Raw genomic sequence first — 114,484 nt, forward strand, 5'->3', positions numbered from 1 at the left:
TGCGCCGCTCCACGCCGAGTTTGCTATGGATGCGCCGCGCATGGGTCTTGACGGTGTGCAGCGAGATAAACAACCGGTTGGCGATTTCCAGGTTGGAGTTACCGAGGGCGATCAGTTGCAGCACTTCCAGCTCGCGCTGGCTCAGCGGGTTGTCTGCCGTGCCTGTCGGCGAGGCCTGCGGCTCCAGGCCCAGCTCACTCAACAGCCCGGGCGAGCGTAAACGCAGTTCGCGAATGGCCTGCTGCACCTGGCAGCGCCCCGCCAGTTCCAGGCCATTTTGCAAGGCACGACGCGCCACCGCCGGCTCGCCCAGTTGCCAGGCCACCTCCCCCAGCACCAAGTGCAATTCGGCTTCCAGGCACAGCATGCCGCGTTGGCGGGAGGCGTCCAGCAGCGCTTCAAGCCGCGCCAGCGGTTGATCGACGACGCCCAGTTTGACCTCGGCCAACACCAACAGGTATTCAAGGCGCGGGATCAATTCCAGCGTGGCCGGCGGTGCCTGCTTGGCGCCTGGCCCACGGAAATGGCGGAGTACCCGGCGCACTGCTTCCATCGTCAATTCGGCGCGACCCTGCTGTAACCAGAAGTGCCCGCTGACCAGCAACAGCACCGCGCGGTATACCGTGTCCGGCACCTGGCGTTGCTGCATCAGGCGCTCGGCCTCGCGCAATTGGATAAAGGCCTGGGCGTAATCGCCACGGTTGGCCGCGAGCAACGCCAGGCCGAGAAAACCGTAGAGCACGCGCTTGTCCTGGCTGTGCAAACACATCGTCAAACCGGCGTCGAAACACTCGGCAGCCAAGGCATCCTGGCCTTGGCGCAGGGCCAGATGCCCACGCCGCAGGGCGATGCGTCCGACCAGCGGCTCGGCCTTCAGCCGCTGGTTGAGCAACATCGCCTGCACCTGCTCCAACAGGCTCTGCGCCCGATACGGTGCGCCACGCTGTTCGAGCAATTGAGCGTGATCCAGCTCCAGCAGGGCCTCGAGCAGCAGCGAACCGTGGGCCCGCGCCAGGCACAACGCTTCACGGTTCAGGGCTTGGGCCGCCTCCAGCTCACCGCGCAACAAGGCCTGCTGGGTCAACCCCGACAGGCACATCAAACGTGACGTCCACGCGCTGTCGGGCAATGCCTGCAACGCCTCGAAGAAATGCTCGCGAGCGCCTTGCGCATCGCCTGCCAGATGCAGCAACCACCCCCACTGCGCCTGCCAGCGCGCCAACAGAAGGCGTTGTTGTGCCGCCGACGGTTGCGGGGCGAAACGCGCCAGTTGGCCGATGCACAGCGCGGCCTGCTCGAAGCGCCCGGCGAACAGCAACGCGGCCGTGACCAGCCCCACCAACTGCGCGGAACAGAGCATCAGCTCATCACCCTGCTGCTCATGCAGGCGCAACAGCAGAGCGGCGTTCTGCTGGCGGAACAGGTCTTCGAAGCTGAAGTGCTGCAACAGGCTGACGGCCACTTCGTATTCTTCGGCCAGCAGCGCCTGCTCGAACGCGGCTTGCCAGTCACGCTCGGCGCTGAACCACTGACAGGCCCGTCGGTGCCAGGAGCGTTTGGCCGGCCAGGGTTCATCACGCATCAATTGCGCAAGCGGCGGGAAGACTTGCAGCCAGTCGGCGTCATCTTCCCAGGGCTGGATAAATGCGCCGAGCGCCTGCAAGTCCCGCAGGTACTGATCGCCATCGCCAAAACCGAACAGGTGCTCACACAAGCCCACATTAAAACGCGGCAAATGCGCCAGCACCCGCCAGGCTTCAACCAGCTCTGCCGGCAAGGTGCTGAACAGCTCGTGCTGCAGGTAGTCGAGCAAGGTTTTGTCAGGATGGCCGTCGCCGAGCAAGGCGATGCGCACCCCGGCGCACCAGCCGGCGCTGAACTGCATCACGCGCTCGACGCAGTGACCCGGCGCCTGGCCGAGCAGGGCCTGGACTTCTTCGGCGCTGAACATCAGCTCGGCCGCGCTGCACTCCAGCAGTTCATCGTCGAGCAACAGCCGCGGCCAGTTACACGCAGGACGCCGCCGCGCGCCCAGCCACCAGGTCAGCGAAGGGTGACTGGCGGTGAGCAGGCGGTCGAGCAAAGCGTCGAGTTCGGGCGCGGGCAGGCGGCTGAAATCATCGAGAAACAGCCACGCCGCCGTCTGCCAGCGGCCGAGATCCTGCAGCAAGGTGGCTTCATCGGTAAACGCCAGGCCCAGGTTGTGCGCCAGGCGCCTGCAGAAATCCACAGGGCTGAGCACCACGCCATTGAGCGGCAACCAGTACACCAGGCAACCCGCCGGCGCCTGCAAGGCACACTCGGCGAGCAGCGCGCTCTTGCCACTGCCGCCAGGGGCGCAGAGCAACTTGACCCGCGCCTGCGCCGCCAGCAAGGGCTCGGCCAGGCGCGGGCGCAACAGATGATGGGCGGACAGCCGGGGCATGAATCCAGGACGGTCCAGGCAACGTGTCATGGCGGTCATTGCTGCATCCTGCGTTTTTATTGTTATGCAACCTGACACCTACCCTAGCCCTGTGCTCGGCGATTATTGAAGAAGTATTCAGCGCAGTGATTAATAGCCATGCACAAAACCCAATGTGGGAGGTGGCTTGCCCCCGATGGCGGTGGATCAGTCAGCTATCTGTAGCTGACACACCGCTATCGGGGGCAAGCCCCCTCCCACATTGGGATTGCATTTCAAACAGGCATCAGCGCACGTCCGAAGGCATCAGCGCACGCCCGAAGCCCTCAACGCCGCCGGCGTGTAATCCGCCGCCTTGGCCGCAAACCCGAAGACGAAGCTGCTCTTCTCCTCGTTCTTCATGCCCAGGGCGATGTAGCGTCCGGCGATGAGGTCGTACAGGGTTTCCACGGTGTAGGCCGGCACCTGGTGGTCATAGTAGAACTGCGCATGGCCTTCGGCGACACGCCACAGTTGGCCGCGGCCGTCGTAGTGATCCACCAGCGCGACCTGCCAGCTGTCTTCGTCGATGTACATGTGGCGCTTGGCATAAATGTGCCGTTCGCTCGGCTTGACGGTGCCGACCACTTCCCACACGCGGTGCAGCTCATAACGGGTCAGGTCCTGGTTGATGTGCCCGGCCTTGATGATGTCGTCGTACTTGAGGCTCGGCGAATCGAGTTTGTAGCTGTTGTAGGGGATGTACATCTCTTTCTTGCCCACCAGCTTCCAGTCATAGCGATCGGGGGCGCCGGAGAACATGTCGAAGTTATCCGTGGTACGCAGGCCGTCGGACGCGGTGCCCGGGCCGTCGTAGGACACTTGCGGCGCGCGACGCACGCGGCGCTGGCCGGCGTTGTAGATCCAGGCCAGGCGCGGTTCTTTGACCTGGTCGAGAGTCTCGTGCACCAGCAGCACGTTGCCCGCCAACCGCGCCGGGGCCGTTACCGATTGCTTGAAGAAACTCAGCACGTTGGCGGCCTTGGCCGCGTCGATGTCAGGGATCGCCTGCGGTACTGCGACTTCCTCTTCAAAGCGGATCGGCGTGTAGCTGCCGTTCGTCTGCGGGGTCGCCTGGGTGATGATGCGCCGCAGGTTACCGCCGTGGTAACGGGTGATGTGGTTCCACAACACCTCCACGCCATTCTTGGGAATCGGGAAGGCGTAGTAGCGGTTGCCGGTGAAGTTCTCCAGGCCGTTACCGTCGTTGATCGCATGCACGTTCAGCGCGCTGCGCTTGATCGACTCGTAGATATCCGGCGGCAGGTTGACCGTGCGGTGGCTCGGGTACACCGGGATCTTGTAGGTCTCGGGGTAGCGTTTGAACATTGCCACCTGGCCGTCGGAGAGTTTGTCCTTGTACTTGTCGACCGTCGCGGCGGTGATCACGAACAGCGGCTTTTCATTGGCGAACGGGTCGGCGAGGAAGCCCTTGCTGTCCACCGCACCGGCATTTTTCGGAATGCCACCGGTCCAGGCCGGGATCGAGCCGTCGGCGTTGCCGGCTTTTTCCGCGCCGACCGGGGTCAGGCTGGTGCCGAGCTTGGCGGCTTCTTCGGGCGACACGGCCGCCATGACGTTGGCGGCCAACACGCTCAGGGCCATCACAGCAATCAACTTACGCATAGAGTCTTGTCCTTCTTTAAGCCAAATCAGAAGTTCACGCCGACGCTGAGGGCGAGGAAGTCGCGGTCGGTCAGGGTGTTGTAGTCGCCACCAAAAAAGTCGGTGTAGTTCAGGCTGGCGGTGTAGGTGTTGCGGTAGTCCGCATCGACGCCGACGCTGATCGCCTTGGCACCCTGGTTGAACAAGCCGTTGGGGCCGTAACCGTTGACGTCGTGGGACCAGGACAGGTTGGGCTTGAGGTTCACCCCGGCAAACACGTTGTTGTAGTCGAGGATGGCGCGGGCACGATAACCCCAGGAATTAGCCGTGACGAAACCGTCGGTGTCGCCACCGAAACCGTAGGCGCCGTATACCGAATCGCGGCCGTAGCGCAGTTTGCTTTTCGCTTCCAGCCCGCCGACGTGGACGAAGGCGGCCTCACCCACCAAGGTCAGGCGTTCGGCCCCCAGGACCTGGTCGAAGAACTGCGTCATGGTGCTCTGGATCTGGGTGATTTCCTTGCGACGGTAACCGCTATTGTCGGCGCCAAACGAGCTGTGGATCGGCGATGCGGTATTGCCGGCAATCGGGTTGATCAGGGCCAGGGTCAGGTCAGTGGTATTGAGTTGCACCGGCGCATTCGGGCGGTAGCTGATTTCCCCGGTCCAGGCCGTGCCGGTGGGCAAGGTGGTGGAGAAGCTCGCACCGTACAGGCGAATATCTTCCGGGTAATCGAGATAGTACTGGCCACGGCCAAGCATGGTGCTTTGGGCCAGGGCCGAGCCGGTGCCCGGCGCAATGGCGTTGGCGGTGTTGACGATGCGCCCGATGGTGGCCAGGTTGGTGTTGGCCGTGAGGGTGCCGACGGTCGGCGTGCGGCTGTGGTAGTTCATGAAGTACAGGCCGTACTCCGTGTCGTCGCCCAGCCAGCGCAGGGCCGCACCGAACTGGCCGCCATCGCGGGCATCACGGTCCTTGGCGCGCTGCACCACCACACCTTCACTGGTCACCTGGAAGCCCTGGCCGAACGCTGCGGCCACGGGTTGCAACGGTGCAATCGCAGGGCTGCCGACCGTGTAGTTACCGTTGCAACCATGGGCCGCCACGTCGCCACCAAAAAACGTGCCGCAGTTATCCAGCACGGTGTTTTCCCAGTTCAACTGGTAGAAGCCTTCCACCGTCAGTTGGTTGGTGAGGCTCTGGGAGGCGAACAGCATATTGACCGGTATCAGCCCTTCCTTGATCTCGGCGCCGGGGCGACGGAAGGCCGATACGTCAATGGGGTTGATGCTGTTGATGGAGTTACCGATAAACGTACTCTCGCCCCAACTCACCACCTGCTTGCCGACACGCACGTTGCCCGGCAGGTCGGCGATGGAATAGTTGTGATAGACGAACGCATCCAGCAGCTCGTAGCCGGAAGAGCGCGCGCCTTCGTCGCGATGGTGATTGCTGATCTGCTTGAACTCACGGTCTTCATCCTGCAGCTCGAAGTCGTACCAGTACTTGCCGCGCACGAAGACGCCGCTGTCGCCGTACTTGAGTTCCAGGTCGTGGATGCCTTTGAAGATCTTGGAGAAGGTCTCGCCCTTCTTGAAGTTCAGTCGCCCGTCATCCCCGGTCGAAGCCTGCCCCGTGCCGCCATTGGACACGCCCACCAGCTTCTTGTCGGCATCGCGCATGCCCCAACTGGCGCCGACCGACAGCGAGGAATCGAATTGCCCTTCGATCTCGCCGATGTTGAACGAAACAGCCTGCGCCTGGGCACAGCATCCCAACGCAACCGCAGTGGCCAGCGCCTGTGGCGTGAAGATGGCGCGCATTGTTGTTTTTGTCATGCGTCTTCCCCGGTGAGTGACAGAAGGCCCCACCCTACTGCCGCCCTTCGGGAGCGATAAGCGCACCAAGGAGGTATTCGTGTTGTCGCTCGAAAGGATTAACAGCCGCTCTGGCGCGGCTCTGCGCGCGGGCATGCACCCTGTGGATGGCGGGTTATCAGGCCGGTGGATAGCGCCGAGGGAACTGTTTCCATATCGGTAACAGTCCTTGTCATGAACCGCTATTACTCATTTGGTTACAACCCTCTATTCTTGCCTGGCTTTCAGGGCAAATGGCCCGCTCCCAGCTTCGGGAGAAAAGCTGAAATTTTACGGATTGGCTACTGTATTCAATCTGTTACCGGTGTTCACTGACGTTGAATCTGTCGCTCCTTGATCCAACGTCTTATTTCGGCCGCTGCTTTGCAGCGGCCTTTTTTATGCTTAAAAAAAAGCGGGGCGCCATCAGCGCCCCGCAGTATTCATAGTCCATCTGGCAATGATCAGAGGCTGAACTTCTGCAAATTGGCCATCATCTCCTTCAAAGCCTCAATCGTGTCCTTGGGATGCACCGCCCCTTCAAAGTCACAGATCTGTTGCCAGTGCGCGGCCACGTCATCCGGCGAGAACCCGGCCTGCGGGTCGAAGCCCACGCCGAGGCTGCGTTCCCAGCGGGTCTTGCCGATCCAGCCGCCGCCCACTTCAAACAAGCCTGAGGTTTCCTGGCACGCCTCGCTGCCGAGGTACACCACCAGCGGGCTGACCAGTTCCGGCTTGAGGCGCTCGAATACCTGCGGCGGGATCAGACCTTCAGTCATGCGTGTGCCGCCGGTGGGGGCGATGGCGTTGACCAGGATGTTGTTCTTGCGCCCTTCCAGCGCCAGGGTACGGGTCAAGCCATACAGACCGAGCTTGGCCATGCCGTAGTTGGACTGCCCGAAGTTGCCGTAGATGCCCGACGTGGACGCAGTAAAGATCACCCGACCATAGCTTTGCTCACGCAGATGGGGCCAGGCAGCGCGGGTGACTTTGTAGGCACCTTCGACATGCACCCGGTAAACCAAGTCCCAGTCGCTGTCGTCCATTTTGTGGAAAGTCTTGTCGCGCAGGATGCCGGCGTTGTTCACCACCACGTCGATACGGCCGAAAGCGTCCAGGGCGTTCTGTACGATTTTCTCGCCATCGGTGACGGAATCATGGTTGGCTTCGGCAATGCCGCCGGCCTCGCGGATTTGTGCGACCACACGGTCGGCCGCCGACGCATTGGCGCCCTCGCCCTGGGTGGAACCGCCGAGATCGTTGACCAGCACTTTGGCCCCGTGCTTGGCGAACAGCAGCGCATGGGCCCGGCCCAACCCGCCGCCGGCACCGGTGACGATCACGACCTTATCCTGGAACTGCACTGACTCACTCATACCGAACTCCAATGGCGACAATGGGAATGGGTCGAGTGTCAGGCACAGGGCGTTCGGTCACAATAAATACGGCCAGGGCTGAATGGTGCGCGATAAGGCTGAAGGATGATTGCCTGTCTCAGGAATAGGCCATGCGCGGCGCGACCTGCACGATCCGCTGTCGAAACTCCAGGTAATGCTTGAGCACCTGCACCGGCGCTTCGATCTGCGGGTAGTGGCCGATATTGGCCAGCAATACCGTGTCGGCGTGGGGCACCAACTGGCGGTAACGCTCGACCATGTGGGCGCCGGAAATCGGGTCGAACTCGCCATCGATGACTCGCAGCGGTACGTCGCCACGCTGCAGGGCGCCCACCCAACGCTCACGCAGGCGACGGCGCTGGGGAATGTAGTTGATCAGTTTATGCAGGATGCGGGGCCCGTCATTGCAGTCGATCAGGCTCCAGAAATCATCGAGGGCGCTCTCACTGGGACGGGTCTGCGCGCCGAAAATCTGGCTGAAACTGTCGGACAAGGCATTGCGCCCAAATGCGCGACCGATCATCCAGCCCAAGGGGCTGAGCAGTAGTTTCTGCACCAGCACCAGACGATGGGTTTCGGGGAACAGCCCGCCGTTGAGAAACACACAACTGGCCATCTGGAAACGGCCTTCGTGATGCCGCGCCAATAATTCCTGGGCGACGCTGTCCCCATAATCATGGGCCAGCACATGCACCGGTTGCCGCACACGCAGGTGGTCGAGCAGCGCCTGTTGCAAATCGGCCTGTTCCAACAGGCAATAGTCGTGGTCCAGCGGCTTGGCCGAATCGCCAAACCCAAGCATGTCGCAGGCGATTACCAGATTGCGCTGGGCCAGGGGCTGCCAGAGGTAATGCCAGTCCCAACTGGCGGTCGGGAAGCCATGGATCAGCAGCAGCGGCTCGCCCTGCCCGGCCACCCAATACCGAATGGTGCGCCCGCGAAAAACGAAACTCTGACCGCACTTGCGCCAGGCCCTGAGCGGAATCTCGGCGAGAGGCATCAATTTTTATACCCCGGATCTTGCAGGTCCAATTTACGCAGCAACGCCGGCCAGGCCAGCGCGCCTCCCATACCCTGGGCGCTCTTTGTGACAGCCGCCACCATCGCCCTGGCCCCAGCGAGAACCTGCGGGTCGATGGTGATCAATTCAGCCGCGCCGTTTTGCGCAAGCACTTGGATATCACAGGCGCGCTGAAAGGTGAACATCATCAGGAAGGTGTCAGCAATCGTCCCACCGCAGGTCAGCAGGCCATGGTTGTGCAGCATCAGGAAGTTGTTTTCGCCAAGGTCGGCCTGCAAGCGCGCTTTTTCTTCGTGGTTCAGCGCCACGCCTTCATACGCGTGATAGGCCAGGCTGGACAACACGAACAAGGACTGCTGGCTGATGGGCAATACGCCCTGCTTCTGCGCAGACACGGCAACCCCCGCCGCCGTATGGGTATGCAGCACGCACACCACATCGTGGCGCACTTCGTGGATGGCACTGTGGATGGTGTAGCCGGCCGGGTTGATGTCGTAAGGGCTGTCCATCCGCTTGTTGCCGGCCTGGTCGACCTTGACCAGGCTCGACGCCGTGATCTCGTGGAACATCAGCCCATAAGGGTTGATCAGAAAATCATCGGTGCCCGGCACCTTGGCCGATATATGCGTGAAAATCAGATCATCCCAGCCATGCATGGCGACCAGGCGATAGCACGCAGCCAGGTCGACGCGGGTCTGCCATTCGGCGGCGCTGACCTGATCGTTGACATTCTGTGGCGATACAACGGGGGCTAGGCTCACGGCAATGACCTCCTTGGCGCACTTTATTATTATTTTTTGAGTGAAGGGTCAGTGTAGTCAGACCTCGTGGCGCAGGAAGTTGCCTTCGCAGCCAGCTTGATGGCCGCACGAGTCAGCCAAGAGAATAGTTTACATTTGGCCACCTCGCGTCAGAGAAGCGTCGCCAATAAAGGCGCTGCAAACAGGTTGAGCAGCCCCGTCAATACCATCACCAGCCCCGCGACAGAGCCCTCTTCACCGCCCACTTCATGGGCCCGGCTCACGCCTGCGCCGTGCGCGCCCACCCCAAACAATGCCCCGCGCGCCAAGGGGGTACGCAGCGGTAGCCACTTGAGCAGCACCCCTCCGAGCAAGGCGCCGAACACGCCGGTGAACATCACGAACACGGCCGTCAGTTCCGGCACACCGCCCAGGTCGGAAGACATCGGCATGGCAAACGGTGTGGTGATTGAACGCGGCACCAGGGACATCGTCACCGCACTGTCCAGCGCCAGCGCCTTGGCCAAACCGAACGAGGTGCCGATGGACGCCGCGCTGCCGGCCACCATGCCCAGCAGCAAGGCCGACCAATACCGCGCCAACAAGCGTCGCTGCTGCCAGATCGGCACCGCAAACGCCACGGTCACCGGGCCCAGCACCCGCATCAGCCAATGGGTGTCGCAGGCGTATTCGGCATAGGCGGTGTGCATCGGCACGGCCACCGCGAGCAGCAGCGCGGGCACCAGGATCAGCGGCGACAGCAGGTAGCGTCCGGTCCGACGGTAGATCCAGCGGCTGAAGATATAGGCGCCCAGGGTCAGGGCCAGCCAGAACACCGGCATCAGCTCAAGCTTCATGGCGCACCTTCCAACGACACACTATTTCCACGGTGAAGGCCGTCACCAGCATGACCGCCAGGGTGCTCACGCCGATCACCAGCAGAATGCGCCAACCGTCATTGCGCACCAGGCCGCCGTAGTCCAACAGGCTCATCAAGGCCGGAATAAAGAACAACAACATTTCCGCCATCAACACACCCGCCCCCAATTGCAGGGCAGCCGGCTTGACCAGGCCGGTGGCGAATGTCGCCAGCAACAGGCCCAGGCCCATCACGCCACCGGGGATGGGCCACGCCAACCAGGCCACCAGTTGAGTACCGAGCTGGTAGATGGCCAGCAGCACGACCAATTCAGTCAGCAGACGGCTGACGTGCTTGAAGCTGAAACGTTTCATGGGCTTTGGGTCCTCGTAAGCCTCCATTTTAGAGAGCCCCCTTCCATCCCCACAGCGAATTGTTAGACTGCCAACTATTCCAAACTGGAATCGAGCCCATGGAGTTCAAACAGCTGCGCAGTTTTGTCGAAGTCATCCACCGCGGCGGTTTTACCCAGGCCGGGAAAACCCTGCACATCAGCCAGTCCGCCGTGAGCAAACAGGTCGCACAGCTGGAACACAGCCTGGGCACACCGTTGCTCGACCGCATCGGCTCGCAGATCCGCCTGACCGCCGCCGGCCAGGTCGTCCTGCAACGTGCCGAAGCCATGCTGCGCCTGCAGAACGAGTTGCTCAGTGAGCTGGATGATATGCAGCACCTGACCCGTGGCGAGTTGCGCCTGGGCTTGCCGCAATTGGGCGGCGATACGCTGTTTGCCGAGCTGTTCGCCGAGTACCGCCGGCGCTATCCGAACGTCACCATCCAGTTGCTGGAAGGCGGCAGTCGCAGCATCGAGCAGGCGATTTTGAGCGGCGAGCTGGAAGTCGGTGGCAGCTTGAAGCCCAGCGACCCGGCATTCGCCTGGCAAGCCTTCTGCGATGAACCGCTGGATGCCTTGCTGCCGATGAACCATCCCTTGGCGCAGAACGCCCAGGTGCGCCTGGAGGAGTTGGCGGACACTCCGTTCCTGATGTATCAGCGCAGCTTTGTCTTGAACGACCGCTTACTACAGGCGTGTCAGCGGGTGGGCTTTACGCCGAAAGAAGGAGGCCGCAGCGGCCAGGCGGATTTTCTCGCGGCCCTGGTCGCGGCCGGTCAAGGCGTGGTGCTGTTGCCCAGCGTGGTCGCTCGTGGGCTGGTGCGGCCCGGGGTGGTACGCCTCACGCTGAAGGCGCCCGACTACCTGCGCTGGGACATTGCATTTATCTGGCGTGAGGGCGCCTATCTGTCGAAAGCCGCCCAGGCCTGGCTGGCGTTGCTGCGGGAGTTCCCGGTCAGCCGCGCAGTGCAGTGACCAGCTCGGCCAACCAGGGTTCGGCGTCGGTTTCCGGGTTGACGCTTTCGCTGGCGTCCAGGCGCAGCATCGGCAGCACTTCATGCACGCCCAACTCGCTGAACAACTCACGCATGTGCTCACCGCCGGCGCAGAACGTATCGCCGTAGCTGGCGTCGCCCAGGCCGATGACCGCGCCCGGCAAACCGCGCCAGGCTGCAGGCAACTGGTCGCGAATGCTCGAATACAGCGGTTGCAGGTTGTCCGGCAGCTCTCCCATGCCGGTGGTGGAGGTCACCGCCAGTAAAGCCTGCGGGGCGAAGGCCAGCATGTCCGCCAGGCTCGCGCGCGAGTTGTGCCTGGCCTCGAAGCCGGCCGCGTTAAGGATGTCGGCAGCGTGGTGGGCGACTTCTTCAGCCGTGCCGTACACCGAGCCGGAAAGGATGGCGACTTTCATCAATCTGATCCTGTCATTGAGCGAAAGCCTGGGATATTACCAGTTGGGGCAAATATTTCGGCACACACCGTGCAACATTCAAGACTTGCCATAAACTGCCAGTTCAAGAACACGCCCGGGACCGCGCTATGATTAACGCCAAGCTGCTGCAAATGGTCGTCAACGCTTCCAACGACGGTATTGTTGTCGCCGAACGGGAAGGCAAGGACAAACCGCTGATCTACGTCAACCCGGCATTCGAGCGACTGACCGGCTACACCCTGGACGACGTCCTGTATCAGGACTGCCGCTTTCTGCAGTCCGGCGACCGTGATCAACCGGCGCTGATGGCCATTCGTGAAGCACTGGACAGCGGCGGTACCTGCCGGGAAATCCTGCGCAACTATCGCAAGGACGGCAGCCATTTCTGGAACGAGCTGTCGCTTTCAACGGTTTACAACCATGCCGACAAGCAGACCTATTTCGTCGGTGTGCAAAAGGACGTGACCTTGCAGGTCAAGGCCCAGCAGCGCGTCGCGCAATTGGAGGCGGAGTTGGCGCAGGTCAAGGCCGAGCTGGCAGCGGTCAAGGCGACGAGCGGATCTAACAAAACTTAGAAAATGCGCTCATTAGAGCGGATAATGGCGTTTTAACACCCTCCCGATTGAGCAAGATCAATGCAACGCGACGCGCTTCTGACTCAGGACGAGTTGGATTTCATTCGTAACATGCAGCACAACCCCCAGCTCAACCTGCGGGATACCTCGTCTAGCCTGACCGTCAACGGCGGTTCCCAGCTTCGCGACTTGCTCACGCGGCTGGCTGCCCACGATCACGTCACCCTCCAGGCGCACTTCGATAACCAGCAACTCACCTTCCCGCTGCACTTGGAGGAAGACGAGTTTCATGCCGTGCATTTACGCCTGGGCGTACCGAGTATTTTTGAAGACGGGCCGATGATTCGTCCTTGGCGCCTGGCACTTGAAGCGCCGGTGGCGCTGGAAAATGTCAGGGGCAATCCCAGTGCGCTGTGGGTGCATGAAGTGTCGTTCAAGGGCGTGCTGGTGGAAATTCGTGGCCGGATCAAGGCGCCGAAAACCTTTGCCCTGTGGTTCAGCCCTTCCGGTTATGAACGCATCGCGATACGCGGCACGCTGGAGCGGGAAACCGCGCGGGGCTTGTTTGCCTATCGCCTGGGCCAAGGCGATGCGAATGAAACCGAGCGCCTGCGCCAATTCATCCTGCACCAGCACCGCTTGATGCATCCACAGATGCACACCTGACCTCAGGTATCCAGGTTACCGCGGAGAAATTGCTGCAAGCGGCGTTGCATCAAGCGCCCTTCATTGCCCAGGCAACCGACGGTGGAGCCTGCCAGGTCTTCCTCGGCCAGGTCCGACGCCGCACCGGCAAGAAACAACGGGCAATCCAGGGTCAACGCCAGTCGATTCAAGCGCCCGATCAGCGCCTGATTGTGTGAGTGATTGGAGAAGAGCACCAGCGCCTCGGGTTGCGTCTTTTCACACACCAGCGTCAATTCATCGAAAGGCTGGCCCATCCCCAGCACCTTCACGGCCAGATCGTCTCGACAGATCAACAGCCCCGCCACCAGCAACTCCAATTTACGGCACTCGCCAGGAATGGCCGCGAGCAACACCCGTGGCGCCGCCGACGCACACCCCAGTTGCAGACGCTGCAACGCCCGCACCCGCAGGAAATTGTCGAAGAACAGCCACTCACTGGCCTGGCCGAATCCGCCCTGATGACGCAACAGGTCGTTCCAAAGAGGCATCAGGATGTCCTGGAACGCCACGTTGAGCGGGTAGGTGGCAATCACCTGGTTGTACAGATGCTCCAGTTGACGGTCATCAAACGCGTTGACGGCCAGCACCAAGCGCGCCTGCCACTGCGGCCATTCGCCCTCCTCGACCGTGTCGTGCTCGACGCGCACGGCTGCGGCCTGCTGATCGTCACGCGCGAGGATCTTGCCCACTTTGCTCACGGCCACGCCGCGCTCGATCCAATCGACAATGCGATGAACCGTTTGAATATCGGCTTTGGAGTACAGACGATGCCCACTTTCGGTGCGCGTGGGTTGAATCAGGCCGTAACGCCGCTCCCAGGCACGCAGGGTGACCGGGTTGATGCCCGTCAATCTCGACACTTCACGAATCGGAAGCAACTCATCGGAGTCGGCAAGGCTGGCGAAGGAAGATTCGCCAATAGGCGCAATGATTTCGGGCATCAGAGGTCAAGAACGTCCGTATGAAAGTGAGTTCCATTTAACGCTTTTACCGCGATGTATATCAAGGTGTGTACCTATCGGACCGATGCCGCTGGTGTATTTTTACAAAACAGGAATAATCCTTGCTTACCGATATTGGCAACAACGAACCAAGCGTCGCTGCAACACCCCCGCAGCGTCGTCTGTGCGCCACCTACCCGGTTCAGCGCACCCGTCTATTTGGAGATACACAATGTCTACCTCACCCGTCACCCTGATGGTTGCGCGCCGCGTAGCCAAGGGCCGCTACGAAGAGTTGATGGCCTGGCTGCGCGAAGGCGAGCAACTGGCCACTGACTTCCCCGGCTACCTGGGCTCCGGCGTCCTCGCACCGCCGCCGCTTGATGATGAATTCCAGATCATTTTCCGCTTCGCCGACGAAAAAACCCTGCATGCCTGGGAATTTTCCGCGTCGCGCAGCGCGTGGCTGGGCCGTGGCAGCGAACTGTTTGCCGACCCGTCGGAGCATCGCGTGCGTGGCATCGATGGTTGGTTCGGTGCCGCAGGTACACGGCCGCCGCGCTGGAAACAGGCGGTGGCGATCTGGCTGGCGTTTTTCCCGGTGTCGTTGCTGTTCAACTTCGGCCTGGGGCCACTGCTCAGCGAACTGGACCTGTTCAGCCGCGTGCTGGTCAGCACCCTGGCGCTCACACCGCTGATGGTCTACCTGTTCATTCCACTCTCGACCCACCTGCTGGCCAACTGGCTGCACCCTTCGCCGCCACGGGCCAAGGCTACCGAAGCCGCGGCGTGAGTACAGGGCGGCTCGTCGCTGGTATGATTTGAACCTGCCAGCGACTTGAGCCTCCCATGACTGCAACGAACGCCCCGATCCTGATCACCGGCGCCGGCCAGCGCGTCGGCCTGCATTGTGCCGAACGCCTGCTGGACGACGGCCACTCGGTGATTTTCAGCTATCGCAGCGAACGCCCCGGCGTGCAGGCACTGCGCGAGCGGGGCGCGATCGGCGTGTTTGCCGACTTCTCCAGCGAAGCCGGGATTCTCGCGTTTATCACCGAGCTGCAGCGCCACACCCAAAGCCTGCGCGCGATCATCCATAACGCCTCGGCCTGGATCGCCGAAACCCCGGGCGACGAAAGCCGTGCATTTACCGACATGTTCCGCGTACACATGCTTGCGCCGTACCTGATCAACCTGCATTGTTCACCCTTGCTGCACCGCTCTTCACCCGCCGACATCGTGCATATCAGCGATGACGTGGTGCGCAAGGGCAGCCGCCAGCACATCGCCTACTGCGCCACCAAGGCCGGGCTCGACAGTCTCACGCTGTCGTTTGCCGCGCAGTTTGCACCGCTGATCAAAGTCAACGGCATCGCCCCGGCGATGGTGATGTTCAACGAAGGCGACGACGCGGCCTACCGTACCCAGGTGCTGGCCAAGTCGGCACTGGGCATCGAGCCCGGGCCCGAAGTGATTTACCAGAGTCTGCGTTACCTGCTGGACAACCCCTACGTCACCGGTACCACCCTGACCGTCAACGGTGGGCGGCATATCAAGTAAGCCGTTTGTGAGGATGTTGTATGACCTTATCCCTGCCCCAGCACTATCGCGAGATCCTTAAAGGCCTGGGTGAAGACCCGGAACGCGAAGGCCTGCTCGACACCCCTAAGCGTGCCGCCAAAGCCATGCAATACCTGTGTCATGGCTACGCGCAAAACCTCGAAGAAATCGTCAACGGGGCGCTGTTCGCCTCCGACAATGACGAGATGGTGATCCTCAAGGACATCGAGCTGTACTCGCTGTGCGAGCATCACCTGCTGCCCTTTATCGGCAAGGCCCATGTGGCCTATATTCCGACCGGCAAGGTCCTGGGCCTGTCGAAGCTGGCGCGCATCGTCGACATGTTTGCGCGGCGCCTGCAGATCCAGGAAAACCTCACGCGGCAAATCGCCGACGCCATCCAGGACGTGACCCAGGCTTCCGGTGTGGCGGTGGTGATCGAAGCCAAGCACATGTGCATGATGATGCGCGGCGTGGAAAAACAGAATTCAACCATGAACACCTCGGTGATGCTCGGCGCGTTCCGCGAGTCGAACACCACGCGCATGGAGTTCCTGCAACTGATTGGACGGAGCAAGTAGCAATGCCACAACTTCAACCAGGCATGGCGCGCATCCGGGTCAAGGACCTGTGCCTGCGCACCTATATCGGTATCAACGAGGATGAAATCCTCAACAAGCAGGATGTGCTGATTAATCTGACCATCCTTTATGCCGCCCAGGACGCCGTGCGCGACAACGATATCGACCACGCCTTGAATTACCGCACCATCACCAAGGCGATCATCGCCCACGTCGAAGGCAACCGCTTCGCCCTGCTGGAGCGCCTGACCCAGGAACTGCTGGACCTGGTGATGAGCAACGAGTCAGTGCTGTACGCCGAAGTCGAAGTGGACAAGCCCCACGCGCTGCGCTTTGCCGAATCGGTTTCGATTACCCTGGCGGCCAGCCGCTAACCCCTGGATTTGCGTGAAACCTATGACCGATCAACAACGCCTCGAACTCGAAGCCGCCGCCTTTAGGCGGCTGGTCGCACACCTGGACAGCCGCAAGGATGTGCAGAATATCGACCTGATGAACCTCGCCGGCTTCTGCCGCAACTGCCTGTCCAAGTGGTACAAGGCCGAAGCCGACGAGCGCCAGATCGAGCTGAGCCTCGATGCCGCCCGTGAAGTGGTGTACGGCATGCCGTATGCCGAGTGGAAAACCCAATACCAGCAAGAAGCCAGCGCCGAACAACACGCGGCGTTCGCCAAAGGAAAACCCCATGACTGACCTGAACACCCTGCGCGCCAGCCTCGACAGCGGCGAACATCTCTTCGCCGACACCCTGGCTTTCGTTGCCGCAGGTTACGCGTATAAGCCACAAGCCTTCACCAACGGCACCGTGGAAAACGCCGCAGCGCAGAACGAAGGGTCGTGCAAGACCCTCGGCCTGGCATTGCTGGAAGGCTTGAGCGATCAGCACGCACTGCTCGCGTTTGGCGAACACTACCGTTCGGTGGTGGCCACGCCTGAGGGCAGTGACCATGGCAATATTCGAGCGTTGATCGAGCACGGCTTGGCGGGTGTGAAGTTTGACCAGCAACCTCTGACTCGCCGCTGATCCAACGTGCAAACCCGATTTAATGTGGGCGCTGGCTTGCCTGCGATGGCGGCGGTAAATCCTGCATAGACGTTGGCTGACACACCGCTATCGCAGGCAAGCCAGCTCCCACAGGGATTGGATTACCAAATTGAGATAGCGATGGATCATCAAATCCCGCGCATAAAAAAACCGGCTTTCGCCGGTTTTTTTTATTTCAACGGTTTAGAGCGCAGCGTCCTTCAAACCGTCCAGGTAACGCTCGGCATCCAGGGCCGCCATGCAACCGGCACCGGCCGAGGTGATGGCCTGGCGGTACACGTGGTCAGCCACGTCACCGGCAGCGAAGATGCCTTCGATGTTGGTCGCCGTAGCATTGCCTTCACGACCGCCCTGCACCACCAGGTAACCGTCCTTGGCATCCAGCACGCCTTCGAACAGCGAGGTGTTCGGGGTGTGGCCAATGGCGATGAACACGCCGTCGACTGTCAACTCGTCGAAACTGCCGTCGTTGTTTTTCAGGCGCGCACCGGTCACGCCCATGTTGTCGCCGAGGACTTCATCCAGGGTGGCGTTGAGCTTGAGGATGATCTTGCCTTCAGCCACACGCGCGTGCAGCTTGTCGATCAGGATCTTCTCGGCGCGGAAGGTCTCGCGGCGGTGAATCAAGGTCACGGTGCTGGCGATGTTGGCCAGGTACAGCGCCTCTTCCACGGCCGTGTTGCCACCACCGACCACCGCGACCGGCTTGTTGCGGTAGAAGAAACCGTCGCACGTCGCGCAGGCGGATACGCCCTTGCCCATGAACGCTTCTTCCGACGGCAGGCCCAGGTAACGGGCGCTGGCGCCGGTAGCGATGATCAGCGCGTCACAGGTGTAGACGCCGCTGTCGCCGGTGAGGCTGTAAGGCTTTTTCGAGAAGTCGACCTGGTTGATGTGGTCAAACACGATCTCGGTTTCGAAGCGCTCGGCGTGCTCTTTCATACGCTCCATCAGCACCGGGCCGGTCAGGCCGTGGACGTCGCCCGGCCAGTTGTCGACTTCGGTGGTGGTGGTCAACTGACCGCCCGCCTGCATGCCGGTGATCAGCAGTGGCTTGAGGTTGGCTCGGGCAGCGTAGACGGCAGCGCTGTAACCGGCAGGGCCGGAACCGAGAATAATCACTCGCGAATGACGGGTATCAGACATGACTCACTCCTGTCGACCGCCCGGACTACAAGGCGGCTGGAATAAAAAAGGACCGCGAAGCACTTGGGGAAGGCTTGAACTCGCAGATCCTGAAAATAATGGGTGCAGCGTATAGAGGGGGGCAAGATTAAGGAAATACGGAATAACAATCCAGCTCATAGGCGGTCTCTATGCAGTCGCCCCCATTAATCGACGCCTTTGTTACCGTTGATGTCGTCACACTGGCCGCTCTTTCGCCTGGAATGCAAAGCCGGTAAGGTCGGCGCGTTCGTCATCCTGCTCGGAGTTCTCCATGCCCGCCCCTGTTCTTTCCGGTCCGCAATACCTGCGTGAAGGCCTCAAACTGGTGTTGAGCCCCGGCTTGCGCCTGTTTGTGCTGCTGCCGTTGGCGATCAACCTGGTGCTGTTCGTCGGCCTGATCTATTTCGCCGGCCATCAGTTCAGCCTGTGGGTCGACACCTTGATGCCGACGCTGCCCGGCTGGCTGAGTTTCCTCAGCTATATCCTGTGGCCGCTGTTCGTGGTGCTGGTGGTGTTGATGGTGTTTTTCACCTTTACCATGCTCGCCAATATCATCGCCGCACCGTTCAACGGTTTTCTCGCGGAGAAAGTTGAAGTGGTGGTGCGTGGCACCGATGATTTCCCATCGTTCAGTTGGGCCGAGCTGGTGGCCATGGTCCCACGCACCCTGGCGCGGGAGATGCGCAAGCTAGGCTACTTCCTGCCACGGGCCATCGGCTTGTTTATCCTGTCGTTCATTCCGGTGGTCAACCTGATCGCCGCGCCGTTGTGGCTGCTCTTTGGCGTGTGGATGATGGCGATCCAATACATCGACTACCCAGCCGACAACCACAAACTGGGCTGGAATGAAATGCTCGCCTGGCTGCGCCAGAAACGCTGGCAGAGCATGAGCTTCGGCGGCATCGTCTATCTGGTGCTGCTGGTGCCGGTGGTCAACCTGCTGATGATGCCTGCAGCGGTGGCCGGGGCGACGTTGTTCTGGGTGCGCGAGCAAGGCGCCGAGGCGATGGTGGTGTCCAAAGGGGTCAAGTCATAAATCCATCATCTGTATGACACATCGACGACACAGCCCACAGCGACACTGTGGGTCATGACGACAGCCTCGCTTCATATCACCCTAATTACCGAAACCTTCCCGCCAGAGATCAACGGGGTGGCCAATACACTGGCTCGCCTGTGCGAGGGTCTGCGCGCGCGCGGCCATCAGGTCGAACTGGTGCGCCCGCGCCAGGGCGTTGACCAGAGCCGGCCCAGCGACAACGAATTGCTGCTGTGTCGCGGCTGGCCGTTGCCGGGTTATCCGGGCCTGCAATGGGGCCAGTCGTCGATGCACAAGCTGCTGCGCCGCTGGACACGCCAGCGCCCGGATGTGCTGTACATCGCCACAGAAGGGCCGCTCGGGTTGTCGGCGCTACGCGCAGCGCGTCGCCTGGGGATCAGCGTGGTCAGCGGCTTTCACACCAATTTCCAGCAGTACTCGAACCAGTACGGTATGAGCCTGTTGAGCCGCGTGGTCACGCACTACCTGCGCTGGTTTCATAACCGCTCCACCTTGACCCTGGTGCCCAGCGCCAGCCAGCGCCTGGAACTGGAGCGCCGGAATTTCGAGCGCCTGGGGATGTTGTCGCGCGGGGTGGACAGTCAGCTATTCCACCCGGCCAAGCGCGATAACGCGTTGCGCGAGAGCTGGGGCCTGGGCAATGACGATATTGCGGTGCTGCACGTCGGGCGTCTGGCTCAGGAAAAGAACCTGGGCGTGCTCAAGCGTTGCTTCGATGCCCTGCGCAGTACTTATCCACAGCGTCGCCTGCAACTGATCGTCGTCGGCGACGGGCCACAGCGTGCGCTGTTGGAGCACGACCTGCCGAACGCCATATTCTGCGGCACCCTGCGCGGCGAAGAACTGGCGCGATATTACGCCTCGGGAGACCTGTTCCTGTTCCCCAGCCTGACCGAAACCTTCGGCAATGTGGTGTTGGAAGCGATGGCCTCCGGGCTCGCGGTGGTGGCATACGACCAGGCGGCCGCGACCCAGCATATCCGCCATGGCTACAACGGCGTGCTGGCGATGCCCGGCGATGAGGACGCGTTCTGCGATGCAGCCAATTGGCTGCTCGAAGACCGTGAGCATTTGCGCAGAGCCCGCCTCAATGCGCGCCAGCATGCCAGTCGCCAGGGCTGGCCAGCGATTATCGAGCAATTCGAGAACCAGTTACGCGATGTGTGCGGGGAACCTTTGGCCGCTCCAACGCTGCCTTACGCTCGTTGAACGCTCTGCGAGTAACGTCAGTTCGTTCGCCTTCCTGCCAGCCTTCCCCCTGAATAACGGCTTCAACATTAGGATTTTTTACCTAAAGCCATCGGAGTCGGCACGCCACAACAGGATATTTCCGGAACGTCGTGCGATTTATCGCCACCTACATGACACCTGCCATAGAAGGGGTGTCTGCTTGTGGACACACACACAAAAGGCAGAGTGGACGCGTCAGCAACAGTGGCTGGATCAGTCTCGAGCAGAACCGCCCACCTATGACCACTCTGCGCGTCAAGATGGGCACAAGACCGATCACAGCCAAGCGCTGCGTAAATCAGTAGAGTATTGAACGCTCCAGCTAAACAGCTCCCGGTGACAACCGCCGGGAGCCCAGCCCGTTACACCAGGGTCGTCAACGCCTCACGGCTGAACGGCAGGATGTCGCCCTCGCGACCTTCGCGCACCTTCAGCGCCCAATCCGGGTCCACCAGCAGAGCACGGCCCACGGCGACCAGGTCGAACTCATCGTTGTTCAAGCGCTCCAGCAGCTTCTCCAGGCTGGCCGGTTGCGCAACCTTGTCAGTGTTGACCATAAACTGCAGGAACTCGCCATCCAGGCCGACGCTGCCGACGGTGATGGTCGGTTTACCGGTGAGCTGGCGGGTCCAGCCGGCCAGGTTGAGGTCGGAACCTTCGAACTCCGGCTCCCAGAAACGGCGAGTGGAACAGTGGAAAATATCCACACCGGCGTCGGACAGCGGCTTAAGAAACTCACCCAAGGCCTCGGGGGTTTGCACCAGGCGCGCGGTGTAGTCCTGTTGCTTCCACTGGGAAAAACGCAAGATGATCGGAAAATCCGGGCCTACAGCGGCGCGGGTGGCCTGGATCAGTTGGATGGCAAAGCGCGAACGGTTGGCCAGGCTGCCGCCATATTCGTCGGTGCGCTGGTTGCTGCCCTCCCAGAAGAACTGGTCCACCAGATAGCCATGGGCGCCATGGATCTCCACGCCGTCCATGCCGATGCGCTGGGCGTCCTTGGCCGCTTGGGCGAAGGCGGCAATCACGTCCTTGATGTCCTGATGGGTCATGCCGTGGACGACCACGTTGCCATCCTTGAGTTTTTCCATCGGGCCGTAGGCCGGTACGCTGGCATCCGGCTCAGTGCCGATACGGCGCACGCTGCCCACATGCCACAGCTGCGGGACGATCTTGCCGCCTTCGGCATGCACTGCATCGACCACTTTCTTCCAACCGGCCAACGCCGCTTCACCGTAGAAGTGCGGGACGTTGGGATAGCCGTTGGACGCCGGGTGATCGACCACGGTGCCTTCGGTGATGATCAGGCCCACGCCGGCAGCGGCACGGCGGCGGTAGTACTCGATGACCTTGGAATTGGGTACACCGCCCGGGGAAAACGAACGGGTCATCGGCGCCATGACCACACGACTCGACAGTTGCAGTGCTCCGAGGTGGAACGGTTTGAACAAGGCTTGAACAGGCATGGCAACACTCCACGAAAGACGGTTTTTATGATGCCGATAATATGGCGAGTGCAGCGCGCTGAGTAGCACTATTGATCGGAGTGATTAAGGCTTAGAAATGCCGGACACCTGTAGGAGCGAGCTCGCTCGCGCCTACAGGTTAGGGAATCAGCTCAGGGCTTTTTCGATGGCCTGGACGATCGACGGATCTTCCGGTGGGGTACGCGGCGAGAAGCGCGCCAGTACTCGGCCGTCTTTACCCAACAGGAATTTCTCGAAATTCCAGGTGATGTCCCCAGGAAACTCCGCGCCCTCGCCCGCCAACAAGCGGTACAACTGATGACGCTCAGGGCCGTTGACCTCGAGTTTGCTGCCCAACGGAAAGGTCACGCCGTAGTTGAGGCTGCAGAACGCCTGGATTTCCTTTTCGCTACCCGGTTCCTGGCCTGCAAACTGGTTGCACGGCAGGCCGAGTACGCTAAACCCCTGGTCCTTGTAGTGCTGATAGAGGTTTTCCAACGCCGCGTATTGCGGGGTCAAGCCACATTTGGAGGCCACGTTGACCACCAGCACAACTTTGCCCTTGAAGGGCGCCAGTGGCAGCTCTTGTCCGTCCAACGCTTTGAGTTTCAGGTCGTGGAAAGCACTCATGACGAACTCCAGATATCCCATGTTCTTTGCATTGCGACGCTTCGAGATTACAACCCGCAAGCCTGCAATCATAGACGCCGATTACGAAACTCGCCTGCGGATCACTGAGCGGTCGGCCACGGCAAAATCGGAATCGCGGTAACGGCGTTCTGCGGGCTGCCCTCGATCAGGCGGTCGCTGTAGACCAGGTAGACGAGGGTATTGCGCTTCTTGTCGAGGAAGCGCACCACCTGCATGGTCTTGAACACTAGCGACGTGCGTTCCTTGAACACTTCGTCGCCATCCTTGAGTTCACCCTTGAAGCGGATCGGCCCGACCTGACGACAGGCAATCGACGCCTCAGAGCGGTCTTCGGCCAAGCCCAGGCCGCCTTTGACGCCGCCGGTCTTGGCACGCGACAGGTAGCAAGTCACGCCATCGACCTTGGGGTCATCGAAGGCTTCGACCACGATCCGGTCGTTGGGGCCGACAAACTTGAACACCGTCGACACCTGGCCGATCTCTTCGGCCGAGGCCAACAATGGCATGGCCAGCAGCAGGCCGAGCAATCCCTTCATCACACGCATCGTGTATTCCTTTCGTTTAAACCAGGATCAGGTTGTCGCGGTGGACCAGTTCCGGTTCCGCCATGTAACCCAATAGACCGACAATCGCGTCAGATGACTGCCCGATGATTTTCTGCGCTTCCAGCGCGCTGTAGTTGGCCAGGCCACGAGCGATTTCACGACCGTCCGGCGCCACGCACACCACCATCTCGCCACGGCGGAAGCTGCCCTGCACCAACTTGACGCCCACCGGCAGCAGGCTCTTGTGGCCTTGGGACAACGCCGCCACGGCGCCATCGTCGAGTACCAGCGTGCCACGGGTCTGCAAATGCCCGGCCAGCCACTGCTTGCGCGCGGCCAGCATGCCGCGCTCCGGCGACAGCAGCGTACCGATGCGCTCACCGGCCTTGAGACGGTCGAGCACGCGCTCCAGGCGCCCGCCGACGATGATGGTGTGTGCGCCAGAGCGCGCAGCCAGGCGCGCCGCACGCAGCTTGGTCTGCATGCCGCCACGGCCCAAGGCCCCACCGACGCTGCCAGCCACGGCGTCCAGCGCCGGGTCATCGGCGCGGGCTTCGTAGATCAATTTGGCGTCGGGGTTGTTGCGCGGGTCAGCGTCGAACATACCGTCGCGGTCGGTGAGGATCACCAACAGGTCGGCCTCCACCAGGTTGGCCACCAGCGCGGCCAGGGTGTCGTTGTCGCCGAACCGGATTTCGTCGGTGACCACCGTGTCGTTCTCGTTGATCACCGGGATCGCCTTGAGCTCCACCAGCGCGCGCAGGGTGCTGCGGGCGTTGAGGTAGCGCTTGCGGTCGGACAGGTCGTCGTGGGTCAGCAGGATCTGCGCCGTGTGAAGGCCGTGCTCGGCGAAGCTGGATTCCCAGGCTTGCACCAGGCCCATCTGGCCGATCGCGGCAGCGGCTTGCAGTTCGTGCATCGCGCTGGGTCGCGCGGTCCAGCCGAGGCGGCTCATCCCGGCGGCAACCGCTCCGGACGAGACCAGCACCAACTCGACACCGGCCTCATGCAAGGCAACCATCTGCTCGACCCACACGCTCATGGCTGCGCGATCCAGCCCCTTGCCATCTGCCGTCAGCAACGCACTTCCGATCTTTACGACCCAGCGCTGCGCACCTGCCACTTTGCTCCGCATCATCTTCAACCTTGGTTAGAGGGCTCGACGCGACCCAGCGCCGCCCATAACGTTATTCGTGACTACATTCGTGACTACAGATATACCCAGATACCAAAACGCCGCTCAAGTGAGCGGCGCTTAAGTTTACTGCAACGAATCAGTCGCGCACGTAAATGATTTCCGGACCGTCTTCATCATCCACGTCTTCTTCGTCCCAATCGTCATCGCCGATGTCATGGACCGACTTCACGCCGCTGCGGCGCAGGGCACGCTGGTCGTCCAGCGCTTGCAACTGGGCACGGGCTTCGTCTTCGATCTGCTGATCGAGCTCGGCGAGTTCGGCCTTGAACACCGGGTCGGCCGCCAGGCGGTCAGCGCGGTCTTCGAGGTAGCGCATGATGTCGCGGGTCAGGCGCTCGGTGCCTTCTTTGGCGATGGCCGAGATCACATAGACCGGGCCGGTCCATTCCAGGCGATCGACGATTTCCTTGACGCGCTCCTCGTGTTCTTCTTCGAGGATCTGGTCGCACTTGTTCAGCACCAACCAGCGGTCACGCTCGGCCAGGGCCGGGCTGAACTTGGTCAGCTCGCTGACGATCACTTCGGCGGCGTCCGGTGCGCTGGTGTCATCCAGCGGCGCCATGTCGACGAGGTGCAGCAGCAAACGGGTACGCGACAAGTGCTTGAGGAAGCGAATCCCCAGGCCCGCGCCATCGGAAGCACCTTCGATCAGGCCGGGAATGTCGGCGACCACGAAGCTTTTCCAACGGTCGACGCTGACCACGCCCAGGTTTGGCACCAGGGTGGTGAACGGGTAGTCGGCGACTTTCGGCTTGGCGGCCGAGACCGAGCGGATGAAGGTACTTTTGCCAGCGTTTGGCAGGCCCAACAGGCCCACGTCGGCGAGTACTTTCATTTCCAGCTTGAGGTCACGCTGCTCGCCAGGCTTGCCCGGCGTGGTCTGGCGTGGCGCACGGTTGGTACTGGACTTGAATCGGGTGTTACCCAGACCGTGCCAGCCGCCCTGCACAACCATCAGCTTCTGGCCGGCCTTGGTCAGGTCGCCAATCACTTCCTGGGTCGCGGAATCGATGATCGTGGTGCCGACCGGTACGCGCAGCACCATGTCTTCACCTTTTTTACCGGTGCAGTCGGTGCTGCCGCCGTTGGAACCACGCTCGGCATCGAAGTGCCGGGTGTAACGGTAGTCCACCAGGGTGTTGAGGTTTTCGTCGGCCATCATGTAGATGGAACCGCCGTCACCGCCGTCACCGCCGTTGGGGCCACCGTTTTCGATGAACTTTTCGCGACGGAAACTCATGCAACCGTTACCGCCGTCGCCTGCTTTTACTCGGATGGAAACTTCATCAACGAACTTCATAACAAAACGCCTCTCGCCGCACGGACGAGCTTAAGAAACCAAGACATAAGACTCTTGCAAAAATGAGCGCAGCGACCTCAATCAACGACCGCAAATCCAGCGCTTGAGCTCATTACAAACAGCTTTGCAAGAGACTCACTCCACAAACGAAAAAGCCCCGTCGCGAGACAGGGCTTTTCCAGCAACTACGTAATTATGCCGCGACGACTTCAGTCTTCGGGACAATGCTCACGTAACGGCGACCGAAGGCGCCTTTTACTTCGAACTTGATCACGCCGTCGATTTTAGCGAACAGAGTGTGATCTTTACCCATGCCAACACCGTAACCGGCGTGGAATTGGGTGCCGCGCTGACGCACGATGATGTTGCCCGGAATGATAACCTGGCCGCCATACATCTTCACGCCAAGGCGTTTGGCTTCTGAGTCGCGACCGTTACGGGTACTACCACCAGCTTTTTTGTGTGCCATGAGTCAATTCTCCTAGTGAGGATTAGGCTGAAATTAAGCCTGAATACCGGTGATTTTGATCTCGGTGTACCACTGGCGGTGGCCCATACGCTTCATGTGGTGCTTACGACGACGGAACTTGATGATGCGGACTTTATCGTGACGACCTTGGGAGATCACTTCAGCCACAACGGTAGCGCCAGGAACAACTGGAGCGCCGATGTTCACGTCATCGCCATTGGCGACCAACAGAACGCGATCAAAAGTAACGGATTCGCCGGTAGCGATTTCCAGTTTTTCGATCTTCAGGTATTCACCTGGGGCGACCTTGTATTGCTTGCCACCAGTAACAATTACTGCATACGACATGGTATTTCTCCGATAATCCTGCTCACCCAGCGCTTTATAAGAAGAGGTATTGGCTGGCATGGCTGCATGGGATGGACGTCCCGAATGCAATTGCGTAAGGCAGGTGCTGCCCAGGAAGTTCAGGGTGCGCGATTGTACGCAAGGCGTTGACGCGTTGCAAGAGGCTGTCTATCGCGCCTTGACACTGCGGGGTCAGGGTCCTAGCATGCCGCGCAACCCTTCTGGAGCGACTGTCGCTGATGCAACCCCAAGCTTTCTACCGCGCGGTCGCGGACGATTTTAGCGCCGTCGACGGCATCATCAAGCAGCAGCTGACGTCTAAAGTGCCGCTGGTCTCCAAAATTGGCGACTACATTACGTCGGCGGGCGGTAAGCGCCTGCGTCCTTTATTAGTGTTGCTGTGCGGCAAGGCCCTGGGCCGCGAAGGCGATGACCTGCGCCTGCTGGCCGCCACTATCGAATTCCTGCACACCGCGACCCTGCTGCATGACGACGTGGTCGACATGTCCGGCATGCGCCGTGGTCGCGAGACCGCCAACGCCATGTGGGGCAACGCCCCGAGCGTGCTGGTCGGCGACTTCCTGTATTCGCGCTCGTTCGAAATGATGGTCGAACTGGGCTCGATGCAGGTGATGAAGATTCTTTCCCAGGCCACGCGCATCATCGCCGAAGGCGAAGTGCTGCAGTTGTCGAAGGTGCGTGACGCCAGCACCACCGAAGAAACCTACATGGAAGTGATTCGCGGCAAAACCGCGATGCTCTTCGAAGCCTCGACCCACAGCGCCGCTGCCCTATGCGAAGCCACGGCCGAACAGGCCGAAGCCCTGCGCACCTTTGGCGATCACTTGGGCGTGGCGTTCCAACTGGTAGATGACCTGCTCGACTACCGTGGCGACGCCGAAACCCTGGGCAAGAACGTCGGTGACGACCTGGCCGAAGGCAAGCCAACCTTGCCGCTGATCTACACCATGCGCGAAGGCACGCCGGAACAAGCGGCCCTGGTGCGCAAGGCGATCCAGAAAGGCGGGATCGAAGACCTGGAAAGCATCCGCGCTGCCGTGGAAGCCTCCGGCTCCCTGGACTACACCGCACAACTGGCGCGTGACTACGTGGCCCGTGCGATCAAATGCCTGGACGCCCTCCCCGCCAGCGAATACCGGGACGCCCTGGTTGAGCTGAGTGAATTCGCGGTCGCGCGCACGCACTAGAAATACCAAATGTGGGAGGGGCTTGCCCCCGATAGCGGAGTATCAGTCGCCAACTGTATCGACTTCAATACCGCCATCGGGGGCAAGCCCCCTCCCACATTTAGTTTGTATTACCAATCCAAGACCGCGCCCTGCCTCCCTACAATTCCCTATATAATGTGCGACTTTAGCCATCCTGACCTTTAAGGAGCTTTAGTGAGCACTTTGCCACCCTGCCCGAAATGCAATTCCGAATTCACCTACGAAGACGGCGCCCAACTGATCTGCCCGGAATGCGCCCATGAGTGGTCCGCCACTGGCGAGGCCGAAGTGGCCGGCGATGAAACCGTGAAGAAAGACTCTGTGGGCAACGTCCTGCAGGACGGCGACACCATCACCGTGATCAAAGACCTCAAGGTCAAGGGCACCTCCCTGGTGGTCAAGGTCGGCACCAAGGTCAAGAACATCCGCCTGTGCGACGGCGATCACGATATCGACTGCAAGATCGACGGTATCGGCCCGATGAAACTCAAGTCCGAGTTCGTCCGCAAGGTCTGATCCTGCGGCTTCCATCCCGCGCCCGCCGTGGGATGGCGTTTCGCCCTCGCTGTTGATCGCGCGCAATACCCACACAGAAAAAACCAGAAACCGCCAATAGGCACTTGCTATTCTACGAATAAGAATTATTCTCATTGAAACTTATCAAGGAGAACGACCATGACTTATTTGATAGATGCCTGGCTGGACCGCCCACACCCTTACCTACGGATCCTTCATCGGGAAACCGGGGAAGTCTGTGCGGTGCTGGAGGAAGAAGCGCTCAATGAACTGCAGGACCAGGGCGACTTGGACGTGAATGGCCTGAGTTCCAGTGAACCCGGTGTACTGAAGGAAGTGGTGCGCAATCTGTTTCTGTTCTGCTATGCCCGAGCGTTGCGCCCGGTGACGGAGCCCAATGGCAAGTTTCACCCATGAGCAACCGCGCAAAACCCTGTTGGGGCGAGCAGGCTCTTCCCAACAGGTAATCAGCAGGTCTTACAGAACGTCGAGCAGCTCGACGTCAAACACCAGAACGCTGTGCGGCGGAATGCTGCCAACGCCTTGAGCGCCGTAAGCCAGTTCGCTCGGCACGTACAGGCGCCATTTGCTGCCGGCATTCATCAGTTGCAGGGCTTCGGTCCAGCCAGCGATCACGCCGCCAACCGGGAATTCTGCAGGCTGGCCGCGCTCGTAGGAGCTGTCGAACACCGTGCCGTCGATCAGGGTGCCGTGGTAGTGAGTGCGCACTTGGTCTTCACGGGTCGGCTTGGCGCCTTCACCGGCAGTCAGCACTTCGAATTGCAGGCCGGAAGCCAGAGTGGTGATGCCATCACGCTTGGCGTTTTCCGCCAGGAACGCAAGGCCCTCGCCTGCCGCGGCTTCAGCCTTGGCAGCCGCTTCGGCTTGCATGATTTCGCGGATGACCTTGAAGCTGGCAGCCATTTGTTCTTGATCAACACGGCTTGGCTTGCCGGCGAACGCGTCGGTCAGGCCAGCCAGGATCGCGTCCAGGCTTACGCCCGGTGGTGGGTTGTCGCGCAGTTGGTCGCCCAACTGACGGCCGATACCGTAGCTGACGCGGGTTTCGTCGGTGGACAGATTAACGTCGGACATGAAGAGGCTCCGCTGTAGAGCAGCGCTGAAAACACTGTTTTCCCGCACCGCCCAGAACTAAAAGGGCCAGCAGACTAGCACAGAATGTGAGTACGGGATGAGCGCCCGCCACGTCATGCCTGCCTGGCGTCGGTGATCGGTGATGCCGGGCCCCGTACATCGCAATAACTAATTAAACGTTTCAGTTTCCCGTGCGCCCGCCGATACCGCCTAAACACCTTGGCTGGCTCAAACAACAATACCGTCCAGCAGACAAACATCATTTTTGCGGAGCACTCGATGAACAGCTGGTTCGGTAACATCAGCGTCAACCTCAAACTAGGCCTGGGCTTCGGCCTGGTGCTTGTCCTCACCTCGATCCTCGCGCTGACCGGCTGGACCAGCCTGGGCAGCCTGATCGACCGCAGCAACTGGATGAGCGACATCACCCAACTCAATGCCGCCCTGACCAAGCTGCGCATCGTGCGCCTGCAATACATGCTGGCCAACGGCGATGAGAGCGTGGCGCAGAACGTACAGACCAGCCTGGATGCCTTCACCGCCCAGCAGCAAAAACTCCTGGACAGCTTCAAGAGCCCGGAAAACCGCAAGCTGCTCAACGACCAGAAAGCCGTCATCACGGCTTATCAGCAATCGCTGAACAAAATGCGTGAGGCCTACCGTAACGGCAATGCTGCGCGCCAGGTCATGGGTGATAAGGCCGACATCGCCAACGCCCAGATCGACGCGTTGGACAGCAGCGTGCAGCAGGTGCCCGACAGCCCCGAGCGCTTCACCCAGTACCAGGCCGTGACCCATGCCAAGCAAGAGTTCCAGTTGGCCCGCTACGAAGTGCGCGGCTACACCGGCAATGTCAACGCCGACACCGAAGCCCGCGCCGCCGCACAAATCGAAAAAGCCATCAACGGCTTGAAAGGCCTCGGCGCCGTGTTTGGCAGCAGCCAACAGGCCGCGCTCAGCGCACTGGAAAGCGCCCTCGGCGCCTACCGCAGTGCGGTGCAGAACTACAAAGCGGCTAACGCCAATATCGTCTCAGCACGCGCCGAAATGACCACCCAAGGTGCCGACATCGTCACCATCAGCGATAAGCTCTACGACATCCAGCTCGAACGTCGCGACGCCGAAAGCGCCCAGGCCCGCAGCCTGCAATTGATCAGCACCTTGCTGGCGTTGCTGGTCGGCATCATCGCGGCACTTGTCATCACCCGCCAGATCACGCGCCCGATCCAGGAAACCCTGGCCGTGGTGGAACGCATTGCCTCCGGCGACCTGAGCCACAATATCCAGGTCACCCGCCGTGATGAACTGGGCGTGCTGCAACAAGGCATCCAGCGCATGGGCACGACCCTGCGCGAGTTGATCAGCGGTATTCGCGACGGCGTGACCCAAATCGCCAGCGCCGCCGAAGAGTTGTCGGCCGTGACCGAGCAGACCAGCGCCGGCGTGAATAGCCAGAAGATCGAGACCGATCAAGTCGCCACCGCCATGCACGAAATGACTGCCACCGTGCAGGAAGTCGCGCGCAACGCCGAGCAGGCCTCCCGGGCCGCTGCCGATGCCGATGGCCAAGCCCGCGCAGGCGACAAAGTGGTGGCTGAAGCCATCGCCCAGATCGAACGCCTGGCCGCCGAAGTGGCGCGCTCCACCGACGCCATGACCCATCTGCAACAAGAGAGCAACAAGATCGGCAGCGTAATGGACGTGATCAAGGCCGTGGCTGAACAGACCAACCTGCTGGCGCTCAATGCCGCGATTGAAGCAGCGCGTGCCGGTGAAGCCGGACGTGGCTTTGCCGTCGTCGCCGACGAAGTGCGTGGCCTGGCCCAGCGCACGCAGAAATCCACCGAAGAAATCGAAGGCCTGGTGGCCGGCTTGCAGAACGGCACCCAGCAGGTGGCGGCGGTGATGAACAACAGCCGCAGCCTCACCGACAGCAGTGTCGAGCTGACGCGCAAGGCCGGCGTATCCCTGGAAAACATCACCCGCACGGTGTCGAATATCCAGTCGATGAACCAGCAGATTGCAGCGGCAGCCGAAGAGCAAAGCGCCGTGGCCGAAGAAATCAGCCGCAGCATCATCAACGTGCGTGACGTGTCGGAACAGACCGCCACCGCGAGTGACGAGACGGCCAAGTCGAGCGTGGAACTGGCACGGCTGGGTAGCCAGTTGCAGCAGATGGTCAGCCACTTCCGGGTGTAAAGCGCAATCATTGTGGCGAGGGAGCTTGCTCCCGTTGGGCTGCGCAGCAGCCCAAACCGTTACCTGAATCAACTTGAGTAGGGGCCGCTTCGCGCCCCACCGGGAGCAAGCTCCCTCGCCACAGGCATTCACGACGAGGTTCCACGTACGTCGTGCAAACTTAGACATACTCGGCCCTCCATGAGTTGGGCCTTACCTCCAGCGCACTTACCGGAACATGTGAGCCTTTGGATACGGGTCAACGCTTCCTGTTAGAACGCAACCTCAGCCGAAACTGGGCTTGCACAAAAAAACCGCCCTACTAAGGCGGTTTTTTATTGCCTGCGCTTTACCCCTCAGCCCTCGCCCTCCTCGACAAATACCAGCCGATTGCCAAACGGATCGCGGATGCTCATCTCCCGCGAACCCCAGGGCATTTCTTCAACGCTTGGCTTGGCAAAACGATAGTCCTTGCCCTGCAATTGCTGCTGATACGCGTCTACGCCCTGCGCCTGAATCCGCACCGCCGCACCCGGCGAAGCATCGCCATGGTGTTCGGACAAATGCAGCACGCACTCACCCAACGACACCTGCAGGTACAACGGAAAATTCGCCTCGAAGCGATGCTGCCAATCGACAGTGAACCCCAGAAAACCGACATAGAACTCCAACACCTTGGCCTCGTCGAAAATCCGCAGGATGGGGGTGACTTTTCCTAAGTGCATGGCAACCGCTCCGTGTGTAAGAGCGCCCACTATAGAGTCGAAAACCCACCCCGCAAATCCCCACTGCGCGCCAGGAACCGCCCCGGCCGCTGGCCATTCGGCTGTCCGTCGCAATAACTCAACACGCCGTTGACCCACACGCCATCAATCCCTTGCGCCGCCTGCTGCGGCGCCTCGAAATCTGCCACATCACGCACGTGCAGCGGATCGAACAGCACCAGATCGGCCCAGTGCCCTACACGAATTTCGCCCCGCTCGGACAAGCCGAATCGCGCCGCCGACAAGCCGGTCATCTTATGCACCGCCGTGTGCAGCGGGAACAGCCCGACGTCCCGGCTGAAATGCCCCAACACCCGTGGAAACGCGCCCCACAAGCGCGGATGCGGGAACGGATCTTCGGGCAAGCCATCCGATCCGACCATCGACAGCGGATGCGCGAGGATACGGCGCACATCCACCTCGTCCATGCCGTAATACACCGCCCCCGCCGGTTGCAGGCGGTGGGCGGCGTCCATCAGCGAAACGTCCCACTCGGCCGCAATCGCCTGCAAGTCGCGTCCGCCCATTTCCGGGTGCGCTGTCGACCAGGTGATGGTGATGCGAAACGCGTCGGTGACCTGCTTGAGATCCAGGGTCGAAGAACTCGCCGCATAGGGATAACAATCACACCCCACCGGATGGGTTTTCGCCGCCTGCTCCAGCGCCGCCAACAGCTGCGGACTACGCCCCCAGTTACCCGCGCCTGCACACTTAAGGTGGGAAATGATCACCGGCACCTGGGCATGCCGACCGATCAGAAACGCCTCGTCCATGGCCTCCAGCACCGGTTCGAACTCACTGCGCAGATGGGTGGTGTACACCGCCCCATAGGCCGTCAGTTCTTCACTCAGTTGCAGCACCTCATCGGTCTCGGCATTGAACGCGCTGGCGTAGGCCAGGCCGGTGGATAAACCGAGGGCGCCATCTTCCAGGCTGTCGCGCAACTGCACGCGCATCGCGGCGATTTCATCGACAGTGGCGGAGCGGTGCAGGTCGTCCATATGGTTGCTGCGCAGCGCCGTGTGGCCGATCAGCGCCGCGACGTTGACCGCCGGATGCGCGCGTTCCACGGCGGCGCGGTAATCGGCAAACCGCGGATAGGTGAACGCCTCACGCCGGCCCAGCAGGTTCATCGGGTCCGGCGGATCACCGCGCAAACTCACGGGCGACGCGCTGATGCCGCAGTTACCGACAATCACCGTGGTCACGCCCTGGCTGAGCTTGGGCAGCATCTGCGGCTGACGGATCACCACCGTGTCATCGTGGGTGTGTACATCGATAAACCCCGGCGCCAACACCCGGCCTCGGGCGTCGATCACGTGCGTGGCCAGCGCTGCCGACAAGTCGCCGATCGCCTCGATACGCCCGTCGCGCAGCCCCACATCGGCGACATACCCAGGCGTGTTGCGGCCATCCATGATCAGCGCCTGGCGAATCAGCGTGTCGTACTGCATATCAGTCTCCAAGCGGCAGGCTGTCAGGGCCGCCGCGATAGTCGTCGAGGGCCAGCTTGATGCGGCGCAGGCGTTCCTGGTTGTCATCCGGCATGGCCAGCGCCAGTTCGGTGGCAAGCAGGTCGATGGCCAGCAGCATGCCGTAGCGCGCCGCCGTGGGTTTGTAGATGAAGCTGGTTTCGGCCGGTTGCAGCGCCAGTACGACATCCGCCAGCGCGGCCAGGGGGGAGCCGGCCAGGGTGATGGCGACGACGGGCGTGTCGTAGTTGCGCGCCAGGGCCACCACGTCCAGCAACTCCGGGGTGAGACCGCTGAGCGAACAGACGATCAACGCATGCTCCGGCCCCAGCGTCGCCGCCGTGACGCGCATCATCACCGGGTCATGGCAGGCGGCAATCGGGTAGCCCAGGCGCACCAGACGCACTTGCAACTCATCGCTGCACAGGCTCGACGGGCCGCCCATGCCAAACGCGTGGATCATCCGCGCTTTGCCCAACAGGCTGACCGCATCGACGAAACCGGCTTGATTGAACCCCGACAAATGCTGACGCAACGTCGCCTCGATATCGCCGAGAATCTGCCGATGAAACCCCGACTGCTCAGGCTTGCCCGCCGGGTCCAGGAAGCGGCTGCCCACGCCACTGGCCTGGGCCAATTGCAGGCGCAAGTCGCGCAAATCCCGGCAACCGACGCTGCGCGCAAACCGCGACAACGTGGCGGTGCTGACCTCGGCGCGTTGGGACAACTCTTCCAGGCTGGCCGACGCGGCAAAGCCCACGTCATCGAGCATCAGCTTGGCGATACGCCCTTCGCCGGCACTGAAAGACGCCTGGCGGGCGCGGATCTGGTAGAGGATGTCCATGGGGTCTCCGGATTACAGGATGCAGGACAGACCATACGTCAGACCGAAGGCAACTACTGAAATCAGGGTCTCCAACACGGTCCAGGTCTTGAAGGTCTGGATCACGCTCATATTGAAGTATTCCTTGATCAGCCAGAAGCCGCCGTCGTTGACGTGGGAAAAGATCACCGAACCCGCACCGGTCGCCAGCACCAGCAGTTCAGGGTGTGGATAACCCAGGCCCAGCGCGACCGGCGCGACCACCCCGGAAGCGGTGGTCATGGCTACGGTGGCCGACCCGGTAGCGATGCGCATCAACGCGGCGAATAGCCAGCCCATCACCAGCGGCGACAGGTTGAAGGCATGGGCCAGGCCGAGGATTTCATTGGTCACGCCGGCGTCGACCAAGATCCGGTTCAAACCGCCGCCCGCGCCCACCAGCAAGGTGATACTCGCGGTCGGCGCCAGGCATTCGTTGGTGAACTTGAGGATCGACTCGCGGTTGAAACCCTGCGCCAGGCCGAGGGTCCACAAACTCACCAGGGTCGCCACCAGTAGCGCGACCACCGAGTTGCCGATAAACAACAGGAACTGGTTAAAACCGCTGCCAGGCGTGGAAATCACGTTGGCCCAGCCGCCGATCATCATCAGCACCACCGGCAACAAAATAGTGCCCATGGTCAGGGCGAAACTCGGCAACCGGCTGCGCGGCTCGCGCTCGATGAACTGGCGTTCCAGCGGGTTTTCCGCTGGCAGGTGAATGCGCGGCACGATGAACTTGGCATACAGCGGGCCGGCGATGATCGCCGTGGGAATGCCGATCAAAATCGCATAGAGCACGGTCTGCCCGACCGAGGCGTTGTACGCCAGCACCGCCATCATCGCCGCCGGGTGCGGCGGCACCAGCGCATGCACCACCGACAGGCCGGCTACCATCGGCAAGCCGACCATCAGGATCGACACCCCCACGCGCCGCGCCACGGTAAAGGCGATCGGCACCAGCAACACAAAACCGACCTCGAAAAACAGCGGCAGCCCCACCAGAAAGGCAATGCACACCATCGCCCAGTGGGCATTGCGCTCGCCAAACCGGTTGATCAGCGTGCGCGCCACCTGCTCGGCGCCACCGGATTCAGCCATCATCTTGCCGAGCATGGTGCCCAGCGCGACCACCAGGGCGATATGCCCCAGGGTTTTACCGACGCCCGCCTCATAGGAGCCCATGATGGAGTCCGCCGGCATCCCGGCCATCAGCGCCAGGCCGATGGACACCAGGGTGATGACGATAAACGGGTTGAGTCGGTAACGTGCAATCAGCACGATCAAAGCAATGATGGCGATGGCAGCGTATGCCAATAGCCCGAAGCCCGGTGATGCGGCCATGCGGTACTCCTCGGAAAGGGTCACGTCGAATGGGTTGTGAAACTCATAAATCATTACCGAGGAGCATTTTCAATTTTCATGAAAGTAATTTTCGCCCACAGATAAGCGCTGTCGCGTTGGGACATGCCCGACAGCGGCGCATGAAAATTCAGGGGGTGTTCTTACATCAAGTTCAGAAAAGGCTGGAAACTCAACACGCGCGCTTGAGTCTTAAAATGCGCACCCACCGACATCCAGGACACTCGCTCATGATCCGCACCTCCCTCGCCGCCAGCGCCGTGCTGCTCGCCCTGTGCAGCAGCGCGTCGGCCGCCGACAACGCCGCACTGAAGAAATGCATGGACAGCGCCAACACGACCGTCGACATGGTCAAGTGCAACACCCAGCAAACCAAAGTGCAGGACACGCGCCTGAACACCGCCTACAAGACCGCCCTCGCCGCCCAGGAAGGTGCGCGCAAGCAGCAATTGCAGGACGTGCAGCGCCTGTGGATAAAGTACCGCGATGCCAATTGCGCCTTTGCCGGCAGTGCCACCGGCGGCAGCATTGATCAGGTCAACGGCACCGGCTGCGTGCTGGACATGACCCAGACCCGCGCCCAGGAACTGGAAGACCTGGTCGGGCCGTGATCCCTCACAATCAGTCGTGATGGACCTTGGCGCGCTTGAGCAGCTTCTTGCAGCGCTCGGACAAATGCAGCACGCGCAGATGCTTGCCGGCCTTGCTGTAGCGCTCGCGCAAGGTCATCAGCGCGGCAATCGCGGAGTAGTCGACAACGCTCAGGTGACGGCAATCCAGCGTCACCGCTGCCGGGTCGTTCGCAGGGTCAAAGCAGTTCAAAAACGGCGTGGTCGAGGCAAAGAACAAGGTGCCATGCACGCGGTAGAGCTTGCTGCCGTCCGCTTCCAGATGTTCATCCGCATACAACTCCCGCGCCTGTTGCCAGGCGAAGTTCAGCGCCGCGATCACGATCCCGCACAACACGGCCGTGGCCAGGTCGGTGAACACGGTGATCACGGTCACCGCGATGATCACCAGCACGTCGTTGAGCGGCACCTTGTTGATCACCCGCAGCGACGCCCAGGCGAAGGTCTGCTGCGACACCACGAACATCACCCCCACCAGCGCCGCCAGCGGAATGCGCTCGATCAGCGGTGACAGAAACAGAATGAACAACAGGATCATCACCCCGGCCAAGACCCCGGAGAAACGCCCGCGCCCGCCGGAGCTGAGGTTGATCACGGTTTGCCCGATCATGGCGCAACCGCCCATGCCGCCGAACAGGCCCGAGAGCATATTCGCGGCGCCCAGGGCCACGCTCTCACGGTCGGGATAGCCGCGGCTCTCGGTGATTTCGTCGGTGAGATTCAGGGTCAACAGGGTTTCCAGCAGGCCAACCATCGCCATCAAAAATGCGTAGGGCGCGATGATGCCGAGGGTCTCCAGGGTCCAGGGGATCTGCGGCAGCGCGAAGCTCGGCAGGCCACCGGCGATGTGGGCCATGTCGCCCAGCGTGCGCGTCGGCAAGCCCAGCAGGTACACCGCCAGGCCCACGCCGAGGATCGCCACCAGGGCCGGCGGCACCGCACGGGTCAGGCGCGGCAACAGGTAGACGATGGCCATGGTCACCAGCACCAGGCCGCTCATCACATACAGCGGCGTGCCGCTGAGCCAGGTATCAGCGCTTTTGAAATGCTCCAACTGCGCCAGGGCGATGATGATCGCCAGGCCGTTGACGAACCCCAGCATCACCGGGTGCGGCACCATCCGCACCAGTTTGCCCAGGCGCAGCAGGCCGAAGACCAGCATGATCAACCCGCCCAGCAGCACCGTCGCGAGCAAATACTCCACGCCGTGTTGCACCACCAGCGCGACGATCACCACCGCCATCGACCCTGCCGCGCCAGAAACCATCCCCGGCCGGCCGCCGAACAACGCCGTGAGGGTGCAGATGATGAACGCGCCGTAGAGGCCCATCAGCGGGTTGAGGTGCGCCACCAGGGCAAAGGCGATGCATTCTGGCAGCAAGGCAAAAGACGTGGTGAGGCCGGCCAGGGCGTCGGCGCGAAGACGGGTGAGGTTCATGAGGTACCAGGGCATTGCGGGGAATAAGGCGGGGAATGGTACGGAATTGGGCGCGGTGGGGCCAGCGATTGTGCATACCCCTGTGGCGAGGGAGCTTGCTCCCTCGCCACAAAAGCGCAGAGGGGTATCAGACCATTTCGCGGCGAATCCACTCCACCACCGACGTGCGCTTGGGCACCCAACCCAGCAGTTCACGGGCATGCTTGCCGCGCACGCGGCTGTTGGAGCCCAGGCCGTAGTTGGCCATTTCATAGCCCCATTCGGCTTCGGCGTCGGCCAGGGGCCAATCCTGCGGTTTGCCCAGGTTCAGGGCATCGGCGATGGCGGTGGTCATGTCGATAAACGCCGCTTCGCTGCTTTCCACGAAGTAGAACGTGCCCGGTACGTTCTTCTCCAGCGCCAGCAGGTAGAGCGCGACCACGTCCTCGATATGCACATTGGACCAAATGTTCTGCCCTGTGCCGACATGGCGCACCACCCCGCTCTTGCGCGCCTGCTTGAGCAAGCGCGGCAATTGCACGCTGTCACGCTTCACGCCCAGGCTGTGGCCGTATATCAGGGTGTTGCAGATCACCGCCGAGTTCACGCCGTCTTGGGCGGCAGCCAGCACCCGGTTGTCGATGGCGACACGGGCGGCCTTGTCGACAGTCGGTTCCGGCAGGTGGTCTTCGAAGTAGATGACATCACTGGCCTTGCCGCCCGATGCATCGCCGACGATGCTCGAACCGCTGGTGTGCAGCAACGGTTTGTTCGAACCTTTCAAGGCTGCCAGCAGCGTTTCCACGGCCGCGCGATGGTCGCTGCTGGCGGCGTTGATCACCGCGTCGGCCTGCGTGGCCTGTTCGGTCAACACCGCACGGTCATCCAGAGTGCCGATGACCGGGGTGATGCCCAGGGCCGTCATCTCGGCGGCTTGATCGGCGCTGCGCACCAGGCCTGTCACATGGTGGCCGGCCTTGACCAGGCCGGTGGCGATGGAACCGCCGATAAAACCAGCGGCGCCGGTAACGAATACGTTCATGGCGGTCTCTCCTGACTGAGTAAGTGATGGGCCCAGTATCAAGGCCCCATCCCTGTTGAATAAGACCGTATTGCCCAATTCAATCTTGCGTGCAGGTCACGAATCAGCAGGCGTACCGCGCCAGCTTGGCCTGGATGAAGTCCAGGAAGCATTGGATGCGCAAGGCCAGTTGCGAGTTGCGGTAATACACCGCGTGGATCGGCTGGCGATAACCGCTGTTGAACGCCTCCAGCACCGGCACCAGGCGCCCGGCCTCGATGTCTGCGCTGGTCATGAAGTTCGACAGGCAGCCAATGCCCTGCCCTTCGAGCGCCAGTTGTCGCAAGGTTTCGCCGCTGGACGCGGCAATGCCGGGCTGGATCAGCCAGCGGTCACCCGCCACGTGGCGCAGCGGCCAGTGGTTGAGCGTCTCGGTCTGGGTGAAGCCAAGCAAGGTGTGCTCGGCCAACTCGGCGACCGTGGTCGGCGTGCCGTATTGCTTGAGATAGGCCGGGCTGGCAAGGATATGCAGCGGGGTGCAGCCGAGGGACCGCGCATGCAGGGTGGAATCGGCCAGCGCGCCGATGCGAATGGCGATGTCGGTGCTCTGCTCCAACAGGTCGATGATCAAGTCATCACTGTTCAGCTCCAGTTGGATCTGCGGGTACAGCCCGCGAAACTCGGCGATGTAAGGCACGATCCCATGCAGCATGAACGGCACGGCGGCATTGATGCGCAACCGCCCCGCCGGTTTTTTCTGGCGCGACGACAAGCGCTCCTCCAGCTCATCCATCTGCGCCAGGATCACCTTGGCCTGCTCGAAGAAATACTTGCCCTCCTCGGTCAGGTCCATGCGCCGCGTGGTGCGGTTGATCAGCGTGGTGTCGAGTTTGGCTTCCAGGCGCGACAAGGTGCGGCTGAGCGCCGACGGCGTCTGCCCGACCTGCTCCGCCGCAGCGGAAATCGAGCCGCACTCAATCACGCTGACGAAGATCTGTAATTCATCGGATCGGGCTTTCACAGGCTGTCCTCTTTATCGGCACAGCGCAGCTTACACCGAGAGGTCGAACACCTGCGCCAGATGCTGCTCGTAGCGCGCCACGTCAGCGTCGATGGCCGGGCGCTTCATGACGTCCACGCAGAGGAACGTCGGCAAGGCCGTCATGCCGAGGAACTGATTGGCCTTGTGAAACGGCAAGTACACCGCGTCCACGCCTTGGCCTTCGAAGAAGTCGCTCGGGTCGTCGAAGGCTTGCTGCGGGGCGTTCCAGGTCAGCGACAGCATGTACTGCTTGCCGTGGATCAGGCCGCCGCTGCCGTATTTCTGCGACGCGTCGGAACGGGTGCGACCATCGCTGGCGTAGAGGCTGCCGTGACCTTCGGTGAAGACTTCGTCGATGTACTTCTTGACGATCCACGGCGCGCCCATCCACCAGCCGGGCATCTGGTAGATGATCACGTCAGCCCAGAGGAATTTGGCGACCTCTTCGGCCACGTCGTAGCCTTCGTCGATATGCGTGACCTTGATGTCGATACCGCCACGGTCGAGTACCGCCACGGCGGCGTCATGCAGGGTGCTGTTGTAGCGACCGTCGGAGTGGGCGAATTGTTTACCGCCGTTGAGCAACAGGACTTTTTTCATGGAGGAGCGCCTTAAGATTAAAAATGTCTGAAGGCAGGGTATCGATGCGCCTTGTGCGGAATAAGCCTTGGCGCGGCAAAATACATTTGACTAAAAATCACGAATTCGAATCTATTATTGCCTTTACCCACTGATCAACAGATGCGCGCCCAACAGCGCCATGCCGATAAAAAACACCCGTTTGAACAACCCGGCACTGATCCGTTGGCGCAATACCTGCCCGAGCCACATCCCCAGCAAGGCCGGCGCCAGCGCCAAGAGCGAGGCATTGATTTCGCCGCCGCCGAGGCTGCCACGCCAGGCCAACCCGGCGGCCAGCGCCAATGTCGACACGCTGAACGACAACCCCAGCGCCTGCACCAACTGATCGCGACTCAAACCCAACGCTTGCAGGTACGGCACCGCAGGAATCACGAAGACGCCGGTGGCCGAGGTGATCAGGCCGGTGACCAGCCCACACACCGGCGCCAACCAGCGCTCGGTTGCGGGCTTTACGCTGAATGTGGGCAGCAACAGTCCACTCAACGCATACACCAGCAACGCCGCGCCCAACGCGCGCACCACCCAATCGCCACCGCCCATTCCCAGCCACAACGAGCCCAACCCGGTGCCGAGGAAAATCAGCAGCAACAGCGGCCACAAGCGTTTGAGCAACGCGCTCAAGTGGCCGCCGAAGGCCAGTTGCCAAAGGTTGGTCACCGTCGAAGGGATGATCAGCAACGCCGCAGCCTGCGCCGGCAACATAGCCAGGCCGAGCATGCCCATGGCTACGGTGGGCAGGCCCAGGCCAATCACGCCTTTGACGGTGCCAGCCAGCAGGAAGGTGCCGATCACCAGCAGGGTCAGGGCGGTGCCGAGGTTTTGGTAGAACGCGAGGAAGGTTGTCATCGGCCGAGTGTGGGGCTTATCGCTGGGCGCGAAAATTCACCATATACTGAGGCAGCCTCTTGTTTTGCGTGAGGCTGATGCCGCCATCGCGAGCAAGCCCGCTCCCACAGTTGAAATGCATTCCAACTGTGGAAGCGGGCTTGCTCGCGATAGCGCCAGTCCAGCGAAAGGAAATCTTCCAGCCATGCACTTCGACCTGATCGACCTGCGCCTCTACCTGCACATCCTCGACGCGGGCAACATCACCGCCGGCGCCAGCCGCAGCCACTTGTCCTTGGCCGCCGCCAGCGCGCGCATCCGCGCGATGGAAGCCGCGCTGGGCGTCGAATGCCTCGAACGCGGCCGCCGTGGCGTCACGCCCACGGCCGCTGGCCGCGCCCTGGCCCGTCATGCCCGGCTGTTGCTGCAACAGGCCGAGCACCTGCAACAGGACCTGGCGGAGTACGCCAACGGCGTCAAAGGCCAGGTGCGCCTGCTGTGCAACACCACCGCCCTCAGCGAATACCTGCCGGAACTACTGGCGGATTTTCTGCGCGAGCACACCAACCTCGATATCGACCTGCAGGAACTGCCCAGCCTGCGCATCACCCAGGCCTTGCGCCAGGGCACCGCAGACCTGGGGATCATCTCCGACGCGGTGGACACCCACGGCTTGCAGACCCTGGCGTTTCGCGACGATCCGCTGGTGCTGATCATGCCGTTGGAGCATCCGTTGGCGGCAAGTACGGTGAGTTTTATCGACAGCCTGCATTACGACTATGTGGGCCTGGCCGCCCACAGCGCGTTGGCGGTGTACCTGGAAGAACAGGCGTTGCACGCGGGGTTTCGCTTGCAAACGCGCATCCGGGCCGAGGGCTTTGATGGGGTGATGCGCATGGTCGCACGCGGCGCGGGCCTGGGGATCGTGCCCCAGGCGGCACTGGCGCGTTGGCCGTTGGAGCAGCGCTTCAAGGCCCAACCGTTGCGAGAAGATTGGGCCTGTCGAACGTTGCTGTTATGCGCACGCTCGTTCGAACAACTGCCGGGTTATGCCAGGGCCTTGCTCGACGCCTTGGCCCTGCCCTTGCGGAAAAACCCGTAATACACCGCCGATAGAATCAGCAGGAACGGCACGCCGAACACCAGGGTCATCTTGAACGCGTCGGTGAAATACGTGGTGATCATCACCGCGCCCATCAGCACCAGGCCCAGCAGCGTGCTGTAGGGAAACAGGCGCAGTTGGAACGACAACTTCGCCCCGCCATGACGCTTGCGATAGCGGCGGAAGAACAGGTGCGTCAGGAAGATCATGAACCAAGTGAAGATCGCGCCGAACATCGAGATCGCCATCATCAGTGTGAACGAGCTTTCCGGGTAGACCACGTTAAGCAAGGTCGCCAGGGCGATGCCCGAACTGGACAACAACAAGGCGTTCAGCGGGATGCCGCTCTTGCTCAACGCGCCCATGGACGTGGGCGCAAAGCCGGCGCGGGACAGGCTGAACATCATGCGCGTGGTGATGTAGAGCTGGCTGTTCATCGCCGACAGCGCCGCGATCAGAATCACGAAATTCATCACCCCGGTGGCGCCGGGAATGCCGATGGTCTGCATCACCGTGACGAACGGGCTCTGGGTCTGCCCGGCCTGGTTCCACGGCACGATGGCCAACATCAGCGCCAGGGTCAGCAGGTAAAACACCACCAGGCGCACGATGGTCGCGCGAAAAGCCTTCTTCACCGCCTGCTCCGGGTCAGCCGCTTCACCGGCCGCCACGGCGATCATCTCCACGCTCAGGTAGCTGAAGATCGACACGATCACGGCGATCCACATGCCGCTCAAGCCATGCGGGAAAAAGCCGTCGTGGGCCGTGTAGTTCTGCACGCCGTACTGCGGGTTGCCGGAGCCGAACACCACGTACACCGCAAGGAGGATGAAGCCGACGATGGCGCTGATCTTGATCGTCGAGAACCCGTATTCGAAGTTGCCGAAGGTTTTCACGCTGATGGCATTGAGCAGGATCAGCACGCTGGAAAACGACACGATCCACACCCACTCCGGCACGTTGGCGAACCAGTACTTCATGTACATCGCCACCGCCGTGACCTCGGCGCCCACCGCCAGCACAATCGCCGCCCAATAGGCATAACGCACCAGGAACCCGGCCAGCGGGCTGATGTAGAACTCGGCGTAGGCACCGAAGGAGCCGGAGGTGGAATGGGCCACCGTCATCTCCGCCAGGCAGCCCATCAGCAGCAAGGTGATCAACGCACCGATGGCGTAACTCAGCAGCACGCTGGGCCCGGCATAGGCGATGGCATAGGCGCTGCCCATGAACAGCCCGGTGCCGATGGCGCCACCGATGGCGATCATACTCATCTGGCCGGAAGTGAGCTGGCGCCTCAGGCCCAGTTCACGGTGGGTGATTTCTGCAAAGCCGTCGTTTGGCGTGGTCACGTGGTGTGCCCCTTATTGTTGTGATTGCACGATTTGTCTGTTGCCACAGACTCCCTGTGGCAGGGGGCTTGCTGGTGATAGCAGTCTTTCAGTCGATGCATGGGTGACTGATCCGCCGCCATCGGGGGCAAGCCCCCTCCCACAGGGGTCTGTGGTGTTCATTCATTGAGTGTCTGGCGCAGGCTCAGTGTGGGAGGGGGCTTGCCCCCGATGGTGGTGTGTCGGTCGCCGGATTCGCACGCTGATACGGCTCTATCGGGAGCAAGCCCCCTCCTCCATTGTTGTCTGTGTTTGTTCAGGTGACGCTGTTGCGCACCTTGAATTGCGGTTGGTCCCACGTGTGGTTGTCGAGGATGTCGCCGAGGATTTCCACGGCGTCCCATACCTCGCTGAAACTGGTGTACAGCGGCGTAAAACCAAAGCGCATGATGCGCGGCTCGCGGTAGTCGCCGATCACTCCACGGGCAATCAGCGCCTGGATTACCGCGTAGCCTTCAGGGTGCTCAAAGCTCACATGGCTGCCGCGTCTAGCGTGCTCGCGCGGGGTGATCAACACCAGGCCGTGGGCGGCGCAACGGGCTTCGACGCACGCGATGAACAGGTCGGTCAGGGCCAGGGATTTACGGCGCAGGCTGGCCATGTCGGTCTGTTCGAAAATCTCCAGGCCGCATTCCACCATGGCCAGCGAGGTGATCGGCTGGGTGCCGCACAGGTAACGGGCGATGCCGGCACTCGGCGCATAGCTCGACTCCATGGCGAACTGCCGGGTATGCCCGAACCAGCCCGACAACGGCTGGCGGACCACGTCCACCAGCGCGGGGTTAACCCACACGAACGCCTGGGAGCCGGGGCCGCCGTTGAGGTATTTGTAGGTGCAGCCGATCGCGTAATCGGCGCCGGCCCGATGCAGGTCGATGGGCACCGCGCCCGCCGAATGCGCCAGGTCCCAGAGGCTCAGCGCGCCGCACTCGTGGCTCAATGCGGTGAGCGCCTGCATGTCATACATGTAGCCGGTCTTGTAGTTGACGTGGGTGAGCATCACCACCGCCACATCCTGATCAATGGCCTGAGGCAGTTCGTCCGGGCTGTTGACCAGCCGCAGGGAATAGCCCTGTTGCAGCAGCTCGGCGAGGCCTTCGGCAATGTACAGGTCGGTGGGGAAGTTACTCGCTTCACTGACGATCACCTTGCGCTGCGGCTGGCGTTGGCGCTGCACGCTCAAGGCGGCGCTGAGCACCTTGAACAGGTTGATCGAGGTGGTATCGGTGATCACCACTTCGCCGTCGCCCGCACCGATCAACGGCGCCAGGCGATTGCCCAGGCGCTGCGACAAATCCGCCCAACCCGCGCTGTTCCAACTGCGAATCAGGCCATTGCCCCACTCCTCGGCGATCACCTGCTGCGCCCGCGCAAGCGCTGCCACCGGACGCGCACCGAGGGAGTTGCCGTCGAGGTAGATCACCCCCTGCGGCAAGGCGAACTGGTGACGCAGCGGCGCCAACCGGTCCTGGTCGTCAAGGGCTTGGCAATGGCTTCGAGTGATCATGGGCTGTCCTGATTTTTATAAAGGAATATGCAGCAAATAATGAACGAGGTTTTAGAGAATTTTCGTGCAAAGTGGTGGGCAACAGGCTAATTAAGCTGTAGGAAATTCGAAGTTCAACCGAAAAAACGCGGATTTATTCTAAGTATGATTCTCGACGCCACCGACCTGCGCCTCCTGCATTTCCTGCAACAGGACGGCCGTATCAGCAACCAGGAACTCGCGGAAAAAGTCGCGCTGTCGCCCTCCGCCTGCCTGCGCCGTCTGCGCCTGCTGGAAAGCGAAGGGATCATCAGCGGCTATCGCGCAGTGTTGAATGCCGAGCAGTTGGGGATCGAGCTGGAAGCCATCGTCCACCTGTCATTGCGCCAGGACGTGGAGGATTGGCATGAGACGTTTATCCAGAAGGTGCAAGGCTGGCCGGAAGTGGCCAGCGCCTACGTGATTACCGGCGCCAGCAACTATGTGCTGCGGGTGCAGGCGCGCAACCTCAAGCACTTTTCGGACTTTATCGTGAACCACCTGAACCGCACGGCGGGGGTGATGGATATCCGTTCGGAGATTGTGTTGCAGAAGATCAAGGATCGCGACGAGGTGTTGGATCTGGTGCTGCGCAAATAGCCGCAGCACCATCGGTCAAAAAATGTGGGAGGGGGCTTGCTCCCGATAGCGGTGTGTCAGTCGCCGGATTCGCAAGCTGATCCATCGCCATCGGGAGCAAGCCCCCTCCCACATTTTTTGACCGTGCTGATCAATCTTCCAATGCACGCACCCGCTGCATGCGCTTTTGCTCTACCGGCGCAGCGGCGAGCTGCACCTCAAAGTCAAAATCAATCTGCGCAAAACGCCCGTCCACACCCAACTCCCGCGCCAATTGCTGATCGTCACTGAAGCGAATTTCGGCAATCAATTCATCCCGCGTCGCGTAGGCAAAATCATCGTGCAGGTACGGGTCGTCTGACAGGTTGATCTGCGTGGTCAGGTGCCGATGCCCCGGCGCCGAGATGAAGAAGTGAATATGCGCCGGGCGCTGCCCGTGGCGTCCGAGTTGATCGAGCAACTGCTGGGTCGGCCCGGTCGGCGGGCAGCCATAGCCGGACGGCACGATGCTGCGAAAACGGAAGTTACCCTGGGCATCGGTCTCGATGCGGCGGCGCAGGTTGAACTCCGACTGCGCGGTGTCGAACCAGGAGTAAGTGCCGCCGGTATTGGCCTGCCACACATCGACAATCGCCCCGGCCACCGGTTTGCCCTGCGTGTCCCGCACCTGCCCGCGCATGAACAGCGGCACGCCCGGGTCCTGGCCGTCATCCAGGCGCGCTTCGTATTTCGACAACGGCGCCCCCGCCACATACAGCGGGCCTTCGATGGTGCGCGGCGTGCCGCCGGTTTTGCCGGCTTCTTCGTCGGCGGCGTCCATCAGCAAATCCAGGTAATGCTCCAGGCCGAGCCCGGCGGCGAGCAAACCGGCTTCCTGGTGTTTACCCAATTCGTTGAGGTAGTTGACCGCCGCCCAGAATTCTTCGGGGGTGACTTCCAGGTCTTCGATGATGTTCACCGTGTCCCGCAGGATTCGGTAGATCAGCGTCTTGGTGCGCGGGTTGCCGCTTTCGCTGCGGTTGCCGCTGGCTTCTTCGAGAAACTGTTGGGCGTGGGCAGTCTGGGACAGTCGGATGGACATGGTGCAATCCTCATCTTGTAATTATTCGGGATAAAACAGGCTCAGCGGTCATCCGCGTGGATCGACGACGGGTGCCTGCACAGCGCATTCACTTCGATGGCCATGTAGGGATAAAGCGGCAGTTGCATCAGCAGGTCGTGCAGTTCCTGCACGCTGTCGACATCGAACACGCTGTAGTTGGCGTAGAGCCCGGCGATGCGCCACAGGTGGCGCCATTTGCCCTCTTGCTGCAGGCGCTGCGCCAGGGCTTTTTCTTCGGCCTTGAGGTTGGCGGCGCGTTCGGGGTTCATGTCGACGGGCAGGTGTACGCTCATTTTTACGTGGAACAACATGGCAGGCGCCTCTTAGTGGTTGTCACGCCGGAAGAACGCCAGACGCTCTTCATCGATGGTCAGGCCCAGGCCCGGTGCGGTGCCGACATGCAGGTGGAAATCGCGGTACACCAGCGGCTCGGTGAGGATGTCTTCGGTGAGCAGCAGCGGGCCGAACAGCTCGGTGCCCCACGTCAGGGTGTCCAGGGTGAGGAACGCATGGGCCGAGGCCAGGGTGCCGATGCCGCCTTCGAGCATGGTGCCGCCGTACAGACCAATCCCGGCCGCTTCGGCAATCGCGGCGGTGCGCAACACCGCGCGCGGGCCACCGTTCTTGGCGATCTTGAGGGCAAACACCGAAGCCGCGCCTTCGCGGGCCAGGTTGAAGGCGTCCTCGACACATTCGATGGATTCGTCGGCCATGATCGGCGCCGGGCTCGACCGGTTAAGCCGGGCCATGCCACCACGGTTGTTGCGCGAGATCGGCTGTTCGATCAGGTCGATAGCGTTGTCGCCGAGCGCCTTGCAGGCGCGCAGGGCGACGGCTTCATCCCAGGCCTGGTTGACGTCGACGCGCACGCTGGCGCGCTCGCCCAGGGCTTTTTTGATCGCGATCACATGGGCCAGGTCGGCACTGACCTCACCGGCACCGATCTTCAATTTGAAGACGCGGTGACGGCGCAGGTCGAGCATCTTCTCGGCTTCGGCAATGTCCTTTTCGGTGTTGCCGCTGGCCAGGGTCCAGGCCACCGGCAACGCGTCGCGCACGCGGCCGCCGAGCAGTTCGCTGACCGGCAGGTTCAGGCGTTTGCCCAGCGCATCGAGCAAGGCGCTTTCGATACCGGACTTGGCAAAGGTGTTGCCGCGAATGCTGCGCGCCAGGCGCAACATGGCGGCATTGATGTTGTTCGCGTCCTGGCCGATCAGCAGCGGGGCGAAGTGGCGGTCGATGTTGATTTTGATGCTGTCGGGGCTTTCGTTGCCGTAGCTCAGGCCGCCGATGGTGGTGGCTTCGCCGATGCCTTCAATGCCGTCGGCGCAGCGCAGGCGGATGATCACCAGGGTCTGGTTTTGCATCGTGTGCATCGCCAGCTTGTGCGGGCGGAGGGTGGGGAGGTCGACGATGATGGTCTCGATCGACTCGATGGCACAAATCGGCATGGCTATACCCGTTGGGTTCTTTATAGATTTGAGCCGATTCTGTGCCGCATTTTTCCAGGGTTCCAATATAGAATTGGTCTCGCACAATACCTTCAAGGTATCAAAGGAGCTGTCATGGAACTGCGACATCTGCGCTATTTCCAGGTGCTGGGCGAAACCCTCAACTTCACCCGCGCCGCCGAACGCCTGCACATCGCCCAGCCGCCGTTGAGCCGGCAGATCCAGCAATTGGAGGATGAATTGGGCGTGATACTGCTGGAGCGCGGCCGCCCGCTGCGGCTGACCGAGGCCGGACGGTTTTTCTATGAGCACGCCAACGTGCTGCTGGAGCAGTTGGGCAAGGTCTGCGACACCACCCGGCGTATTGGCCAGGGCGAGAAGACCTGGCTGGGCATCGGCTTTGCGCCGTCGACCTTGTATGGCGTGCTGCCCGAGCTGATTCGGCGGCTGCGCAACCATGAAGCGCTGGAGCTGGAGCTGGGGCTGTCGGAAATGACCACCTTGCAGCAGGTCGAAGCGCTCAAGGCTGGGCGCATTGATGTGGGCTTCGGGCGGATTCGCATCGATGACCCGGCTATCGTCCAGCGCGTGCTGGTGGAGGACCGCCTGGTCGCGGTGCTGCCCGCCGGTCACCCCTTGCTGGACGCGCCCGCCACCCTCGCCCAACTGGCTGCCGAGCCGTGCGTGCTCTACCCCGGCAACCCACGGCCCAGCTATGCCGACCATGTGATCGCGCTGTTCGACGCCCACGGCTTGAGCCTCAAGGTGGTGCAATGGACCAACGAATTGCAGACCGCCATCGGCCTGGTCGGCGCGGGCATGGGCGTGACGCTGGTGCCGGCATCGGTGCAGGTGCTGCATCGGGCGGACATCGGCTACACGCCGATTGTGGAAACCACCGCGACCTCGCCGATTATTCTCAGCCGGCGGGTGAATGATCAGTCGCCGGGGCTGAGTCATTGTTTGCAGTTGGTTGAAGAACTGATCTGAAATCTCCCAGGCACTGGAGATCAAATGTGGGAGGGGGCTTGCCCCCGATGGCAGTGTGTCAGTCGATGCATAAGTTGGCTGTTCCACTGCTATCGGGGGCAAGTCGAACCGTCGCACCGCCCCTCCCACAGTTGATCTGCGGTGTTTTTTAGACCGTGCGCAGGCGGTTGCGCTGTAGAGTTTGGCTCGGCGACTCATCGAACAGCTTGCGATACTCCGCCGAGAACCGCCCCAGGTGCGTAAACCCCCAGCCCAGGGCAATCTCGGAGATGGTACGGGTGGAGCCGTGTTCGAGGATCTCCTGGCGCACCGCCCCTAGCCGATACTTTTTCAGGTAAGCCATCGGCGACAGCGCGAAGTATTTGCGAAACGCATCGAACAGCTTGAACCGCGAGACCCCGGCGGCGGCTTCCAGATCTTCCAGATGCACCGCTTCGCGGGCGTTGTCGTGAATGTATTGGCGGGCGCGGATCAAGTAGTGCGGCAGTTTCACGCCGAGTACGTCGCGCAGTTCCTCTGAATAGTTATTCGGCTGGGCGAGGATCAGGCCCTTGATCAGCGAGCTTTCCAGGTCGCGGGTAAACGCCGCCTGCTCGTACAACTCGCTGCTGCGCGCAAGCTCCGCGATGAAATAACGCGCCATGCGCCACCACGAGGCCGGGGCACCGTCCACCGCATCCATTACCGACTCGAAACGCAGCGGCGCCTCAATCGGCCGTTGCAGCAGCCCTTCCAGCGACTCGTTCATCGCCGCGCGGGTAATCACCACCTGCAACTTGCGGCAATCGCCGGAAATCGCCAGCACCTGGTGCTCATTGGGCGAGATGATCACGCCTTGATCGCGGTTGGAACTCAGGCGCTCGCCGTTCTTGCTCAACTCCTGCTCGCCCACCAGCGGCAGGCTCAGGCTGTAGCTGCTGAAGTGCTCGGCGTCCTCGATGTCGATGGTCACGTCGGTGCCGTATTCGATCACGCCCAGGGTGGTGGCGCGGGACTTGAACACGTTGGCGCTGTGATGGAAACGCAGGCGCTCGGGCGTGGCCGTCTCCAGGCGGTGCGGCCCGCAGATGCCGGACATCCAGCTGCGGGCGCCCTCCAGGTCGAAGCGTTCGATACGGATATCGCGTGTATGGCTACTCATCAGGCTGCACCCACGGCGGTTAGGCGGTTGCGCGCTCTGGCGGCGCGTCGTGACAGATCGACAGCAAGTTCTGCGCCACGGCGGCGGTCTCGCTGCTGGGTGGATAGCAACGCTCGACTATGTGGATAAACCACCGACTTCTGCGCGCACCGCCCTGCATGACAGTAGCGCATCGCGTCACCGCCCTGCACCGGCGTGGGTATTTGCTGCCCAACTATCCGGCCCGCCTTCGCCCATTAAGCGGATAGCCCGCCGCCTCGGTGCAGCCTCTAAATGGCTTACCCGTTCAGCCATTATCAAAAGGTGCGTCCCATGAGTGGTGCAAGAAGCGTCGAGCAATGGAAAAGCTTCATCGACAGCTGCCTGGATTTTCGCCCCGCCGATGAAGTGTTCCGCATCGCCCGCGACATGTTCACCGAGCCGCAACTGTTCGACCTGGAGATGGAACTGATCTTCGAGAAAAACTGGATCTACGCCTGCCACGAAAGCGAACTGGCGAATAACCACGATTTCGTGACGATGCGCGCCGGGCGCCAGCCGATGATCATCACCCGCGACGGCGACGGCCACCTCAACGCGCTGGTCAACGCCTGCCAGCATCGCGGCACCACCCTCACCCGCGTCGGCAAGGGCAACCAGTCGACCTTCACCTGCCCGTTCCACGCCTGGTGCTACAAGAGCGACGGCCGGCTGGTGAAGGTCAAGGCACCGGGGGAATACCCGGAAGGTTTCGACAAGGCCACGCGCGGCCTGAAAAAAGCACGCATCGACAGCTACAAGGGCTTTGTGTTCATCAGCCTGGACGTGAACGGCACCGACAGCCTGGAAGACTTCCTCGGCGACGCCAAAGTGTTCTTCGACATGATGGTCACCCAGTCCGCCACCGGTGAGCTGGAGGTGCTGCCGGGCAAGTCCGCGTACACCTACGACGGCAACTGGAAGCTGCAGAACGAAAACGGCCTGGACGGTTATCACGTCAGCACCGTCCACTACAACTACGTGGCCACGGTGCAGCACCGCCAGCAGGTCAATACCGCGAATGGCACTGCGGCCAGCACGACGCTGGACTACAGCAAACTCGGCGCCGGCGACGCGAATACCGACGACGGCTGGTTCGCCTTCAACAATGGCCACAGCCTGTTGTTCAGCGACATGCCCAACCCCACGGTGCGCTCCGGCTACGCCACCATCATGCCGCGTCTGGTGGCAGAACACGGCCAGCCAAAAGCCGAGTGGATGATGCACCGCCTGCGCAACCTGAACATCTACCCGAGCCTGTTCTTCCTCGACCAGATCAGCTCGCAGTTGCGCATCATCCGCCCGTTGGCGTGGAACAAGACCGAGATCATCAGCCAGTGCCTGGGGGTGAAACATGAGTCCGACGCCGACCGGGAAAACCGCATCCGCCAGTTCGAGGACTTTTTCAACGTCTCGGGCATGGGCACGCCGGACGATCTGGTCGAGTTTCGCGAAGCCCAGCGCGGATTCCAGGGCCGCCTGGAGCGCTGGAGCGATATCTCACGCGGCAGCCACCGCTGGGCCACCGGGCCGACGCCGAACAGCGAAGCCCTCGGCATCCAGCCCGCCATGACCGGCACCGAATTCACCCACGAAGGCCTGTACGTCAACCAGCACCGCAACTGGCAGCAGTTCCTGCTCAACGGCCTCGACCAACGCGCGCTGAAGCTGCGGGAGGTGGAATGATGAATGCGCCATTGCAGTACCGGATCGAGCAGTTTTTCTATCGCAAATCCGAGCTGTGCGACGCCCAGGACTGGGACGCCTACGTGCAGTTGTTCGACCCGCAGAGCGAGTTCCACCTGCCGCAATGGGACTCCGAACACGTCTACACCCGCGACCCCAAGCGCGAAATGTCGCTGATCTATTACGCCAACCGCACGGGCCTGGAAGACCGCGTGTTCCGCCTGCGCACCGGCAAGGCGGCGTCGGCCACGCCGATGCCGCGCACCTTGCACCTGATCCACAACGTGCGCATTGCCGAGCAGGCGGACGGCACGCTGGAGGTGCGCTTGAACTGGCACACGCTGTTCTATCGCCTGGCCACGTCGGAGCAGTTCTACGGCCACGCGACCTATCGCCTCAAGCCCCATGGCGACAGTTGGCTGATCACCCGCAAGCACGCGTTGTTGCTCAACGACACCATCAACTCGGTGCTGGATTTCTATCACCTGTAACGCTGGCGAACGCCCCCTTGTAGGAGCGAGCTTGCTCGCGAAGGACGTCAACGATGACGCGGGCATCCTGAATGTACGCGGCGTCCTTGAGTTTTTCGCGAGCAAGCTCGCTCCTACAGGGGTTCACACATGAACCCACGGAGTACTGGGGATGAATCACAAAGTGGCCTTCAGTTTTGCCGACGGCAAGACCCTGTTTTTCCCGGTGGGCGCGCATGAAATCCTGCTGGATGCGGCCCTGCGCAATGGCATCAAGATTCCGCTGGATTGCCGCGAAGGCGTGTGTGGTACCTGTCAGGGCCGCTGCGAGAGCGGCGAATACAGCCAGGACTATGTGGACGAGGACGCCCTCTCCAGCCTCGACCTGCAACAACGCAAGATGCTCAGTTGCCAGACCCGGGTGAAGTCGGATGCGACGTTCTACTTCGACTTCGATTCCAGCCTGTGCAACGCACCGGGGCCGGTGCAGGTGCGCGGCACGGTGAGCGAGGTGCGGCAGGTCTCGACCAGCACGGCGATCCTGCAGGTGCAACTGGAACAGGCGCTGGACTTTCTGCCGGGCCAATACGCCCGCCTGGCGGTTCCGGGCACCGACAGTTGGCGCTCGTATTCCTTCGCCAACCGGCCGGGCAATCAGCTGCGGTTTCTGATCCGCCTGCTGCCCGACGGGGTGATGAGCAACTACCTGCGCGAACGTTGCCAGATCGGCGATCAGTTGCTGATGGAGGCGCCGCTGGGGGCGTTCTACTTGCGCCATGTCAGCCGGCCGCTGGTGCTGGTCGCCGGCGGTACTGGGTTGTCGGCGCTGCTGGGCATGCTCGATGAACTGGCGGCCAACGCCTGCGAGCGGCCGGTACACCTGTACTACGGCGTGCGTAGCGCGCAGGACCTGTGCGAAGCGGCGCGCATCGAGGGTTATGCGTCCGCGCTCGCGGACTTTCGCTACACCGAAGTACTGAGCGACCCGCCGCCCGCATGGCCCGGCAAGCGCGGCTACCTCACCGAGCATTTCAACCTGGCCGAATGGCGGGACAGTTCGGCCGATATGTACGTGTGCGGGCCCCCTCCGATGGTCGAGTCCATCCAGCAATGGCTGGCGGATCAGGCACTTGATGGCGTTCAGCTGTATTACGAAAAGTTCACGCAGAGTAATATCTGACCCCTCAGCACGTCTGAGGGGTTGGGCGCGGCGTGCAATCAACCCCGAGAAAAACAAGTAGAAGGGAATGTTAATGGCGGATGACATGGTTAACCCGGTAGGCCTCAAGCGTGGCCTGAAGAACCGGCATATTCAGCTGATTGCCTTGGGCGGCGCGATCGGTACGGGGCTGTTCCTCGGTTCGGCCGGGGTGCTCAAGTCGGCGGGGCCGTCGATGATCCTCGGTTATGCGATTGCCGGTTTTATCGCGTTCCTGATCATGCGCCAGCTCGGCGAGATGATCGTCGAGGAGCCGGTAGCCGGTTCGTTCAGCCACTTTGCGCACAAATACTGGGGCGGTTACGCGGGCTTCCTGGCGGGCTGGAACTACTGGGTGCTCTACGTGCTGGTGGGTATGGCCGAGCTGACGGCCGTGGGCAAGTACATCCAGTTCTGGTGGCCGGAAATTCCGACCTGGGTCAGCGCGCTGGTGTTCTTTGTCGCGGTGAACCTGATCAACACCCTGAACGTGAAGTTCTTCGGTGAGACCGAGTTCTGGTTCGCGATCATCAAGGTGGTGGCGATTGTCGGCATGATCGTGCTCGGCTGCTACCTGCTGTTCAGCGGCACCGGCGGCCCGCAAGCGTCGATCAGCAACCTGTGGAGCCACGGCGGTTTCTTCCCGAATGGCGGCATGGGGCTGTTGATGTCGATGGCGTTCATCATGTTCTCGTTCGGTGGCCTGGAGCTGGTGGGCATCACCGCCGCCGAGGCCAGCGAGCCGCGCAAAGTGATCCCGAAAGCGATCAACCAGGTGGTGTACCGCATCCTGATTTTCTACGTCGGCGCGCTAACCGTGCTGCTGTCGCTGTACCCGTGGGATCAACTGCTGCAAACCCTCGGCGCGTCGGGCGATGCCTACAGCGGCAGCCCGTTCGTGCAGATCTTCTCGCTGATCGGTAACGACACCGCCGCGCACATCCTCAACTTCGTGGTGCTGACCGCGGCGCTGTCGGTGTACAACAGCGGCGTGTACTGCAACAGCCGCATGCTGTTCGGCCTGGCCGAGCAAGGTGATGCACCGAAGGCGCTGATGAAGCTCAACAAGCAAGGCGTGCCGCTGCGCGCCCTGGCGATTTCGGCGCTGGTGACGCTGCTGTGCGTGGTGGTCAACTACGTCGCGCCGCACAGTGCGCTGGAGTTGCTGTTCGCCCTGGTGGTCGCTTCGTTGATGATCAACTGGGCGCTGATCAGCCTGACTCACATCAAGTTCCGCAAAGCCATGGGCGAGCAAGGCGTGGTGCCGTCGTTCAAGACCTTCTGGTTTCCGTTCAGCAACTACCTGTGCCTGGCGTTCATGCTGATGATCATCAGCGTAATGCTCGCGATCCCGGGCATTCGCGATTCGGTGTATGCGATGCCGGTTTGGGTGGGGGTTATCTACATTGCCTACCGGTTGCGGATCAAAAACGCGAAAGTGGCAGTGACGCAATAACCTAGGTGGGAGGGGGCTTGCTCCCGATGGCGGTGTGTCAGTCAGTGGATGTGTTGGCTGTCACACCGCTATCGGGAGCAAGCCCCCTCCCACATTTTTGATTGCATTCCAAATGAAAAGCCCCGGTGATCCGGGGCTTTTTGTTTACAGCGTGGAACGCACTCGCCACAGCTCGGGGAACAGCACCGTGTCGAGCATCTTGCGCAGGTAACCCACGCCCTCGGTGCCGCCGGTGCCGGGCTGGAAGCCGATGATCCGCTCCACCGTGGTCACATGGCGAAAGCGCCATTGGCGGAAGGAGTCTTCCAGGTCGATAAACTTTTCGGCCAACTGGTACAGGTCCCAATAACGGCTCGGGTCGCGGTAGACCTCGCGCCACGCCGCTTCCACGGACGCATCGTGAACCGTCGCCGCCGTCGGGTCGCGTTCGGCGCGTTGCGGGTCGATCGCCAAGCCGGCCTTGGCCATCAGGTTGATCGCCTCGTCGTACAGCGACGGCGTGGCGATTGCCACCTGCAGTTCTTGCAACAATTGCGGGCGATGGGCGTGAGGCCGCAACAGCGCCGGGCTTTTGTTGCCGAGGATGAATTCGATCTCACGGTACTGGAACGACTGGAACCCCGACGACTGGCCGAGGAACGGGCGAATCGCCTTGTACTCCGACGGGGTCATGGTCGCCAGCACCGCCCAGGCGTGTACCAGTTGATCGAAGATCCGCGACACCCGCGCTAGCATCTTGAACGCCGGCGGCAGCTCGCCCAGGCGCAGGTGTTCACGGGCGGCCTTGAGTTCGTGGAGCATCAGTTTCATCCACAGCTCGGAGGTCTGGTGCTGGATGATGAAGAGCATTTCGTTGTGGTCCGGCGACAGCGGGTGCTGGGCGCTGAGGATTTTTCCCAGGTCCAGGTAGTCGCCGTAGCTCATGGACTCGGAAAAATTCAGCTCGGCGTTATGCCATTCTTCCGGCGGTTGGTAATCCTCTGAGAAGGGACATTGGCTCATCGTGCGGGCTCCACAAGCGGGCGCAGGATTGCGCGGACCGGGCTGGCGTCGAGGTGGGCAAACCGCAGCGGCAGCGCGATCAGTTCATAGTCGCCCTCCGGTACGTCATCGAGCACGATGCCTTCGAGAATCGCCATGCCATGACGGGCCACGGCGTTGTGAGAATCCATGGTCTTGGACTGCTGCGGGTCCAGGGACGGCGTGTCGATACCGATCAGGCGCACGCCCAGGCTGGCGAGCAGCTCGATGGTCTGCGGGGCGATGGCGGTGAAGTGCGCATCCCATTCAGTCAGCGGCGCTTGTGGATAAGTGCGCAGCAACACGCGCTCCGGCACGTTATCCACACGCCCGTCCAACTGCTGCGGCTGCACCAGTGCGCCGCTGTCCAGGCAATGCAACACGCGGCACGGGCCCATGTACACGTCCAACGACACCTCGCCAATCGGCGCGCCGTCCGCGCTGTAGTGCAGTGGCGCATCCACATGGGCGCCGGTGTGCGGCGACAAGGTAATGCGCCCGACATTCACCGGGCACTCCGGGCCGAACTGCCACACGCGCTCTTCCTGGAACGGTGTATCCCCCGGCCAGGTCGGGGTCGCCGTACTCAAGGGCGGGCTGATGTCCCACCACGTTTTTATTGGGTTCATATCAAGGCTCTCGGTCGTGACTGATGTGAATGATACGAGGGCCAGCTGTGAATTTTCTTGCGAATTCCTGCGCCAAGCGGGGAATCTTTCGCACTTACTGCGAAGAAGTGACTCATTGACGCTCAGAAATATCGTCGAACTACGCTGAAGCGTGCACCCGAGCCCAATGTGGGAGGGGGCTTGCCCCCGATAGCAGTGTGTCAGTTGACACATGTGCTGGCTGATCCGCAGCCATCGGGGGCAAGTCGAATCGTCGCACCGCCCCTCCCACATTGACTCCACATGGCCCGAGGAGTGGTATTCGCCTGCGCTTCTGGGCATCCCGATGTCGAGTTCAGACCATTGACCCTGCCTGCGACGCTATAGGGTTCGACTCTCGTTCACTTGCCTCGGAGTCATCATGTCCAAGCCCATCACCGTACTGCGCGACACCCACCCCTTGCCGGTCCTGGATGCCTGCAAATGGGAAAAGCTCGAAGGCGATCCGCACACCGTCAACCTCAACGCCTACACCAGCGAAGACGGCAGCAAGATCATGGGCACCTGGATCTGCACACCGGGCAAGTGGTACGTGGAATACGTGAAGTGGGAATACTGCCATTTCCAGGAAGGCTACTGCGTGATCACCCCGGAAGGCATGGAACCGATCCATTTGCGCGCGGGGGATATCTTTGTGGTGGAGCCGGGGATGAAGGGGACGTGGGAAGTGGTTGAGACGGTGCGTAAGTATTTTGTGTTTGCTTGACCGCAATAACCTGTGGGAGGGAGCACGCTCTCTCCCACAGGGTTTGTTTATTTGGGCTTGCGGTAGCTGTTGATAATCGCCGAGAAGTCCTTGCCCCCTTCCCCGCGCTGGCTCATCGATTGATACAACTGCTGGGCCACAGCGCCGAGGATCACCGGTTGGTGCGCCTGGCGCGCAGCTTCAGTGGCCAGGCCCAAATCCTTGAGCATCAGGTCGGCGCCAAAACCGCCGGTATAGCCCCGGGACGACGGCGCGGTTTCGATCACGCCAGGCCATGGGTTGTAGGTGTCGGAACTCCAGCAGCGCCCGGTGGAGCTGTTGATGATGCCGGCCAGCACTTGGGTGTCGATGCCCAGCGCATCGCCCAGGGCCATCGCTTCGCTGACGCCGACCATGCTGATGCCCAAGAGCAGGTTGTTGCAGATCTTGGCGATTTGGCCGGTGCCGACGTCGCCGCAACGCACGATGTTGCGGCCCATCTGCGCCAGCACCGGTTGCAGGGTGGCGAACAACTCCGGGGTGGCGCCGACCATGAAGGTCAGCGTCCCGGCTTGCGCGCCACCGGTGCCACCGGAGACCGGCGCATCAGCGACAGCCACCCCTTGCTTGGCCGCCGCCGCCGCGACATCGCGGATGGTTTGCGGGTCGATGGTGCTGCAATCCACCGCCGGCACGCCTTGACCGATACCGGCCAATACGCCGTCTTCGCCCAGCCAGACACTGCGCACATGGGCAGCGGCCGGCAGCATGGTAATCACCAGCTCAGCGCCGTTTGCCGCATCACGCGGTGAATCGCTGATGCTGCCGCCCAGCTCCGCCAGTTCCTTGAGTACCGCCTGGTTCAGGTCGAACAGGTTCAGCGCGTGGCCGGCCTTGATCAGGTTGCGGGCCATGGGCGCGCCCATGTTGCCCAAGCCGATAAATGCAATCTTCATGCTCGTCTCCCGGAATCAGCGCAGGTTGATGGTGGTGTTGACGCCATCGTTGACCGTGTCGTCATCGAACCAGCGGCTGGTGACGGTTTTGGTCTGGGTGTAGAACTGCACCACTTGCTTGCCATACGGGCCCAGGTCGCCGAGCTTGGAACCGCGCGAACCGGTGAAGCTGAAGAACGGCACCGGCACCGGGATCGGGATGTTGATGCCGACCTGGCCGACGTCGATTTCGCTCTGGAACTTACGCGCCGCCGCCCCGCTCTGGGTGAACAGGCCGGTGCCGTTGCCGAACGGGTTAGCGTTGACCAGCGCGATGGCTTCATCGAGGGTGTCGACTTCCAGCACCACCAGCACCGGGCCGAAGATTTCCTGGGTGTAGATCTGCATGTCGGGGGTCACGCCCGAGAACAGGGTCGGACCGACAAAGTTGCCTTGCTCGAAGCCCGGCACCTGGATACCACGACCGTCCAGCTCCAGCTTGGCGCCTTCTTTCACGCCGCTTTCGATCAGCTCCAGGATGCGCGCCTTGGCACGCTTGGAAATCACCGGGCCGACGTCCGTGCCCGCTTCGCTGCCGGCATTGACCTTGAGCTTCTGCGCCAGCGCCTTCAGATCGGGCAGCCACTGCTTGGAAGCGCCCACCAGCACCACCACCGAAGTGGCCATGCAACGCTGGCCCGCCGCGCCGAAACCGGCACCGACCAGCGCGTTGAGGGTGTGTTCGCGGTTGGCATCCGGCAGCACCACCGCATGGTTCTTGGCGCCCATCATCGATTGCACGCGCTTGCCGTGTTTGCCGGCCAGGTCGTACACATGGGTGCCCACGGCGGTCGAACCGACGAACGACACCGCCTTGATGTCTTTATGCGTGCAGAGCGCGTCCACCACGTCCTTGCCGCCGTGTACTACGTTGAGTACACCGGCCGGCACACCGGCTTCCAGCGCCAGCTCCACCAGCAGCATCGTCGACAGCGGGTCTTGCTCGGAAGGCTTGAGGACAAAAGTGTTACCGCAGGCAATCGCCATCGGGAACATCCACAGCGGAATCATCGCCGGGAAGTTGAACGGGGTAATCCCGGCGCACACGCCGATGGGCTGGCGCAGGGTGTAGGTGTCGACACCGCCGGCGACGTTTTCAGCGAACTCGCCCATTTGCAGGGTGCCGATGGAACAGGCGTGCTCCACCACTTCCAGGCCACGGAAAATATCGCCCTCGGCATCGGCAATGGTCTTGCCCTGCTCGGCGCTGAGGACCACGGCGATGCGCTTGGAATGCTCGCGGATCAAGGCTTGCAGCTTGAGCATGATGCGCATGCGCGCGCCGATCGGGGTCAGCTTCCAGGTCTGGAAGGCGCGATGGGCGGCGTCGATGGCGGCGTTGACTTCATCGGCGGTGGCGAACGGGACTTTGGCCAGCACTTGCTGGGTGGCCGGGTTGACGATGTCTTGCCAGTGGGTGGTCGTTGACTCGACCCATTCACCGTTGATCAGCAACTTGACCTGTTGCACGGAAATATCGGCAGATGCGTTCATGTGGTCTCCAATTTGTATTTATAGGCAGAGAACCAAGGCGTTGAATCGCCTTGAGGATGAGGCGTTCGGACTGTTTTTGGAGTATAGATGTGCAAACTTCTAATAAGAACGCACATAAAAGCCGGTCCAATATGCAAAAAAACATCACATCACTGGGCGCCCTGAACTGGGATGACCTGAAGTTTTTCCTCGAAGTGGCCCGCACCCGCAAGGCCAGCGTCGCCGCCAAGCGCCTGGCGGTGGACTACACCACCGTGTCGCGGCGCATCAGTTCGCTGGAAGTCTCACTCGGCACTCTGCTGTTCGAAAAATCCCGGACCAGCGGCTTCGTCCTCACCAACGAAGGCCAGCGTTTGCTGGGCTACGCCGAATCCATCGAAAGCACCTTGCACATGGCCTGCGAACAAGTCTCCGGCTCCGGCATGGCGCTGTCCGGGCACGTCCGCATGGGCTGCACCGAAGGTTTCGGCAGCTTCTTCGTCACCCCGCAACTGAGCCACTTCGTCGATACCTACCCGGCGATCTCGGTCGACATCCTGCCCCTGCCTCACTTCATCAGCCTGTCCAAGCGCGAAGCCGACATCGTCATCGCCCTGGAACGCCCGGAACACGGGCCGTATGTGTGCTGCAAACTGTGCGACTACAAGCTGCAGCTGTACGCGACCCAGGACTACCTCGACCAACACCCGCCCATCCACCGCCCGGCGGATTTGGCCGAGCATCCGTTCATCAGCTACGTCGACGACCTGGCCTTCAGCTCGGAGCTGCTGTACCTGGCGAACGTAGTGCCCGGCGCCAGCGCCAGCCTGCGCAGCACCAGCGTGATCGCGCAGTACGTGGCGGCGCAGCAAGGGCGGTCGATGGCGATTTTGCCGTGCTTTTTGGCGGCGCAAGATCCACGGTTATTGCCGGTGCTTGGGGAGCAGATTGCGGTTACGCGGCAGTTTTGGATGTATTGCCGAGAAGACCTTAGAAAGCTCAAAAGAATCACTCTGTTATGGGACTACATCAGAGAGGTGACTGAGCTTAATAGCCCGATATTGCTGGGCCAATCCAGGGTCCTACAGTTCATCGACTGATGACTTAAGGGAGGCTCATCGTAGCGAGTCTCTCGGACCGAATCAACGGTTTGTAACAGCACTTGATACAGAGTTTGTGGCACCAAACGACCAACTTACAGAGGCGTGCAGGCCCGCGTTAGGGACCCCAGGCGCACCCATGCGGTAAGGCTCAGGCGCGCTGTGAGCTGGTGAGCAGCTAACGAGAGGGCCACGGGGGGAACTGGCGGCGTAGAACAGTTGAGGTGGTCATTCAGATTTTTCTGTCAGATTCTCAAAGGTCCTCACAAACGTTCCCCCGATCTACACTTTATGCACCACAGCGATAAGGTAGCACTATGCAGCTCACCGAAAACCAGAAGACCGAGAAGGAATACTTCGACTTGTTCCGGCAACGTTATGAGCTTCCTCAAGGCACCATCACGTTTTCTGACAAGCCCGATGTGGTAATTTTTGACGAGAACAACCGGAGGATATTGGGGATAGAAATTGCCAATCTTTACATAAATGACGGCAATGCTACGGATAGCGAACAGAAGCAGAGAGTAAACAGGCGAAGGGTCCTCGACTTAGCCGAGAAGATCTACCTATCGCGCGGCGGGCGGAGGATCGAGCTTTTCATAGGTTTCTGTCAGGAGAATCTGATTAAACCCAAGCGCATCGAGCAAATTGCAGAAGACTTGGCGGCGCACGTTTTGAAAATCAGTGCGCTGTCAGACGCCTACTATTGCTACGCCCCAATCGACCCCACTCCAGAAATAAGTTTTCTCTCTCACGACGGCAATGAATATCCGAAACTCAGGTGGGATCTGTGGCACTCCTACAGCACGCCTTTACTGAATGTCCCACGAGTTAAAGCGATGGTCGAACGGAAGGCCAAGAAGGCTGGGCACTACACCTCCTGTGAAGCTAATTGGCTATTGCTGATCGTTGACTTTTGGGACCCCGCCCAGGATCAATGGATGCATTGGTCCACAGATGAGAGTGTCGAGAAAACCCCTTTTGACCGTATCCTTATCTTCCACACCGCCACTGGGATCATTGAAGTTACGCAGCTCAGCCAAGAACCCAAAGAGAATCACGTATAGGTCACCCGGCACAGCCACCGAGTAAAGCACAGACGACATTCCCAAAGGCTTCGACAAGTGGACCGCCTTGAACAGCTCCGAGAGTCACCAAGAGCAACGCAAGGAATTTGTACGTAGCCCGGTGCTTCGCCAGGGCCTCAACCACAGCCGCAAAGGTCTGCCAGCGAGTAGTCATTGCTGTGATCATGCTTCAGCCTCCTTTGAGCTGGTTGAAGAGAAGGTGGTAGATGGTGATAACCACCACCCAAACAGAGGGTCTCAGAGGTATCTCTAAGATGAGTAACTTTAAGCCTCCCTATGGTTATAGTGGGTGCTTTTGGAGCCCTTGCAGTACGTGGCCTGTAGCCCTGGCAAAACTGAAAAATAAGGGACCCGAAGGCCCCTCAAGATCACGCTACGTACTACTTCGTGGTGTCGATTCCCCATCGTTCAAACATCTCAACGGTTGCTCGCTGGCTCACTGGGTCATTGGGAACCAGCCCACGGAACCCATTGAAAATACCTGTGCGGTACTGCTGGGCCATGTCGGGGCTGTTAGTAGTTCCGGCAAGTTTGAAAAGGTTGTAGCCCACCTGGGCGACACTGCTCCCCATTCCGGCTACTGGGATCTGCTTTAAGGCCCCCGTCAGAACCTCGCCGGGCTTATCGAGGTCACTCAGGCCATACAGCCACGCCTTTTCCTTCGGGTCCTTTTTACGGGCTGCTTCGGGAAGAATCGAAGTTCTCACCATTGCCGCCTGATCGAACCCCAAGGGAGCTGCCGCGATGTTCGCCAGACCGAAAGGTGTCCCAAGATATGACCCGCGAGTCAACGCCGCGTAGGCGATCATGTTGGGATCAAGGGCATCTTTCAGATACTGCTTACGGTCGTGAGTCGGCATCATCTGAGCCTTCAAGTAAGCCGTTGACGCATAGAAGCTACCGCCTGCAAGAGCCGAAAGAGCCGCAGTTAGGGTCTGATCCATCACACGGCCATTCATCTGTGCCTCTGTAAGTCCGCGCATCAAGCGCTCGTTCAGGGACTTCACAAGGAAGCTCTTGAACTGCATGAGCATTTTGACGCTCACGCCATAGGCCTTGGTGTCGAGGTTGGAGACCTTATGTGGACGAATCACAACTTCGTCAGCCATGCGGTCGGCAAGACGCCATAGGTGCATTGAGCGTGGGTCTGACTGGAATGCAGCCATATCCCTAACCGAATACTTACCTTCAGCATCACGAACCATAGAGCTACTGATAAGGTCCTTGATGCCATCCCACTGAGCCGGTGTGATACTCGCAGAACGAAGCAACGAAGACTCAGAGACCATCATGGTATCGAACGGATTCTTACCGCCTGCCATGGTGTGCCGAACGATGTCCCCAAGGATGCCTTTACGGCCAGCATCAATTAGATGGTTAGTGGTCTCTGGGAGCATGTGACCCGCAGGGGATCGACGGGACATTGCACCTGTGGCCCACTTCAGCGAACCGACAGTTTGCGCTACAGCCTCATTAGAACCCTGCTGCCGAAGACGCTCAATGATGTCCATGCGGGCAGGTACGATGGAGCCGTCAAGCTCACGCCCAAAGAGACCTGCATGAAGGTCGTTAAGCCCCTCCCCTGTCATGTTGTACTTTCCTGCGATCAAGCCCTTGTAGGCCGGGATGTTGTGACCAAGCATGTGAACGTAGCCACGCGAGACAAGCCCCGCCATCTCAGTGAAGTTCTGAAAGGGCATGAAGAAGGACTTGAGCGTGAAAGCGGTGTCATTGAGTGCCCGCCCAACAGTCGCCAAGGCACCTTCAGGGGTATCGCGGCGGGCCTGCCCTGTGAGGACTTTAAGCGCCTGATCAAAGGCCGCACGTTCATCCGGCTTGATGCCATCAGGGAGCGCCTTAATCTGGGCTTCAAGATCCCCTACAGTCCGGCCAGTTGAGCCCATCACCGCCACGTCACCGTTAACACGCCGGTCATATGCTTGAAGAATGCGGCCCACCGAAAAGTCCCGCAGGTCGTTCACAGAGAAGTCCCCGTGTGGTGTTGACACCGGAACGTCAGAGTCGAAGAGGTGACGCCCCTTCAGGAAGTTGTTGTCGGCAATATCGCCCCCGAACTGCCCCTGTGTGATGTCAACGGCCTGCGTAGTCAGAGAGTTGTCCTGTGTGATCCCGTAGGACTTTGCACTCGCATACTCACGGACCCGCTGAGCGATTGCCTGTGGGGTCACTGGGACACCTTCAGCATTCAGCAGGTCGGTAATGTGAGCATCCACACGGGCACGGGTAGCAGGCCGCCCCGCGTAACTACGCAACATGCTTTCCCGGACGGCATCTTGCAGTGCATCTGTTCCGCCCAGACGTTCCGACCACAGCACACGCGCCCCACGGTCGTAGACGTTCGGAAAGTAATGCCCCTGATGGCGTGTGGAGTCCAGCAAGGAAACAGCGTTGCTATTACCGTACTTCGCCGGGTTGGTCAGGCTGTCATGCTTACGCTCTGTATGCGCCCCAATAGCGTCCATGTAGGCCCGCTCCTCAGCTCGCAATGACGCCCGTGCAGCCCCCGTTGAATCTTCAAGAGCCTCAACAGCTCGGCGGTCAAGCACCTGCTGAGCCTCAGTACGTGAGCCCGGCAACGCTGAGTACCACTTAGAGCCCATAGCGGCATCTCCAAGCTCAGTCAGGGATTGATAGCTCATATTGTCCTGGCCTTTTTCACGCTCAATGATGTCACTTGCAGTAGCTGCGAAGCGTCCACTGGAACCCGAAACGGTGCCTGTAGGAGGTCGGAACAATTGACCGGCAATGTCACGAACTTCAGGGGAATCACTGCGATTCAACGTATGACCAATCTCTGTAAAACCGCCCATACGAGCCCCCACAGCAGCTCGCTCAAACTGTTCCATGCGGGCAACCGTGACCGGATTGAGGGGATTAGAACCGCTGAGAATCGTGCCATTAGAAAGACGCACAGCACCGGGTTCAAAAGGAACAGGCTGAAGGTCAACACCGTTCACGTTTGCAGTGGGTTCGCTCGCAGTGTGCGGCATTAAGGTTGGGTCGGGCGCACCCTCTTGGGCTGCACGTACTCGCGCCTCTGCTCGGATCGTAGGGCCGGTGAACGGGTCAGCCAAATGCTCAGCGGCGTCATTACCGCGAGTTACCAAGATGTTCTTCCCGAAGACGCCTGAAAGAGCGCCCCCAAGGATTGCCCCACCTGCCGCTGAGGCTGCTAAGTGGAACTCACCACCAACCACACGAGACCGTAATTGGTCCCCTGCGACTGCTGCAACGGCCCCGTAGGCAGCGCCCTTAACCACACGAGCTCCGAGTGAACCTGTAAGGCCCACCACTGGTATGTAACTCGTAGGGTCCCCAGCAGCACCGACAAGTCCGCCTGTTACCTGTGCAGCCCATCCAGCAGAATCGAAGTCCTGTTGATAGTCTTGAGAGTCCAATACGGTTGGCAGAATCTTTGCCCATTCACTGCGTTCAGCCGATGCAAACTGACGGTAATACTCAGGCCGAACCCCAAGACCATCAAGGGTCTCAAAGTCCTCATCCGTCATCGGCTCGTGCTGCATCCGAGATACTGGGCGCATCATTGACACAACTGTCCCGAGGTCTGCGCCTTCTTCAGCGTAGCCACGGTAAGCAGTACCAATTACGGATGTAGCCAAGGCAGCCTTAGAGGCTTTCCCCGTGTCGTCCCATGCACCGGTCTCAGCATCACCGGATAACGGCTTTCCCTGAGCGGCGGCAAGTTCCCCCACAGTTGCACCCTTCTCTACCGGCTGACCTGTGAGACCCAATGCGCCCTGTTTAGGCACAGCGGACCCCGTAAGCCCCTTGAAGTAATCCCGGTGAGGGCTTACAGCGACATCCACCAGCTTTTCCATGTAGCCACGGCCCTCAGCGGACAACTTTGAGAAGTCACCAGCACGCATAGCCGAAACCTGTGGAGCCCCAAGTGGGCCTTCACCCTGGTTATACGCAAGGGCTGCTGTCAGCTCGTCACCATCGTATTTATCAATGAGGTCCCGCATGTGACGGGCCATCGCGGGGACGGCCTTCAAGGGGTCTAAACGATCCTCAGGGGACATAAGCCCGTAAGCCCGGCCGGTGGCCTCGGTGAACTGTGCGAGACCCAACGGGCCTGTAGGTGACTTTGCGTCTGACTTAAATGAGGACTCGTTGTAAATCTGCTTATGCAGAAGGTCATAGCGGACACCTTCGGACTCAGCGGCTGAACGAATCAGGTTGTCGTACTGGGTGCCTGTGGCTTTGATGCTTGCGTATTCGTCGTTAGGCGGGTTGGTCATGTTTGGCCTCCTTTAAAGGGAATGGGTTAGGAGGCCCGAAGGCCTCACTTGGGTTTCTGTTGGGTCTGTTTGTATTCGCGGATTTGCCGCTCTACCAACATCGGGTCTTTCTCCCAGCCCTCTTGCGAGCGCTTGATATCGGCCTGTTCGCGGAGCTTGGCGTCTTCACGTTCCTGAGCGACTTTTCGCGCGCTCTCATCACGGATGTCCTGCATGTGCAAAGGCTCCACACGACCGTTGAGTGTCTGTATGTAGAGCTGGCTGTTCCTGGAGACAACAAAGGCACCGCCTGTGGCTACTTCAGGATGGGCCTGTGAGAAGGCATCAAGTTTTGCCTGGACGGCTGTCTGCCCTGCTTTCCACGAAGTGACATCGTTAGGGTCCATGAGGATTTCAGTCTTGAAGATCGCGCCCATAGGTTCCCCCGATGTTTTGAACTGGGCGGTGTTGGTTTCAACGAAAGCCTCTACAGCCGATTGGGCGGCCGAGAGATTCCCTGTCAGGGCTACATTGGCTTCATAGATTGTTCGGGCCATCTCGTTCATCTCGGCGGGCATGTACTGGGCTGCTGATTTTGACTTGCGAATCATCGTCGTGAAGTCCCGTGCCTGCTGATTGCGCTCCTCACGAGTCAGCTTGCTCTGAGCCTTCTCGGCCTCGACTGCCACAGACATGTCGATCCCGTATCGGTCCATAGCGTTGAGCTTCGCTACAAGGTCGGCTTTCTCCGGGTAGAGCAGTGCGACCGACACAGAGTCAGCCTTTGATAGTTCTCGCAGGCGGTCGAGCTTCGGGTAGTTCTGCTGAGTCGCGCCGCTGATTACAGCCCCATCCCATTCCGCACTGGCCCCATCCACAAACTCGCCCATGATCTTTCTGAAAGGGCCGTCCTTGCGGTCAGCCTTTACGTACTGAAGCATCAAGTTCGTCTTCTGGTTTTCAGGAAGATCCCAGGACGCAATCTGATTCATCTTGAGGTTCGCGTAGTTCGCCTCGTCCTCAGGTATGAAATTCCCGGTCAGCTCATTGGTTGGCAGTAGCTTTGGGTCAACGGAGACCATCTCACCGTTGAGCTTCCGGCTCCACGCACCGTCAAGCACAGAGAGGCGGTTCTGTTTCTGCTCAAGCTTTTCGGTCTCCACTTGATACTTTGCGGTCTCTTTACGGTGCCGCTGTAGTAACTGCTCACGGCTGCTCAGAATGGCCTGACGCTCGGGTGTCATCACTTCAGTAGGGGTTGCACCAACAGTCTGAGCGTGGAGTTTATCGAGAGCGGAAAGGGCCCCAACGGTGTCAGTACCCGCCATGATCCCCGAGAGTTTCCCGTGAAACTGCTCGGCTCGGTCGGCCTTTGTGGACTGCTCAAAGTGCGCCGCTCTTGCCTTGAAGTTCTCCATAACGTCAGCACCAACCACATCAGTGACGTAAGCCATTTGACCTCCGACGTTCACCTGTTGGCCTCCGATGTTGCCCAAGAGTGAGACCCCACCGTCACGAGCAGTCGCGTCCTGAAGGGCGCCTTTGAGAAGCTCTACGGCTGATGCAGTGGTCGGAATGATCCCGGTATGTAGACCGTTGTTGATGTACCCAGCCATAACGGTAGCTGCCTCTGGGGTACGCAAGAAACTTGGATCAGATAGAAGCGACCCGAGGTCACTACGCGACTGGATGCCCGCATTCACCTGAAACTCTTCAGACTTACGGCGTCCGAATTGATCGACTACAGCGGCGTTGCGTTGCGTGATGCTGTCGTTGAAACCACGCTGAAAATCACCATCGTCAGGATCAATCCCGTTCATACTCGCAAAGGACTTGGCACCCTCCTGTAATCGGGTCGCCCGGTATTCATCCAGCTCTTTACGGGTCTTGAGTTCACCCCGAGTCACCATCCCATGGACTTCCTGATCCAACTCGTTGGCCGCATTTCTGCCGGTCAACTCATTCAGGTGGAGCATGGCGTAAGGGTCGTCCTGATACAGCAACACGCCCTGCTCCCGCGCGGCCTTACGATCCTCAGGAGCCATCTTGCGAATAATCTCGTTAGCCCGCTCCTTCCCTTGGTTCTGTTGAGCTGCGTCGTATGCACCGTAGACGTCACCACCAGCCTTTACGAAATTCCTCAAGGAATCGGCGAGTGCATAATCAGGGCCGTCAGGTTTCGCTATTCGTGCAGCTTGATAACCCGCCCCGGAACCGGCACGGAAGGCTTGGCGACCCGAAGTAGACTGAGATGATTGGTTGAGTGCTTGTGCAATTTGATTCATAGGCATTAGCGGGTCCCTCCATTGTTGACGCTCGCGCTGTTATTAGTAGTAGAAGGCGTTGACTGCGTTGGTGCGGGAGTCTTACTACCTGTCCCGAACTTACCGCCAGACGCTACATAGGCACTGCCACCAGCCGAAACGATATTCAAGGCGTTGGCGATGTTGTTCACTTTGCGATTGTTACCGCCCAGACCACGCACAGCGGCCTTAGCGTTCTCCGAGCTACCCACGCGATTCGCAAAGATGGCCTGATAGTCCCGCTCGTAGTTGTCGAGAACGTTCATTTTTTGAGCCGACGCGTCATTGCCAACAGAAGTTTTGAGGCGGTCCATGGAGTTGCCAGCCATTCCAGATTCGCCAATAGCCGCATTGATAATTCCCTGGTTTCGGATGGCCTGTAGGTTCACCTCTGTGAGCTGACGGCGGGCCTCATCGTGCTTATCTACTATTGCGAGCTTCTGGTCGTTCTCCGCGAAGTTGGCTTGCTTCACGATTTCGTTTTGCTGTTTGCGTTCGTTGTCTGTCATCTGGCCCTTAGCCTTGGCTCCTTCAGATGCGCTCATGGCTGAACCTGCCACGGCAACAACGGCCATGCCGATGCTTACTGGTTCACACATGCCGATGCCCTCCTTTTTTGACCCTTGCTTTCTGAGCGCGAGCCTCCTTCGCTCTCTCGCCGTTGCGCGCGCGGCATGCTTCATTGATTTCTTTCGATTTACCTTCGAGCCACAAAAGACCCTTCGCTGTCACACGGAAGCCGTCAGCATTGCCATATTCTGTCGAACAGGACTTGAAGAAGCCCTGAGTGAAGCCGTCCCTTGATGGTCGAAGTATCTTGCGATGCTCGGTTGGGTGGTCCATGGGGCTGAATCGATTGACGCTAACCAAATACGCCTTAGCCAATTGAGGTTGCGAAACACCTGCCAGCCTACAAGCCTGGCTCCATGTGATTCCTGCACCAGTCAATCGAGCGTCAATGAGGTCCGCCTTGGGCATAACCTTAGCCAGCCGTATATCCGACTCAGCCGCTGCAATGAGAGCCATACGAGCACTTAAAATTGCGTCATTGCGAACAGTTACGAATGCGTGGGCGACCATCAAATAGAAATCAGTCGAAACCCACATGGCATAGGCAATAGTCCCCAACTCATCGGCAAATGAACCGACCTTATCCACCTTCCGGAAATTTCCGGAAGCCAGTAGCTCAGCCGACACGGCGTTATTCCACTCCGATGGTCTCTTTGACTCCACGAGACCAAGTGTTTGGTGAATCTCATTGAGACTCCATCGCCCATCTATGCCCGCGTTAAATGTGTGACCTTGAATAACAATAGGAAGTAATTCAGTGTTGACACCTGCAATATTCATATGTGATTTCCTTTTGACTGGACTTCTTGGCCGACCTCCTGACAGCCTCACAGCACCCCACACGGGTCTACTGTCAGGTTCCAAGAAGTCCAACCAAAAGAAGCTGTGGTAAATAAAAGACACATAAGAGACGGTCGGGCCTATAAGGTGTCAGTAATGGCATGAAGTCGATCAGGACCAGTTTTAGCTTTGTTCCAGGCATAGAGATGCCGATTTCTTTAAGCTAAAGAGAAGTAATATTAAAAGATGAAAGCAACGATTGACTCTAAGACCCTTCAAGACCTTAAAGCCCCCCCTTCTGCATGCCGCACATGTAAGGAGCCCCCAACTGTAGTGACCACATGCAGATACCGTTACACCCCCCAGCCGTAGCCCCTTATTGAGTGTATGAGATTTAGAGTGAGTCATTGAGCTTGGCAACCGTGAACGCCTTGCTTAGTCGCCTTAGTAATAGTTGAGGTTTTAATTTTTAGCTTGGACACCATTGTTTTGCGAAAGCGTACAGCGAAACCACATTACATCAGTGAGATATATTTCTTCCGAGTTGCGTCACAGTCGACACGCGCGGCAACCACCATCAAGAAGTCTTTCGCAATATACAAGGCTGTCTGCTTGCGGTTGCGCAAGTCAAGGTATTGGTATTCTCCACCTACCCAATATGAGCCGGCTTCGGCTTTCTTATTAAACCACCGCACCAAGCCACCATCGCCGACTTCTTTACCAACGAGCCCAGCGTCTGCAAGCTTCGTGAAAAGAGTCATAAGATCACGGTGAATGAAGCGGCGTGGTCGGTTTGTGAGTGCAGCCATGTCGAGCGATGTAACAGTGTGGAGCGTCGGATGAGTCATTATGGTTCTCCAAGGCAATGTGTGAGAGTGTCGTCCTAATAGTGGGGGTTTTTAAATCCATTCATGCACACCGCATAAGCGCCTTGGTTCATGTTTTTCTTCAAGAACTCCAGCGGGAACCGTGCCCACGGGCGTTTGGTTGACCCTTGCGATAGCTCTGTTTGCAACTTACGGGCGTCGGTAGCGTTCCAGAGGTCCAACAGGGCCACTTCGAGCTTCACCATGACCGCCCCTTTCAGCTTGTCCGCTGCGGGAACGCCCAGCGCCTGCATGCCGCACAGTTTGATAAGTAGCTTGCGGTCGAAGTGACGCCATACGAACTCGGTGTGTACTTCAGGGCACAGGTAGGTGCTTACAGATGCTGGGGCACTCTCAGACACAAGAAGAGGGCGAGCCATCAGGATTTCAAGCAAAGATTTCAGCTCCCCGACTTCGCCTCTGAGGGTCTTCAGCTCATCCATGACGCCCAGGGCGATTGGGTTCGTGGAATCCTCAGCGTTGTACTTGCTGGTCTTGCGGATGGTCGGCAGGACTTCCTCTGTGACCCACTTACGGAAGGCTTCCGAGTGCGTGGAGTTTCCCCGTAGGAGCATGGTGTAGAGGGACTGCTCAGGCATGAGCCACAGTGCCGTCCAGTTCCGGGTGTCCTTACGGGAGGGCAGATTAAGAGAGGACTTTTTGTCCTCCCCTACCAACTGTCCCAATTTGAAAGCCTCAGGCGCTTGGCGCTTGATGTACTTGGTCACATTGTCCTTTGCCAGTGGTAGACCAGCCGCGTAGGCAGCTTGTGAGGCGAGGAACAACAGGTCGTGGTCAGGGTGTCCGGTCAGTACGTCCAGTTCGATCCCCATGAAGCCAAAGGCAACCACTGCCATTCACTACGTACTGCGCAAGGCCTATGTTGATGGGGGGGGGCCTGCATGGCCACAATGATTATGGTTTACTATACTGAGGACGGCTGATTAAACGCTAAATCAAGCCGCAACGAACATTTAAAATGTGGACGTGGTAGATGACTACTGACTGGATAGAAGAGGTTAAGTCTAAATTTTTCACTTCTTGCCTGGAGGAGATCGACATAGACGGCGCCATCCAGATAAAGAAAAATAACACCCCAAAAAAACTATTCAAATACAGAGAAGCTAATGATTTCGCCATAAATAACCTGCGAGACAGCTCTTTGCATTGCACTTTCGCATCTAAATTTAACGACCCCTATGACTCTACAATGCTCTTCGACCCTTACTTTGGCAAAAGCTACACAAGCCAATTAGCCCAACAACTAATAACCGGCACATCACTAACAGCCGTCGAAATCGATTTTATATACCGCACTGAAGACCCCTTGAAAGCCTTATTAGAATTCTATTTTGATAAGTTCCCAGACCCTTCAAACCCTTCTACAGAAGGCATTCAAAAACTCGCCGAGTCATTTCGCGCGCTAAAAGAAAAAACGAGCTTAGAGCTGATATCCAACCTTAATTCAAAAATGCAAAACATGTATAAAATATGTTCTCTTAGCGAGAGGCTCGATTCCCTTTTAATGTGGGGACACTACGGTAGTCAGCACAAAGGCTTTGCTATGGAGTATGACTTCAGCTCACTTCCAGTAGAGGACCTTATGGGCCGCTGCCTATGGCCGGTGATTTATAGCGAACACATTTACGATGCGTCAAACTTGCTTGTCCACATGGGCTCTCCTGAAAAGTCCTTCAATAACATGGTTGCGATCATTGCTTCTCTACACAAGGCAAAAGACTGGGAGTACGAACGGGAATGGCGCATAATAATTCCCGACAGCCCAACTTCGCCCCCACAGAATTTTCGCGCCCCCCTCAAAGCTGTTTATTTGGGTTCAAAGATAGAGGAAAAAGACGCTGAAAAAATCTACAAAGAAGCAAATCTAAAACAGCTACCTGTCTTCCAAATGAAACTTTCACAAAGTGAATTTAAAATGCTTCCTGTGCCCTACGTGCCATGACTAATACTGTATCGAGTGATGACGCACTAAACATACTCAAGCGAACGCAAACTGGCTCTCAAGGATCTTCGTGATGTCCAAGGACCCTTTACCGGGAATCGCTGGCATCTTTTCAAGCTGGGTCTCGTGGAGCTGCTCCATAAACTGTTCCCGGAAGTCGTCCAAGACATCGTTCTCGGTGTACGTCTCAACCATCGTTTCGCGCACTGCTTTGAACATCGCCCCGGCCTTCGCTGGGATGGTCCCGAAGCTGTCATGGATCAACGCGAAGAACTCCACGCCGTAGCACTCGGAAGCCTTAACGACTGTCTTACGCAGGTGCGACCCGTCTTGACTGTGTACGAAGTTCGGAGAGATACCCGACTCCTGTTTGGCCCCGTCGATTTCGTTGGAATCCCGAACGTTGATCGTTGAGCGCAAGCGAGCAGCACCCAGGAAGATCAGGTCGACCCGGCGTTGCACAGGCACCATGTATTCCTGCCACACAGGGAACCCGTCAGGCGTCACCCAGTACACAGGCATGCACGGCTTCAAGACTTCAGGCTCAGGATTCTTTTTTGTCCGCTTGGTGGCGGTCACTTCAGTAGCCAGCAGCTTTGCAGCCTTTTGGAGCCACAACATGGCCTCAACGGCCTTCACTACGACCAAGCTCACAGAATCCCAAATGAGGTTCGCCATATACCGGGCACATTGCTGTGCATCAGGGAACCACTGTTCACCGTCACCAGCGTCAAGAGCTGGCTGGATGATGTCTTCGCGTACTTGGTCGGTGAACCCAAAAGCCTTGGAGCCATACGCCAGAGTCATTACGGAACGCTTAGTCACCTTCCGGCTGATCCCGTAGCCCATCCAACCAGCGGCCATTGAGCGAGTACCCAACACGCGGCGTTCTGTAATCTCACCGGTCTTCTTGTTCGTCACCACTTCGGTGCTGTCTTCCGTGCCTTCAAGCATGTCCCGTTTGACCGCCTCAATGACTTCCTCAGCAACCAAGCGGTAGATGTCCTGCACCTCATCCGAAGGCAACAAGTTCACAGCACGACCGCCCCGCTCGTCTCTGAGCATCGCGGAGAAGTGCTGAATACCAGAGCAAGACCCATCGAATGCGATAGGCAGTGCCGACTCCCACAGCTCACCGTGTTCAACCACACCGGCCCACTCGAAGCAGAACGCCAGGAAGCAGAAAGGGCTATCCATCTTGGTCCACTCAGGCTGGCCCAGTGGGTCCCGAGCAATCTCAAGGATCAGCTCTTCGTTGTCCTCTACCCACTGCTTGCGCTGACTGAAGTCGACCTTATCGACCCCTGCGCAGTTGGCTCCGTGAATCTTCAGCCACTCAATGCCGTCCTTGCCTACAGGCTCCGCAATGGAAGCCATTAGGAGACCCTTGGTTAGATCGTTGCCTTGTGGATTGAACGAAGGGATGGCGTAAACACGACCGCGCCAATCGAGGTTGTACGGGAAGTAAATGGCCTCGTACTCAGCGAACTTTGTGGCCTGCTCTACGATGAACTCATAGGACAGACGGCGGCTCACTCGGGCCCGGTCCTTGCGGTACACAGTCGATGCGGCTTTCTTCCAGGCCTTAAGGACCTCGGGGTCTTCCTCAATGTCTGCGGGCTTGACCGGCAAGGCTTCCTTGTCAGCGGTAGGAAACTTGTCGATTGGAACGTGCTTCCACTGCATCACCTCCTTGGCGACTTCGAGAACCTTTGCGTTCACCTTCCACGCGGAAGCCTGGGCGATGTTAACGGCCTTGTAGACCTCAGGCATCGATACGTCCTTGTAGCGCTGTAGAGCCTTCTTTGAGCGGACCCGAATCAACGGCACAGGCTTACGCCCCTTCGCCCAGTAGCCACCACCAATCATTCCGGTCCACTCGCGCGGCGGTACGATCATTGGTTGGTAACGCGGAGTAATCTCGGCCAGCGCATATGCACGATTGCATAGCTTTTCGGCCCACTCAGGGGTCAAGTAGATGAACTCGCCGTCTAACTTTGCGTTGCCTGCGTGTTCCCGCTTCATCTCGACCAACTGAGTCGACTCAATGAGCAGCTCCAGGAGCTTCACGCCAATATGAAAGGTGACGTAGTTGTCCAGTGAGTCCCAGGAGGTCCACTTAGTGGTCAGCTCATTAGCGGCCATCATGTGAGCCTCGACCTTCTCCATGAACTTAACTTTGTAGGTGTGGCCGTTGCGCTTGTTGAGTGCTGGGCGGATACGCTTGTTGAAGTGTTCCGCCTCCTGCTCGCGGATACGGCCAAATCTGGCCTCTTCCTCAACCGCCTTACCGAGGGATACTGAAACCTGCTGAACACTCAGCGGGCCTTTCTTGGCGACCATATTTAGAACAGTCTTGACGGTGATTGCCGCGACGTTCTCCGCTTTAACCAGTTGAAGATAAGGCAAGCCAATGTTCTTTCGCTTCACCTTAGTCACTTGATGCTCAACCCAGTCTTCGAACGCCTTAGCCATCAGGGGAATCAGTGAGGCCAGCACAGGCTTAGCTGTGGCGTTGTCAGCGAACTCATTGCGATCAATAGAACGCTCAAGGACTTTCTTAAAGTGATCCTCACCCAGCGTATAGGCTTCATGTTCAAGACTTAACTGAGCCGCTGCAAGGTCTGGCCCGTAGATATTAGAAAGGGTCTCATAGGCCCAGGATGAAACATCAGTGATTGCGCTAAAGTCATGCTTGGTTAGTTGGATGGTTTGGCTTTCTGCGGACACAAGAATCCCTTAGAGGCCACTTGGGCCTCCAACAAAGTTATGAAGAAGTTGGTTAGTTAGTTGGGTGATTTACAGAATTTAGGGCGTAAAGGGTCCTTAGAGGGGACTTAAAGAAGTCTCTAAGTTAAAGGCTCATAGAGTGGGAACAGCAGGGCTGCTTGTAGTGAGGGCTTTTAATTAGGTGGGGGTGTTGCAAACCTTCGATATAACCCGCAGATGAGCCCGTAACCACGAAAGACCAAACCGAGTTCAGTGATTGCTGCGCAGCGATAGGACCGCATGGCGTAGGTAGGAGTGTTGTGTGAGCAAGCTTCTACTGTGGGCATTTGGGGTATCCTTCCGAGCTGGGAGCAGGCTGCTGCTCGCGTTGATGGCTGTGATAGCATGGGATTACGAGGCCTGTTTTCAATCGCAATATGTACAGAGTACATGTACTATTTACACAAACCAACTGCTTTTTGAAGGGAATTTATGGATATTGCTGAGCGCGCTGCACTGCTACTGGGACGAGCGCAATTGAGCGACCTTGCAGCCGCTGGGGATGTTCCGTATGTACGCTGGCAGAATGTGAAGCGCGGTCGGGCAAGAATGGGGTTGGAAGAGATAGAGATCTTGGGGCGTGTGTATCCATCGTATCGCTGGTGGCTGCTGACTGGCGAAGGCGGTAAACCGAAAGGGCCGTTTGAATGTCCTGTGGATAGCTGAGATTCTGCCTTGCATCCACCCTGAGGTAATGGTGGTCTAATATATTGAAGACCACCACGGCGTCATATTGAGTGGTCTCACAGGTGTCTGGTCAATATGTCACGATGGCTTTTGCATCACCGCCATGGTTAGAACCTTAGGTGTAACTTCTATTTTCGTAGGAATACTAAATACGACAGGGCTCCGCAGTTGATCAGACAAAATACGCCCGGTTAACTCTGCAAGCGCAACAGGAGGGTTTATCATAAATATTTTAGGCGTCCGTCGCGTCTCACCCGCCTGTAGTTTCCCCACATTAAACTTCAAGGATATCTCAAACTCCGAAGCCTTTATTAAATACTTTGCAAGCTTAGCATTTGCAAGCAATAGCCCGCGATCAAAAATACTTATATTGTTTTCTTTCTTAGGCCTTTCTAACAAATCATGCTCACTCTTAAACGCGAATAAGGGAGCGGCAGGAAAATTCATAAAAACTTGAATATCATCTGCAAAATGATCCCCCTCATTGCTGATCTCAAGCACAAAGGGCATTCTCCCAGATGACTCTTGTAGATAGGCTGCTAACTGCCGATAGAAGTCAACGTTTGACATAGCAACTATCATACGATGAACAACCCCACGCTCATTCAAAATAGAATAGTCTTCATACTTAGGAAGCAGGGCATACTGAGTATATTTTATTGATAAGTTATCTGTAACGCCTGATTCGGGACACACTACCCTTACTACTAACTTCGGAGCATGCGCAACCGCCTGTGTGACCTTTGAAAAACCCATCTTTGCTATCTCAGAGGGATCTGCAATAGCCGTAGCTGATCCACGACGAACATATACGGTATTAGGCGCTACTCTGCCGTACTGCCGCCTAACAAAAATAGGCCGATCCTGTACAGCAATAGTGTAGAGGCCGAGTCTCACTCCTTCATAACTCAAAGATCTATAAGAAAAATCCACAGGATGATTTGTTTTGCTATTCACAAACTCTTGCAAGCGCGAGTCGTCAATATCCACATCAAGCTCTACTAATTTTCCCGTATCGTTTTCCACCCCGATAAGGATGTAAGCCACCTCTGAACGCCACGCATTGGAAAAGGCCAAAATGTCCTTTAACAATTCCGATTTTTGCCCATCATCAGCACCCGAGAAGGGATACTGCTTAACCTTGTAGTCAAGCGTTGGTCCTTCACCTCGATAAAGCAGCTCTTGTATTAACGTGTCGTCATCCATGTATCACCTATTATTCAATATCTAAAGAGCGCCCCTCCCTACGGGATTTGGCGGAAGCTGAAGTGTGGTTCACGTAAGAGTCATGAGCGAACAGAACACTAAGAACCTTTCTTCCCAGTAGATCGTTTAGATGTACTTTTTACTACGCCGTCGTTCCCAGTTTTAAGCGCCTTGGGCATCTCCGTCTTTGGGGTGTAAGCGGTCCACTCTATCGGTCCAGTCACCTCCGAAATCTTATAAATTACCCGCCGCTGTTTCATACTTTCTACGTGGTTCCACATGCGCAACAGTATTTTGTTAGCCTCTGCACATTCAGCAGCTTCAAGCTCATCGGGCGGGGCCGTGTAAGAGCCCTTCTTAACTTTTCGGCGTGGCCCAGTAGTTTTTACCCACGCAATGATTTCTTGACCAGCCCTCAGTAAGTCGATCTGAGACCCGAGCGGCGCCACAACCTTGGTAACGGTCATGTACTCCCCAGCAATCTCACACCAAAGACTTAAAACATCCTCCCCAGATGCATTGATACCTAAAACATACTCGCGGCGCTCTGGTCGATAGACGACTTCACCGTTACTGAACTGCTGAGTAACAAGAGAAAAACTGAGCTGCGTTACCCGATTACCGGGCGGTGTCTTTTGGTCATCCATAATTTTCGTAGCCAAGATCAGTCGCAAAGATCCCCTTAAGCAACTCGGCAAGAACTTCAACGGGAACCCCTGAGCCGTAGACATCAAAGGTTATTGTTCCTGTAGCGTGGCCCATTACGGCCTGGGCATGAGTGGTGGGAACGCCGCGCTCTTGCATCAGAGACGCCAATGAGTGCCTAAAAGAGTGAAACACCAAGCCCCGCTCATAGGAGTCACCGAGAGCCTCAGGGATCGCTGTCTGATTAGCCCATTCTCCAGCGGGTCTATACGCGATCTGGGCCAGTGCATCAGCACCTGAGAGCCTGCACGACTCTACGTACCGCAGGAAGGCCGCGAGGTCGAAGCCGTAAGCCCCGTCTGTGAGCGGTACTAAACGCTTACTGCGCTTGTTCTTGATTGATTTTCCTTCGCCCACCTCGTTGATATGGATAGCAGTTATCCGTGTGTCCTCAAAGGTCACGACATCCTCTACCGTCAACTGAGAGATTTCATTGAGACGTCCGCCAGTGATTGCACCCAGGCTTAGCAACCAGCGCTTCCACGAGGTCTCAGGGAGTGTGTTCGAGTAAGCAACCAGCTTACCTACCTGAACCTGTGAGAATGCCTTGCGGGTCGACTCAAGGCCCTTAGTGAACTTCAGTTTCTTGTCGTATGACTTTTCGAGGTGACCGTTCTCAACAGCCCAGTTCAGGACAGCAGAAAGCTTCATGAGCATCTGATTGACCGTTGAAGGCTTGCGAGTCGTCACCAAGGCATCTCTAAGGCCCACAAGGTCAGCCCTCGTGTGTGCCCGAAGGTCGAGCGTTCCTAACAACTCACTAAGAACACCATGCGTAAACTTGGTAGTACTCAAGGTGGTGGGTTTCTGTTCCGCTCCGCGCTCTCTCAAGTACATCTCTGAAAGCACCCCAAACGTTAACGCAGGCCCCTTCAGCGCTTTAGGCATGACAGTGGCCCCATGCGTCTCCGCAACACCCTGAGAGCCATTCAGCGGGCCTTCAAGGTTCTTAATGAGGTTCACTAAGGGCACCGAATCGCCCTGTAGCCGTGCCTGTGTAGCAATCATCACTTGCTTAGAATTGGCAAGGTGTTCGTGCTGAATGAGACTCAAGCGGTGAGTAGCTGCGATCTCAGAGAGATTCGTCCCTACGTCCTCGTAGAGGTCGCCCCACAGACTCAGTGAGTGGACATCATGAGCCGTTGATAGGAGACCCTCAGCAACCCACAAAAGGTGTTCTCTCAGCTCCTGCCAGGATGCATCAGGGTTATCCAAGTGGAAGGCCTTCAGGGTCTCTGAGAGGCGTCGTGTAGCGTCCATAGCTGCCTTGCGTTGCGTTGTCTTGAGGGAGACTGAAGAGGTCTTAATGGCACTGCCAGTCTCGCGGAAACGCACATAGTAAACCCCCTCCCTCCTGTACAGATAGGGACGGGCAAGCTTGGTCTTTGGTACAACACTTGGTACAGGGTTTGTAACAAAAGTAGGGTTTATGATCAGCTTCATGGTGGTTAGCCCCTGTATTCATTGGGTTAACCCTTAAGTGCGGCAGTTTTGGATGTATTGCCGGGAGGATCTGCGGAAGTTGAAGCGGATTACGTTGTTGTGGGACTACATACGCGAGGTGACGGAGCAGAATCGGGGGTTGTTGATGGGGGAGACGCGGGAGATGCGGTTTGCGGATTAAAGGGCCAGCAACGACGATTCGCTTTAAATTGCAGGACGATTCCTAGAGAATCTCCAGCCTATTACGCCTTAGGGTTCGAGTCACTAGCCTCCGTACTTCGCTGAAATCAGCGAACGGGTTTAGCGACCCGAACCCGGACACAGCCCCCAACGGCAGGAGCTTCGTGCTCTTCGTTCTCGTGTTATGGCGGCTGTGCGTGGGAGATCTTCGGGTCTGCCGGGTCCTGGGTCCGGTTCGCTAACCTGCGTACAGCTGCCACCCTTTCATGTTTAGCGACATGAACGGGTGGTTCCTAAAACTCCCAGGTATAGATCATGACCAAAATCGTCCCCGATCCACCGCTTTCGTCCTTCACCACCCTCGGCGTCGTCACCTTCGGCGACTACGGCGAAAACGAAAAGCCACTGTTCCGCGTCAACGCGGGCATGCCGCTCGGCGAAGCGCTGGAGCACGCCTCTACCCTGCTTTACTACGCCAAGAAACTCGCGATGGAAGCCGCCATGGATGTGCGCGGCGAGCAATACGCCTGGGCGGCGCATTATCTGTGTGAGATGGGCAAGGCGGTGGTGGATGACTTGACGCAGGCGCTGACGCCGAGCGGTTAAGCGAACACGGTACAAATGTGGGAGGGGGCTTGCTCCCGATAGCAGTGTGACAGCCAACACATCTACTGGATGACACACCGCCATCGGGGGCAAGCCCCCTCCCACATTTGATTGCATTTCATATATTGGAACGGGTGAAGTCGCTTAGTCGGCACTCACCACAATCGACACTCGCCGATTCTCGGTGCGCCCTGCGGCGGTGTCGTTGGCGGTCACCGGCTGGCCGCTGCCCAGGCCGCGCAGTTGGATGTTTTGTTCTTTCATCCCCACGTGGGTCAGCACCGTGGCGACGCTTTTGGCGCGGCGCAGGGACAGTTGCTGGTTATAGCTCTCTTTACCCGAGGTGTCGGTGTGGCCGTCAATGCGCACGCGGTCGATGCCCACGCCCAGCAACGCCTTGCCGATGCGCTCGACGATTTCCGTGCTGGGGGCGTTGAGGCTTTCTACGTCGCTGCCGAACAGTACTTTGCCCGACAGGCCGAACGCCCAGCCGTCGTCGGTCGGTTCGAAGCCTTGTTGCTTGAGGACCGCGACTTGCGCCGGGCTCAGGCCTTTGGGGGGCGCGGTCTGGCAGCCGCTCAGGGCCAACAGGGCCACGAATAAGGTGATAAACACAACGCGTGCGGTCAAGAACAAGGGATCAACTCCTGTGGTGAACGTTGACGACAGGGAGCTCCGTCTCCGCCGTTTGCTGGCCGCCCAGTGACAACCGTTTGGCCTGGTACATCGCCGCATCGGCGGCGTTGAGCAGGGCGCCGGGGGTGGCGCCATGATCGGGGTAGATGGCGATGCCGATGCTCAGGGAGGTTAACACTTCGGTGTTGCCCGGCACCGGGATCGGCACGTCCATGCTGGCAATGATTTTGTCGGCGATGCGCTGGGCATCTTCAACCTTGTGCAGCGGCGACAGCAGGATGGCGAACTCGTCGCCGCCCAGGCGTGCCACCAGGTCATCTTCGCGCAATTGCGCACGCACGCGGGTGGCAACGGCCACCAGCACTGCGTCGCCGGCGGCGTGACCGTAGTTGTCGTTGATGTCTTTGAAGCGGTCACTGTCGAGGAACAGCACCGCCACCCGCTCGTTGGCCTTGGCGGCGCAGCGCAGGGCACGGATCAAACGGCCTTCGAAGAACGCGCGGTTGGGCAGGCCGGTCAGGCTGTCGTGGTTGGCCTGGTGGGTAAGGCTTTCGTTTTCGCTTTGCAGGTGGTTTTGCCAGGCTTGCATTTCTTCCAGCAGGGCATTGAAGTCGTTGCCCAGGCTGTCGAGTTCGGCGATTTGTGCCGGTGGCACGCGGCGGTCAAAGTCGCGTTCGACGCGCGCGGCATGGGCCACCGTCGCGAGGCTATGCAACGGCCCGGTAATCCCGCGCAACAGGCGCCGCGCCAAATACAGGCCGACCCAGGCGCTGAGGGCGGTGCAGATCAGAATCCCGGCCAGGCCGCTGAGCAAAAAGCGCAACAGACTGGCGCCGTGACCCGTCAGGTGAATGCTGCCGATGGTGCGCCCCTGGTGAACGATCGGCTGGCTGATCGGCTGTTCGAGCAGGGAGTGGGCCAATTGCAGTTCGACCCGGGACAGCATCCCGGTTTCCGGCCGTAGCCACTGCGCCAACAGCTGGCCGTTGGCATCGAAGACTTGGGCCTCGGCCACTTCTTCGGTGGCGGCGATCAGGCTAAGAGCCTCGGTGGCCGCCGCACGGTCGTTGAACACCACCGCCGCTTCCACGGTGTAATTGATGGAACGCGCGATCAGGTCCAGGTTGTGCTCCGCGTAGACGCGCAACGCCAGCACCCCGAGCAGGGTCAGGGACACACTGGCCAGCGTCACCGCCACCAGCGCCAGGATCAAGTGCCCGCGACCGATGACCGAGCGCAGCGTCGGTCGCACGTTTTCGTTGCTCATGGCGTCGGCGCTCGACGGCGCGACAGCTGCAACACGCTGGGGTGAATGCGCACGCCGCTGCGGGCCACGGAGTCGAGGTTGACCTCGAACGACACCTGCTCATCGCCCACGCGCAGGCAAAACAGGCTGCCGACGGTGCATTGGCCGCCGCCTTCGCTGATGCTCAGCACCGGGTGGCCCATCAATGAAGCAAACAAACGGCTGCGCTCATCGACACTGAGTTCGCCGATGTACACGGCGTCGCAGGCATTGACGATATCGGGGTTGTCGGCCAGCAGGCGCTGCACCACCACCGGGCGACCGGTGGCCTGAGTGGTGCCTTTGACCAAATCGTCGGTGTACTGGGTCGGCCCGACGATGCACAGGCGCAATTGCGTCGGTTCCACTGGCCAGCGCGCATAACTGAGGATGCCCAGCACCACCTGGGTCACCGCCTGGGCACGGGAATCGGCCATGCCGACGGGGCTGGCCGTCTCGGCAAAAGCACGCACCGCGAGCAGCCAGAGTACCGCCATCAGTAACACGCGTCTCCAGCTCAAGCGATACCCTGTGGGCGAGACAGCCACGTTCATGCAGCGACTCTCTTAGATGTTAGCGAGGGGTGATGCCGCAACGATAGCACAGCGGCGGAAAGCCCCACGAGGCAACGCCTCAAAGGGTCCCGCTATTTTTTCAGAAAAATCAGACGTTCGAATCAGAAATACCTAAGGGCCGATCAGTCCGTTTTTCCTGGCTCATGGCCCAACTCCAGCATCAACCCGCTCAGGCGCTTGACCTTGCGCCGCACGGCTTCCTCAAATACCCCGCCGCGTGGCTCGATCAGGCTGAACCAGCGCTTGGCGCGGGTGATGCCGGTGTAGATCAGCTCTTTGGTGAGCACCGGGTTCAACGCATCCGGCAGGATCAACGCGGTGTGGGTGAACTCGGAGCCCTGGGATTTGTGTACGGTCATGGCGTACACGGTTTCCACGTCGTTGAGCCGGCTGGGCAGCACAAAGCGCACGCCGCCCTGGCCGTCGTTACGTGGGAAGGCCACGCGCAACACGTGGGAGCCGCCGTCGCTTTCGGGCAGCTTCAGGGCGATGCCGATATCGCCGTTCATCAGGCCCAGGCCGTAATCGTTGCGAGTCATCAGCACCGGGCGGCCTTCGTACCATTGCTCATCGCTGTCGATCAGCCGCGCTTTGCGCAAGGCGGCGGTGATGCGCAGGTTCAGCCCTTCCACGCCCCAAGGGCCCTTGCGCACGGCGCAGAGCAGTTGGAAGGCGTCAAAGGCTTGCAGCAGTTGTTGTGCCCAGTGGGTCCAGGCGGGGTCGTCACGCAGGGTGTCGGCCGGTGGACGCGCAGCGTGCAGCAGGTTCAGGTAAGCACGATAGCCTTCGGCGCCGTCGCCCGGCCCATCCAGCACCAGGCGCTCCAGTGCGTGGTCGTGTTCGCCCTTGAGGCTGACGCAGAACAAATCGCGGTGGCTGCCGGCGGCCAGCAACCGCCGCGCTTCTTCGGCGTTTTGCTGGTTGACCCAGCGCGCCAGTTGGCCGATGCCGCTGCCTTCGCCGAAGCGCCGCGAGTAGCGCAGCATCACCACTTGCTGGGCCAGCGGGTGGCTGCCGTCGCGGTCTTCCTGCAGGCCGCTGCTGCTGAGGTCTTCGCCGCTGACCGCTTGTAGCCATTGGCGGGTGTCGGGGCTGTACCAGCCGGCCTCGGCGTCGCGGCACAGGTCGCCAAGTACGGCGCCGGCCTCGACCGAGGCGAGCTGGTCCTTGTCGCCCAGCAGCACCAAGCGTGCGTGGGGCGGCAAGGCGTCGAGCAGGTTGGCCATCATTTCCAGGTCAATCATCGAGGCTTCATCCACCACCAGCACATCCAGCGGCAATGGATTGCCCAGGTGGTGACGGAAATGGCGGGTGCCCGGGCGGCTGCCCAACAGGCGGTGGACGGTGGTGACCTGGGTCGGGATTTTTTCGCGCACGCTGTCAGGCACTTTCAGCGACAGCACTTGCTGGCTGATGGATTCGGTGAGCCGTGCGGCGGCTTTACCGGTGGGCGCCGCCAGACGAATGCGCAACGGGCTGCCGGCTTCCACGGCCGGCGCCTGCAACAGGGCGAGCAGGCGCACCACGGTGGTGGTCTTGCCGGTGCCGGGGCCGCCGGTGACGATACTGAAGGCACCACGCGTGGCCAGGGCGCAGGCGAGTTTCTGCCAGTCGATCACGCCATCCGGCGGCGGTTGGTCGAACAGGCCATTCAGGCGCTGGGGCAGATCGGCGGCGAGGTTTTCTTCTGTGGCCAGGCGCAAGCGCAAGGCGCTGTCGATGCGCCGTTCGTAGGTCCAATAGCGGCGCAGGTACAGGCGTTTGCCGGACAGCACCAACGGGCGGCTTTGCGCGGCCTCGCTGCCGTCGACAGCCAACGCGACCAACGGGCTGGTGGCCAGGGCGTGGCACCAATGGCCGCCGTCCAGGCCATCGAGCAGTTGCGACGGCAGCAGCATGGCGCCGGTTTGCAGGTCGCCTTCGGGCGGCAGCGACAGGGCGAAATCCGGCGCCTTGAGGGTTTCGAACAGGTCCAGGCACACATGACCGTGGCCCAGTTGATGGCTGGTCAGGGCCGCAGCCAGCAACACCAAGGGGTCGGCCTGTGGATCGAGTTCGTGCAGAAAGCCGACGAACGCCTTATCCAGCGCGCGCAGCCAGCCACGCTCGACCCACCGCTCGAACAGTTGCACCAGGTCGGCGGCGCGGCTGAGGGGCATCAGCGCCTCCAGCGGTAACGGCGACAGGCTCATAGCAACACTCCTTGTTCCCAGGCGGGCTCAGCCTTGGGCGGTAACGATTGGCCTTGGAACATCAGGTCCAGGCTCTCGATCAGCGCGCGTGGCGGCCGCGTGAAGTACGCCCCCTGGCTGGCGGCCCGAGTGCCGCGCAGGAACAGATAGAGCGCGCCGCCGACATGCCGGTCGTAGTCGTAATCCGCCAGGCGCGCCTTGAGTTGGCGATGCAGGGCCAGCAGGTAAAGCACGTATTGCAGGTCGTACCGATGCTCAAGGATCGACTGTTCCATGGCTTGCTGGGTGTAGGCCGAATCATCGGGGCCGAGCCAGTTGGATTTGTAGTCGGCCACGTAATAACGGCCGTCGTGTTCGAAGGTCAGGTCGATAAAGCCCTTGAACATGCCGTTGAGCAACACCGGTTCTGCCGCGACGCGGGAGACGCCGTTGTGGGTGTACTCGCACACCAGCTTGTCGAGGGCGAGCACGTCGACTTTATGGCTGGCGAACCAGAACTCCATTTCGATCTGGTAGTGCTGCAGGCCGCTGAGCGTGACCTGATCGTTATCCAGCGGCAGTGGCGTTTGCAGCAGATGGCCGAGCCAACCGCTGAGGGTCATGATCCAGCCTTCCCAATTGCGGCGGTTGCAGCGCGCGCCCACGGCCTTTTCGATCGCCTGCGCGGTCACGTCGAAACCGTCTTCGCCCGCCCATTCCAGGAGTCCATGGAGGAAGGTGCCGGGGTTAGGACCGCGTGGGAAACGGTGAATATCACTGCCCGACGCCGCCACTTCACGCGGTGCGTCAGGGTCGAGGCGTTCGTCGTCGAACAGCTTCTGGGCTTGTGGGCTTTCCGGCGCTTCGAGGCTGGCGGCGCTCATGCTGTCGCCGATGCGCAAAGCGCTGTAGGACGCGATCCACCAGTTTTCCGCAGCCTTGCGCTTGGGCAGCAGGGGCGCCAGCAACGTGGCTTCGTTACGCGGCGGGTAGAAGAGGCTGGCTTGTGATTCGGGCACCGGCGCGTAATGCACGGCGCAACAGCCTTCCTGTAGATCCAGCAACCAGCGCGCCAAGCCGGCGGACTCAGCCAGCGCGGCACCGGCGCCGAGCAAATAGCCCAGGGCCGACAGGTGCAGCACGGAGCTGTTGTTATTGCCGCGCTTGAGGTCGGCAATACCCAGCCAGCACGCGTGTTTGGCGCGGGTCAGGGCGACGTAGAACAGACGCAGGTCTTCCGCCAGGCGCTCGTCATCGGCCTGGGCGATCAACTCGGTGGTCGGGCGCAGGCTGACCTGCGATTTGCCGTTGGCATCGTGGTAATGCAGCGGCAAGCGGCTGCCATCCACCGGTTTGGCCGAGCAGATGAAGGGCAGGAACACCAGGTCGTATTCCAGGCCCTTGGATTTGTGGATGGTCACCACCTTGACCAGTTGCTCGTCGCTTTCCAGGCGCAGGATCTGTTCTTCACCGGCCTGCCCCGACAGCGCGAGGTGTTCGGCCAGGTGGCGGATCAAGGCCTGTTCGCCGTCCAGTTCGGAGGCCGCCTGTTGCAGCAGTTCGCTGAGGTGCAACAGGTTGGTCAGCACGCGCTCGCCATCACTGCGGGCGATCAGGGTTTGCGGCAGTTTGAAGTCGTGCAGCAGGCGACGCAGCATCGGCAGCACGCCTTGGCTGCGCCAGATCGCACGGTAGCCGCGGAACTGCATCACCCGGCTTTCCCACGCCAGTTCGTCCTGGTTCAGACGCTCAAGCTCGGGCAGTGACAGGTTCAAGGTGACGCAGGCCAGCGCGGCGCGCAGCGGGCGTTCGACGTCGGGCTCAGCGCAGGCCTTGAGCCAGGCCAGCAGGTCGTGCGCCTCCTGGGCGGCGAACACCGAGTCCTTGTCCGACAGGTACACGCTGCGCACGCCACGGGCGGCCAACTCGCCGCGCACGGCTTGGGCTTCTTTGCCGTCGCGCACGAGGATGGCGATGTCCGACGGCAACACGCCGTTGAAGCTGCCGTCTGCTTGTAGGAAACCCGCACTGCCTTGCTGCCCTCCGTTGAGCAACTCGACAATCTGTGTGGCGCAGGCAGCGGCCAGTTGCTGACGATAAACCGCGTTGGACATCGGCTGATCGGTGGGCAGGTGCCAGAGGTTCAGCGCGGGTAGCGTCTGACCATCGACCTGCAGTTGCTCCTTGCGGCCTTGGGACAGCACCGGCTGGAACGGCACCGGGTTTTCGCCACTCGGCTTACGGAACAGAAACGCGCCACGGCCGGTTTCCGCACGCTGGAACACATGGTTGACCGCCTCGACCATCGGGTGGCTGGAGCGGAAGTTGGTGCCCAGGGTGTGGTGGCGGCCGGTGGTGGATTGGCGTGCGCGCAGGTAGGTGTAGATGTCGGCGCCGCGGAAGGCGTAGATCGCTTGCTTGGGGTCGCCGATCAGGAACAGGCCGCTGTCGAGGTGGTTTTCTTCGATGCGGTAGATGCTGTCGAAGATGCTGTACTGCACCGGATCGGTGTCCTGGAATTCGTCGATCAGGGCGACCGGGAACTGCTCGCGGATCACACTGGCCAGACGCTCGCCGCCGTCGGTTTGCAGGGCGGCGTTGAGGCGGATCAGCATGTCGTCGAAGCCCATTTCGGCGCGCCGGCGTTTTTCATCTTCGAAGCGTTTGCCGACCCACGCGGCGGCGTGTTGCAACACGGCGGCGTCGGGGGTTGGCAACGCATCCAGGCTGGCCTTGAGGCTGGCCATGGCGTCGATGCCCGGGTGATGCGGCGGCTCGCCCTTCCAGGCTTCGGCCATGCCGTCCGGGGTCAGGCGGGTGAAGCCGGTGCCGATGTCCAGCTGTTCGAGGGCTTCGTCAGCGGCCCAGGCGCTGATTTTTTCGAACCAGGGTTCGAAGTAACGCGCTTGCATCTTGCGCCCATCGACGGCTTTGGCGGCGACGGCTTGCAGGCAGAGGTCGCGCAACTCGCCGGCCCATTGCTGCCACGGCGCTTTGAGGGCGACCAGGGCGTCGCGGCGTTCCTGCAGGCACGCGCTGATCAGCTCGGCCGGCTCGCGGCTTTCACCGGTGGGCCGTTCGCTGCCAAACAGCGCGCGCACCCGTGGCATCAGCGCGGCCGGGCCGCCCCAGTTGTTGCGGACCCAGTTGAGCGCATCGTCGTGCATCGGGTAGCAGAACAGGCGCCAGTAGTCACGCAGCACTTCGCCGAGCAGGTCGCTGTGGTCGGTTTCCAGGGTCTGGGTGAACAGACTACCGCTGTCGAAGGCGTGTTCGCGCAGCATGCGCTGGCACCAACTGTGGATGGTCGAAACGGCGGCTTCGTCCATCCATTGCGCAGCGATGTCCAGACGGTTGGCGCAGGCGGGCCACTGCTCGGGCGCGTATTGATCGCGCAGTTCGGCGATCAGGGCGTCGGGCGGTTGGATCTCATCGCGGAAGAACCGCGCAGCTTCGGCCAGGCGGATGCGGATGCGTTCGCGCAGCTCTTTGGTGGCGGCGTCGGTGAAGGTCACCACGAGGATCTGCGGCGGTAACAGTTCGCGGCCGAAGCCGGCGTCATCGCCACCGTGACCGAGCACCAGGCGCAGGTACAGGGCAGAAATGGTGAAGGTCTTGCCGGTGCCGGCGCTGGCTTCAATCAGCTGGCTGCCTTTGAGCGGGAAGGCCAGGGCCAAGGGTTTGCTGCTCATGCGCCGGCCTCCTCGCCAGTGAGTGATCGCCAGGGGGCGTTGATCAGGGGGCGATACAGGGTTTCGCACCAGCCTTCGAATTCTTCGCTGGCCACCAGGGCCGCGTAGTCGGGGAATTGCCGGGTGAGCGCGGGGGTTTCGCGGCGTTCGCCATCGGTGTTGATGCCATCACCTTCGTAGGCTTTACTCGCGGCCGCCGCGGCTTTGGCCGGGTCGGTTTGACCGAGCCAGGCGAACGCGGTTTTGACCGCGACGGGCAGCGGTTTCGCCATGCCGATGTGCCAGGCCAGCAGCAGGTCGCCGAGGATGTCCCGGGCGCTGGAGGGCTCCAACGGGGCCAGCAGCAAGGTGTCGTCACTGGCCACCAGCGCGGTACTCAACGGCAGGCCGCAGGCGCAGGCGACCAGGTGGTTGACCCAAGGGCGAATCAGCCGATGCCACTTGCGGGTCTTGATCGAACCGATGCTGTTGGGGATCGTGGTGACACTCAACAACCCGCCGTCACTACGCCGATGCAGGCCGCTGATCCAGCCTTCGAGCTGAATGCCTTGATGCTCGAAACTGATCGGTTCCGCCCCAGTGTGTGGCGTGGGCCAAAGGGCCAGCAGTTGTTGATAGCGTTGCAGCAGGCCAGGCAAGGGCTCGATCAGTTCGTTGCGCAGGCACTCGCCGAAACCGACCATGGGCAGCAGGCCACTGCCTTGCAGGCGACGGGCCTGGGCGCTGAGCGCCTGGTCGATATGATCGGGCTGGCTCAGCGCAGCGTTCAGCAAACTGTCGCTCAAGCTGTAGCGTTGTAGGGCATCGAGGACAAAGGGTTCCTCATCGGCCAGCGGCACTTCGGCGGCTTCGAAGAATACTTTCAGACGCTGGCTGAAGAAGTGTTTGACCGGGTTGCGCAGGAAGTCCTGCAACTGGCCGAGGCTCAGGGGTTCTTCCTGTTGATGGGCAGCGAGTTCGGTGTTGTCCGCCGGCGCATCGGTCACCTCGTGTAGCAACTGCCATTCGCGGGCGTAGCTGAACAGCGGGTCACCGGTGTGGAAGTAGCGCGCACTGAAGGGCTGGAGCGGGTGTTCCTGGGTCATTGCGTCAAGCAGCGGTGCGTCGCTTTGGGCGTGGTGCCAGCCGCTGGCGAGATGGTCGCGCAGTTGGCCGATCAATACCGATGCCGGGCGCTCGCTGTTGTCACGAATGCTGCGGCCGACCCAACTGATGTAGAGCTGGTCGCGGGCTGACAGCAGGGCTTCGAGCAGCAGGTAACGATCGTCTTCGCGACGTGAGCGGTCGCCGGGGCGGTAGTCGCTGCCCATTAGGTCGAAATCCAGCGGGGGTTGTGCGCGGGGGTAGTCGCCGTCATTCATGCCGAGCAGGCAGACGAGCTTGAACGGGATCGCGCGCATCGGCATCAGGGTGCAAAAATTGACAGCTCCGGCGAGAAAGCGCTGGGACAGGCGCCCTTGGTCAAGGCCGGCGAGCCACGCCTCGCGGACTACGGTGAGCGGTAACTCGTCCTGCAGGCCGACGGACTCGCAGGTTTCCAGCCAGGTTTCCCTGAGCTGTTCGAGCTGGCCCAACAGGTAGTCATCGTGTTCGCTGCTGGGCAGGAAAAACAGCTGCATCAAGCGTTGCAGGCGCTCGCCCCATTCTTGCGGAACCGCAGGTTGTGACAAGGCTTGATGGGCGTCGCTGAGTGCGTCGAGCAACGCGACCAGCGGACCGATCAAGGCCGCGTCGAGGCCACCGATTTCGTCGTAGGGCTCGATACCGTCGCAGGCGACACCCGTGCCCACGGCATAACCCAGCAGCATCCGCCGCAAACCAAATCGCCAGCTGTTTTGCTCGAGTTCGTGGGGCAGGCCAAGACCGGCACGCTGCTCGGCGTTGAGGCCCCAGCGGATGCCGGCGCCTTCGATCCAACGATGCAGCGTGGGCAGGTCGCGTTCCTTGATGGCGAAGCGCTCGCGCAGAGCCGGGACGTCGAGCAGGTCAAGAATTTCACTGACCGGAAAGCGGCTGTCGGGGAGCTTGAGCAGGTGTTCGACGGCGATCAGCAGCGGGTCGCGGCCGCGTTGGCCTTGGTCGGTGAGGGTGAAGGGGATGAAGCGTGGATCGCTGCGGTCCAACTGGCCGAACACTGCACGAATGTGCGGCGCGTAGCTGTCGACGTCGGGGACCATGATGATGATGTCGCGGGGACGCAACGCGGGGTCGGCGCTGAAGCGTTGGAGCAGTTGGTCGTGGAGGATTTCCACTTCGCGTTGGGCGCTGTGGGCGATGTGAAAGCGGATGGAGGTATCGCGCTGCAGATCGACGGCGGGCCATACGTCACGGGTTTCGTTGAGGGGGCGCAGTTCGAGGATATCGTCCTGGAGCTGGTTGAGCAGTGTGGTCGGTTCGCTGTCGCTGAACAGGTCGATGCGGCCGTCGCGAAATGCAGCGCGGTAGCTGTTGGGATCGTCGTAGCTGTCGAGCAGGCTAATGTAGTCACGGCCCTGTTTGCCCCAGGCGGCGAGCAACGGATGCGCATGCTGGTGCAGGGTCTGCGGATCGATGGTGACCGGCATGCCGGCTTTGCGTGCTTGGCGTTTGTATTCGTTACGCAGCAAATCTTTGTCGGCCACGATGTCGGACCAATGGTGGCGACAGGGGTTGTGCACGCAGAGCAGGACCTGACTGAAGCGCGCCAGGCCGGCGAGCGCTTCGAGTGCTTGCGCGGGCAATGAGGAAATGCCAAAAACAATCACTCGAGAAGGCAGCCCTGGCGGCGCTTGCTCAAGGCTGTTGATCCGTTCGATAAAGCGCTGATGCACACCGGCGCGGCTTTGCGCCATGCCCGCTTCCCCCACATCCAGCAGCAGGGCACGCCATAATTCGGCTTGCCAGCAGTTCGCGGCGTCGAGGGGTTTGGATTCGCCTCGGCCGTTACGCAGTTGATGGCGGCCAGCGGCCCAATCTTCCAGCCAGTCGGCGCGATAGACCTGATATTGGTCGAACAGGTCTGCCAATCGTTCGGCGAGCTGGTAGCGTTTGCGCAGGTCGCTGTCGTCCGTGAGGAAGCGCTGCAGCGGCTCGAAGTACGGTTGATTGATCAGCTCGGGGAGCAGGCGCATCAGGCGCCAAGTCAGCGGGGCTTTATCGAGCAGGGACTTGGGCGGGATTTCGTCGCGCCCCAGGACCATGCGATAGAGCTGCCACATGAAGCTACCGGGCAGTTGCACGTCGATCGCCGCAGCAATGCCGCAGCCGCCCATGTCGTCATCTTCCGGATCTTCGGCCAGGGCCAGTTTGAGCCATTGGGCGATGCCGTTGCTCTGTACCAGGGCGATTTCATTTTCCAGAGGGGCCAGGGGATAACGGCGCATCCAACTGACCACCAGGCTGCGCAATTCGTCCAGGCGGTTGCCGTGAACCACCATGAATCCTGCGCTGAGAGGCGTCGCATCCGGCATAACGGCTTCCTTGGCAAAAGCAAAATCGAGGCGTGGACTTTAGCACTGAAGACTATCGCGATGAGCCTCTTCGCACTTTTCGAGCGGACAAACAAAACCCCTGTCTGCGTAAGCAAACAGGGGTTCTGGAATTTAATCTTGACGATGACCTACTCTCACATGGGGAAACCCCACACTACCATCGGCGATGCATCGTTTCACTGCTGAGTTCGGGATGGGATCAGGTGGTTCCAATGCTCTATGGTCGTCAAGAAATTCGGGTACTGAGTCGTGGCCAGCTGGCCTCGCTTCAGCAAATTGGGTATGTGATAGCTTTCGGTGTTTTGTGAGATTCGAACTTTCGGTTCGTTTCGTCTTCACACACCGCAATCTGATGCTCTTTCGAGTAGTCAAATTGCTTGGGTGTTATATGGTCAAGCCTCACGGGCAATTAGTATTGGTTAGCTCAACGCCTCACAGCGCTTACACACCCAACCTATCAACGTCGTAGTCTTCGACGGCCCTTCAGGGGACTCAAGGTCCCAGTGAGATCTCATCTTGAGGCTAGTTTCCCGCTTAGATGCTTTCAGCGGTTATCTATTCCGAACATAGCTACCCGGCAATGCCACTGGCGTGACAACCGGAACACCAGAGGTTCGTCCACTCCGGTCCTCTCGTACTAGGAGCAGCCCCTCTCAAATCTCAAACGTCCACGGCAGATAGGGACCGAACTGTCTCACGACGTTCTAAACCCAGCTCGCGTACCACTTTAAATGGCGAACAGCCATACCCTTGGGACCGGCTTCAGCCCCAGGATGTGATGAGCCGACATCGAGGTGCCAAACACCGCCGTCGATATGAACTCTTGGGCGGTATCAGCCTGTTATCCCCGGAGTACCTTTTATCCGTTGAGCGATGGCCCTTCCATACAGAACCACCGGATCACTAAGACCTACTTTCGTACCTGCTCGACGTGTCTGTCTCGCAGTCAAGCGCGCTTTTGCCTTTATACTCTACGACCGATTTCCGACCGGTCTGAGCGCACCTTCGTACTCCTCCGTTACTCTTTAGGAGGAGACCGCCCCAGTCAAACTACCCACCATACACTGTCCTCGATCCGGATAACGGACCTGAGTTAGAACCTCAAAGTTGCCAGGGTGGTATTTCAAGGTTGGCTCCACGCGAACTAGCGTCCACGCTTCAAAGCCTCCCACCTATCCTACACAAGCAAATTCAAAGTCCAGTGCAAAGCTATAGTAAAGGTTCACGGGGTCTTTCCGTCTAGCCGCGGATACACTGCATCTTCACAGCGATTTCAATTTCACTGAGTCTCGGGTGGAGACAGCGCCGCCATCGTTACGCCATTCGTGCAGGTCGGAACTTACCCGACAAGGAATTTCGCTACCTTAGGACCGTTATAGTTACGGCCGCCGTTTACCGGGGCTTCGATCAAGAGCTTCGCGTTAGCTAACCCCATCAATTAACCTTCCGGCACCGGGCAGGCGTCACACCCTATACGTCCACTTTCGTGTTTGCAGAGTGCTGTGTTTTTAATAAACAGTCGCAGCGGCCTGGTATCTTCGACCGGCATGAGCTTACGGAGCAAGTCCTTCACCCTCACCGGCGCACCTTCTCCCGAAGTTACGGTGCCATTTTGCCTAGTTCCTTCACCCGAGTTCTCTCAAGCGCCTTGGTATTCTCTACCCAACCACCTGTGTCGGTTTGGGGTACGGTTCCTGGTTACCTGAAGCTTAGAAGCTTTTCTTGGAAGCATGGCATCAACCACTTCGTTAACTAAAAGTTAACTCGTCATCAGCTCTCGGCCTTAGAATCCCGGATTTACCTAAGATTCCAGCCTACCACCTTAAACTTGGACAACCAACGCCAAGCTGGCCTAGCCTTCTCCGTCCCTCCATCGCAATAACCAGAAGTACAGGAATATTAACCTGTTTTCCATCGACTACGCTTTTCAGCCTCGCCTTAGGGACCGACTAACCCTGCGTCGATTAACGTTGCGCAGGAAACCTTGGTCTTTCGGCGTGGGTGTTTTTCACACCCATTATCGTTACTCATGTCAGCATTCGCACTTCTGATACCTCCAGCAAGCTTCTCAACTCACCTTCACAGGCTTACAGAACGCTCCTCTACCGCATCACCTAAGTGATACCCGTAGCTTCGGTGTATGGTTTGAGCCCCGTTACATCTTCCGCGCAGGCCGACTCGACTAGTGAGCTATTACGCTTTCTTTAAAGGGTGGCTGCTTCTAAGCCAACCTCCTAGCTGTCTAAGCCTTCCCACATCGTTTCCCACTTAACCATAACTTTGGGACCTTAGCTGACGGTCTGGGTTGTTTCCCTTTTCACGACGGACGTTAGCACCCGCCGTGTGTCTCCCATGCTCGGCACTTGTAGGTATTCGGAGTTTGCATCGGTTTGGTAAGTCGGGATGACCCCCTAGCCGAAACAGTGCTCTACCCCCTACAGTGATACATGAGGCGCTACCTAAATAGCTTTCGAGGAGAACCAGCTATCTCCGAGCTTGATTAGCCTTTCACTCCGATCCACAGGTCATCCGCTAACTTTTCAACGGTAGTCGGTTCGGTCCTCCAGTTAGTGTTACCCAACCTTCAACCTGCCCATGGATAGATCGCCCGGTTTCGGGTCTATTCCCAGCGACTAGACGCCCTATTAAGACTCGCTTTCGCTACGCCTCCCCTATTCGGTTAAGCTCGCCACTGAAAATAAGTCGCTGACCCATTATACAAAAGGTACGCAGTCACCTAACAAGTAGGCTCCCACTGCTTGTACGCATACGGTTTCAGGATCTATTTCACTCCCCTCTCCGGGGTTCTTTTCGCCTTTCCCTCACGGTACTAGTTCACTATCGGTCAGTCAGTAGTATTTAGCCTTGGAGGATGGTCCCCCCATATTCAGACAAAGTTTCTCGTGCTCCGTCCTACTCGATTTCATGACTAAGAGATTTTCGCGTACAGGGCTATCACCCACTATGGCCGCACTTTCCAGAGCGTTCCGCTAATCTCAAAGCCACTTAAGGGCTAGTCCCCGTTCGCTCGCCACTACTAAGGGAATCTCGGTTGATTTCTTTTCCTCAGGGTACTTAGATGTTTCAGTTCCCCTGGTTCGCCCCTTACACCTATGTATTCAGTGTAAGGTAACCATCTTATGATGGCTGGGTTCCCCCATTCAGACATCTCCGGATCAAAGTCTGTTTGCCGACTCCCCGAAGCTTTTCGCAGGCTACCACGTCTTTCATCGCCTCTGACTGCCAAGGCATCCACCGTATGCGCTTCTTCACTTGACCATATAACCCCAAGCAATCTGGTTATACTGTGAAGACGACATTCGCCGAAAATTCGATAATACTCAATTAAGAGCAACTCACAAATTTTACCTTAGCCTGATCCGTTACCAGTGAAAGTAACGTTCAGTCTATCTTTCTATCACATACCCAAATTTTTAAAGAACGATCTAATCAAAGACTAGAAATCAACATTCACCATCATTACGATGGAATGCTCATTTCTAAGCTTTCAACTTCTAGAAGCAGTAGTGGTGGAGCCAAACGGGATCGAACCGTTGACCTCCTGCGTGCAAGGCAGGCGCTCTCCCAGCTGAGCTATGGCCCCGTATTTCTACAGGTTCCCACACAAAATTGGTGGGTCTGGGCAGATTCGAACTGCCGACCTCACCCTTATCAGGGGTGCGCTCTAACCAACTGAGCTACAGACCCAATTTCGGGCTGCTTCTTATCGTCTTCTTCAATGAATCAAGCAATTCGTGTGGGAACTTATGGAGCAGCTGATGTCGTCGATTAAGGAGGTGATCCAGCCGCAGGTTCCCCTACGGCTACCTTGTTACGACTTCACCCCAGTCATGAATCACACCGTGGTAACCGTCCTCCCGAAGGTTAGACTAGCTACTTCTGGTGCAACCCACTCCCATGGTGTGACGGGCGGTGTGTACAAGGCCCGGGAACGTATTCACCGCGACATTCTGATTCGCGATTACTAGCGATTCCGACTTCACGCAGTCGAGTTGCAGACTGCGATCCGGACTACGATCGGTTTTCTGGGATTAGCTCCACCTCGCGGCTTGGCAACCCTCTGTACCGACCATTGTAGCACGTGTGTAGCCCAGGCCGTAAGGGCCATGATGACTTGACGTCATCCCCACCTTCCTCCGGTTTGTCACCGGCAGTCTCCTTAGAGTGCCCACCATTACGTGCTGGTAACTAAGGACAAGGGTTGCGCTCGTTACGGGACTTAACCCAACATCTCACGACACGAGCTGACGACAGCCATGCAGCACCTGTCTCAATGTTCCCGAAGGCACCAATCTATCTCTAGAAAGTTCATTGGATGTCAAGGCCTGGTAAGGTTCTTCGCGTTGCTTCGAATTAAACCACATGCTCCACCGCTTGTGCGGGCCCCCGTCAATTCATTTGAGTTTTAACCTTGCGGCCGTACTCCCCAGGCGGTCAACTTAATGCGTTAGCTGCGCCACTAAGAGCTCAAGGCTCCCAACGGCTAGTTGACATCGTTTACGGCGTGGACTACCAGGGTATCTAATCCTGTTTGCTCCCCACGCTTTCGCACCTCAGTGTCAGTATCAGTCCAGGTGGTCGCCTTCGCCACTGGTGTTCCTTCCTATATCTACGCATTTCACCGCTACACAGGAAATTCCACCACCCTCTACCATACTCTAGTCAGTCAGTTTTGAATGCAGTTCCCAGGTTGAGCCCGGGGATTTCACATCCAACTTAACTAACCACCTACGCGCGCTTTACGCCCAGTAATTCCGATTAACGCTTGCACCCTCTGTATTACCGCGGCTGCTGGCACAGAGTTAGCCGGTGCTTATTCTGTCGGTAACGTCAAAACAATCACGTATTAGGTAACTGCTCTTCCTCCCAACTTAAAGTGCTTTACAATCCGAAGACCTTCTTCACACACGCGGCATGGCTGGATCAGGCTTTCGCCCATTGTCCAATATTCCCCACTGCTGCCTCCCGTAGGAGTCTGGACCGTGTCTCAGTTCCAGTGTGACTGATCATCCTCTCAGACCAGTTACGGATCGTTGCCTTGGTGAGCCATTACCTCACCAACTAGCTAATCCGACCTAGGCTCATCTGATAGCGCAAGGCCCGAAGGTCCCCTGCTTTCTCCCGTAGGACGTATGCGGTATTAGCGTCCGTTTCCGAACGTTATCCCCCACTACCAGGCAGATTCCTAGGCATTACTCACCCGTCCGCCGCTCTCAAGAGAAGCAAGCTTCTCTCTACCGCTCGACTTGCATGTGTTAGGCCTGCCGCCAGCGTTCAATCTGAGCCATGATCAAACTCTTCAGTTCAAACATCTTTGGGTTTTTAAGAAACCCTAAACTTGGCTCAGCAATCGTTGGTTACATCTTTGATTTCTCGCGGAGTAACTTGTGATGCTGATAATCTTGTTGACTATCAGTCTGACTCCACAAGCACCCACACGAATTGCTTGATTCAGTTGTTAAAGAGCGGTTGGTTAAGATCTTTCGTCTCAACCGAGGCGCGCATTCTACAGCAGCCTCATTTGCTGTCAAGTGATTATTTTCAGAAGTTTTCAAAGTTTCCTTTGTAACTTCAACCACTTGCGCTTCCGATCTCTCGTTAGCGGGAGGCGAATTCTACAGCGTTACACGCTGCTGTCAACACCTCTTTTTCTCCGCTTTCGACCGAGAAGATCGAAACGTTAATAGAGCCAAACAACACTGATCTACCAACTCCTTCCAGGCTTCGATGAACTGAAGCAGGCCGCTGTCGAATCTCGCATAACTCTTTGTTTACCAAGGAGTTTTCCGTTTCGACTGCGCCGGAAGTGGGGCGAATTATAGACGTCCAGGATTTGCCGTCAAGGCTTAATTACGCTTTTGTTGCAGAAGGTGCTTTTTTCGCAATAAGACGCGGAATTCGCCGCATTACCGGCGGTATCCGCAGGCTGAGAAGCAACGCGCCTATAGAAGCATAGATAGCCCACTCCTTCAGATCAGCCCGCACGATCCACAACATATGCAGCAAGCCAAGACCAAGCACGCCATACACCAGGCGATGCAACTTCTTCCAACGGCTGCCCAACCGACGCTGGCTGTAGCGATTTGACGTCAGCGCCAGCACTAACAACGACAGGAAACCCAGCGTACCCACAATAATGTAGGGCCGCTTACGCAGCTCCACCCCCAGTTGCGACCAATCCAGCCCCAGCACAAACACACAATACGCAGCCAGGTGCAGCACCACATAAGCAAAGCACCACAACCCCAGTTGCCGCCGCACCGCAATCCACCCTGCCCAACCGCTCAACTTCTGCAGCGGTGTCATCGCCAGGGTAATCAGCAGCAGGATCAACGTGCCCAAGCCCAAGCGATCGACCAGCACCTTGCCTGGGTCCGGCCCCAATGCAGAACGCCATGCCTCATACAGCCAGAGCAACGGCCACGCCGCCGAGGCGATAAACACGCCGATGCGCCAGAGAGGGAAGCGCATCAGTAGTTCTTCCGCAGATCGAGGCCGGTATACAGAGCCGCCACTTCATCCGAGTACCCGTTGAACATCTGCGTCTCACGCACATTCGGGCTGAACAGACCGCTCGGCAAGCGCCGCTCACGCGCCTGCGTCCAACGGGGGTGATCGACCGTAGGGTTCACATTCGCATAAAACCCATACTCATTCGCCGCAATGCTCTGCCACGTGGTTTTCGGCTGCTCACTCACAAGACTGATACGCACGATGGACTTCACGCTCTTGAAGCCATACTTCCATGGCACCACCAACCGCAGCGGCGCGCCATTCTGGTTAGGCAACTCCCGCCCATACATCCCCACGGCCAGAATCGCCAAAGGGTTCATCGCCTCATCCAGACGCAGCCCTTCTACATAGGGCCAGTCGATCAAGCCGAAACTTGAGCGCTGGCCCGGCATGCTTTTGGGGTCCTGGAGTGTTTCGAAGCGGATGTACTTGGCTTTGGAGGTCGGTTCAACCTGTTTGAGCAACGCCGAGATGGGAAAGCCCATCCATGGAATAACCATCGACCACGCCTCCACACAGCGCAGGCGATAGATTCGCTCTTCCAATTGATAGGGCTTCATGAAGTCTTCCAGAGCATAACGCCCTGGTTTTGCGACCTCACCATCGATCACCACACTCCAAGGTTCGGTCTTGAGTGAACCCGCATTCGCCGCCGGGTCGCCCTTGTCCGTGCCGAACTCATAGAAGTTGTTGTAGTGGGTCGCGTCTTTGAACGGGGTGATGGCTTCGTCCTTGACGGTTACCGCCTGCCATTTCGTCCCCGGCAGTTTTTCGGCAAACCAGCCTGGCGCCTTGCCTGGCTCGACATCCGCATACCGCGCGGCATCGTCCGCACTGGCCCAACGCGGCAAGCTGCTGGCGGCAACACCGGCCAGCGCACCACCGAGTAAGCTACGGCGAGACAAGTAGAAGGATTCGGGGGTGACGTCCGATTCATGACAATCGGACGCTTTGGGCAATTTGATTAACATGGCAACTCCGCAGCATTGGAGAACTGATGCACCAATAGACTGCGGAGTATGGGGGAAATTACATTAAGGCAACGTTTTGTCCCGACGCAGTTGCAGCAGATACTGAATCGGCCCGGAAGCGGCATAGACCAGGAACGCCAGCAGCAGAATACGCGGCGGATCACTGAAGACCACGGCGAACACCAGCACCACCACAAGGATAGCCACGAAAGGCACGCGCCCCTTGAGGTCGAGCTCCTTGAAGCTGTTGTACTTGATGTTACTGACCATCAGCATGCCGGCGGCGGCAACCATCAAGGCCACCAAGAACGACATCTTCGACCCCTGGATGCCGTAGTCACTGAACGCCCAGACGATACCCGCCACCACGCCCGCCGCAGCAGGGCTGGCCAGGCCAATGAAGTAACGCTTGTCGGCGGTCCCCACCTGGGTATTGAAGCGTGCCAAGCGCAATGCGGCGCCCGCGACATAGATGAAGGCCACCATCCAGCCGACCTTGCCCATATCACCCAAGGCCCAGGCAAACGCCAGCAATGCAGGCGCGACACCAAAGGCAACCATGTCCGACAGCGAGTCATACTCGGCACCGAAGGCGCTTTGAGTGTTGGTCATGCGCGCCACACGACCATCGAGGCCGTCGAGCACCATGGCCACGAAGATCGCGATCGCCGCAAAACCGAAGTATTTGCTGGCACTCACCGCATCACCTGCCGCCAGCGCGCTCTGGGCGCTCATGGAATTGATGATGGAGTAGAACCCGGCAAACAGGTTCGCCGTAGTGAACAGATTGGGCAGGAGATAGATACCACGATGCCGGACCTTGCGGCCTTCCGCATCGTGCCCTTCTTCGACATGTTCATCGATCGGTAGCAGGCTATCGGCGTCAGAAGCCTGGTTTGGCTCTTCGGGACGTTCGCTCATGGACTTTACCTTGCAACGGTGTGAAAAAAACGACAGATACTTGCGGCGAGTGTTCGCCCGCAAACGATGCAGCTTTATACCAGAACCAGCCCCCCAAACGAAAAAACGCGGCCTAAGCCGCGTTTTCTGTTGATGCATCCGACTTAGTTTTTGGCTTTGTCGACGATCTTGTTGGCACCGATCCACGGCATCATGGAACGCAGTTGCTCGCCGATGATTTCGATACCGTGAGCGGCGTTGTTACGACGCTTGGCGGTCATCGAAGGGTAGCCGGTAGCACCTTCGCTGATGAACATTTTGGCGTATTCGCCGTCCTGAATGCGTTTCAGGGCGTTGCGCATGGCCTGACGGGACTCGGCGTTGATCACTTCCGGGCCAGTCACGTACTCGCCGTATTCGGCGTTGTTGGAGATCGAGTAGTTCATGTTGGCGATACCGCCTTCGTACATGAGGTCCACGATCAGCTTCAGTTCGTGCAGGCATTCGAAGTAGGCCATTTCCGGCGCATAGCCGGCTTCAACCAGGGTTTCGAAACCGGCTTTGACCAGCTCAACGGTACCGCCACACAGAACGGCTTGTTCGCCGAACAGGTCGGTTTCGGTCTCGTCCTTGAAGGTGGTTTCGATGATGCCGGTACGACCGCCACCGACGCCAGCAGCGTAGGACAGCGCAACGTTCTTGGCGTTGCCCGATGCGTCTTGGTAGATCGCGATCAGGTCAGGGATACCGCCGCCTTTGACGAACTCGGAACGCACGGTGTGGCCCGGAGCCTTCGGCGCGATCATGATCACGTCGAGGTCAGCGCGTGGCACGACTTGGTTGTAGTGAATCGCGAAGCCGTGGGAGAAGGCCAGGGTGGCGCCCTTCTTGATGTTCGGCTCGATTTCGTTCTTGTACAGCGCGGACTGGAACTCATCCGGGGTCAGGATCATGACCAGGTCGGCAGCGGCAACAGCGGAAGCCACGTCAGTCACTTTCAGGCCGTGGGCTTCAGCCTTGGCAACAGTGGCCGAGCCTTTGCGCAGGCCAACAGTCACGTCAACGCCGGAATCTTTCAGGTTGCAAGCTTGCGCGTGGCCTTGGGAGCCGTAGCCGATGATGGCGACTTTCTTGCCCTGGATGATCGACAGGTCACAATCTTTTTCGTAATAAACTTTCATGAGGTTCCTCTATATATCCAGGCCTTAAGGCCATTCACTAATTTGGGTTAGATGCTGAGTACTTTGTCGCCACGGGCAATCCCGGTGACACCACTGCGTACGGTTTCCAGAATCGAGGCCGTCCCGATCGACTGGATGAAGCTGTCCAGCTTGTCGCTTGTACCGGTCAATTGCACGGTATAAACGCTGGCGCTCACATCGACGATCTGCCCGCGATAGATGTCGGTAGTACGCTTGATCTCGGCACGTTGGGCACCCGTGGCCTTGACTTTAACCAGCATCAGCTCGCGCTCGATGTGGGCACTTTCCGACAGGTCGACCAGCTTGACCACTTCGATCAGCTTGTTGAGGTTTTTGGTGATCTGCTCGATCACCTCATCGTGGCCCACGGTGGTCAACGTCAGACGCGACAGAGTCGGGTCTTCGGTCGGCGCCACGGTCAGGCTTTCGATGTTGTAGTTGCGTTGCGAAAACAAGCCGACAACACGAGACAGGGCGCCGGGTTCGTTCTCCAGAAGCAGGGAGATTATGTGCCGCATGATTAGGTACGCTCCGTCTTGTTCAGCCACATGTCACGCATAGAGCCGTCTTTGATCTGCATCGGGTAGACGTGCTCGCTGGTATCCACCTTAATATCGATGAACACCAGGCGGTCCTTCATGGCGAACGCTTCTTCCATCTTCGGCTTCAGATCTTTCAGATCGTTGATGCGAATACCGACGTGGCCGTAAGCCTCGACCAATTTGACGAAGTCCGGCAGCGATTCCATGTAGGAATGGGAGTGACGACTACCGTAGCTCATGTCCTGCCATTGACGAACCATGCCCAACACGCCGTTGTTCAGGCACACGATCTTCACCGGAAGGCCGTACTGCAGGCACGTCGACAGTTCCTGGATGTTCATCTGGATGCTGCCTTCGCCGGTCACGCATGCAACGTCGCTGTCCGGGAAGCTCAGTTTCACACCCATCGCGGCAGGGAAACCAAAGCCCATCGTGCCCAGGCCACCGGAGTTGATCCAACGGTTAGGCTTGTCGAACTTGTAGTACTGCGCGGCGAACATCTGGTGCTGGCCCACGTCGGAGGTCACAAAGGCGTCGCCCTTGGTCACTTCGCACAGGGTCTCGATCACGGTTTGTGGCTTGATGATGCTGCCGTCGCCCTTGTCATAAGGGAACAGGCCGCGGTCGCCGCGCCATTCGTCGATCTGCTTCCACCAACTGGCGACGGATTCTTTGTTCGGCGTCTCGCCGATTTCCTTCAGCGCAGCGACCATTTCGGTCAACACGCTTTCCACCGGACCTACGATCGGCACGTCGGCCTTGATGGTCTTGGAAATGGACGCCGGATCGATGTCGATATGGATGATCTTGGCATTCGGGCAGAACTTGCTCGCGCCATTGATCACCCGGTCATCGAACCGAGCGCCCACGGCCAGGATCACATCGGCGTGGTGCATGGTCAGGTTGGCGGTATAGCTGCCGTGCATGCCGAGCATGCCGACGAACTGACGGTCCGTCCCCGGGAATGCGCCGAGGCCCATCAGAGTGTTGGTCACCGGCAGGTTGAGCAACTTGGCCAGTTCGGTCAACGGTGCGGAACCGCCGCCCAGAATCACGCCACCGCCCGAGTACAACACCGGACGCTTGGCCGCCAGGAGCATTTCTGCCGCCTTGCGGATCTGCCCCGAGTGCCCACGAACGGCCGGGCTGTAGGAACGCAGCTTGGCTTTCTTTGGGAAGACGTATTCGAATTTCTCAGCCGGGTTGGTCATGTCTTTAGGGATATCGACCACCACAGGGCCCGGGCGACCGGACTGTGCGAGGTAGAACGCCTTTTTCATGACTTCCGGGATTTCCGAGGCATGCTTGATCATGAAACTGTGTTTCACGATCGGCCGGGAGATACCGATCATGTCGGTTTCCTGGAATGCATCGGTACCGACCATGGTGCTAGCGACCTGGCCGGAAATGATCACCATCGGGATGGAGTCCATATACGCAGTCGCGATGCCGGTAATGGCATTGGTTGCGCCTGGGCCGGAGGTTACCAGTACCACGCCGGCTTTACCGGTGGCACGGGCATAGCCGTCAGCCATATGGGTCGCAGCCTGTTCGTGGCGAACCAGGATGTGGGTAACAGCCGGTTCCTTGAACAGTGCGTCATAGACATGCAGCAGAGCACCACCCGGGTACCCGTAGATATAGTCAACGCCTTCGTCACGCAAAAAGCGGACGAGCATCTCACCGCCAGATAAAAGCTCCACGTTGTTCACCTCTAAAACGCCAGAATACCGTCCGTTAAAAACCGACGGGTCTTAATAGGTTTACTTCTCAACAGAGCATGAGCGACGGTGGTCGCCGACTACGTCAGCACTGACTGAGCAAGTATTGGGATCGTCCCAAGTGTTGCGGGCTCTTCCCACCCAGCGCGAGGTAACGCGTTGCGGGTGTAACAGGTCGGCGCGGATGTGCGCCTCATGATCTGCTGAGTGGGCCTGCTTCTGGCAGTCCCGATACAGCGGACTTTGGATTCTTCTGTTTCAGGCCCTTCAAGTCAAGCAATAATTGCGCTTTTTTCCAACTAAGCGCATGAGAACGCAGAAGAAAGGGCTTTGAGGAGGGATAAAACTCGCCTGAATGTCGTCAAGCGGTAGAAATGTGCGCAAGACTGCCGGAAAAACCGGCAGCCAGGCAATTAACGAGCGTCGACGATCAATTGGTCGAACTTTTTCAGCGCATTGCGCATACCCAGGCTTTCCAGCGGCCGGGAGGCGTAGACCATCTCGGCCATCTCCATGATCCCGGAAGCATTCGGCAGTGGCAGATCCTGTTCGAGGATCTGCTTCATGCGCATGAGGAAGATCCACTGCAGCCACTGATGGAAGTCCAGGGTGTCGACCGAAAAGGGCTCGACACTGCTGAGCGCCTCGGCGCTGGGGGACTCCTCGTCCCACCAGCCCTGCAGGCGCAATTCGCGCTCAATCAGCAACAGCTGTTCGGCAATCGCTGGAAAACGTACATCCATCAGAGGCTGACCTTGGCTTTTTGCCGAGCCTGGGCGGCGCCGGCGGCGTCACCTTGTGCGGCACGCGCATCGCCGATCAAGGCCCACAGGCTGGCCTGCAAATCAGGACGGCCGTTGGCCAGGGTCAGGCCACGCCGGGCGAACTGTTCGGCTTGCGGCGCATCGCCCTGGGCCATGCGCACCTGAGCCAGGCGATACAGCACCTGCGGTTCGCGTGGCGCAACGCGCTGGGCGCGCTCGAGGCTCGACGACGCACCGTTCAAGTCGCCACCGGCCTGCTGTTGCTGGGCAGTGGTGAGCAAGGCCAGTACCGGGCCGTCCAGTTGCTCGTCAGCCGACAGGCCGCCCGCGCTGGAGGACGACGGAATGCCGCTTGGCGTCGACGGCATGGTGTAAGTGTTCTGATTGATCGGTCCCGCCTGGACCGGCGCGGAGTCAATCGGCCCCGACGTGCTTGGCCCAGGCGTCCACGGCTCGGCGCTGATTGGCGCCGATGTCGCGGCACCGCCGCCAGGCACCATCACCACCACACCCGAATCCTGCGGCACGGCACGGGTCGCGGCCTGGGTAGGACGCTTGGTCACGGTCTGGCGGAAACCGCCATTGGCCGAGATCCGATCGCTATTGGAGACGGCCGTGCTCGAGTCCACCACGGGAATGGAGCCGCGCTGAACGCTGGAGCAACCGCCGAGCAAAGCCAGAGCTGTAATAGCTGGAATCCACCACTTGTTCACTTGAAACCCTCTTTGCTTAATTCATCCAGCCCTTGACCCAATCCATCACCGATTCCGCGCTCGCAGGGGCACTGCCGCCGCATGCGGCACCGGGTGGTGGTTCGCTGCCGCGAATATACGGCATCTGCACCGCGCCCGGACAGTTGGCATCGGAGCCCTGGCCGGTGTGCGGATCAATCCAGGCCAGCACGATGTTGTCCGGCTGCGGCATGCTCAGCGGCAGCGGATCAGCCTTGCGCATAAAACTGGTCCAGACCTGCAATGCACCGGTCGCCCCGGTGAACGGCGTCTTGCCGTTGTCATCACGCCCCAGCCAGACCACGGCCAGCACATCCTGACCGAACCCTGCGAACCAGCTGTCACGCGAATCGTTACTGGTGCCGGTCTTGCCCGCCAGCGTCAGGTTGGAGGGCAGGACCTTGTACACAGAGCTGCCGGTGCCTTCGCGCATCACGCGCTGCATGGCGTTCTGGATCAGGTAGATGGAGCCCGCATCGAAGCGCTGCTGAATCTGGAACGGATAGCGCTTGAGCGGCTCGCCTTCGGCCGTCAGCACGCTGCGAATCCCGCGCATCGGCGTGTTGAAACCACCGTTGGCGAGGGTCTGGTACATGGTCGCTACTTCCATCGGCGTCATTGCACCGGCGCCCAGAAGGATCGACGGAAAGGCCGGGAATTCACGGGTGATGCCCAGGCGTGCCAGCGTTTTGAGGACGTTCGGCACACCCACGTCAAGCCCCAGGCGCGAGGTCGAGATGTTGTAGGAATGCGCCAGCCCCTGGTACAGGAACACCGTACCGTGGGAACGACGATCAAAGTTCTGCGGCGTCCACACCTGGCCGTCGGCACCTTTGACCGACAGCGGGTCATCCGACAGCCAGCTCGTCAGGGTGTATTTGCTCGGTTTTTCCAACGCTGTCAGGTACACCGCCGGCTTGACCAGCGACCCGATCGGCCGCACCGCATCCAGCGCGCGGTTGAAGCCGGCAAAACTGGCCTGGCGACTGCCGATCATGGCCTGGACCTCACCGGTTTCCGGGTTGGTCACCACCATGGCCGCTTCAACTTCGTCGGAACCCTTACGCCCCGCCAGACGCTTGAAGGTGTCGTTGACCGACGCTTCGGCTTTCATCTGCAGGATCGGGTCGAAACTGGTGAAGATCCGCAGGCCTTCCTCGGTCAAGTCTTCGTCGCGGTAGTCTTCACGCAACTGGCGTTTGACCAGGTCGATAAAGCCTGGGAAGGAGCTGTCCGCCAGCTTGCCGCGAGTGGTGACACTCAGTGGCATTTTCTTCGCAGCGGCAACCTGTTCAGCCGTGGCGACGCCCTGCTGCTCCAACACATCGAGCACCAGATTACGCCGCTCAAGCGCCCGTTCAGGGTTGCGCCGTGGGTTGTAGTAAGACGGCCCCTTGACCATGCCCACCAGCAACGCGACCTGATGCAACTTCAGCTCGGACAGCGGCTGGCCGAAGAAGAACTGGCTGGCCAGACCGAAACCGTGGACCGCGCGCTGGCCGTCCTGGCCGACGAACACCTCGTTGAGGTAAGCCTCAAGGATTTCTTGCTTGCTGTAATGCAACTCCAGCAGCATCGCCATCATGGCTTCGGTGAGTTTACGGGTCAGGCTGCGCTCGTTGGTGAGGTAGAAGTTCTTCACCAACTGCTGGGTCAGCGTACTGCCGCCCTGGGTCATTTTGCCGCCGGAGGTGTTGACCCAAATCGCACGGGCGATGGACTTCGGCGACACGCCCCAGTGGCTGTAGAAATCGCGGTCTTCCACGGCGACCAGGGTTTCGAGCAGGTACGGCGGCACCTGATCGAGCCTGATCAGGATGCGATCTTCCAGGTTTTTCGGGTAAATCCCGCCGATCATCAACGGTTCCAGGCGCACCACGGGCAGCTTCGAGCCGTTCAGCGACGACAGCTCGGCCACGTAGTCGCCGGAGAAGCGCACGCGCACCGGCTGGGCTTTTTCCAGGCCTTCATAGAACTGGAAGCCACGGGTGTTCAGGTCCACGGTATTGCCGCTGACGGCGGCAGCGCCGGGGCCATTGCTCACGGGTTCGCGGCGGTAGCCCAAGGCGTCGAGTTCGGTAAGGAAGTCATCCTTGCTCAGCTTCTGGCCGGTGAACAGTTCCAGCGGGCGGGCGTACACCTTGGCTGGAATGGTCCAGCGCTTACCGGAGAATTTTTCCTGGACCACTGCGTCGAGGTACACCGCAAAGCCGGCGAGCACCACAAAGCCCACCAGGCTGAGCTTGAGCGCCCAGCCCAGCCACGGGCGCAGGCCGCGGGAAGGAGGTTTTTTACGGGAACGGGGAGATCGGGTTCGAGTCATGGCGGCGGATTATACGCACTTTATTGACGATCAACATGCGCCGGACAGCGGTTTGCATGGCAGGCATCAGCAGCCATAATGCCCGCCATGATTTCCCCCAGACTTTGAAGGATCGCCCGTGAGCCAGTCCCTGATCGCAGCCCTGCAGAACCCGGCTTTATACCCCCATCCGGTTGAAGCATTCCAAGTCATTGAGACCCATATTTCCTGGGTCATACTGACCGGCCCCTACGCCTATAAACTGAAAAAGCCGATGAACTTCGGCTTTCTGGACTTCACCAAGCTGGAAGATCGGGGGCATTTCTGCAACGAAGAGCTGCGCCTCAACCAGCGGCTGACCGAAGATTTGTATCTTGAAGTGTTGCCGATCACCGGCACGGCCGAAGCCCCGCAACTGGCCGGCGAAGGTCCGGTCATCGAATACGCCCTGAAAATGCGTCAATTCCCGCAAAGCCAGTTGCTCAGCACCTTGCAAGCCAACGGTGAGCTGACCAGCGCGCACATCGACGAGATGGCCAAACAGATCGCGCACTTCCACCTCACCGCACCGAAAGTGCCGCAAGAGCACCCGGCCGGCACCCCGGACGAGGTGATGGCACCGGTACGCCAGAATTTCGATCAGATCCGCCCGTTCCTCAGCGACAAGGCTGACCTGCTGCAACTCGAAGCCCTGCAAGCCTGGGCCGAAAGCAGCTTCGAACGCCTCAAGCCGCTGCTGGCACAGCGCAAGCTCGATGGTTTCACCCGCGAGTGCCACGGCGACATCCACCTAGGCAATGCCACCTTGATTGATGGCCACGTGGTGATCTTCGACTGCATCGAGTTCAACGAACCGTTTCGCTTCACCGACGTGTACGCCGACACCGGCTTCCTGGCCATGGACCTGGAAGACCGCGGCCTCAAATCCCTGGCTCGCCGCTTCATCAGCCAATACCTCGAACTGACCGGCGACTACCAGGGCCTGGAACTGCTGAACTTCTATAAAGCCTACCGCGCGCTGGTACGGGCCAAAGTCTCGCTGTTCAGCATGCCCAGCGAAGCGAGCCCGGTGCAACGCGCCACCACCCTGCGCCAATACCGCAACTACGCCAACCTGGCGGAAAGCTACAGCACTATTCCTTCGCGCTTTCTGGCGATTACCCACGGCGTTTCGGCGGTGGGCAAAAGCCATGTGGCCATGCGCCTGGTGGAAGCCTTGGGTGCCGTTCGCCTGCGTTCGGACGTGGAGCGCAAGCGCCTGTTTGGTGAGCAACAGGTGGAAAACACGCCACAGGCCGGCATCTATGCTGCCGACGCCAGCGCAAAAACCTACGCACGCCTGAACGAAATCGCCGAGACCGTGCTACGCGCCGGCTTCCCGGTGGTACTCGATGCGACCTTCTTGAAGCGCGCACAACGCGATGCCGCCGCCAAAGTGGCCGAAGCGACGGGCGCGCCCTTCCTGATCCTGGACTGCAACGCGCCGCAGGCCGTTATTGCCAACTGGCTGGCACAACGTCAGGCAGACCATAACGACCCGTCCGACGCTACACTGACGGTTATTGAAGAACAGCAAGCCCATCGCGACCCCCTGACGGCCGAAGAGCTGCTGCTGAGCAAGCGCGTCGAGACCAATCAAAGCGGAACCCTCGATGCACTGGTTGCGCAAATTCGCCAACGCCTGCCAGGTCTGTAAGAAAAACTTCTTGGTCGCGTCGTCATCTTAGGCGAGCGGCCAAACAATAGTGGCACTATAATGGCGCCATAAGTCCAACAGGTGTCGCTATCATGAGTCATCCAAAGCTTCTTGATACCCCGCTCTATTCGCTCCTGCACAAAGACGATATTCGCGGTTTCAACCAGGAACGCCCCACAGACGGCGTCATCGACATGCGTGGTGGCGACTTCCGAGGGCTGGATCTGCGCGATCTGAATGCCAGCGGCGTGGATTTCACCGACGCGTATTTCCGTTCTGCCGATTTGCGCGGGCTGGACTTGCGCGAGTGCTCATTGGAAGGCGCGAGCCTGGCCCACGCGCAGATTTCGGGCACCTACTTCCCGCCAGAACTGACGGCCGACGAGATCCTCATGTCGGTCAATTTCGGCACGCGTCTGCGCTACCGCACCAAGTAATACGCTCCCCCCAAGCCCCGGTTACGTGCAACACGGACCGGGGACTTCCTGCCTGCCCGGCATAAAACGCTCGCACCATTCTTATAAGCATTTGCGCCGTTCCTGAGCAAAGAACTACGCTTTTCCTACTGAGCGCTACACTCCTTTTCAGGCTTGCCTGGTCACGACACCCACCGCACCATTCGGCCGTCGCAAGGAGGCTCGATGAACGATGAGCTGCAACACCTGAGAAACCTTGGCAAGACCTCGGCGCAATGGCTGCACGCGGTGGGCATCCACAGTGCGTCAGACCTGCGTCGCCTGGGGGCGGTCGATGCTTATCGAGCCGTGCGCACTCGCGGCTTCCGTGCATCGAAAGTCTTGCTGTATGCAATCGAAGGGGCGTTGATGGATGTGCATTGGAACGACATTCCTGCCGAACGCAAGGAAGCGCTGAACCGCCAATTAGAGGCGATCTCGGCGCGCCAGAAGAATTAGATCGGCGATCCCACCCAACGCTCAGTGGCATTGCGAACGAGCACTTGAGAAAAGCAGAAGGGCTCGCGAAAACAAATCTTGACTCTTAAATGAGAATCGTTATGATTATCGCAACTGGTCGCGAGATCAGCCGATAACTGAAAGACCATTGGTTCGGACTCTCAGATTATCTCCTCATCAGGCTAATCACGGTTATTTGACCCGGCTCTTGCCGGGTCTTTTTTTGCCTATAAAAAGCCTCAGCGAGCAATGATCAATGGATGCCCGCGCTCCGGATGCGGCTGCACCAGTACATCCAGCCCGAATACCGCTTTAAGCGGCTCAGGTCGCAGAACCTGTGCCGGGGTATCCAGCGCATGGGGCCGGCCCTCGTCCAGCAACAGAATCCGGTCGCAGTAACGCGCCGCCAGGTTCAGGTCATGGAGGATCACCAGCACCGCTGCTCCTCGGTCGGCAAAGGTGCGGATCGCCTGCAAGGTGGTGTGTTGATGCAAGGGGTCAAGCATCGAGGTCGGCTCATCCAGCGGCAACGTCTGCCCCGCCTCCCCGGGCCATAACTGCGCCAGCACCCGCGCCAGGTGAACACGCTGACGCTCGCCGCCCGACAATGCCAGGTAACTGCGACCGCTCAAGTGCGCGACATCCGCAGCCCGCAACGCGGCATCGATAATCTCGTCATCACGCACCCGCCCGGTCTGATGAGGCAAGCGGCCCATGCCGACCACCTCCTCGACACGAAAGGCGAAATCCAGGGTTGAGGCCTGCGGCAACACCGCCAGGCGTTGGGCGCGTTGCGACCCGCTCCAATCCTTCAGCTCATGCTGATCCAGCCACACCGTGCCTTGATCCGGGTGCAGCTCCCCGCACAACGCGCCGAGCAAAGTACTCTTGCCCGCGCCATTCGGGCCCAACACGCCAAGTACCTGGCCAGGCAACAGCTCCAAAGTGACATCCGCCAGTACGGTTTTACGACCGCGACGGATCTTCAGCCCCTCCACTCGCAGCATCAGGCGCGACCTCGTAACAACAGGTAAAGAAAAAATGGCGCGCCAATCAACGCGGTGACAATACCGATCGGCAACTCCGCTGGCGCCAAGGCCAGGCGCGCGACCAGATCCGCCAACAGCAGCAAGCTCGCCCCCGCCAACACCGAGGCGGGTAACAGCACGCGGTGATCCGGCCCCGCCAGCAACCGCACAAGGTGCGGAACCACCAGGCCGACAAAGCCGATCATCCCCGCCGCCGCTACCGCCGCACCTACGCCAAGCGCAGTGCAGAACACCAATTCGCGCTTGAGCCGCTCAACATCAACCCCGAGATGACCGGCCTCGGATTCGCCGAGCAACAGTGCATTCAATGCCTTCGCCCGGCGCGGCAGCCACAACGCCACGCCGGCGCTCACCAGCAGCAACGGCCAGAGGCGCGAATAGCTGGCGCCATTGAGGCTGCCCAAGTTCCAGAAGGTCAGCGTGCGCAGGGTGGCGTCATCGGCCAGGTAGGTAAACAGGCCCACCGCCGAGCTGGCGAGCGCCGTGAGGGCGATACCGGCGAGTAGCATGGTGGCGACATGGGTCTGGCCGTTGCGCCGGCCCAGTCGATAGACCAGCGCCGTAACCCCCAACCCACCGAGAAACGCGCACAACGACAACAGATACGGGCCGAACACCTCCGGCAACCCGCCCAAAAACGAACCACCGACAATAGCGAAAGCCGCACCGAGTGCCGCACCACTGGACACGCCGACCAACCCCGGATCCGCCAGCGGGTTGCGGAACAACCCCTGCATCGCCACGCCCGACAATGCCAATACGCCGCCCACCGCCAGCCCCAGCAAGGTCCGCGGCAAACGGATCTGCCCGAGAATCAGCTCTGCCTGCTCCAGGCCGCTGGCCCCGATCGGCACGCCCATCAAGCGCAAAGCCGCCCTGAGCGTATCCAGCAACGGCAAGCTGACCGGCCCCAGCGCCAATGAAAGCCAGATCGCCAGGACACACAACAGCGTCAGGCCGATAAACAGCGTTCGGGGCTTCACCAGCGTACTCATGGGGCCGGTATGACCTGGGACGGATCGACGCCGGCCGACAACTGCCGCAGATAGCCGATGCTCGGTAACGCCCCACCGGCACTCACCCAGCGCTGCGGCAGTTGCGAGGCGTGCGCCGCGTGGTTGAGCATCATTCCGACAACAAGCGCAATAGCGCTGGCACTCAGGAGCATAACCGGGTTTCCTTCCAAGGACGGGGCCGCTGAAACACTCATGGATGTGACAGATGCCCCTTGCTGGGCATCGTACTGAGCGCCCAGTCAGCTAACGGGCGAAGCCTGCATTTGATAAATGTTTGCATTTCAACATCAAGGCACTTAAGGATTGGAATGAAGTTTCTCTGCCCCTCTGACACCCTCGCCCCAGACAGCAGCCGTGGTTTTGATATCGACGGGCGCAAACTGTTGGCTGTCCGCCGCGACGGCACTGCCTACTTCTATCTCAATCGCTGCCCCCATCGCGGCGTCCCGCTGGAATGGCAGCCCGATCAGTTCCTCGACGCCAGCGCCAGCCTGATCCAATGCGCCACCCACGGCGCACTGTTCCTGATCGAGAGCGGCGAGTGCATCGCCGGCCCCTGCGCGGGTCAAAGCCTCACGGCCCTGCCCGGCCGTGAAGACGAACAGGGCCTGTGGGTGGAACTCTAGTCGCCGAGCAGCACGTCCAAGCGACGCTCGACGTAAATTTCTTCGGCCGTGACGCGCACGCCATACGCCAACACCTCCACGCCCGCAGCCTTGGCCTCGCGCAGAGCAGCGGCGTAGGCCGCGTCGATTTCCACCGCGGGGCGCACCGCGTCAATCCCCGAGAGGTTGACGCAATACAACTGCACCGCCCGCACGCCATCACGGGCCAAGTGTGCCAGCTCGCGCAGATGCTTGGCACCGCGCAGGGTCACGGCGTCCGGGAACGCAGCAATCGAGGTGCCATCAAACCCCAGGGTCACACTTTTGACTTCGACATACGCCGCCCCCTCGGGGTAATCCAGGCGAAAATCAATGCGGCTTTTCTCTTGGCCGTAAGGCACTTCACGCTTCAATGCGCTAAAGCCGTTGAGCTCGGTGATGACCCCGGCATGCAACGCCTCCTCAACCAGTTGGTTGGCACGCGCCGTATTGACGCACGCGAGGCGGCCTTGAGGCGTCTCGGCAATTTCCCAGGTGCCGGGCAACTTGCGCTTGGGGTCAGCGGAGCGACTGAACCAGACCTGCCCGCCCTCGACCATGCAATTG

Annotated in this window: 98 protein-coding genes, 2 tRNA genes, 3 rRNA genes and 4 pseudogenes (2 of these 107 cut by a window edge); 34 read left to right on the forward strand and 73 right to left on the reverse strand. The window is 59.6% G+C overall.

Features of this window, described 5'->3' with window-relative positions; translation table 11 throughout:
* The 8 genes from ACS5Q8_RS24065 to ACS5Q8_RS24100 form a co-directional block, all read right to left on the reverse strand.
* Positions 1-2,464: the 5' portion of a LuxR C-terminal-related transcriptional regulator gene (locus ACS5Q8_RS24065; protein ID WP_465159496.1), read on the reverse strand. 44 nt of this gene lie to the left of the window's left edge; 2,464 of the gene's 2,508 nt are visible here — the first part of the coding sequence; the start codon lies at positions 2,462-2,464; the stop codon falls past the left edge of the window.
* 246 nt (positions 2,465-2,710) lie between these two features.
* Positions 2,711-4,069, reverse strand: coding sequence for a DUF1329 domain-containing protein (locus ACS5Q8_RS24070; protein ID WP_276194806.1), 1,359 nt, complete (start codon positions 4,067-4,069; stop codon positions 2,711-2,713).
* Between the two features lie 26 nt (positions 4,070-4,095).
* On the reverse strand, positions 4,096-5,886 hold the full coding sequence (locus ACS5Q8_RS24075) for a DUF1302 domain-containing protein (RefSeq protein WP_276194807.1): 1,791 nt from the start codon (positions 5,884-5,886) through the stop codon (positions 4,096-4,098).
* Between the two features lie 482 nt (positions 5,887-6,368).
* Entirely contained in the window at positions 6,369-7,280 is a 912-nt protein-coding gene (locus tag ACS5Q8_RS24080) for an SDR family oxidoreductase (protein ID WP_276194809.1), read from the reverse strand.
* A gap of 118 nt (positions 7,281-7,398) precedes the next feature.
* A complete protein-coding gene (locus ACS5Q8_RS24085) occupies positions 7,399-8,301 on the reverse strand; it encodes an alpha/beta fold hydrolase (RefSeq protein ID WP_276194810.1) in 903 nt (300 codons plus the stop codon).
* The gene (locus ACS5Q8_RS24090; RefSeq protein WP_276194811.1) at positions 8,301-9,083 is read right to left on the reverse strand and encodes a class II aldolase/adducin family protein; all 783 of its coding nucleotides are present in this window, start codon (positions 9,081-9,083) and stop codon (positions 8,301-8,303) included. The genes ACS5Q8_RS24085 and ACS5Q8_RS24090 overlap by 1 nt, the downstream gene beginning before the upstream one ends.
* A gap of 149 nt (positions 9,084-9,232) precedes the next feature.
* Positions 9,233-9,919: an LrgB family protein gene (locus ACS5Q8_RS24095; RefSeq protein ID WP_276194813.1), complete on the reverse strand. Its 687-nt coding sequence runs from the start codon at positions 9,917-9,919 to the stop codon at positions 9,233-9,235.
* Positions 9,909-10,295 carry a CidA/LrgA family protein gene (locus tag ACS5Q8_RS24100; RefSeq protein ID WP_276194814.1) on the reverse strand — a complete coding sequence of 129 codons (387 nt, stop codon included), beginning with the start codon at positions 10,293-10,295 and terminating at the stop codon, positions 9,909-9,911. The genes ACS5Q8_RS24095 and ACS5Q8_RS24100 overlap by 11 nt, the downstream gene beginning before the upstream one ends.
* A gap of 98 nt (positions 10,296-10,393) precedes the next feature.
* Here ACS5Q8_RS24100 and ACS5Q8_RS24105 point away from each other — a divergent pair, with 98 nt between their 5' ends.
* Positions 10,394-11,290: a LysR family transcriptional regulator gene (locus ACS5Q8_RS24105; protein WP_276194815.1), complete on the forward strand. Its 897-nt coding sequence runs from the start codon at positions 10,394-10,396 to the stop codon at positions 11,288-11,290.
* On the opposite strand, the gene ACS5Q8_RS24110 is transcribed toward ACS5Q8_RS24105, so the two are convergent.
* A complete protein-coding gene (locus ACS5Q8_RS24110) occupies positions 11,271-11,726 on the reverse strand; it encodes a flavodoxin (protein ID WP_276194816.1) in 456 nt (151 codons plus the stop codon). The two genes, ACS5Q8_RS24105 and ACS5Q8_RS24110, sit on opposite strands and share 20 nt — an antisense overlap.
* Positions 11,727-11,854: 128 nt before the next feature.
* On the opposite strand from ACS5Q8_RS24110, the gene ACS5Q8_RS24115 reads away from it, so the two are divergent.
* Together ACS5Q8_RS24115 and ACS5Q8_RS24120 are read left to right on the forward strand one after the other, a co-directional pair.
* Complete coding sequence (locus tag ACS5Q8_RS24115) at positions 11,855-12,322, forward strand: PAS domain-containing protein (RefSeq protein WP_276194817.1); 468 nt, start codon at positions 11,855-11,857, stop codon at positions 12,320-12,322.
* A 60-nt stretch (positions 12,323-12,382) separates the two neighbouring features.
* The gene (locus ACS5Q8_RS24120; RefSeq protein ID WP_276194818.1) at positions 12,383-12,988 is read left to right on the forward strand and encodes a hypothetical protein; all 606 of its coding nucleotides are present in this window, start codon (positions 12,383-12,385) and stop codon (positions 12,986-12,988) included.
* A gap of 2 nt (positions 12,989-12,990) precedes the next feature.
* Here ACS5Q8_RS24120 and ACS5Q8_RS24125 read toward each other — a convergent pair whose 3' ends face one another.
* On the reverse strand, positions 12,991-13,950 hold the full coding sequence (locus ACS5Q8_RS24125; RefSeq protein WP_276194820.1) for a MerR family transcriptional regulator: 960 nt from the start codon (positions 13,948-13,950) through the stop codon (positions 12,991-12,993).
* Positions 13,951-14,182: 232 nt separating this feature from the next.
* Here ACS5Q8_RS24125 and ACS5Q8_RS24130 point away from each other — a divergent pair, with 232 nt between their 5' ends.
* The 6 genes from ACS5Q8_RS24130 to ACS5Q8_RS24155 are packed head-to-tail and all read left to right on the forward strand — an operon-like array spanning position 14,183 to position 17,115.
* On the forward strand, positions 14,183-14,743 hold the full coding sequence (locus ACS5Q8_RS24130) for a putative antibiotic biosynthesis monooxygenase (RefSeq protein ID WP_247398013.1): 561 nt from the start codon (positions 14,183-14,185) through the stop codon (positions 14,741-14,743).
* 56 nt (positions 14,744-14,799) lie between these two features.
* Positions 14,800-15,510, forward strand: coding sequence for a dihydromonapterin reductase (folM, locus tag ACS5Q8_RS24135; RefSeq protein WP_276194821.1), 711 nt, complete (start codon positions 14,800-14,802; stop codon positions 15,508-15,510).
* Between the two features lie 20 nt (positions 15,511-15,530).
* Positions 15,531-16,091 (forward strand): GTP cyclohydrolase I FolE, encoded by a 561-nt coding sequence (folE, locus tag ACS5Q8_RS24140; protein ID WP_247398018.1) that lies wholly within the window; start codon positions 15,531-15,533, stop codon positions 16,089-16,091.
* A gap of 2 nt (positions 16,092-16,093) precedes the next feature.
* Positions 16,094-16,465 carry a dihydroneopterin triphosphate 2'-epimerase gene (gene folX, locus ACS5Q8_RS24145; protein ID WP_026140129.1) on the forward strand — a complete coding sequence of 124 codons (372 nt, stop codon included), beginning with the start codon at positions 16,094-16,096 and terminating at the stop codon, positions 16,463-16,465.
* A gap of 22 nt (positions 16,466-16,487) precedes the next feature.
* A complete protein-coding gene (locus ACS5Q8_RS24150; RefSeq protein WP_247398021.1) occupies positions 16,488-16,784 on the forward strand; it encodes a DUF1244 domain-containing protein in 297 nt (98 codons plus the stop codon).
* Positions 16,777-17,115 carry a HopJ type III effector protein gene (locus tag ACS5Q8_RS24155; protein ID WP_443693859.1) on the forward strand — a complete coding sequence of 113 codons (339 nt, stop codon included), beginning with the start codon at positions 16,777-16,779 and terminating at the stop codon, positions 17,113-17,115. The genes ACS5Q8_RS24150 and ACS5Q8_RS24155 overlap by 8 nt, the downstream gene beginning before the upstream one ends.
* Positions 17,116-17,319: 204 nt before the next feature.
* Here ACS5Q8_RS24155 and trxB read toward each other — a convergent pair whose 3' ends face one another.
* A complete protein-coding gene (gene trxB / locus ACS5Q8_RS24160) occupies positions 17,320-18,282 on the reverse strand; it encodes a thioredoxin-disulfide reductase (protein ID WP_276194825.1) in 963 nt (320 codons plus the stop codon).
* Between the two features lie 292 nt (positions 18,283-18,574).
* Between trxB and cysZ the strand changes: the two genes are divergently transcribed.
* Together cysZ and ACS5Q8_RS24170 are read left to right on the forward strand one after the other, a co-directional pair.
* Entirely contained in the window at positions 18,575-19,339 is a 765-nt protein-coding gene (gene cysZ, locus ACS5Q8_RS24165; protein ID WP_276194827.1) for a sulfate transporter CysZ, read from the forward strand.
* A 54-nt stretch (positions 19,340-19,393) separates the two neighbouring features.
* Entirely contained in the window at positions 19,394-20,572 is a 1,179-nt protein-coding gene (locus tag ACS5Q8_RS24170; RefSeq protein ID WP_276194829.1) for a glycosyltransferase family 4 protein, read from the forward strand.
* 383 nt (positions 20,573-20,955) lie between these two features.
* Here ACS5Q8_RS24170 and ACS5Q8_RS24175 read toward each other — a convergent pair whose 3' ends face one another.
* The 7 genes from ACS5Q8_RS24175 to rplU form a co-directional block, all read right to left on the reverse strand.
* Entirely contained in the window at positions 20,956-22,059 is a 1,104-nt protein-coding gene (locus ACS5Q8_RS24175) for an NADH:flavin oxidoreductase (RefSeq protein ID WP_276194831.1), read from the reverse strand.
* Positions 22,060-22,206: 147 nt separating this feature from the next.
* Positions 22,207-22,689, reverse strand: a complete 483-nt coding sequence (locus ACS5Q8_RS24180; protein ID WP_276194832.1) for a glutathione peroxidase — start codon at positions 22,687-22,689, stop codon at positions 22,207-22,209.
* A 101-nt stretch (positions 22,690-22,790) separates the two neighbouring features.
* Positions 22,791-23,255, reverse strand: a complete 465-nt coding sequence (locus ACS5Q8_RS24185) for a CreA family protein (RefSeq protein ID WP_017847751.1) — start codon at positions 23,253-23,255, stop codon at positions 22,791-22,793.
* Between the two features lie 16 nt (positions 23,256-23,271).
* On the reverse strand, positions 23,272-24,390 hold the full coding sequence (gene proB / locus ACS5Q8_RS24190) for a glutamate 5-kinase (RefSeq protein ID WP_253400441.1): 1,119 nt from the start codon (positions 24,388-24,390) through the stop codon (positions 23,272-23,274).
* Between the two features lie 139 nt (positions 24,391-24,529).
* The gene (gene cgtA, locus ACS5Q8_RS24195) at positions 24,530-25,753 is read right to left on the reverse strand and encodes an Obg family GTPase CgtA (RefSeq protein ID WP_247399679.1); all 1,224 of its coding nucleotides are present in this window, start codon (positions 25,751-25,753) and stop codon (positions 24,530-24,532) included.
* Between the two features lie 193 nt (positions 25,754-25,946).
* Complete coding sequence (gene rpmA / locus ACS5Q8_RS24200; protein WP_017340859.1) at positions 25,947-26,222, reverse strand: 50S ribosomal protein L27; 276 nt, start codon at positions 26,220-26,222, stop codon at positions 25,947-25,949.
* Positions 26,223-26,255: 33 nt separating this feature from the next.
* The gene (gene rplU / locus ACS5Q8_RS24205) at positions 26,256-26,570 is read right to left on the reverse strand and encodes a 50S ribosomal protein L21 (RefSeq protein WP_007901869.1); all 315 of its coding nucleotides are present in this window, start codon (positions 26,568-26,570) and stop codon (positions 26,256-26,258) included.
* 239 nt (positions 26,571-26,809) lie between these two features.
* Between rplU and ACS5Q8_RS24210 the strand changes: the two genes are divergently transcribed.
* The 3 genes from ACS5Q8_RS24210 to ACS5Q8_RS24220 all read left to right on the forward strand — a co-directional run bounded on the left by ACS5Q8_RS24210 (position 26,810) and on the right by ACS5Q8_RS24220 (position 28,732).
* Positions 26,810-27,778 (forward strand): polyprenyl synthetase family protein, encoded by a 969-nt coding sequence (locus ACS5Q8_RS24210; RefSeq protein WP_247399681.1) that lies wholly within the window; start codon positions 26,810-26,812, stop codon positions 27,776-27,778.
* 195 nt (positions 27,779-27,973) lie between these two features.
* Complete coding sequence (locus ACS5Q8_RS24215; RefSeq protein ID WP_046382089.1) at positions 27,974-28,315, forward strand: zinc ribbon domain-containing protein YjdM; 342 nt, start codon at positions 27,974-27,976, stop codon at positions 28,313-28,315.
* Between the two features lie 159 nt (positions 28,316-28,474).
* On the forward strand, positions 28,475-28,732 hold the full coding sequence (locus tag ACS5Q8_RS24220) for a PA4570 family protein (protein ID WP_276194846.1): 258 nt from the start codon (positions 28,475-28,477) through the stop codon (positions 28,730-28,732).
* Between the two features lie 60 nt (positions 28,733-28,792).
* Here ACS5Q8_RS24220 and bamJ read toward each other — a convergent pair whose 3' ends face one another.
* Positions 28,793-29,410, reverse strand: coding sequence for a BamJ family beta-barrel-assembly machinery protein (gene bamJ, locus ACS5Q8_RS24225; protein WP_443693856.1), 618 nt, complete (start codon positions 29,408-29,410; stop codon positions 28,793-28,795).
* Between the two features lie 279 nt (positions 29,411-29,689).
* Here bamJ and ACS5Q8_RS24230 point away from each other — a divergent pair.
* Positions 29,690-30,754 (forward strand): annotated as a pseudogene (locus tag ACS5Q8_RS24230) (methyl-accepting chemotaxis protein); the annotation flags it as partial.
* A gap of 258 nt (positions 30,755-31,012) precedes the next feature.
* Positions 31,013-31,609 (forward strand): annotated as a pseudogene (locus tag ACS5Q8_RS24235) (methyl-accepting chemotaxis protein); the annotation flags it as partial.
* 335 nt (positions 31,610-31,944) lie between these two features.
* Here the strand turns inward: ACS5Q8_RS24235 and ACS5Q8_RS24240 are convergent.
* From ACS5Q8_RS24240 to ACS5Q8_RS24255, 4 genes are read right to left on the reverse strand one after another with little or no spacing between them, the layout of a single operon-like run.
* Positions 31,945-32,313, reverse strand: a complete 369-nt coding sequence (locus tag ACS5Q8_RS24240; protein ID WP_247399685.1) for a glyoxalase superfamily protein — start codon at positions 32,311-32,313, stop codon at positions 31,945-31,947.
* 29 nt (positions 32,314-32,342) lie between these two features.
* Positions 32,343-33,806, reverse strand: a complete 1,464-nt coding sequence (locus tag ACS5Q8_RS24245) for an N-acyl-D-amino-acid deacylase family protein (protein ID WP_465159497.1) — start codon at positions 33,804-33,806, stop codon at positions 32,343-32,345.
* 1 nt (position 33,807) lies between these two features.
* A complete protein-coding gene (locus tag ACS5Q8_RS24250; protein WP_465159498.1) occupies positions 33,808-34,668 on the reverse strand; it encodes a MurR/RpiR family transcriptional regulator in 861 nt (286 codons plus the stop codon).
* A 12-nt stretch (positions 34,669-34,680) separates the two neighbouring features.
* On the reverse strand, positions 34,681-36,030 hold the full coding sequence (locus ACS5Q8_RS24255) for a GntT/GntP/DsdX family permease (protein WP_465159499.1): 1,350 nt from the start codon (positions 36,028-36,030) through the stop codon (positions 34,681-34,683).
* Positions 36,031-36,278: 248 nt separating this feature from the next.
* Here ACS5Q8_RS24255 and ACS5Q8_RS24260 point away from each other — a divergent pair, with 248 nt between their 5' ends.
* Entirely contained in the window at positions 36,279-36,659 is a 381-nt protein-coding gene (locus tag ACS5Q8_RS24260; RefSeq protein WP_247399693.1) for a lysozyme inhibitor LprI family protein, read from the forward strand.
* 10 nt (positions 36,660-36,669) lie between these two features.
* On the opposite strand, the gene ACS5Q8_RS24265 is transcribed toward ACS5Q8_RS24260, so the two are convergent.
* From ACS5Q8_RS24265 to ACS5Q8_RS24285, 5 genes are all read right to left on the reverse strand, one after another.
* Positions 36,670-38,115: a SulP family inorganic anion transporter gene (locus ACS5Q8_RS24265; protein ID WP_443697063.1), complete on the reverse strand. Its 1,446-nt coding sequence runs from the start codon at positions 38,113-38,115 to the stop codon at positions 36,670-36,672.
* Positions 38,116-38,242: 127 nt separating this feature from the next.
* Entirely contained in the window at positions 38,243-39,136 is an 894-nt protein-coding gene (locus ACS5Q8_RS24270; RefSeq protein ID WP_465159500.1) for an NAD-dependent epimerase/dehydratase family protein, read from the reverse strand.
* Between the two features lie 103 nt (positions 39,137-39,239).
* Positions 39,240-40,136 (reverse strand): LysR family transcriptional regulator, encoded by an 897-nt coding sequence (locus ACS5Q8_RS24275; RefSeq protein WP_276194858.1) that lies wholly within the window; start codon positions 40,134-40,136, stop codon positions 39,240-39,242.
* Positions 40,137-40,166: 30 nt separating this feature from the next.
* Complete coding sequence (gene mdaB, locus ACS5Q8_RS24280) at positions 40,167-40,757, reverse strand: NADPH:quinone oxidoreductase MdaB (protein ID WP_276194859.1); 591 nt, start codon at positions 40,755-40,757, stop codon at positions 40,167-40,169.
* Between the two features lie 123 nt (positions 40,758-40,880).
* On the reverse strand, positions 40,881-41,645 hold the full coding sequence (locus ACS5Q8_RS24285; RefSeq protein WP_276194861.1) for a sulfite exporter TauE/SafE family protein: 765 nt from the start codon (positions 41,643-41,645) through the stop codon (positions 40,881-40,883).
* A 184-nt stretch (positions 41,646-41,829) separates the two neighbouring features.
* Here ACS5Q8_RS24285 and ACS5Q8_RS24290 point away from each other — a divergent pair, with 184 nt between their 5' ends.
* Positions 41,830-42,726, forward strand: a complete 897-nt coding sequence (locus ACS5Q8_RS24290; protein WP_465159501.1) for a LysR substrate-binding domain-containing protein — start codon at positions 41,830-41,832, stop codon at positions 42,724-42,726.
* Here ACS5Q8_RS24290 and ACS5Q8_RS24295 read toward each other — a convergent pair.
* Together ACS5Q8_RS24295 and kynU are read right to left on the reverse strand one after the other, a co-directional pair.
* A complete protein-coding gene (locus tag ACS5Q8_RS24295; RefSeq protein WP_465159502.1) occupies positions 42,672-44,078 on the reverse strand; it encodes an amino acid permease in 1,407 nt (468 codons plus the stop codon). The two genes, ACS5Q8_RS24290 and ACS5Q8_RS24295, sit on opposite strands and share 55 nt — an antisense overlap.
* A gap of 295 nt (positions 44,079-44,373) precedes the next feature.
* The gene (gene kynU / locus ACS5Q8_RS24300) at positions 44,374-45,624 is read right to left on the reverse strand and encodes a kynureninase (protein ID WP_443693843.1); all 1,251 of its coding nucleotides are present in this window, start codon (positions 45,622-45,624) and stop codon (positions 44,374-44,376) included.
* Between the two features lie 144 nt (positions 45,625-45,768).
* Between kynU and ACS5Q8_RS24305 the strand changes: the two genes are divergently transcribed.
* A complete protein-coding gene (locus ACS5Q8_RS24305; RefSeq protein ID WP_247400149.1) occupies positions 45,769-46,242 on the forward strand; it encodes an Lrp/AsnC family transcriptional regulator in 474 nt (157 codons plus the stop codon).
* Positions 46,243-46,372: 130 nt separating this feature from the next.
* Here the strand turns inward: ACS5Q8_RS24305 and catA are convergent, their stop codons facing one another.
* Genes catA through ACS5Q8_RS24320 form a run of 3 tightly spaced genes read right to left on the reverse strand, consistent with a single transcriptional unit; the run spans position 46,373 to position 48,774 of the window.
* Positions 46,373-47,302 (reverse strand): catechol 1,2-dioxygenase, encoded by a 930-nt coding sequence (gene catA / locus ACS5Q8_RS24310; protein WP_247400147.1) that lies wholly within the window; start codon positions 47,300-47,302, stop codon positions 46,373-46,375.
* 41 nt (positions 47,303-47,343) lie between these two features.
* Positions 47,344-47,634, reverse strand: coding sequence for a muconolactone Delta-isomerase (gene catC / locus ACS5Q8_RS24315; protein ID WP_247400137.1), 291 nt, complete (start codon positions 47,632-47,634; stop codon positions 47,344-47,346).
* 12 nt (positions 47,635-47,646) lie between these two features.
* Complete coding sequence (locus ACS5Q8_RS24320; RefSeq protein ID WP_465159503.1) at positions 47,647-48,774, reverse strand: muconate cycloisomerase family protein; 1,128 nt, start codon at positions 48,772-48,774, stop codon at positions 47,647-47,649.
* A gap of 114 nt (positions 48,775-48,888) precedes the next feature.
* Between ACS5Q8_RS24320 and ACS5Q8_RS24325 the strand changes: the two genes are divergently transcribed.
* A complete protein-coding gene (locus ACS5Q8_RS24325; RefSeq protein WP_426100232.1) occupies positions 48,889-49,764 on the forward strand; it encodes a LysR family transcriptional regulator in 876 nt (291 codons plus the stop codon).
* A 148-nt stretch (positions 49,765-49,912) separates the two neighbouring features.
* On the opposite strand, the gene ACS5Q8_RS24330 is transcribed toward ACS5Q8_RS24325, so the two are convergent.
* Complete coding sequence (locus tag ACS5Q8_RS24330; protein ID WP_247403627.1) at positions 49,913-50,905, reverse strand: AraC family transcriptional regulator; 993 nt, start codon at positions 50,903-50,905, stop codon at positions 49,913-49,915.
* Between the two features lie 312 nt (positions 50,906-51,217).
* Here ACS5Q8_RS24330 and antA point away from each other — a divergent pair, with 312 nt between their 5' ends.
* The 4 genes from antA (at position 51,218) to ACS5Q8_RS24350 (ending at position 55,733) form a co-directional block, all read left to right on the forward strand.
* A complete protein-coding gene (antA, locus tag ACS5Q8_RS24335) occupies positions 51,218-52,609 on the forward strand; it encodes an anthranilate 1,2-dioxygenase large subunit (protein WP_465159504.1) in 1,392 nt (463 codons plus the stop codon).
* On the forward strand, positions 52,609-53,100 hold the full coding sequence (gene antB / locus ACS5Q8_RS24340) for an anthranilate 1,2-dioxygenase small subunit (protein WP_247403632.1): 492 nt from the start codon (positions 52,609-52,611) through the stop codon (positions 53,098-53,100). The genes antA and antB overlap by 1 nt, the downstream gene beginning before the upstream one ends.
* Before the next feature lie 151 nt (positions 53,101-53,251).
* The gene (gene antC / locus ACS5Q8_RS24345; RefSeq protein WP_465159505.1) at positions 53,252-54,259 is read left to right on the forward strand and encodes an anthranilate 1,2-dioxygenase electron transfer component AntC; all 1,008 of its coding nucleotides are present in this window, start codon (positions 53,252-53,254) and stop codon (positions 54,257-54,259) included.
* Positions 54,260-54,332: 73 nt separating this feature from the next.
* Positions 54,333-55,733 carry an amino acid permease gene (locus ACS5Q8_RS24350; RefSeq protein WP_443693832.1) on the forward strand — a complete coding sequence of 467 codons (1,401 nt, stop codon included), beginning with the start codon at positions 54,333-54,335 and terminating at the stop codon, positions 55,731-55,733.
* A gap of 144 nt (positions 55,734-55,877) precedes the next feature.
* Here the strand turns inward: ACS5Q8_RS24350 and kynA are convergent, their stop codons facing one another.
* Both kynA and kynB read right to left on the reverse strand, forming a co-directional pair.
* Positions 55,878-56,735 (reverse strand): tryptophan 2,3-dioxygenase, encoded by an 858-nt coding sequence (kynA, locus tag ACS5Q8_RS24355; protein ID WP_247403640.1) that lies wholly within the window; start codon positions 56,733-56,735, stop codon positions 55,878-55,880.
* The gene (kynB, locus tag ACS5Q8_RS24360) at positions 56,732-57,382 is read right to left on the reverse strand and encodes an arylformamidase (protein WP_247403642.1); all 651 of its coding nucleotides are present in this window, start codon (positions 57,380-57,382) and stop codon (positions 56,732-56,734) included. The genes kynA and kynB overlap by 4 nt, the downstream gene beginning before the upstream one ends.
* A gap of 400 nt (positions 57,383-57,782) precedes the next feature.
* Between kynB and ACS5Q8_RS24365 the strand changes: the two genes are divergently transcribed.
* Positions 57,783-58,127, forward strand: a complete 345-nt coding sequence (locus ACS5Q8_RS24365) for a cupin domain-containing protein (protein WP_003230905.1) — start codon at positions 57,783-57,785, stop codon at positions 58,125-58,127.
* A 47-nt stretch (positions 58,128-58,174) separates the two neighbouring features.
* On the opposite strand, the gene mmsB is transcribed toward ACS5Q8_RS24365, so the two are convergent.
* Together mmsB and ACS5Q8_RS24375 are read right to left on the reverse strand one after the other, a co-directional pair.
* Positions 58,175-59,062, reverse strand: a complete 888-nt coding sequence (gene mmsB / locus ACS5Q8_RS24370; protein ID WP_276194882.1) for a 3-hydroxyisobutyrate dehydrogenase — start codon at positions 59,060-59,062, stop codon at positions 58,175-58,177.
* Positions 59,063-59,077: 15 nt separating this feature from the next.
* Positions 59,078-60,595: a CoA-acylating methylmalonate-semialdehyde dehydrogenase gene (locus tag ACS5Q8_RS24375; protein WP_465159506.1), complete on the reverse strand. Its 1,518-nt coding sequence runs from the start codon at positions 60,593-60,595 to the stop codon at positions 59,078-59,080.
* A gap of 131 nt (positions 60,596-60,726) precedes the next feature.
* Here ACS5Q8_RS24375 and ACS5Q8_RS24380 point away from each other — a divergent pair, with 131 nt between their 5' ends.
* Together ACS5Q8_RS24380 and ACS5Q8_RS24385 are read left to right on the forward strand one after the other, a co-directional pair.
* Positions 60,727-61,674, forward strand: a complete 948-nt coding sequence (locus tag ACS5Q8_RS24380; protein ID WP_465159507.1) for a LysR family transcriptional regulator — start codon at positions 60,727-60,729, stop codon at positions 61,672-61,674.
* 317 nt (positions 61,675-61,991) lie between these two features.
* A complete protein-coding gene (locus tag ACS5Q8_RS24385; protein ID WP_465159508.1) occupies positions 61,992-62,741 on the forward strand; it encodes a hypothetical protein in 750 nt (249 codons plus the stop codon).
* A gap of 1 nt (position 62,742) precedes the next feature.
* Here the strand turns inward: ACS5Q8_RS24385 and ACS5Q8_RS24390 are convergent, their stop codons facing one another.
* From ACS5Q8_RS24390 to ACS5Q8_RS24420, 7 genes are all read right to left on the reverse strand, one after another.
* Positions 62,743-62,928 carry a gp19.5 family protein gene (locus ACS5Q8_RS24390; protein ID WP_465159509.1) on the reverse strand — a complete coding sequence of 62 codons (186 nt, stop codon included), beginning with the start codon at positions 62,926-62,928 and terminating at the stop codon, positions 62,743-62,745.
* A gap of 214 nt (positions 62,929-63,142) precedes the next feature.
* Entirely contained in the window at positions 63,143-67,045 is a 3,903-nt protein-coding gene (locus ACS5Q8_RS24395) for a transglycosylase SLT domain-containing protein (protein WP_465159510.1), read from the reverse strand.
* A gap of 44 nt (positions 67,046-67,089) precedes the next feature.
* Positions 67,090-69,315 carry a hypothetical protein gene (locus ACS5Q8_RS24400; protein WP_465159511.1) on the reverse strand — a complete coding sequence of 742 codons (2,226 nt, stop codon included), beginning with the start codon at positions 69,313-69,315 and terminating at the stop codon, positions 67,090-67,092.
* Positions 69,315-69,926 carry a virion core protein, T7 gp14 family gene (locus tag ACS5Q8_RS24405; protein ID WP_465159512.1) on the reverse strand — a complete coding sequence of 204 codons (612 nt, stop codon included), beginning with the start codon at positions 69,924-69,926 and terminating at the stop codon, positions 69,315-69,317. Before ACS5Q8_RS24405 ends, ACS5Q8_RS24400 begins: the two co-directional genes overlap by 1 nt.
* Positions 69,919-70,677, reverse strand: a complete 759-nt coding sequence (locus ACS5Q8_RS24410) for a hypothetical protein (RefSeq protein WP_465159513.1) — start codon at positions 70,675-70,677, stop codon at positions 69,919-69,921. Before ACS5Q8_RS24410 ends, ACS5Q8_RS24405 begins: the two co-directional genes overlap by 8 nt.
* A 515-nt stretch (positions 70,678-71,192) precedes the next feature.
* Positions 71,193-71,525 carry a hypothetical protein gene (locus ACS5Q8_RS24415; RefSeq protein WP_465159514.1) on the reverse strand — a complete coding sequence of 111 codons (333 nt, stop codon included), beginning with the start codon at positions 71,523-71,525 and terminating at the stop codon, positions 71,193-71,195.
* A 35-nt stretch (positions 71,526-71,560) separates the two neighbouring features.
* Positions 71,561-72,400 (reverse strand): BRO family protein, encoded by an 840-nt coding sequence (locus tag ACS5Q8_RS24420; RefSeq protein WP_465159515.1) that lies wholly within the window; start codon positions 72,398-72,400, stop codon positions 71,561-71,563.
* Between the two features lie 137 nt (positions 72,401-72,537).
* Here ACS5Q8_RS24420 and ACS5Q8_RS24425 point away from each other — a divergent pair, with 137 nt between their 5' ends.
* The gene (locus tag ACS5Q8_RS24425; protein ID WP_465159516.1) at positions 72,538-73,506 is read left to right on the forward strand and encodes a DUF2971 domain-containing protein; all 969 of its coding nucleotides are present in this window, start codon (positions 72,538-72,540) and stop codon (positions 73,504-73,506) included.
* Positions 73,507-73,542: 36 nt separating this feature from the next.
* Here the strand turns inward: ACS5Q8_RS24425 and ACS5Q8_RS24430 are convergent, their stop codons facing one another.
* From ACS5Q8_RS24430 to ACS5Q8_RS24445, 4 genes are all read right to left on the reverse strand, one after another.
* Positions 73,543-76,236, reverse strand: coding sequence for a DNA-directed RNA polymerase (locus tag ACS5Q8_RS24430; protein WP_465159517.1), 2,694 nt, complete (start codon positions 76,234-76,236; stop codon positions 73,543-73,545).
* A gap of 804 nt (positions 76,237-77,040) precedes the next feature.
* The gene (locus tag ACS5Q8_RS24435) at positions 77,041-78,168 is read right to left on the reverse strand and encodes an AlbA family DNA-binding domain-containing protein (protein WP_465159518.1); all 1,128 of its coding nucleotides are present in this window, start codon (positions 78,166-78,168) and stop codon (positions 77,041-77,043) included.
* Between the two features lie 98 nt (positions 78,169-78,266).
* On the reverse strand, positions 78,267-78,815 hold the full coding sequence (locus ACS5Q8_RS24440; protein WP_465159519.1) for a hypothetical protein: 549 nt from the start codon (positions 78,813-78,815) through the stop codon (positions 78,267-78,269).
* The gene (locus ACS5Q8_RS24445) at positions 78,808-80,316 is read right to left on the reverse strand and encodes a tyrosine-type recombinase/integrase (protein ID WP_465159520.1); all 1,509 of its coding nucleotides are present in this window, start codon (positions 80,314-80,316) and stop codon (positions 78,808-78,810) included. Before ACS5Q8_RS24445 ends, ACS5Q8_RS24440 begins: the two co-directional genes overlap by 8 nt.
* 40 nt (positions 80,317-80,356) lie before the next feature.
* Between ACS5Q8_RS24445 and ACS5Q8_RS24450 the strand changes: the two are divergent.
* Together ACS5Q8_RS24450 and ACS5Q8_RS24455 are read left to right on the forward strand one after the other, a co-directional pair.
* Positions 80,357-80,497, forward strand: a pseudogene (locus tag ACS5Q8_RS24450) (LysR family transcriptional regulator); the annotation flags it as partial.
* Between the two features lie 314 nt (positions 80,498-80,811).
* Entirely contained in the window at positions 80,812-81,102 is a 291-nt protein-coding gene (locus ACS5Q8_RS24455) for a DUF3077 domain-containing protein (protein ID WP_247404237.1), read from the forward strand.
* A gap of 144 nt (positions 81,103-81,246) precedes the next feature.
* Here the strand turns inward: ACS5Q8_RS24455 and yfiB are convergent, their stop codons facing one another.
* The 20 genes from yfiB to mrcB all read right to left on the reverse strand — a co-directional run bounded on the left by yfiB (position 81,247) and on the right by mrcB (position 108,619).
* Positions 81,247-81,738, reverse strand: a complete 492-nt coding sequence (gene yfiB, locus ACS5Q8_RS24460) for an outer membrane lipoprotein YfiB (protein ID WP_443700901.1) — start codon at positions 81,736-81,738, stop codon at positions 81,247-81,249.
* A 4-nt stretch (positions 81,739-81,742) separates the two neighbouring features.
* The gene (dgcN, locus tag ACS5Q8_RS24465) at positions 81,743-83,005 is read right to left on the reverse strand and encodes a diguanylate cyclase DgcN/YfiN (RefSeq protein WP_247404242.1); all 1,263 of its coding nucleotides are present in this window, start codon (positions 83,003-83,005) and stop codon (positions 81,743-81,745) included.
* A complete protein-coding gene (yfiR, locus tag ACS5Q8_RS24470; protein WP_247404246.1) occupies positions 83,002-83,577 on the reverse strand; it encodes a regulatory sequestration protein YfiR in 576 nt (191 codons plus the stop codon). The genes dgcN and yfiR overlap by 4 nt, the downstream gene beginning before the upstream one ends.
* Before the next feature lie 143 nt (positions 83,578-83,720).
* Positions 83,721-85,790, reverse strand: coding sequence for an exodeoxyribonuclease V subunit alpha (gene recD, locus ACS5Q8_RS24475; RefSeq protein WP_443693816.1), 2,070 nt, complete (start codon positions 85,788-85,790; stop codon positions 83,721-83,723).
* Positions 85,787-89,461 (reverse strand): exodeoxyribonuclease V subunit beta, encoded by a 3,675-nt coding sequence (gene recB, locus ACS5Q8_RS24480; RefSeq protein ID WP_465159521.1) that lies wholly within the window; start codon positions 89,459-89,461, stop codon positions 85,787-85,789. The genes recD and recB overlap by 4 nt, the downstream gene beginning before the upstream one ends.
* A complete protein-coding gene (gene recC, locus ACS5Q8_RS24485; protein WP_426100272.1) occupies positions 89,458-92,910 on the reverse strand; it encodes an exodeoxyribonuclease V subunit gamma in 3,453 nt (1,150 codons plus the stop codon). Before recC ends, recB begins: the two co-directional genes overlap by 4 nt.
* A gap of 136 nt (positions 92,911-93,046) precedes the next feature.
* A 5S ribosomal RNA gene (rrf, locus tag ACS5Q8_RS24490) occupies positions 93,047-93,162 on the reverse strand.
* 157 nt (positions 93,163-93,319) lie between these two features.
* Positions 93,320-96,210 (reverse strand): 23S ribosomal RNA (locus ACS5Q8_RS24495).
* Positions 96,211-96,459: 249 nt separating this feature from the next.
* A tRNA-Ala gene (locus ACS5Q8_RS24500) sits at positions 96,460-96,535 on the reverse strand.
* A gap of 27 nt (positions 96,536-96,562) precedes the next feature.
* Positions 96,563-96,639, reverse strand: a tRNA-Ile gene (locus ACS5Q8_RS24505).
* Between the two features lie 82 nt (positions 96,640-96,721).
* Positions 96,722-98,258 (reverse strand): 16S ribosomal RNA (locus ACS5Q8_RS24510).
* The 16S, 23S and 5S rRNA genes sit together here with 2 tRNA genes alongside, the layout of an rRNA operon.
* Positions 98,259-98,802: 544 nt before the next feature.
* Complete coding sequence (msrQ, locus tag ACS5Q8_RS24515; protein ID WP_465159522.1) at positions 98,803-99,423, reverse strand: protein-methionine-sulfoxide reductase heme-binding subunit MsrQ; 621 nt, start codon at positions 99,421-99,423, stop codon at positions 98,803-98,805.
* Positions 99,423-100,436 carry a protein-methionine-sulfoxide reductase catalytic subunit MsrP gene (gene msrP / locus ACS5Q8_RS24520; RefSeq protein ID WP_017847455.1) on the reverse strand — a complete coding sequence of 338 codons (1,014 nt, stop codon included), beginning with the start codon at positions 100,434-100,436 and terminating at the stop codon, positions 99,423-99,425. The genes msrQ and msrP overlap by 1 nt, the downstream gene beginning before the upstream one ends.
* A gap of 63 nt (positions 100,437-100,499) precedes the next feature.
* Complete coding sequence (gene pssA, locus ACS5Q8_RS24525; RefSeq protein WP_247405517.1) at positions 100,500-101,357, reverse strand: CDP-diacylglycerol--serine O-phosphatidyltransferase; 858 nt, start codon at positions 101,355-101,357, stop codon at positions 100,500-100,502.
* A gap of 143 nt (positions 101,358-101,500) precedes the next feature.
* Positions 101,501-102,517: a ketol-acid reductoisomerase gene (gene ilvC, locus ACS5Q8_RS24530; RefSeq protein ID WP_007948647.1), complete on the reverse strand. Its 1,017-nt coding sequence runs from the start codon at positions 102,515-102,517 to the stop codon at positions 101,501-101,503.
* A gap of 47 nt (positions 102,518-102,564) precedes the next feature.
* On the reverse strand, positions 102,565-103,056 hold the full coding sequence (ilvN, locus tag ACS5Q8_RS24535; protein ID WP_003176102.1) for an acetolactate synthase small subunit: 492 nt from the start codon (positions 103,054-103,056) through the stop codon (positions 102,565-102,567).
* Between the two features lie 2 nt (positions 103,057-103,058).
* Positions 103,059-104,783: an acetolactate synthase 3 large subunit gene (locus ACS5Q8_RS24540; protein WP_426100662.1), complete on the reverse strand. Its 1,725-nt coding sequence runs from the start codon at positions 104,781-104,783 to the stop codon at positions 103,059-103,061.
* A 431-nt stretch (positions 104,784-105,214) separates the two neighbouring features.
* Positions 105,215-105,544: a YqcC family protein gene (locus ACS5Q8_RS24545; protein ID WP_465159523.1), complete on the reverse strand. Its 330-nt coding sequence runs from the start codon at positions 105,542-105,544 to the stop codon at positions 105,215-105,217.
* Positions 105,544-106,278 carry a tetratricopeptide repeat protein gene (locus tag ACS5Q8_RS24550; protein ID WP_443695075.1) on the reverse strand — a complete coding sequence of 245 codons (735 nt, stop codon included), beginning with the start codon at positions 106,276-106,278 and terminating at the stop codon, positions 105,544-105,546. Before ACS5Q8_RS24550 ends, ACS5Q8_RS24545 begins: the two co-directional genes overlap by 1 nt.
* 16 nt (positions 106,279-106,294) lie before the next feature.
* Positions 106,295-108,619, reverse strand: coding sequence for a penicillin-binding protein 1B (gene mrcB / locus ACS5Q8_RS24555; protein ID WP_465159524.1), 2,325 nt, complete (start codon positions 108,617-108,619; stop codon positions 106,295-106,297).
* A gap of 118 nt (positions 108,620-108,737) precedes the next feature.
* On the opposite strand from mrcB, the gene ACS5Q8_RS24560 reads away from it, so the two are divergent.
* The 3 genes from ACS5Q8_RS24560 (at position 108,738) to ACS5Q8_RS24570 (ending at position 111,208) form a co-directional block, all read left to right on the forward strand.
* Entirely contained in the window at positions 108,738-110,294 is a 1,557-nt protein-coding gene (locus ACS5Q8_RS24560) for a bifunctional aminoglycoside phosphotransferase/ATP-binding protein (RefSeq protein ID WP_465159525.1), read from the forward strand.
* 92 nt (positions 110,295-110,386) lie between these two features.
* Positions 110,387-110,731: a pentapeptide repeat-containing protein gene (locus ACS5Q8_RS24565; protein ID WP_247402307.1), complete on the forward strand. Its 345-nt coding sequence runs from the start codon at positions 110,387-110,389 to the stop codon at positions 110,729-110,731.
* A 204-nt stretch (positions 110,732-110,935) separates the two neighbouring features.
* Positions 110,936-111,208, forward strand: a complete 273-nt coding sequence (locus ACS5Q8_RS24570) for a TfoX/Sxy family protein (RefSeq protein ID WP_247402305.1) — start codon at positions 110,936-110,938, stop codon at positions 111,206-111,208.
* Between the two features lie 239 nt (positions 111,209-111,447).
* Here ACS5Q8_RS24570 and ACS5Q8_RS24575 read toward each other — a convergent pair whose 3' ends face one another.
* The 3 genes and pseudogenes from ACS5Q8_RS24575 to ACS5Q8_RS24585 form a co-directional block, all read right to left on the reverse strand.
* A complete protein-coding gene (locus ACS5Q8_RS24575) occupies positions 111,448-112,215 on the reverse strand; it encodes a heme ABC transporter ATP-binding protein (protein WP_465159526.1) in 768 nt (255 codons plus the stop codon).
* Complete coding sequence (locus ACS5Q8_RS24580; protein ID WP_465159527.1) at positions 112,215-113,252, reverse strand: FecCD family ABC transporter permease; 1,038 nt, start codon at positions 113,250-113,252, stop codon at positions 112,215-112,217. Before ACS5Q8_RS24580 ends, ACS5Q8_RS24575 begins: the two co-directional genes overlap by 1 nt.
* A gap of 32 nt (positions 113,253-113,284) precedes the next feature.
* Positions 113,285-113,425: pseudogene (locus tag ACS5Q8_RS24585) on the reverse strand (hemin ABC transporter substrate-binding protein); the annotation flags it as partial.
* A 156-nt stretch (positions 113,426-113,581) separates the two neighbouring features.
* Between ACS5Q8_RS24585 and ACS5Q8_RS24590 the strand changes: the two are divergent.
* Positions 113,582-113,899, forward strand: coding sequence for a Rieske (2Fe-2S) protein (locus tag ACS5Q8_RS24590; RefSeq protein ID WP_465159528.1), 318 nt, complete (start codon positions 113,582-113,584; stop codon positions 113,897-113,899).
* Here ACS5Q8_RS24590 and sfsA read toward each other — a convergent pair.
* A protein-coding gene (gene sfsA / locus ACS5Q8_RS24595) for a DNA/RNA nuclease SfsA (protein WP_276194913.1) crosses the window boundary here: on the reverse strand, positions 113,896-114,484 show its 3' portion. Its footprint extends 125 nt past the window's final position; the window shows 589 of its 714 coding nt (coding positions 126-714); its start codon lies beyond the right edge, outside the window; it ends in the stop codon at positions 113,896-113,898. The two genes, ACS5Q8_RS24590 and sfsA, sit on opposite strands and share 4 nt — an antisense overlap.

The sequence above is a fragment of the Pseudomonas sp. PAMC25584 genome, from assembly GCF_058135675.1.

What these genes read in the sequence shown, in the direction of transcription:
- ACS5Q8_RS24070 (WP_276194806.1), bottom strand. Translation starts at nt 4,069, where the DNA reads ATGCGTAAGTTGATTGCTGTGATGGCCCTGAGCGTGTTGGCCGCCAAC.
- ACS5Q8_RS24075 (WP_276194807.1), bottom strand. Translation starts at nt 5,886, where the DNA reads ATGACAAAAACAACAATGCGCGCCATCTTCACGCCACAGGCGCTGGCC.
- ACS5Q8_RS24080 (WP_276194809.1), bottom strand. Translation starts at nt 7,280, where the DNA reads ATGAGTGAGTCAGTGCAGTTCCAGGATAAGGTCGTGATCGTCACCGGT.
- ACS5Q8_RS24085 (WP_276194810.1), bottom strand. Translation starts at nt 8,301, where the DNA reads ATGCCTCTCGCCGAGATTCCGCTCAGGGCCTGGCGCAAGTGCGGTCAG.
- ACS5Q8_RS24095 (WP_276194813.1), bottom strand. Translation starts at nt 9,919, where the DNA reads ATGAAGCTTGAGCTGATGCCGGTGTTCTGGCTGGCCCTGACCCTGGGC.
- ACS5Q8_RS24100 (WP_276194814.1), bottom strand. Translation starts at nt 10,295, where the DNA reads ATGAAACGTTTCAGCTTCAAGCACGTCAGCCGTCTGCTGACTGAATTG.
- ACS5Q8_RS24105 (WP_276194815.1), top strand. Translation starts at nt 10,394, where the DNA reads ATGGAGTTCAAACAGCTGCGCAGTTTTGTCGAAGTCATCCACCGCGGC.
- ACS5Q8_RS24110 (WP_276194816.1), bottom strand. Translation starts at nt 11,726, where the DNA reads ATGAAAGTCGCCATCCTTTCCGGCTCGGTGTACGGCACGGCTGAAGAA.
- ACS5Q8_RS24115 (WP_276194817.1), top strand. Translation starts at nt 11,855, where the DNA reads ATGATTAACGCCAAGCTGCTGCAAATGGTCGTCAACGCTTCCAACGAC.
- ACS5Q8_RS24120 (WP_276194818.1), top strand. Translation starts at nt 12,383, where the DNA reads ATGCAACGCGACGCGCTTCTGACTCAGGACGAGTTGGATTTCATTCGT.
- ACS5Q8_RS24125 (WP_276194820.1), bottom strand. Translation starts at nt 13,950, where the DNA reads ATGCCCGAAATCATTGCGCCTATTGGCGAATCTTCCTTCGCCAGCCTT.
- ACS5Q8_RS24130 (WP_247398013.1), top strand. Translation starts at nt 14,183, where the DNA reads ATGTCTACCTCACCCGTCACCCTGATGGTTGCGCGCCGCGTAGCCAAG.
- folM (WP_276194821.1), top strand. Translation starts at nt 14,800, where the DNA reads ATGACTGCAACGAACGCCCCGATCCTGATCACCGGCGCCGGCCAGCGC.
- folE (WP_247398018.1), top strand. Translation starts at nt 15,531, where the DNA reads ATGACCTTATCCCTGCCCCAGCACTATCGCGAGATCCTTAAAGGCCTG.
- folX (WP_026140129.1), top strand. Translation starts at nt 16,094, where the DNA reads ATGCCACAACTTCAACCAGGCATGGCGCGCATCCGGGTCAAGGACCTG.
- ACS5Q8_RS24150 (WP_247398021.1), top strand. Translation starts at nt 16,488, where the DNA reads ATGACCGATCAACAACGCCTCGAACTCGAAGCCGCCGCCTTTAGGCGG.
- ACS5Q8_RS24155 (WP_443693859.1), top strand. Translation starts at nt 16,777, where the DNA reads ATGACTGACCTGAACACCCTGCGCGCCAGCCTCGACAGCGGCGAACAT.
- trxB (WP_276194825.1), bottom strand. Translation starts at nt 18,282, where the DNA reads ATGTCTGATACCCGTCATTCGCGAGTGATTATTCTCGGTTCCGGCCCT.
- cysZ (WP_276194827.1), top strand. Translation starts at nt 18,575, where the DNA reads ATGCCCGCCCCTGTTCTTTCCGGTCCGCAATACCTGCGTGAAGGCCTC.
- ACS5Q8_RS24170 (WP_276194829.1), top strand. Translation starts at nt 19,394, where the DNA reads ATGACGACAGCCTCGCTTCATATCACCCTAATTACCGAAACCTTCCCG.
- ACS5Q8_RS24175 (WP_276194831.1), bottom strand. Translation starts at nt 22,059, where the DNA reads ATGCCTGTTCAAGCCTTGTTCAAACCGTTCCACCTCGGAGCACTGCAA.
- ACS5Q8_RS24180 (WP_276194832.1), bottom strand. Translation starts at nt 22,689, where the DNA reads ATGAGTGCTTTCCACGACCTGAAACTCAAAGCGTTGGACGGACAAGAG.
- ACS5Q8_RS24185 (WP_017847751.1), bottom strand. Translation starts at nt 23,255, where the DNA reads ATGCGTGTGATGAAGGGATTGCTCGGCCTGCTGCTGGCCATGCCATTG.
- proB (WP_253400441.1), bottom strand. Translation starts at nt 24,390, where the DNA reads ATGCGGAGCAAAGTGGCAGGTGCGCAGCGCTGGGTCGTAAAGATCGGA.
- cgtA (WP_247399679.1), bottom strand. Translation starts at nt 25,753, where the DNA reads ATGAAGTTCGTTGATGAAGTTTCCATCCGAGTAAAAGCAGGCGACGGC.
- rpmA (WP_017340859.1), bottom strand. Translation starts at nt 26,222, where the DNA reads ATGGCACACAAAAAAGCTGGTGGTAGTACCCGTAACGGTCGCGACTCA.
- rplU (WP_007901869.1), bottom strand. Translation starts at nt 26,570, where the DNA reads ATGTCGTATGCAGTAATTGTTACTGGTGGCAAGCAATACAAGGTCGCC.
- ACS5Q8_RS24210 (WP_247399681.1), top strand. Translation starts at nt 26,810, where the DNA reads ATGCAACCCCAAGCTTTCTACCGCGCGGTCGCGGACGATTTTAGCGCC.
- ACS5Q8_RS24220 (WP_276194846.1), top strand. Translation starts at nt 28,475, where the DNA reads ATGACTTATTTGATAGATGCCTGGCTGGACCGCCCACACCCTTACCTA.
- bamJ (WP_443693856.1), bottom strand. Translation starts at nt 29,410, where the DNA reads ATGTCCGACGTTAATCTGTCCACCGACGAAACCCGCGTCAGCTACGGT.
- ACS5Q8_RS24240 (WP_247399685.1), bottom strand. Translation starts at nt 32,313, where the DNA reads ATGCACTTAGGAAAAGTCACCCCCATCCTGCGGATTTTCGACGAGGCC.
- ACS5Q8_RS24245 (WP_465159497.1), bottom strand. Translation starts at nt 33,806, where the DNA reads ATGCAGTACGACACGCTGATTCGCCAGGCGCTGATCATGGATGGCCGC.
- ACS5Q8_RS24250 (WP_465159498.1), bottom strand. Translation starts at nt 34,668, where the DNA reads ATGGACATCCTCTACCAGATCCGCGCCCGCCAGGCGTCTTTCAGTGCC.
- ACS5Q8_RS24255 (WP_465159499.1), bottom strand. Translation starts at nt 36,030, where the DNA reads ATGGCCGCATCACCGGGCTTCGGGCTATTGGCATACGCTGCCATCGCC.
- ACS5Q8_RS24260 (WP_247399693.1), top strand. Translation starts at nt 36,279, where the DNA reads ATGATCCGCACCTCCCTCGCCGCCAGCGCCGTGCTGCTCGCCCTGTGC.
- ACS5Q8_RS24265 (WP_443697063.1), bottom strand. Translation starts at nt 38,115, where the DNA reads ATGAACCTCACCCGTCTTCGCGCCGACGCCCTGGCCGGCCTCACCACG.
- ACS5Q8_RS24270 (WP_465159500.1), bottom strand. Translation starts at nt 39,136, where the DNA reads ATGAACGTATTCGTTACCGGCGCCGCTGGTTTTATCGGCGGTTCCATC.
- mdaB (WP_276194859.1), bottom strand. Translation starts at nt 40,757, where the DNA reads ATGAAAAAAGTCCTGTTGCTCAACGGCGGTAAACAATTCGCCCACTCC.
- ACS5Q8_RS24285 (WP_276194861.1), bottom strand. Translation starts at nt 41,645, where the DNA reads ATGACAACCTTCCTCGCGTTCTACCAAAACCTCGGCACCGCCCTGACC.
- ACS5Q8_RS24290 (WP_465159501.1), top strand. Translation starts at nt 41,830, where the DNA reads ATGCACTTCGACCTGATCGACCTGCGCCTCTACCTGCACATCCTCGAC.
- kynU (WP_443693843.1), bottom strand. Translation starts at nt 45,624, where the DNA reads ATGATCACTCGAAGCCATTGCCAAGCCCTTGACGACCAGGACCGGTTG.
- ACS5Q8_RS24305 (WP_247400149.1), top strand. Translation starts at nt 45,769, where the DNA reads ATGATTCTCGACGCCACCGACCTGCGCCTCCTGCATTTCCTGCAACAG.
- catA (WP_247400147.1), bottom strand. Translation starts at nt 47,302, where the DNA reads ATGTCCATCCGACTGTCCCAGACTGCCCACGCCCAACAGTTTCTCGAA.
- catC (WP_247400137.1), bottom strand. Translation starts at nt 47,634, where the DNA reads ATGTTGTTCCACGTAAAAATGAGCGTACACCTGCCCGTCGACATGAAC.
- ACS5Q8_RS24320 (WP_465159503.1), bottom strand. Translation starts at nt 48,774, where the DNA reads ATGCCGATTTGTGCCATCGAGTCGATCGAGACCATCATCGTCGACCTC.
- ACS5Q8_RS24325 (WP_426100232.1), top strand. Translation starts at nt 48,889, where the DNA reads ATGGAACTGCGACATCTGCGCTATTTCCAGGTGCTGGGCGAAACCCTC.
- ACS5Q8_RS24330 (WP_247403627.1), bottom strand. Translation starts at nt 50,905, where the DNA reads ATGAGTAGCCATACACGCGATATCCGTATCGAACGCTTCGACCTGGAG.
- antA (WP_465159504.1), top strand. Translation starts at nt 51,218, where the DNA reads ATGAGTGGTGCAAGAAGCGTCGAGCAATGGAAAAGCTTCATCGACAGC.
- antB (WP_247403632.1), top strand. Translation starts at nt 52,609, where the DNA reads ATGAATGCGCCATTGCAGTACCGGATCGAGCAGTTTTTCTATCGCAAA.
- antC (WP_465159505.1), top strand. Translation starts at nt 53,252, where the DNA reads ATGAATCACAAAGTGGCCTTCAGTTTTGCCGACGGCAAGACCCTGTTT.
- ACS5Q8_RS24350 (WP_443693832.1), top strand. Translation starts at nt 54,333, where the DNA reads ATGGCGGATGACATGGTTAACCCGGTAGGCCTCAAGCGTGGCCTGAAG.
- kynA (WP_247403640.1), bottom strand. Translation starts at nt 56,735, where the DNA reads ATGAGCCAATGTCCCTTCTCAGAGGATTACCAACCGCCGGAAGAATGG.
- kynB (WP_247403642.1), bottom strand. Translation starts at nt 57,382, where the DNA reads ATGAACCCAATAAAAACGTGGTGGGACATCAGCCCGCCCTTGAGTACG.
- ACS5Q8_RS24365 (WP_003230905.1), top strand. Translation starts at nt 57,783, where the DNA reads ATGTCCAAGCCCATCACCGTACTGCGCGACACCCACCCCTTGCCGGTC.
- mmsB (WP_276194882.1), bottom strand. Translation starts at nt 59,062, where the DNA reads ATGAAGATTGCATTTATCGGCTTGGGCAACATGGGCGCGCCCATGGCC.
- ACS5Q8_RS24375 (WP_465159506.1), bottom strand. Translation starts at nt 60,595, where the DNA reads ATGAACGCATCTGCCGATATTTCCGTGCAACAGGTCAAGTTGCTGATC.
- ACS5Q8_RS24380 (WP_465159507.1), top strand. Translation starts at nt 60,727, where the DNA reads ATGCAAAAAAACATCACATCACTGGGCGCCCTGAACTGGGATGACCTG.
- ACS5Q8_RS24385 (WP_465159508.1), top strand. Translation starts at nt 61,992, where the DNA reads ATGCAGCTCACCGAAAACCAGAAGACCGAGAAGGAATACTTCGACTTG.
- ACS5Q8_RS24390 (WP_465159509.1), bottom strand. Translation starts at nt 62,928, where the DNA reads ATGATCACAGCAATGACTACTCGCTGGCAGACCTTTGCGGCTGTGGTT.
- ACS5Q8_RS24395 (WP_465159510.1), bottom strand. Translation starts at nt 67,045, where the DNA reads ATGACCAACCCGCCTAACGACGAATACGCAAGCATCAAAGCCACAGGC.
- ACS5Q8_RS24400 (WP_465159511.1), bottom strand. Translation starts at nt 69,315, where the DNA reads ATGCCTATGAATCAAATTGCACAAGCACTCAACCAATCATCTCAGTCT.
- ACS5Q8_RS24405 (WP_465159512.1), bottom strand. Translation starts at nt 69,926, where the DNA reads ATGTGTGAACCAGTAAGCATCGGCATGGCCGTTGTTGCCGTGGCAGGT.
- ACS5Q8_RS24410 (WP_465159513.1), bottom strand. Translation starts at nt 70,677, where the DNA reads ATGAATATTGCAGGTGTCAACACTGAATTACTTCCTATTGTTATTCAA.
- ACS5Q8_RS24415 (WP_465159514.1), bottom strand. Translation starts at nt 71,525, where the DNA reads ATGACTCATCCGACGCTCCACACTGTTACATCGCTCGACATGGCTGCA.
- ACS5Q8_RS24420 (WP_465159515.1), bottom strand. Translation starts at nt 72,400, where the DNA reads ATGGCAGTGGTTGCCTTTGGCTTCATGGGGATCGAACTGGACGTACTG.
- ACS5Q8_RS24425 (WP_465159516.1), top strand. Translation starts at nt 72,538, where the DNA reads ATGACTACTGACTGGATAGAAGAGGTTAAGTCTAAATTTTTCACTTCT.
- ACS5Q8_RS24435 (WP_465159518.1), bottom strand. Translation starts at nt 78,168, where the DNA reads ATGGATGACGACACGTTAATACAAGAGCTGCTTTATCGAGGTGAAGGA.
- ACS5Q8_RS24440 (WP_465159519.1), bottom strand. Translation starts at nt 78,815, where the DNA reads ATGGATGACCAAAAGACACCGCCCGGTAATCGGGTAACGCAGCTCAGT.
- ACS5Q8_RS24445 (WP_465159520.1), bottom strand. Translation starts at nt 80,316, where the DNA reads ATGAAGCTGATCATAAACCCTACTTTTGTTACAAACCCTGTACCAAGT.
- ACS5Q8_RS24455 (WP_247404237.1), top strand. Translation starts at nt 80,812, where the DNA reads ATGACCAAAATCGTCCCCGATCCACCGCTTTCGTCCTTCACCACCCTC.
- dgcN (WP_247404242.1), bottom strand. Translation starts at nt 83,005, where the DNA reads ATGAGCAACGAAAACGTGCGACCGACGCTGCGCTCGGTCATCGGTCGC.
- yfiR (WP_247404246.1), bottom strand. Translation starts at nt 83,577, where the DNA reads ATGAACGTGGCTGTCTCGCCCACAGGGTATCGCTTGAGCTGGAGACGC.
- recD (WP_443693816.1), bottom strand. Translation starts at nt 85,790, where the DNA reads ATGAGCCTGTCGCCGTTACCGCTGGAGGCGCTGATGCCCCTCAGCCGC.
- recB (WP_465159521.1), bottom strand. Translation starts at nt 89,461, where the DNA reads ATGAGCAGCAAACCCTTGGCCCTGGCCTTCCCGCTCAAAGGCAGCCAG.
- recC (WP_426100272.1), bottom strand. Translation starts at nt 92,910, where the DNA reads ATGCCGGATGCGACGCCTCTCAGCGCAGGATTCATGGTGGTTCACGGC.
- msrQ (WP_465159522.1), bottom strand. Translation starts at nt 99,423, where the DNA reads ATGCGCTTCCCTCTCTGGCGCATCGGCGTGTTTATCGCCTCGGCGGCG.
- msrP (WP_017847455.1), bottom strand. Translation starts at nt 100,436, where the DNA reads ATGTTAATCAAATTGCCCAAAGCGTCCGATTGTCATGAATCGGACGTC.
- pssA (WP_247405517.1), bottom strand. Translation starts at nt 101,357, where the DNA reads ATGAGCGAACGTCCCGAAGAGCCAAACCAGGCTTCTGACGCCGATAGC.
- ilvC (WP_007948647.1), bottom strand. Translation starts at nt 102,517, where the DNA reads ATGAAAGTTTATTACGAAAAAGATTGTGACCTGTCGATCATCCAGGGC.
- ilvN (WP_003176102.1), bottom strand. Translation starts at nt 103,056, where the DNA reads ATGCGGCACATAATCTCCCTGCTTCTGGAGAACGAACCCGGCGCCCTG.
- ACS5Q8_RS24545 (WP_465159523.1), bottom strand. Translation starts at nt 105,544, where the DNA reads ATGGATGTACGTTTTCCAGCGATTGCCGAACAGCTGTTGCTGATTGAG.
- mrcB (WP_465159524.1), bottom strand. Translation starts at nt 108,619, where the DNA reads ATGACTCGAACCCGATCTCCCCGTTCCCGTAAAAAACCTCCTTCCCGC.
- ACS5Q8_RS24565 (WP_247402307.1), top strand. Translation starts at nt 110,387, where the DNA reads ATGAGTCATCCAAAGCTTCTTGATACCCCGCTCTATTCGCTCCTGCAC.
- ACS5Q8_RS24570 (WP_247402305.1), top strand. Translation starts at nt 110,936, where the DNA reads ATGAACGATGAGCTGCAACACCTGAGAAACCTTGGCAAGACCTCGGCG.
- ACS5Q8_RS24575 (WP_465159526.1), bottom strand. Translation starts at nt 112,215, where the DNA reads ATGCTGCGAGTGGAGGGGCTGAAGATCCGTCGCGGTCGTAAAACCGTA.
- ACS5Q8_RS24580 (WP_465159527.1), bottom strand. Translation starts at nt 113,252, where the DNA reads ATGAGTACGCTGGTGAAGCCCCGAACGCTGTTTATCGGCCTGACGCTG.
- ACS5Q8_RS24590 (WP_465159528.1), top strand. Translation starts at nt 113,582, where the DNA reads ATGAAGTTTCTCTGCCCCTCTGACACCCTCGCCCCAGACAGCAGCCGT.